General features: G+C 48.1%; 109 protein-coding genes and 3 pseudogenes (2 of these 112 running past the window's edge). 93 read left to right on the top strand and 19 right to left on the bottom strand.

The window, feature by feature from the left end; genetic code table 11:
* From KP806_RS08070 to KP806_RS08045, 5 genes and pseudogenes are all read left to right on the top strand, one after another.
* On the top strand, positions 1-2,530 hold the 3' end of the coding sequence (locus tag KP806_RS08070) for a coiled-coil domain-containing protein (protein WP_224723047.1). It extends 2,672 nt beyond the left edge of the window; 2,530 of the gene's 5,202 nt are visible here — the last part of the coding sequence; its start codon lies off the left edge, out of view; it ends in the stop codon at positions 2,528-2,530.
* A gap of 671 nt (positions 2,531-3,201) precedes the next feature.
* A complete protein-coding gene (locus tag KP806_RS27760) occupies positions 3,202-6,363 on the top strand; it encodes a GH32 C-terminal domain-containing protein (RefSeq protein WP_318153507.1) in 3,162 nt (1,053 codons plus the stop codon).
* 349 nt (positions 6,364-6,712) lie between these two features.
* Complete coding sequence (locus KP806_RS08055; RefSeq protein ID WP_224723046.1) at positions 6,713-8,137, top strand: glycoside hydrolase family 32 protein; 1,425 nt, start codon at positions 6,713-6,715, stop codon at positions 8,135-8,137.
* Positions 8,138-8,238: 101 nt separating this feature from the next.
* A pseudogene (locus KP806_RS08050) lies at positions 8,239-8,517 on the top strand (NAD(P)H-dependent flavin oxidoreductase); the annotation flags it as partial.
* A gap of 435 nt (positions 8,518-8,952) precedes the next feature.
* Positions 8,953-9,424: pseudogene (locus KP806_RS08045) on the top strand (glycoside hydrolase family 88 protein); the annotation flags it as partial.
* Positions 9,425-9,629: 205 nt separating this feature from the next.
* Here KP806_RS08045 and KP806_RS08040 read toward each other — a convergent pair.
* From KP806_RS08040 to KP806_RS08030, 3 genes and pseudogenes are all read right to left on the bottom strand, one after another.
* Positions 9,630-9,776 (bottom strand): annotated as a pseudogene (locus tag KP806_RS08040) (DUF2264 domain-containing protein); the annotation flags it as partial.
* Between the two features lie 303 nt (positions 9,777-10,079).
* Positions 10,080-12,230 carry an alpha-galactosidase gene (locus KP806_RS08035; RefSeq protein WP_224723045.1) on the bottom strand — a complete coding sequence of 717 codons (2,151 nt, stop codon included), beginning with the start codon at positions 12,228-12,230 and terminating at the stop codon, positions 10,080-10,082.
* A gap of 429 nt (positions 12,231-12,659) precedes the next feature.
* Entirely contained in the window at positions 12,660-13,667 is a 1,008-nt protein-coding gene (locus KP806_RS08030; RefSeq protein ID WP_224723044.1) for a LacI family DNA-binding transcriptional regulator, read from the bottom strand.
* Between the two features lie 414 nt (positions 13,668-14,081).
* On the opposite strand from KP806_RS08030, the gene KP806_RS08025 reads away from it, so the two are divergent.
* The 14 genes from KP806_RS08025 to KP806_RS07960 all read left to right on the top strand — a co-directional run bounded on the left by KP806_RS08025 (position 14,082) and on the right by KP806_RS07960 (position 33,306).
* Positions 14,082-15,410 carry an ABC transporter substrate-binding protein gene (locus KP806_RS08025; protein WP_224723043.1) on the top strand — a complete coding sequence of 443 codons (1,329 nt, stop codon included), beginning with the start codon at positions 14,082-14,084 and terminating at the stop codon, positions 15,408-15,410.
* A 138-nt stretch (positions 15,411-15,548) separates the two neighbouring features.
* Positions 15,549-18,440, top strand: a complete 2,892-nt coding sequence (locus KP806_RS08020; protein ID WP_263575632.1) for an extracellular solute-binding protein — start codon at positions 15,549-15,551, stop codon at positions 18,438-18,440.
* Between the two features lie 16 nt (positions 18,441-18,456).
* Entirely contained in the window at positions 18,457-19,362 is a 906-nt protein-coding gene (locus KP806_RS08015; protein WP_224723041.1) for a carbohydrate ABC transporter permease, read from the top strand.
* 4 nt (positions 19,363-19,366) lie between these two features.
* The gene (locus KP806_RS08010; protein ID WP_224723040.1) at positions 19,367-20,233 is read left to right on the top strand and encodes a carbohydrate ABC transporter permease; all 867 of its coding nucleotides are present in this window, start codon (positions 19,367-19,369) and stop codon (positions 20,231-20,233) included.
* 18 nt (positions 20,234-20,251) lie between these two features.
* The gene (locus KP806_RS08005) at positions 20,252-21,724 is read left to right on the top strand and encodes an NHL repeat-containing protein (RefSeq protein ID WP_224723118.1); all 1,473 of its coding nucleotides are present in this window, start codon (positions 20,252-20,254) and stop codon (positions 21,722-21,724) included.
* A complete protein-coding gene (locus tag KP806_RS08000; protein ID WP_224723039.1) occupies positions 21,721-22,341 on the top strand; it encodes a Yip1 family protein in 621 nt (206 codons plus the stop codon). The genes KP806_RS08005 and KP806_RS08000 overlap by 4 nt, the downstream gene beginning before the upstream one ends.
* A gap of 13 nt (positions 22,342-22,354) precedes the next feature.
* The gene (locus KP806_RS07995; RefSeq protein ID WP_224723038.1) at positions 22,355-24,931 is read left to right on the top strand and encodes a DUF5696 domain-containing protein; all 2,577 of its coding nucleotides are present in this window, start codon (positions 22,355-22,357) and stop codon (positions 24,929-24,931) included.
* Positions 24,928-25,827 (top strand): carbohydrate ABC transporter permease, encoded by a 900-nt coding sequence (locus KP806_RS07990; RefSeq protein WP_224723037.1) that lies wholly within the window; start codon positions 24,928-24,930, stop codon positions 25,825-25,827. The genes KP806_RS07995 and KP806_RS07990 overlap by 4 nt, the downstream gene beginning before the upstream one ends.
* A gap of 96 nt (positions 25,828-25,923) precedes the next feature.
* Positions 25,924-26,877, top strand: a complete 954-nt coding sequence (locus KP806_RS07985; RefSeq protein WP_397376368.1) for a carbohydrate ABC transporter permease — start codon at positions 25,924-25,926, stop codon at positions 26,875-26,877.
* A gap of 52 nt (positions 26,878-26,929) precedes the next feature.
* Positions 26,930-27,964: a glycosyl hydrolase gene (locus KP806_RS07980; protein WP_224723035.1), complete on the top strand. Its 1,035-nt coding sequence runs from the start codon at positions 26,930-26,932 to the stop codon at positions 27,962-27,964.
* 435 nt (positions 27,965-28,399) lie between these two features.
* Entirely contained in the window at positions 28,400-31,960 is a 3,561-nt protein-coding gene (locus KP806_RS07975; RefSeq protein ID WP_224723034.1) for a glycosyl hydrolase, read from the top strand.
* Positions 31,961-32,069: 109 nt separating this feature from the next.
* On the top strand, positions 32,070-32,333 hold the full coding sequence (locus KP806_RS07970) for a hypothetical protein (RefSeq protein WP_224723033.1): 264 nt from the start codon (positions 32,070-32,072) through the stop codon (positions 32,331-32,333).
* 229 nt (positions 32,334-32,562) lie between these two features.
* A complete protein-coding gene (locus KP806_RS07965) occupies positions 32,563-32,814 on the top strand; it encodes a YolD-like family protein (RefSeq protein ID WP_224723032.1) in 252 nt (83 codons plus the stop codon).
* Between the two features lie 21 nt (positions 32,815-32,835).
* Positions 32,836-33,306, top strand: a complete 471-nt coding sequence (locus KP806_RS07960; RefSeq protein WP_224723031.1) for a hypothetical protein — start codon at positions 32,836-32,838, stop codon at positions 33,304-33,306.
* A 53-nt stretch (positions 33,307-33,359) separates the two neighbouring features.
* Here the strand turns inward: KP806_RS07960 and KP806_RS07955 are convergent, their stop codons facing one another.
* Both KP806_RS07955 and KP806_RS07950 read right to left on the bottom strand, forming a co-directional pair.
* Positions 33,360-34,982: a response regulator transcription factor gene (locus KP806_RS07955; protein ID WP_224723030.1), complete on the bottom strand. Its 1,623-nt coding sequence runs from the start codon at positions 34,980-34,982 to the stop codon at positions 33,360-33,362.
* A 7-nt stretch (positions 34,983-34,989) separates the two neighbouring features.
* Positions 34,990-36,789, bottom strand: coding sequence for a cache domain-containing sensor histidine kinase (locus tag KP806_RS07950; protein WP_224723029.1), 1,800 nt, complete (start codon positions 36,787-36,789; stop codon positions 34,990-34,992).
* Positions 36,790-36,945: 156 nt separating this feature from the next.
* Between KP806_RS07950 and KP806_RS07945 the strand changes: the two genes are divergently transcribed.
* The 6 genes from KP806_RS07945 (at position 36,946) to KP806_RS07920 (ending at position 43,333) form a co-directional block, all read left to right on the top strand.
* Entirely contained in the window at positions 36,946-38,220 is a 1,275-nt protein-coding gene (locus KP806_RS07945) for a sugar ABC transporter substrate-binding protein (RefSeq protein WP_224723028.1), read from the top strand.
* A 24-nt stretch (positions 38,221-38,244) separates the two neighbouring features.
* A complete protein-coding gene (locus KP806_RS07940; RefSeq protein ID WP_224723027.1) occupies positions 38,245-39,120 on the top strand; it encodes a carbohydrate ABC transporter permease in 876 nt (291 codons plus the stop codon).
* A 13-nt stretch (positions 39,121-39,133) separates the two neighbouring features.
* Complete coding sequence (locus KP806_RS07935) at positions 39,134-39,979, top strand: carbohydrate ABC transporter permease (RefSeq protein ID WP_224723026.1); 846 nt, start codon at positions 39,134-39,136, stop codon at positions 39,977-39,979.
* A 21-nt stretch (positions 39,980-40,000) separates the two neighbouring features.
* Positions 40,001-41,110: a glycoside hydrolase family 172 protein gene (locus KP806_RS07930; RefSeq protein ID WP_224723025.1), complete on the top strand. Its 1,110-nt coding sequence runs from the start codon at positions 40,001-40,003 to the stop codon at positions 41,108-41,110.
* A gap of 142 nt (positions 41,111-41,252) precedes the next feature.
* The gene (locus tag KP806_RS07925) at positions 41,253-42,518 is read left to right on the top strand and encodes an ABC transporter substrate-binding protein (protein ID WP_224723024.1); all 1,266 of its coding nucleotides are present in this window, start codon (positions 41,253-41,255) and stop codon (positions 42,516-42,518) included.
* 89 nt (positions 42,519-42,607) lie between these two features.
* Entirely contained in the window at positions 42,608-43,333 is a 726-nt protein-coding gene (locus KP806_RS07920; RefSeq protein ID WP_224723023.1) for a YhcN/YlaJ family sporulation lipoprotein, read from the top strand.
* A 74-nt stretch (positions 43,334-43,407) separates the two neighbouring features.
* On the opposite strand, the gene KP806_RS07915 is transcribed toward KP806_RS07920, so the two are convergent.
* On the bottom strand, positions 43,408-45,465 hold the full coding sequence (locus KP806_RS07915; protein ID WP_224723022.1) for a hypothetical protein: 2,058 nt from the start codon (positions 45,463-45,465) through the stop codon (positions 43,408-43,410).
* Positions 45,466-45,716: 251 nt separating this feature from the next.
* On the opposite strand from KP806_RS07915, the gene KP806_RS07910 reads away from it, so the two are divergent.
* From KP806_RS07910 to KP806_RS07835, 16 genes are all read left to right on the top strand, one after another.
* Positions 45,717-46,514, top strand: a complete 798-nt coding sequence (locus tag KP806_RS07910) for a cytidylyltransferase domain-containing protein (protein WP_224723021.1) — start codon at positions 45,717-45,719, stop codon at positions 46,512-46,514.
* A gap of 19 nt (positions 46,515-46,533) precedes the next feature.
* Complete coding sequence (locus KP806_RS07905; RefSeq protein ID WP_224723020.1) at positions 46,534-47,580, top strand: N-acetylneuraminate synthase family protein; 1,047 nt, start codon at positions 46,534-46,536, stop codon at positions 47,578-47,580.
* The gene (locus KP806_RS07900; protein ID WP_224723019.1) at positions 47,573-48,856 is read left to right on the top strand and encodes a protoporphyrinogen/coproporphyrinogen oxidase; all 1,284 of its coding nucleotides are present in this window, start codon (positions 47,573-47,575) and stop codon (positions 48,854-48,856) included. Before KP806_RS07905 ends, KP806_RS07900 begins: the two co-directional genes overlap by 8 nt.
* Positions 48,857-48,860: 4 nt before the next feature.
* A complete protein-coding gene (locus KP806_RS07895; protein ID WP_224723018.1) occupies positions 48,861-49,637 on the top strand; it encodes a glycosyltransferase family 2 protein in 777 nt (258 codons plus the stop codon).
* Positions 49,595-50,965: a lipopolysaccharide biosynthesis protein RfbH gene (rfbH, locus tag KP806_RS07890; protein WP_318153515.1), complete on the top strand. Its 1,371-nt coding sequence runs from the start codon at positions 49,595-49,597 to the stop codon at positions 50,963-50,965. Before KP806_RS07895 ends, rfbH begins: the two co-directional genes overlap by 43 nt.
* Complete coding sequence (rfbF, locus tag KP806_RS07885) at positions 50,962-51,738, top strand: glucose-1-phosphate cytidylyltransferase (protein WP_224723017.1); 777 nt, start codon at positions 50,962-50,964, stop codon at positions 51,736-51,738. Before rfbH ends, rfbF begins: the two co-directional genes overlap by 4 nt.
* Positions 51,739-51,765: 27 nt before the next feature.
* Positions 51,766-52,860 (top strand): CDP-glucose 4,6-dehydratase, encoded by a 1,095-nt coding sequence (gene rfbG / locus KP806_RS07880; RefSeq protein ID WP_224723016.1) that lies wholly within the window; start codon positions 51,766-51,768, stop codon positions 52,858-52,860.
* Positions 52,861-53,781 (top strand): NAD-dependent epimerase/dehydratase family protein, encoded by a 921-nt coding sequence (locus KP806_RS07875; protein ID WP_224723015.1) that lies wholly within the window; start codon positions 52,861-52,863, stop codon positions 53,779-53,781.
* Between the two features lie 53 nt (positions 53,782-53,834).
* Complete coding sequence (locus KP806_RS07870) at positions 53,835-54,842, top strand: SDR family NAD(P)-dependent oxidoreductase (protein ID WP_224723116.1); 1,008 nt, start codon at positions 53,835-53,837, stop codon at positions 54,840-54,842.
* A 14-nt stretch (positions 54,843-54,856) separates the two neighbouring features.
* Complete coding sequence (locus KP806_RS07865) at positions 54,857-55,801, top strand: dTDP-glucose 4,6-dehydratase (protein ID WP_224723014.1); 945 nt, start codon at positions 54,857-54,859, stop codon at positions 55,799-55,801.
* Positions 55,802-55,815: 14 nt separating this feature from the next.
* Complete coding sequence (pseC, locus tag KP806_RS07860; protein WP_224723013.1) at positions 55,816-57,018, top strand: UDP-4-amino-4,6-dideoxy-N-acetyl-beta-L-altrosamine transaminase; 1,203 nt, start codon at positions 55,816-55,818, stop codon at positions 57,016-57,018.
* A 12-nt stretch (positions 57,019-57,030) separates the two neighbouring features.
* Positions 57,031-57,768, top strand: a complete 738-nt coding sequence (locus KP806_RS07855; RefSeq protein WP_224723012.1) for a cytidylyltransferase domain-containing protein — start codon at positions 57,031-57,033, stop codon at positions 57,766-57,768.
* A gap of 14 nt (positions 57,769-57,782) precedes the next feature.
* Positions 57,783-58,826 (top strand): UDP-2,4-diacetamido-2,4,6-trideoxy-beta-L-altropyranose hydrolase, encoded by a 1,044-nt coding sequence (gene pseG / locus KP806_RS07850; RefSeq protein ID WP_224723011.1) that lies wholly within the window; start codon positions 57,783-57,785, stop codon positions 58,824-58,826.
* Positions 58,826-59,377, top strand: coding sequence for a UDP-4-amino-4,6-dideoxy-N-acetyl-beta-L-altrosamine N-acetyltransferase (gene pseH, locus KP806_RS07845; protein WP_224723010.1), 552 nt, complete (start codon positions 58,826-58,828; stop codon positions 59,375-59,377). The genes pseG and pseH overlap by 1 nt, the downstream gene beginning before the upstream one ends.
* A 28-nt stretch (positions 59,378-59,405) precedes the next feature.
* Positions 59,406-60,458 (top strand): pseudaminic acid synthase, encoded by a 1,053-nt coding sequence (gene pseI / locus KP806_RS07840; protein ID WP_224723009.1) that lies wholly within the window; start codon positions 59,406-59,408, stop codon positions 60,456-60,458.
* A gap of 357 nt (positions 60,459-60,815) precedes the next feature.
* Complete coding sequence (locus tag KP806_RS07835; RefSeq protein WP_224723008.1) at positions 60,816-62,174, top strand: kelch repeat-containing protein; 1,359 nt, start codon at positions 60,816-60,818, stop codon at positions 62,172-62,174.
* Positions 62,175-62,640: 466 nt separating this feature from the next.
* Here the strand turns inward: KP806_RS07835 and KP806_RS07830 are convergent, their stop codons facing one another.
* From KP806_RS07830 to KP806_RS07800, 7 genes are all read right to left on the bottom strand, one after another.
* Entirely contained in the window at positions 62,641-63,201 is a 561-nt protein-coding gene (locus KP806_RS07830) for a class I SAM-dependent methyltransferase (RefSeq protein WP_224723007.1), read from the bottom strand.
* Positions 63,202-63,213: 12 nt separating this feature from the next.
* Positions 63,214-63,939, bottom strand: coding sequence for a hypothetical protein (locus tag KP806_RS07825; protein ID WP_224723006.1), 726 nt, complete (start codon positions 63,937-63,939; stop codon positions 63,214-63,216).
* A 78-nt stretch (positions 63,940-64,017) separates the two neighbouring features.
* Positions 64,018-65,427, bottom strand: a complete 1,410-nt coding sequence (locus KP806_RS07820; RefSeq protein ID WP_224723005.1) for a CDP-glycerol glycerophosphotransferase family protein — start codon at positions 65,425-65,427, stop codon at positions 64,018-64,020.
* Between the two features lie 186 nt (positions 65,428-65,613).
* Positions 65,614-66,699 (bottom strand): YheC/YheD family endospore coat-associated protein, encoded by a 1,086-nt coding sequence (locus KP806_RS07815; RefSeq protein ID WP_224723004.1) that lies wholly within the window; start codon positions 66,697-66,699, stop codon positions 65,614-65,616.
* Positions 66,700-66,830: 131 nt separating this feature from the next.
* A complete protein-coding gene (gene neuC / locus KP806_RS07810) occupies positions 66,831-67,970 on the bottom strand; it encodes a UDP-N-acetylglucosamine 2-epimerase (RefSeq protein WP_224723003.1) in 1,140 nt (379 codons plus the stop codon).
* Positions 67,971-67,980: 10 nt separating this feature from the next.
* A complete protein-coding gene (gene neuB / locus KP806_RS07805) occupies positions 67,981-69,018 on the bottom strand; it encodes an N-acetylneuraminate synthase (RefSeq protein ID WP_224723002.1) in 1,038 nt (345 codons plus the stop codon).
* Between the two features lie 2 nt (positions 69,019-69,020).
* A complete protein-coding gene (locus KP806_RS07800; RefSeq protein WP_224723001.1) occupies positions 69,021-70,136 on the bottom strand; it encodes a DegT/DnrJ/EryC1/StrS family aminotransferase in 1,116 nt (371 codons plus the stop codon).
* A 371-nt stretch (positions 70,137-70,507) separates the two neighbouring features.
* Here KP806_RS07800 and KP806_RS07795 point away from each other — a divergent pair, with 371 nt between their 5' ends.
* The 7 genes from KP806_RS07795 to KP806_RS07765 all read left to right on the top strand — a co-directional run bounded on the left by KP806_RS07795 (position 70,508) and on the right by KP806_RS07765 (position 80,707).
* The gene (locus KP806_RS07795; protein WP_224723000.1) at positions 70,508-71,536 is read left to right on the top strand and encodes an SDR family NAD(P)-dependent oxidoreductase; all 1,029 of its coding nucleotides are present in this window, start codon (positions 70,508-70,510) and stop codon (positions 71,534-71,536) included.
* Between the two features lies 1 nt (position 71,537).
* A complete protein-coding gene (locus KP806_RS07790; RefSeq protein ID WP_224722999.1) occupies positions 71,538-73,076 on the top strand; it encodes a capsular polysaccharide export protein, LipB/KpsS family in 1,539 nt (512 codons plus the stop codon).
* Positions 73,077-73,235: 159 nt separating this feature from the next.
* Complete coding sequence (locus KP806_RS07785) at positions 73,236-77,048, top strand: phospholipid carrier-dependent glycosyltransferase (RefSeq protein WP_224722998.1); 3,813 nt, start codon at positions 73,236-73,238, stop codon at positions 77,046-77,048.
* A gap of 82 nt (positions 77,049-77,130) precedes the next feature.
* Entirely contained in the window at positions 77,131-78,135 is a 1,005-nt protein-coding gene (locus KP806_RS07780) for a glycosyltransferase family 2 protein (protein WP_224722997.1), read from the top strand.
* Positions 78,128-78,577, top strand: coding sequence for a GtrA family protein (locus tag KP806_RS07775; protein WP_224722996.1), 450 nt, complete (start codon positions 78,128-78,130; stop codon positions 78,575-78,577). Before KP806_RS07780 ends, KP806_RS07775 begins: the two co-directional genes overlap by 8 nt.
* Positions 78,577-79,272, top strand: coding sequence for a class D sortase (locus KP806_RS07770; protein WP_224722995.1), 696 nt, complete (start codon positions 78,577-78,579; stop codon positions 79,270-79,272). The genes KP806_RS07775 and KP806_RS07770 overlap by 1 nt, the downstream gene beginning before the upstream one ends.
* Positions 79,273-79,522: 250 nt before the next feature.
* Entirely contained in the window at positions 79,523-80,707 is a 1,185-nt protein-coding gene (locus KP806_RS07765; protein WP_224722994.1) for a tyrosine-type recombinase/integrase, read from the top strand.
* Between the two features lie 19 nt (positions 80,708-80,726).
* Here KP806_RS07765 and KP806_RS07760 read toward each other — a convergent pair whose 3' ends face one another.
* Positions 80,727-80,939 carry a helix-turn-helix domain-containing protein gene (locus tag KP806_RS07760; RefSeq protein WP_224722993.1) on the bottom strand — a complete coding sequence of 71 codons (213 nt, stop codon included), beginning with the start codon at positions 80,937-80,939 and terminating at the stop codon, positions 80,727-80,729.
* A 143-nt stretch (positions 80,940-81,082) separates the two neighbouring features.
* Here KP806_RS07760 and KP806_RS07755 point away from each other — a divergent pair, with 143 nt between their 5' ends.
* From KP806_RS07755 to KP806_RS07565, 38 genes are all read left to right on the top strand, one after another.
* Positions 81,083-81,295 carry a hypothetical protein gene (locus tag KP806_RS07755; RefSeq protein WP_224722992.1) on the top strand — a complete coding sequence of 71 codons (213 nt, stop codon included), beginning with the start codon at positions 81,083-81,085 and terminating at the stop codon, positions 81,293-81,295.
* Between the two features lie 99 nt (positions 81,296-81,394).
* Positions 81,395-81,553 carry a hypothetical protein gene (locus KP806_RS07750; RefSeq protein ID WP_224722991.1) on the top strand — a complete coding sequence of 53 codons (159 nt, stop codon included), beginning with the start codon at positions 81,395-81,397 and terminating at the stop codon, positions 81,551-81,553.
* A gap of 15 nt (positions 81,554-81,568) precedes the next feature.
* Positions 81,569-81,757: a hypothetical protein gene (locus tag KP806_RS07745; RefSeq protein WP_224722990.1), complete on the top strand. Its 189-nt coding sequence runs from the start codon at positions 81,569-81,571 to the stop codon at positions 81,755-81,757.
* Between the two features lie 927 nt (positions 81,758-82,684).
* Positions 82,685-83,014, top strand: a complete 330-nt coding sequence (locus KP806_RS07740; RefSeq protein WP_224722989.1) for a YolD-like family protein — start codon at positions 82,685-82,687, stop codon at positions 83,012-83,014.
* Positions 83,015-83,053: 39 nt separating this feature from the next.
* Complete coding sequence (locus KP806_RS07735; protein WP_224722988.1) at positions 83,054-83,257, top strand: hypothetical protein; 204 nt, start codon at positions 83,054-83,056, stop codon at positions 83,255-83,257.
* A 135-nt stretch (positions 83,258-83,392) separates the two neighbouring features.
* A complete protein-coding gene (locus KP806_RS07730; RefSeq protein ID WP_224722987.1) occupies positions 83,393-84,274 on the top strand; it encodes an ATP-binding protein in 882 nt (293 codons plus the stop codon).
* Positions 84,275-84,291: 17 nt separating this feature from the next.
* Positions 84,292-84,636 (top strand): STAS-like domain-containing protein, encoded by a 345-nt coding sequence (locus KP806_RS07725; protein ID WP_224722986.1) that lies wholly within the window; start codon positions 84,292-84,294, stop codon positions 84,634-84,636.
* A 2-nt stretch (positions 84,637-84,638) separates the two neighbouring features.
* Positions 84,639-85,268 (top strand): hypothetical protein, encoded by a 630-nt coding sequence (locus KP806_RS07720; protein WP_224722985.1) that lies wholly within the window; start codon positions 84,639-84,641, stop codon positions 85,266-85,268.
* Between the two features lie 63 nt (positions 85,269-85,331).
* A complete protein-coding gene (locus tag KP806_RS07715) occupies positions 85,332-85,727 on the top strand; it encodes a phage tail fiber protein (RefSeq protein WP_224722984.1) in 396 nt (131 codons plus the stop codon).
* Positions 85,728-85,738: 11 nt separating this feature from the next.
* The gene (locus KP806_RS07710; protein ID WP_224722983.1) at positions 85,739-87,157 is read left to right on the top strand and encodes a hypothetical protein; all 1,419 of its coding nucleotides are present in this window, start codon (positions 85,739-85,741) and stop codon (positions 87,155-87,157) included.
* A 456-nt stretch (positions 87,158-87,613) separates the two neighbouring features.
* Positions 87,614-88,153, top strand: a complete 540-nt coding sequence (locus KP806_RS07700) for a hypothetical protein (protein ID WP_224722981.1) — start codon at positions 87,614-87,616, stop codon at positions 88,151-88,153.
* 169 nt (positions 88,154-88,322) lie between these two features.
* Positions 88,323-88,565, top strand: coding sequence for a hypothetical protein (locus KP806_RS07695; RefSeq protein ID WP_224722980.1), 243 nt, complete (start codon positions 88,323-88,325; stop codon positions 88,563-88,565).
* Positions 88,562-88,798: a hypothetical protein gene (locus tag KP806_RS07690; RefSeq protein ID WP_224722979.1), complete on the top strand. Its 237-nt coding sequence runs from the start codon at positions 88,562-88,564 to the stop codon at positions 88,796-88,798. The genes KP806_RS07695 and KP806_RS07690 overlap by 4 nt, the downstream gene beginning before the upstream one ends.
* A gap of 6 nt (positions 88,799-88,804) precedes the next feature.
* Entirely contained in the window at positions 88,805-89,080 is a 276-nt protein-coding gene (locus KP806_RS27955; RefSeq protein WP_224722978.1) for an HNH endonuclease, read from the top strand.
* A gap of 180 nt (positions 89,081-89,260) precedes the next feature.
* Positions 89,261-89,659, top strand: a complete 399-nt coding sequence (locus KP806_RS07680; protein ID WP_224722977.1) for a hypothetical protein — start codon at positions 89,261-89,263, stop codon at positions 89,657-89,659.
* On the top strand, positions 89,643-91,409 hold the full coding sequence (locus tag KP806_RS07675) for a terminase large subunit (protein WP_224722976.1): 1,767 nt from the start codon (positions 89,643-89,645) through the stop codon (positions 91,407-91,409). The genes KP806_RS07680 and KP806_RS07675 overlap by 17 nt, the downstream gene beginning before the upstream one ends.
* Before the next feature lie 21 nt (positions 91,410-91,430).
* The gene (locus tag KP806_RS07670) at positions 91,431-92,585 is read left to right on the top strand and encodes a phage portal protein (RefSeq protein WP_224722975.1); all 1,155 of its coding nucleotides are present in this window, start codon (positions 91,431-91,433) and stop codon (positions 92,583-92,585) included.
* A gap of 40 nt (positions 92,586-92,625) precedes the next feature.
* A complete protein-coding gene (locus tag KP806_RS07665) occupies positions 92,626-93,429 on the top strand; it encodes a head maturation protease, ClpP-related (RefSeq protein WP_224722974.1) in 804 nt (267 codons plus the stop codon).
* Positions 93,419-94,594 (top strand): phage major capsid protein, encoded by a 1,176-nt coding sequence (locus KP806_RS07660; RefSeq protein ID WP_224722973.1) that lies wholly within the window; start codon positions 93,419-93,421, stop codon positions 94,592-94,594. Before KP806_RS07665 ends, KP806_RS07660 begins: the two co-directional genes overlap by 11 nt.
* A 23-nt stretch (positions 94,595-94,617) precedes the next feature.
* A complete protein-coding gene (locus KP806_RS07655; RefSeq protein ID WP_397376367.1) occupies positions 94,618-94,863 on the top strand; it encodes a hypothetical protein in 246 nt (81 codons plus the stop codon).
* Positions 94,864-94,868: 5 nt separating this feature from the next.
* The gene (locus KP806_RS07650; RefSeq protein ID WP_224722971.1) at positions 94,869-95,159 is read left to right on the top strand and encodes a head-tail connector protein; all 291 of its coding nucleotides are present in this window, start codon (positions 94,869-94,871) and stop codon (positions 95,157-95,159) included.
* Positions 95,159-95,467, top strand: a complete 309-nt coding sequence (locus tag KP806_RS07645) for a phage head closure protein (RefSeq protein WP_224722970.1) — start codon at positions 95,159-95,161, stop codon at positions 95,465-95,467. Before KP806_RS07650 ends, KP806_RS07645 begins: the two co-directional genes overlap by 1 nt.
* Before the next feature lie 4 nt (positions 95,468-95,471).
* Positions 95,472-95,918 (top strand): HK97-gp10 family putative phage morphogenesis protein, encoded by a 447-nt coding sequence (locus tag KP806_RS07640; protein WP_224722969.1) that lies wholly within the window; start codon positions 95,472-95,474, stop codon positions 95,916-95,918.
* A gap of 5 nt (positions 95,919-95,923) precedes the next feature.
* The gene (locus KP806_RS07635; protein WP_224722968.1) at positions 95,924-96,307 is read left to right on the top strand and encodes a DUF3168 domain-containing protein; all 384 of its coding nucleotides are present in this window, start codon (positions 95,924-95,926) and stop codon (positions 96,305-96,307) included.
* 15 nt (positions 96,308-96,322) lie between these two features.
* Positions 96,323-97,033 (top strand): phage tail tube protein, encoded by a 711-nt coding sequence (locus KP806_RS07630; protein WP_224722967.1) that lies wholly within the window; start codon positions 96,323-96,325, stop codon positions 97,031-97,033.
* 64 nt (positions 97,034-97,097) lie between these two features.
* Positions 97,098-97,487, top strand: coding sequence for a hypothetical protein (locus tag KP806_RS07625; RefSeq protein WP_224722966.1), 390 nt, complete (start codon positions 97,098-97,100; stop codon positions 97,485-97,487).
* A 53-nt stretch (positions 97,488-97,540) separates the two neighbouring features.
* A complete protein-coding gene (locus KP806_RS07620) occupies positions 97,541-97,801 on the top strand; it encodes a hypothetical protein (protein ID WP_224722965.1) in 261 nt (86 codons plus the stop codon).
* A gap of 16 nt (positions 97,802-97,817) precedes the next feature.
* Positions 97,818-100,580, top strand: coding sequence for a phage tail protein (locus KP806_RS07615; protein ID WP_224722964.1), 2,763 nt, complete (start codon positions 97,818-97,820; stop codon positions 100,578-100,580).
* A gap of 12 nt (positions 100,581-100,592) precedes the next feature.
* Positions 100,593-100,943: a DUF6711 family protein gene (locus tag KP806_RS07610; RefSeq protein WP_224722963.1), complete on the top strand. Its 351-nt coding sequence runs from the start codon at positions 100,593-100,595 to the stop codon at positions 100,941-100,943.
* Between the two features lie 8 nt (positions 100,944-100,951).
* Entirely contained in the window at positions 100,952-102,526 is a 1,575-nt protein-coding gene (locus tag KP806_RS07605; RefSeq protein WP_224722962.1) for a hypothetical protein, read from the top strand.
* A complete protein-coding gene (locus KP806_RS07600) occupies positions 102,526-102,930 on the top strand; it encodes a hypothetical protein (RefSeq protein ID WP_224722961.1) in 405 nt (134 codons plus the stop codon). The genes KP806_RS07605 and KP806_RS07600 overlap by 1 nt, the downstream gene beginning before the upstream one ends.
* Positions 102,931-104,733 (top strand): hypothetical protein, encoded by a 1,803-nt coding sequence (locus KP806_RS07595; RefSeq protein WP_224722960.1) that lies wholly within the window; start codon positions 102,931-102,933, stop codon positions 104,731-104,733.
* 12 nt (positions 104,734-104,745) lie between these two features.
* Positions 104,746-105,021, top strand: coding sequence for a hypothetical protein (locus KP806_RS07590; protein WP_224722959.1), 276 nt, complete (start codon positions 104,746-104,748; stop codon positions 105,019-105,021).
* A gap of 3 nt (positions 105,022-105,024) precedes the next feature.
* Positions 105,025-105,168: an XkdX family protein gene (locus tag KP806_RS07585; protein ID WP_224722958.1), complete on the top strand. Its 144-nt coding sequence runs from the start codon at positions 105,025-105,027 to the stop codon at positions 105,166-105,168.
* A gap of 35 nt (positions 105,169-105,203) precedes the next feature.
* On the top strand, positions 105,204-106,478 hold the full coding sequence (locus KP806_RS07580; RefSeq protein ID WP_224722957.1) for an SGNH/GDSL hydrolase family protein: 1,275 nt from the start codon (positions 105,204-105,206) through the stop codon (positions 106,476-106,478).
* Positions 106,479-106,531: 53 nt separating this feature from the next.
* Complete coding sequence (locus tag KP806_RS07575) at positions 106,532-106,825, top strand: hypothetical protein (protein ID WP_224722956.1); 294 nt, start codon at positions 106,532-106,534, stop codon at positions 106,823-106,825.
* Between the two features lie 18 nt (positions 106,826-106,843).
* On the top strand, positions 106,844-107,116 hold the full coding sequence (locus KP806_RS07570; RefSeq protein ID WP_224722955.1) for a phage holin family protein: 273 nt from the start codon (positions 106,844-106,846) through the stop codon (positions 107,114-107,116).
* On the top strand, positions 107,109-108,545 hold the full coding sequence (locus tag KP806_RS07565) for an N-acetylmuramoyl-L-alanine amidase (RefSeq protein WP_224722954.1): 1,437 nt from the start codon (positions 107,109-107,111) through the stop codon (positions 108,543-108,545). Before KP806_RS07570 ends, KP806_RS07565 begins: the two co-directional genes overlap by 8 nt.
* A gap of 41 nt (positions 108,546-108,586) precedes the next feature.
* Here KP806_RS07565 and KP806_RS07560 read toward each other — a convergent pair whose 3' ends face one another.
* The 4 genes from KP806_RS07560 to KP806_RS07545 all read right to left on the bottom strand — a co-directional run bounded on the left by KP806_RS07560 (position 108,587) and on the right by KP806_RS07545 (position 110,808).
* Positions 108,587-108,901: a DUF2628 domain-containing protein gene (locus KP806_RS07560; RefSeq protein ID WP_224722953.1), complete on the bottom strand. Its 315-nt coding sequence runs from the start codon at positions 108,899-108,901 to the stop codon at positions 108,587-108,589.
* Between the two features lie 21 nt (positions 108,902-108,922).
* Positions 108,923-109,654, bottom strand: coding sequence for a stalk domain-containing protein (locus tag KP806_RS07555; RefSeq protein WP_224722952.1), 732 nt, complete (start codon positions 109,652-109,654; stop codon positions 108,923-108,925).
* Between the two features lie 95 nt (positions 109,655-109,749).
* Positions 109,750-110,562, bottom strand: a complete 813-nt coding sequence (gene ku / locus KP806_RS07550; RefSeq protein ID WP_224722951.1) for a non-homologous end joining protein Ku — start codon at positions 110,560-110,562, stop codon at positions 109,750-109,752.
* A gap of 27 nt (positions 110,563-110,589) precedes the next feature.
* The gene (locus KP806_RS07545) at positions 110,590-110,808 is read right to left on the bottom strand and encodes a transcriptional regulator (RefSeq protein WP_224722950.1); all 219 of its coding nucleotides are present in this window, start codon (positions 110,806-110,808) and stop codon (positions 110,590-110,592) included.
* A 150-nt stretch (positions 110,809-110,958) separates the two neighbouring features.
* On the opposite strand from KP806_RS07545, the gene KP806_RS07540 reads away from it, so the two are divergent.
* From KP806_RS07540 to KP806_RS07520, 6 genes are all read left to right on the top strand, one after another.
* Positions 110,959-111,156 (top strand): hypothetical protein, encoded by a 198-nt coding sequence (locus tag KP806_RS07540; RefSeq protein WP_224722949.1) that lies wholly within the window; start codon positions 110,959-110,961, stop codon positions 111,154-111,156.
* Between the two features lie 144 nt (positions 111,157-111,300).
* A complete protein-coding gene (locus tag KP806_RS07535; RefSeq protein ID WP_224722948.1) occupies positions 111,301-111,483 on the top strand; it encodes a hypothetical protein in 183 nt (60 codons plus the stop codon).
* A gap of 14 nt (positions 111,484-111,497) precedes the next feature.
* Positions 111,498-111,884: a hypothetical protein gene (locus KP806_RS07530; protein WP_224722947.1), complete on the top strand. Its 387-nt coding sequence runs from the start codon at positions 111,498-111,500 to the stop codon at positions 111,882-111,884.
* Positions 111,881-112,006, top strand: coding sequence for a hypothetical protein (locus KP806_RS27545; protein ID WP_263575599.1), 126 nt, complete (start codon positions 111,881-111,883; stop codon positions 112,004-112,006). Before KP806_RS07530 ends, KP806_RS27545 begins: the two co-directional genes overlap by 4 nt.
* Before the next feature lie 140 nt (positions 112,007-112,146).
* Positions 112,147-113,373, top strand: coding sequence for an FtsK/SpoIIIE domain-containing protein (locus KP806_RS07525; RefSeq protein WP_224722946.1), 1,227 nt, complete (start codon positions 112,147-112,149; stop codon positions 113,371-113,373).
* Entirely contained in the window at positions 113,370-113,969 is a 600-nt protein-coding gene (locus KP806_RS07520; protein WP_224722945.1) for a replication-relaxation family protein, read from the top strand. The genes KP806_RS07525 and KP806_RS07520 overlap by 4 nt, the downstream gene beginning before the upstream one ends.
* A 148-nt stretch (positions 113,970-114,117) precedes the next feature.
* On the opposite strand, the gene KP806_RS07515 is transcribed toward KP806_RS07520, so the two are convergent.
* Positions 114,118-114,666, bottom strand: a complete 549-nt coding sequence (locus KP806_RS07515) for a hypothetical protein (protein WP_224722944.1) — start codon at positions 114,664-114,666, stop codon at positions 114,118-114,120.
* Positions 114,667-114,981: 315 nt separating this feature from the next.
* Here KP806_RS07515 and KP806_RS07510 point away from each other — a divergent pair, with 315 nt between their 5' ends.
* Positions 114,982-115,343: the start of a nucleotidyltransferase gene (locus KP806_RS07510; protein WP_224722943.1), read on the top strand. Its footprint extends 640 nt past the window's final position; only the first 362 of its 1,002 coding nucleotides appear in the window; it begins with the start codon at positions 114,982-114,984; its stop codon lies off the right edge, out of view.

The raw sequence follows: 115,343 nt of genomic DNA, 5'->3' as shown, positions 1-115,343 counted from the left end.
CGGCTTCCGGTTGTCGAAGGTCATCCCGGCCGTGAAAGGAACGTTTGCGGATTCCTTGGCCTTTGAAGATGCGGTCTTCATTTATGCGTCCCAGGAAGGAGCGGTCCAGTCGCCTGCTTTCGCCTACCCTGTCCGGCAGGGCGTCCAGCTGATGGGCAGGCTGCAGGAGGTACCGGCACTCTCGGGGCTGACCCGTTCCGCTCAGTCGGGACTGATTTTCAGCGCCCACTTCGGTACGGCGACCGATATCGGAATCGACGTGAACGACATGAAGCTGGACCTGGGCCGCGGCGTCACGACGGACCCGTTCCGGATCCGAATCGTGCTGACGCCCGTGCCGGCCTTCCAGCTGATATTCGGGATGAATGTTAGGATGTCGAGTCAGGAGCAGCCGCTCCATTTTGACCTCATGCTGGAGGTTGGAGCGGCGGAAGCCCGCGGATCGGCCACGATGAAAAATTGGTGGGAGGCGCCCTTCGGCATTAACGGACTGAAGATCGGCCCGGCCGTCGCATTGCAGCTCGGCATTATCTATGCTGAGTTCGCTTCGACAGGCCTGCCTTCCGAGTTCGGACTCGCCGGCGGAATGGCGATCGGGGAGGTCGAAGCGCAGATGGCCGTGAATATATCGGAGGATCCGACGCGCGAGATTTTAATGGGCTCCCTCACGCGTCTTGCCCCGCAGGATCTGGTCCGCTTCGCCAATCTGCTGACCGGTCTCAGCCTTCCGCCCGAAGCGGTTCCGAACTTCCTGGAATTCAGGGATTTGCTGCTGTACATTGCGCCAAGCGGGGGGACGATCGGTACCCTGACGTTTGAGCAGGGCTTCAGCTTCGGGGGCAAGATGCTCCTGTTCGGCAAGATGGCTTCCATCTTTACGAGAGTGGCGAAGGACGGTGTGGTGGCGAAGGGCTCGCTCGACCATTTGGCGCTCGGGCCGCTGGAGATCCGCGGCCATCAAGGACCGGATGCAAGGTTCGACCTGGAGATGACGGCTGCCCGGCAAAGCCTGCTCATCGACGGCGCTATCGTATTTTTCGGCGTGGACGCGGAGCTGTTCGTGGACTTGTCGAACAAGGGGCTTCATTTCTACTTTGAGCTCGGCTTCCTCGATGTCATGAAGTTTGTCGTCCAGGGAGACAGTAAAGGATCGCTGTCTCAGCCGGATCAACTTGATTTCCGCCTGTACGCGTTGTTTCAGAGCGACTTGACCCTCTATCTGAAAACGACGGTTGTCCAGAAGTTGAGGCAGGCGATGGATATCGTCGAGCATGATATCGATGTCGTCAAGCAAAGGGTAGACGCCGCCGAACAGGTCTATTTGCAGCAGTTCACTCCGGCTGAAGCTGAGCTTCGCGAAGCGCAGCAGGCGGCAGAGAGGTATTTGCAGCAGCTGCAGGACCATGTGGCGGAGGAGAAGCGCAGATTCGACGATGCCTTGAATGAGGCGCAGCGGAACGTGGAGGCGGCCCGATCGGCATATGACGACGCGCTCCAGCAGGCGCAGAATGCAGTGGAACAGGCACAGCGGGACTACGATTCGGCTATGCGGCAGGCCCAGGATGCGATTACGCAGGCGCAAGCCGAATATGATCAGGCGATGAACAGCGCCCAGCAGGCAGTGAATGACGCGGAACGAGCTTACAACAATGCTATGAACGATGCGATCGGGAAGGTGCAGAATGCCCGGAACAGCGTCGGTTCGATGCAGCGCGAAATTGATGATGCCGTTCATCAGCTGAAGCATCTGCATTGGTATGAATATACGTATAAAGGGCCAGCCTTAAGCGCTAAGATCGCCGGGCTAGAGGTGGCGATGCAGACGGCTACAGGCGTCCTGTATGCCGCCGAAGGCTTTCTGAACGGGCTGAAATACGGGGGGCAATATACGGCGCTGGAGAGCGCCCGGCAGACGCTGGAGGCCGTTCGCTTCGGCGTCAAATATGCGGCGCTGGAAACGGCAAAGCAGACGCTGGAGGGCGTCCGGATCGGCGGGCATTACACCGCGCTTGAAGCGGCGAAGCAGACGCTGGCCGCCGTGCGCACCGGCACGGAGTATACGTTGTGGCAGACGGCGCTGCAGGCGCTTCATGCCGTACAGCAGACCGGCCGCGCCGCCTTGACTGAGGCTGAGGCGGCGCTCTCGGGCATCGGCCAATCGGCGGTTTATCTGGCTTTGGAAGCCGCGAAGCAAAGCTTGGAGCTGATCAAGACCGGCACGGCCGCCGCCGCATTCGAAAGCGCCAAAGTGGCGCTCGAAGCGGCAAGGCACGGGGCGGAGGGCATGCTGGCCCTCGCGGCCTATGCGGCCGAGCATGCGGGCGACCTGTTCGACCTGAAGCGTGTGGAGCTGTCCGGCTCGCTGCAGGAAGCGAAGCAGGGCAAGCTGTTGACGACCTCTATCGAGGCAGCCGTTCTCGGCCATGATTACCGGCTGCAGCTCGACTTTGACGTTCGCGAGGCCGGCAAGCTGATCGAGGACATGTTCAAGCATGCCCTGGACGAAGCGGTTCGTCTGGCGAAAGGGTAAGGGTAACCTCAGCCGGGGCAGTTGATCAGATAGGGTCACGAACAATAGGACGATATCCCGATGTTACGAGGGCGATATCGTCCTATTTGCGCGTGGAAAATAAAAGGGTCGATACTTATTTTCATTGCTCGCCAGGATGTATGCAAACATCGACGCAGGGAATATAAACTATGCAGCAGCGCCAAGTGAGCTGAATTCTCCGACATTCCTAAATCCGCTGTCATGACGTCGAACGTGGCCATTTTTGGCAACGCCTGCCGCTACGCTTGGACTCAACCACAGCCCTCCGGCAGTTCAAGGGGCTTTCGCGGCATATCCTCCCTATGGTCGCATATCGTTTGTCGGAAGGATTCATCATGCAGATCAAGAGTAAGGTAGGATCTAAAAACCTTGACTTTATCTACGCATAATTATTTCGATATTTTTTCAACCCGTCAGGTATTTTAGTACATTATTTATAATAAAATTATTTAGTCGCTCCTTTCTATTGAAAGGGGCGAAATCTTCACTGATACCAGCGTCAACCGTCTAACTGGACTGGCCAGCCCGTTGCGACGACCTTCAATTTGGCGGTTCGAACAGCTGAATATATTGTTATTCAAACGAAAGTATGAGGCCTTCTCCCGATGAATGATCGATTTGCTTATAGTAAGCCTGTTCAATAGAGGGGCGTGAGTACGATTAGAATCTATATTGCGAATGATGGGGATACGCTAAAAACCATCACGAAAAAATTGGATGTCGATTTGGCAGAGCTCATCTCCCTGAATCCGGATATTATGAGTCCGGATCTGAATATAGCAGGCAAAGCTATCAATCTTCCTTCATCCACAAGGCCGGTTACAGAACAGAACAATATACCAACATGTCCGCCTTTCCAACCGTCGTATCCCCTTTATCATTGGATTCCGTTGACCTCGCTGGAGGAGATGAAACAAGCGGACTATGATGTTATCATTGTTGGAACCGGAGGCGGGGGCGGCTCTGTTCTTAGGAGATTATGTGAAAATTGGAAAAATAATAATAAACGAATCGGCGTCATTGAAAGAGGAGACCTATTGCTGCCGACACACGCACGTAACTTGGCTACTATGGATAGTGAACGTCTTAATAATTTATTTGGAACGATTTCCGAACCGATTGGAAAATGTCTTCCGATGTTCCCAGGTGCAAGGATCCTGAATGCCTTAGGCGGAAAAACCTTATTTTGGGGATTAGTCACTCCAAGAATGCCGATTTCCGACCTGTTAGAATGGCCGGTTGATATAAGGGAGATGGAATTCTACTATAGAACTGCCGAACAAGCCATGGATGTCACACATGAATATTCAAAGGGTTCTGCAATTCAATCTATATTGCTTCAGCGGCTTCAGAACAGTGGTTATTACGATGCAATACAATTCCCTATTGCCGTTGACCTGAAACCCACAACTAATGGAGAAATACATTCAAACGTAAATTGGAGCTCGATCAATTTTCTTGCCTATGCCTTATATCGTAAAAAGTATGATTTGGCTGTTAATGCAAAGGCTGTTCAAATCTTGGTGGAAAACGGTAAAACTGCCGGTGTAAAAGTGATGTCGCGGGAAAAGAAGCCTTATTTCCTTAAAGCCAAGTCTGTTGTTTTGTCGGCAGGTACTTTTGAAACCACCAGAATTTTGTTGAATTCAGGAATTCAGGGAAGCGCAATCGGCCATTATTTGGTCGATCATTCCTATTTAACGGCTGTCGGGAAAATCAATCGCAGAGAACTTCCTGAAGATTTAGGGACTTTAGGCATTATAGTTCCCCAAACCAATTATCGCTCTTACCAAATTCAAATTGGCGGTCCGTTTGGAAATCAAGGAGACTATTTTTGGCATCAGCCTTATCGGGAAAAACCATTGCTCGAAGAAGAGCTGAAGGTTGGTTTTACTGGATACGGGAAAGTTGAATCGCGTTTCGATAACATGATGTTTCTGGACCCCGTCAGGAAGGATGAATATGGACTTCCGGAAATCCAGGTGAATTACTCATACAGTGAAAAAGATAGAGATATCATTAATCAAATGTTTACAGCGATCGAACAAGTCTCCGAAATCATGCAAACACCAATAGATAGAATAGATGGAAGGCCGGATATTTGTCAGAGACCTCCCGGATCGGATTATCATGCAGCGGGGACTTGCCGAATGGGTGACAATCCTTCAACTTCATCAACGAATCGGTATGGCCAAATTCATAATGTGCCTGGCCTATATGTGGCAGATAACAGCATTTTGCCTACTATCGGCGGAGTAAATCCTACGTTATCCACTGTCGCCTTGGCGATCCGTACGGCAGATTATATCGCAAAAGAGTGTGAAGCTGGAATCCCGGTTACTAGTGCAAGGCAAACTCAACCTGTGTTTAATGAACCTTACCGTCCGCAGTTTCACTTTACCCCAATTCGAAATTGGATGAATGACCCCAACGGATTGGTTTATTTTAAAGGAGAGTATCATCTTTTCTACCAGTATAATCCATTTGGGAACGAATGGGGGAACATGAGCTGGGGACACGCAATCAGCAAGGATCTCGTACATTGGAAGCACTTGCCTGTGGCCCTGGAACCCGATCATCTGGGTATGATTTTCTCCGGCTCCGCAGTAGTGGATGAACGTAATACAAGCGGATTTTTCACGGATAAATCCGGCGGTTTGGTGGCGATCTATACAAGCTCTGGAGAAACCCAACAGCAAAGTATTGCGTACAGCACTGATAACGGACGAACGTGGACCAAATACGCAGGAAATCCTGTTATTCCGAATCCAGGGATCAAAGATTTTCGTGATCCGAAAGTTTTTTGGCACAACCAAACACAACGTTGGATTATGGTTCTCTCCGCCGGCGATAAAGTCATGTTTTATGCATCCCCAAATTTAAAAACCTGGACATATCTAAGTGAGTTCGGCGCGAAGGATGGGGATCATTCCGGGGTTTGGGAGGTTCCTGAATTATTTGAACTTCCGGTGGACGGTAACCCGACTCATACGAAATGGGTATTAAAGGTGGACATCAACCCCGGCGAGAAAAATCTAGGGTCCCGCGGTCAATATTTTATAGGCCGCTTCGACGGAACGAATTTTATCAATGAACATTCGCCCGATAAGGTTCTATGGGTTGACTACGGGAAGGATTTTTATGCTTCCTTATCTTGGGAGAATTTGCCTGAACGGCGAGTATGGATTGCATGGATGAGTAACTGGCAATATGCGAATAAGACACCTACCTCACCATGGCGTGGGGCCATGTCGATACCGCGTGAAGTCGCTTTAAAGACGATACCGCAAGAGGGGATCAGGCTGGTGCAAGCCCCTGTTCGCGAACTGCAGCTGCTTCGGACGAATTTCAAAAAATTGAGTGAACCAGAAATGATTTCGCCTGGTTCAAATCTGCTTACCGGCCTTCAAGAGGATACTTATGAAATTATCGCCGAATTTGAATTGGATTCCGCAACAGAATTCGGTTTTAAAGTGCGAAAAGGAGATCGCGAAGAAACAATCGTCGGATACGATGCAATTAACTCACAGATGTTCGTCAACAGGACAAATTCGGGGAATACGCAATTCAGTCCGCTTTTTCCTGGCGAATATCGGGCTCCATTGTCCATTGTCCGTAATCGGATCAAACTGCACATCTTCGTTGACCGCTCATCCGTGGAAGTATTCGGTAATGGAGGAGAACGGGTAATCACGAGCTTGATTTTTCCTTCTCAGGAAAGCCGGGGTGTCGAGCTTTATGCCAAAAATGGAAATGTTAATTTGATCGTCTTGAATATTTTTCATGTAAAGAGCGTTTGGAGAGACAATTAGATCATCTCAAAATGAAAAAATGGTTGAGCAGGTAAAGCCCTCTGCTCAACCATTTTTTTCATTACATTCATTAGTTTCAAGTGCAGCCAGAGAAAGGGAATGAGACCCTTTATAGGAATTGACAAAGACAAAGTAATCGTTTACATTAGGTGAAGTAAACGTTTTCTTTAAAGCAAGATTAGGAGTATTTGAGAAGAAGGCAACAAATACATCAGAAACTGCAGAAAGTAGGTGTATCGACTTTTTTTTATAACCTGCGTAATCGTTTACCTATCTTCCGGATGTAGTGAAGCTTATCCCAGTCTCGAAGTTTTCAAAGATATGTGAATCAACGGGAGGGAGTAGTCAAATGAAGGAGTTTTTTTATCGTCCTAACAATGCCTGGGTTGGAGACGTGATTCCATATTTTGAGGATAATGAGTTTAAACTTTTTTATCTCCACGGCTGGAGAGAGAATTATCAGGAAGGTCTAGATCGTGGCTGGCATCTCATTGGAACAAATGATTTCTGCAATTATCGCGAGTATGGGGCCTGCAAAATTCTGGGCGGAACAGGTCACGTTCTAAAGGTGGAGAACACTTATCACCTTTTCTATTGCATCTTTCCCGAAGGGAAGCAACTGGTCTGCCATGCAACCGGCACGGATTTGATGAACTGGACAACAATACCGGAGGATACCTTCTCAGCGGATAACCAAATCTACGAGTTCTCTGATTGGCGTGATCCCTTTGTGTTTTGGAACGAAGAGGAGGGGCAATATTGGATGCTTCTTGCCGCGATGGCCAAGGGACCTTCCAATCGCAAGGGTTGCGTGGCCCTGCTCACCTCAAAGGATTTGAAGAAGTGGGCATATCGTGAACCGCTCTATTCGCCGAATATCCATGTCGGGGCACACGAATGCCCAGATTTGTTCCGGATAGGAGAATGGTGGTATTTGGTTTACTCTAACTACACGGACCGGTTCGCAACCTTCTACCGCATGAGCCGCTCCTTGAATGGTCCATGGATTACACCAAAGGTTGATACTTTCGACGGTCGGGCGTTTTATGCGGCGAAGTCGGTATCGGACGGTCAGAAGCGGTATTTATTCGGCTGGAACCCGACGAAGAACGACGATTTGTTTGGCTGGAACCCTCCTAAGCACCCCGGTAAAGATTATGATACATGGGACTGGGGCGGCAACCTCGTAGTCCATGAGATCATTCAGCGACCGGATGGTACGCTTGCGGTAAAAGTGCCGGATTCAGTGAATGCAGCGTTTTCGGTCGAGCAACCATTCAATGTGGAAGGGATAACAGGTACGTGGACTTCGCCAGACTTAGACGTGCTTGCGTGCGAATCTCCATATGCGTTTGCCGGTAGTTTGGGGCTAGATGATTTGCCGGATCGATGCAGAGTATCGTTGGAAATTTGTTTCTCGGAACAGACGCAGGGGACCGGTGTCATGCTGCGTGCGGGGGCGGGACTGGATGACGCTTACTATGTGACGATGGAGCCACAGCGCAATAGGGTCACGTTTCGTGGACCAATCATGCAGAGCGAGGATGGGGGGAAAACATTTCCATATGAGGTCGAGCTGGAGCGGCCGATCGAACTGCAGCCTGACCATTACCATGAGCTTCTGATTTTCATCGATGGCTCGATCTGCGAGATTTATATAAACGGGGATACTGCGATGAGCGCTAGAATGTACGATATCGAACGAGGTAAGCTCGGGTTGTTCGTAAGTCAAGGGAATGCTCAATTCAAGCGTGTGAAGGTTGAGACAGTTTAAGGAAGATCGGAAACGATCTGATGAACAATAGACTCCCAATTTGGGGGTCTTTCTTTCATTTGATATAATGAGAAAAATCAAATTCGGAATAAAGGGGCTGTGATCGCGTTAAAGTTCCGGTTATCGCAGCTGGTGGCATTATGGATGGCCGGGGACTTGTTGCCGCTCTAGCACTTGGAGCTCAAGGGGTACAAATGGGGACAAGATTTTTGACTTCTTTTGAATCTGGAGCTCATGAAGTCTACAAGGACGCACTTTTGCAAAGCAACGAAGAAAGTACAGTAATCACAAAAGCATTTTCCGGGCGTCCAGCGAGAGGTATAGTCAATAAATTTATTAATTATTGGGACGAAAACGGGGTCGATCCACTCCCATTTCCTGATTCAGTTTCGTTTGTTCCATATCCTGCACATCTCCAGTGCTTCTTTAGAATTATCGCTCCCGCGTTTCAACAGGTCTGAGCCCTTTTAACGGGCTTTATTTTCTTTAATCAAGACAAATACCCGGTCATGCCAATTACTTAGACATACAATACAATTTGTAATCCATGTTTTTTAGGAGGTTATAAAAACGAATGAAAAAGAAGTCGAGAAGACTGTCCTTGCACGGAGAAATCATTAAAAGTTCTTTTAATGAGCTCGAACAGTTAGAAACTCGTACGAATATCCGTCCAAAATCGCCTAACATTCAAGTAATTGATTCTTCCTTTAAGCCGACCCAAATAAAACGAACGTCATTCTAATCTCTCTCTTTACGACCAGACTGCCAAGCGGACGTAGAAGCAAACGGCTAACGACGGCTATTATAATCCCCAGATAGGCGGGCAAGGCTACGCTCCCGAATCGGCATGGTCCCGAGGCTCCGCATGGGCGGTTTATGGACTGACTCTGGCTTACCATCATACGGGAAAGAAGGAGTACTTGACCTCCGCCATTCTAACGGCGAGCTTCTTCCTAAGGACTTGGCGGGGACCATGTGCCTGCATGGGATTTTCGCGCTCCTCAGCCGTTACAGAGCCTGCGCGACACCTCCGCCGGAGCATGCGCAGCGAGCGGTCTATTGCTCCTGGCAGAAAAAACAAGCGGGGAAGATTCGGAGCTGTATAGTTCGCGAGGCGAACAGATTCTAAAATCATTGTTCGAGCGTTATGGCGCGTGGAACAATCCTGACGAAGAAGGATTGTTGCTCCATGGTACCGGCAATTATCCTCAAGGTTCGAATATCGACATTCCGCTCATCTACGGCGATTATTATTTTGTCGAAGGCTTGGCGCGGTTGAAGGGCTAAGTGCCATTTTATTGGGAATAAGAAAGGTTGAGATCCGTGTTATACAGCAATCCGGTTAGCGGCAATACATTGAATAATAAGGATGGTTTGCGCGAAGCTTTTTTTCAAATAACGGAACCTCTGAATGGGTTGTACAGCGAAGGAGGGGCGCGTCACCAAATCAGAGGAGCTGGAGCCGGGCATACCGGGAATACTGCCGATCTCAATACGGAGATCCGGGCGCATTGTAGTTTTTAGCCATAATCAGATTCGGATAGGCGTAACCCACAGTCAGAATTCCTGCCGCATCGAATATCGGCTGCTTGAACTAGCAGCGAAGATTCCGAAGCAGCAGTCCCTTCACCACGCCTGGAGTCAGCACATCCGACAGCTCGTTTATCTTAATGCGAATACAAATGTGCTGCATCCCCGAACGGTACTTCCGATGCTTCAAGCTCAGCTGGCGCCTGGGAGCCAGCTGTTGGCATCCATGATCTTCGGTCAGTCAGGCCGTTGTACGGCTGGAAGTTATCAGGAAGTACTTTCCGGACTTGGCGTAACGTTCTTAAATAAGGAAATAAGCATCCTTACATGCAACAAGGAAGCCATTACTATTCAACTGGATAAGTAACCGTTCAGCTGTCATAAAAAAATCCGAATCCAGCCATTTTCAAGCTTATTTTCGTTTCAACCAGAACCATGTACTGGTGAAATCGCCAGGCAATCGGGGGACTGTCAGACCAAAACTCATAAGACTGTCGCCTGTCAATACCTCTTCAGAATCCTGCATCACATACCGATACTCCGGATTAAGTCCCTTTAAGCGAAGCCGCTTATGGGAAACATTTGGTTCTGCCAGCACGCGGAAGTAGAAAACTAATGCTTCCGCTTGATCTTCGGAAACGAATATCCACGCCGTCTCATTACCTTGGAAAGGGTCCTTCAGCCTGTATAAATCGCCTTGTTGTACCAACGAGCGAATATTCTTATATAGACTGACCTGTTCCTTGACTGTTTCCTTCTCCTCGTCGGTAAAGCGAGTTAAATCGAGCTCATAGCCGAAATTTCCGGACATGGCAACGTCACCGCGGGTTGTAAGGGGGGTTATACGTTCTACCTGATGGTTAGGCACCGCCGAGATATGCGCTCCAATGGTGCTTACAGGGTATACGATACTGGTGCCGTATTGGATTTTCAACCTTTCGATCGCATCCGTATTATCGCTAGTCCACGTCTGCGGCATATAATAGAGCATCCCTGGGTCAAACCGGCCGCCGCCGCTGGCGCAGCTTTCGAATAAAATTTGAGGGAATCGCCCCGTCAGCCGTTCAAGCAGCTCGTACAGCCCAAGCATATAACGATGCGCGATCTCTGCTTGGCGTTCAGCCGGATATTCCGCTGATCCGATCTCTGTCATATTCCGGTTCATGTCCCATTTGACATAGGTGATTGGTACGGTTGTAAAGATCTCTGATAAAGATTCGAAGAGATAATCCCGAACTTCTTGTCTGGATAAATCGAGCACCAGCTGCGTACGTGCTTCCGTACGGCGCCGGCCCTCGACATGCAAACACCAATCGGGATTGCGCCGGTAGAGATCGCTATCGGGAGATACCATTTCCGGTTCTACCCATAATCCAAATTCAAGTCCTAAGCGTTTGACACGCTCTGCCAAATCACTCAAGCCTTTAGGAAGTTTATTTTTATCGACAACCCAATCTCCGAGTGACGTCGTATCGTCATTTCGTTTGCCGAACCAGCCATCATCCAGTACAAACAATTCGATTCCGAGTTCCGCTCCGGCTTTCGCGATGGATTCGATCTTCTCCGCATCGAAATTGAAGTAGGTGGCTTCCCAGTTGTTTACCAATATAGGCCGTTCCCGGTCCCGATAGCTGCCCCGGACAAGCCGTGTCCGATACAGACGGTGAAGGGTACGCGACATGCCTCCGATTCCTTCTCCGGAGAAAACCATGACGGCTTCCGGCGTCTGGAAGCTTTCCCCCGGCTCGAGCTTCCAGGAGAAATCAAAATCGTTTAGGCCGATCGAAAAACGAGTGGAGCCGTATTGGTCGACTTCAGCCTCAGCTGTATAATTTCCCGAATAGACTAAGCTCAGACTATATACCTCGCCATGATCTTCATTCGTATTCGGCCGCATAAGCGCCATAAACGGATTCAGCTGATGGCTGCTTGCCCCTCTGCGGCTTTCAATGCGTGTAGTGCCCGGGCCGATTGCTCTTCGCTGAATATGACATTCTCTAGTCCAAGCTCCGGCTAAATAGAATGCCTCATAATCGGAATCAAACAGGTCGACGCTAGCGCTCAGTGCGCGAACAATTCGAACCGGACTTTCCCCGCTATGCTCGAAGCGTACTGATCGGGTAATCGCGTTATGATCGCGGAAAACGGAATAGAGAAGGATAACGTTTAAGCCTGAATAGGGATCTTTCAGCTCCAGCTCCAGCGTTTGAGCTTCTTCATCCGATTCGGTATATACGGCGGGAAGACCTTGAAGGCGCGGTTTGCCGTTCGTGATCCGGTGTGATTGATAAACCAGTTCGGTTACACGGCTCCCGTCCTCGAGCTGTACTTGATATGACGGATGCCGAAAATCGCCTGACCCGTATTGCGGGTATTCTTGTGGTAGTCTGTCAATCCAAGATTGTTGAGGATAATCCATTAATCGGCTGAGACTGTCATCATGCTGCAGCTTGCTCCCCCAATAGAGATGAACCGGATAACCGTTTACGATTCGAAAAATGTAGCTTGTGTTTAAGGCTTGCAAATGAAATAACTCTTTTTCTTTAACATAATGGATATTCATGTAATTCACTCCTTGTATAAGAGGTATTTAACATAACAAAACGGATGGGAAAATAACGAAATTATGCGCGATAGCTTTGGAATCAATCCTCATTTCAGCCGAGGCGGCATAAACTCAAATCCTCAATTCATTGCTAGTTCCACGCGTCTAATCTCTGTAACACAGAAGTCATTATATAATAGAGCGTTTGCATAATCAATATAAGTTATCATAAATTATGAATTTTGTTATTGTAATGTTATTTAAAAACAAGAGAATAATGATTCTTTTGTTATGCTTGTTATTGTGGTTTGGAGTTCGAAAGAGAAGTTTGAAATGAAAAAATAGGGGATTTGCGAAGCGGGAGAGTGCCCCTTTTTGTAGACAGCGGCGAAGTCAACGGAGTTGGCCCCATATCCCTCGTCATGTTCCGGTATGGGGCCTCACGTATTAGTCTTTTAAAATGACATCGCCTAAAATGAGCTTTTTCTCGTAGCTCGAAGACGGATTGAGAATCCTCCATAACATTTGATCGACAGCTCTGCGACCGAGTAATTCCTTGTCGACGTTTACGGTAGCTTTGCTCGGAAGCGACGGGTCCGTATTATCGAAGCCGGTAAAAATGCATTTTTCGGTAATGTTCACGCCTAATCGTTCGAATGTATCAATCGTGTAGGAAACATAAAAATCGTTCGCGCATACAAACACTTCAGGCAGTTCATTTGTTTTAAACACCCGCTCGATCATTTCGTAGAAATTGTCATGCACATGATCAAGAAGCTCAGGTATTTGTGTCTGAGCTATTTTGTGTTCTTGAAGGGCTGCGCTGAAGCCGAGCCAACGCTCGTAAAAGCTTTGAGCATCCGCAATTTTGCCAATGAATTGATAATTTTTGTAGCCCTTTCGGATCAAAGCTTTCATGATCTCCCTCATACCGGCCAAATTATCGGTGAAGATTGAGTCGCTTTGGAAGCTATGGTCAAGGTGGTCGACCATAACGACTGGTATGCCGAGACGCTTGATATCGAAAAGAATCGGCGTTGAAATCGATCCGATGGTAATGATGCCCATGATTGCCTCCGGATTAAGCAGGGAGAACATTGAATCGTCAGCCGGCTCCGTGAGCGTCATGATATTGATTTTTTTCTGATTGAGCCGGGAGGAAATGCCGTTAAAGACCGGCCCCCAATACAAGGATTCTGTGTTCTGGTAGCGCACGTTCGGAAAGAGCACGAGAATGGTACCGGACCACGTCCGCGTATCCGGATCTATGTGACCGGGGGGGGCGGCGACAGGATTTTGTGAATCCTTGAAATAGCCCAGGTTCCCGGCAGTATTAATAATTAATTCCCTGGTTTGCGCGCTTACGCCCGATTTTCCGGACAGCGCTCTCGATACAGCATATTTCGATAAGCCGATTTGATCCGCGATTTCCTGGATCGTCACTTTACTACGCACGAAGATCATCCTCTTTTTCTTGTGTAATGAATTCATACCTAATACAGATTTCAAATCATTTTTGTTTGGTTACGTTGTTATTTGTCAGTATATCATAACAATTTGTTATGTGGAAAGCCCTTTGTTTTTGAGACGGTTTTCATGGCATATTTACCTCATTTTCCGCATAAATAACAGGCTTTTATTCCTCCTAACTGAATTTGAGTTTGAGATAACAAATAAAAACGATTGACCTTTATTTTATGTCGTGATATCTTTTGTTATGCAAACAAAAAAACAAACCAAATAACAAAAAAGGTGGTGATTCGGTTTTAATGCAGTCGTTGATAACAAGTTGTGATCTCAGGCTGCATGTAAATGTTTGATTTACCGGCGGGGATTCGAATGAAGACATTAAAATTGGGAGGTTTGTCTATGAGAAAAATGAAAGGGCTTTCTATTTTGGTCATGTGCTTGACGCTATTGCTATCCGCTTGCAGCAAGGAAACGAACACTACAGATTATACGCCTCCGTCGGAGACGGCAGCATCCTCACCGGAAGGAGAAGCGGTCGACCTGGGCGGACGCGTAATCCGGGTAGCGGCATGGTGGGATTTGAAGCCGGCGGGCGAGAGTGCATCCGACAAAGCGCGTTTGGATAAAATTGCCGAGGTCGAGCAGAAATACAACGTGAAAATCGAATTTTTGAATGTCCCTTTTGAAGAGTACATGAACAAATTTACGACAACCGTCCTCGCGGGAGAGCCTTTCGCTGATATCGTTCAGATGGAGTATAAATCGGCACTGCCGGCCATTCTGAAAGGCCAGCTCGTCCCGGTCGACGAATTCGCGCAATCTTTCTCTAACATTAATAACGAAGCGAACCTGATTACAAGATATCCGGCCATCGCGGGCCATGAATACGCCTTCGACAATCCGACCGCGATCGGACTCGGCATGCACTACAACCGCGATTTGTTCAAGAAGCTCGGCCTGCCCGATCTGCAAGAGCTGTACGCCTCCGGTGAGTGGAACTGGGAAAAATTCATAGAGATCGCGAAGCTTGCCACCAAAGATACGGACAACGACGGCAAGACCGATGTGTACGGCTACTCCGGATGGGCGCTCGATGCCGTGAAGCATTTCGCGGCGGCAAACGGTGTGAAGCTCGCGGATGAGGAAGCAGGCAAGGAAGGCATTTCCGATCCGAGAACGATCGAAGCGGCCGAGTTCGTAAACCGTCTCTACAATACGGAGAAGGTCGTGAAAGTGAAAACAGGCGACCCGATGAACTGGGAAGAGTCGAATACGTTTAAAGACGGCGATGTTGCGATGTTCACGTCGGCCGAGTGGAATTTGAGGGATCTTACGTTCGACATGGGCGTTGTTCCGATTCCGAACGGTCCGCAAGGAACGAAGGAAATGACATACGCGAACACTTCGGCGTCGGCCAAGTTTATCCCGAAGGGCGTCGTCGATCCGAAGATCGTCTACCAAATTTACGAGGAAACATTCGATATTCCGCAAATTGAAGAGTACCCGGGCCAGGACTATTTGGAGAGCATTTACGGCCATGAAGAGGACGTTGCGATGATTCGGGAACATATCGCGGGCACCGGCGTGATCATGATTGACGACGCTTACCCGGATTATCCGACTTATTCTTTTGTGCAGGATGTTATCGTTAACAAGGCTTCCGTTGCCGCCTCCGCGGAGAAATACAAAGCGCAGGCACAGGCTTCGATCGACAAGCTCGGCAAGTAACCGGTGAACAGCCCTCGGGGGTGTCTATTCAGACTTCCCCCGACTGTATGAACGAAGAGAGAAAGGCAAGCCGCTCTTTACGGAAAAGGGGGATTTGTGGTGAACAGCAGCGAAAGGCTGACAAAATTGGCAAGAAACATGGTTCTCGCCACACTGGGGCTGTCGCTCGTTCTTCCGGCTGGCGTAAGCTTGCAGGCGGATCTAGGTCACGCCGCCGCTCCGGAAAAATCGGCGCAGGAAGAACACTCGAGCCCTGCCAGGACAGGCGAGGTAAAATACGCGGAATACTTGACCGGATACTCCGATGCGGGTAAGCCTGCCCGCGAGATCGTCGTCCAAGCCGCGAACTACATGAGCGTTAGCGAAACAGCAGGCTTTAAGAAGCTGGAGAGCTACGAAGGCATGGATGGCCCATCTTTGCTCACGCCGGAATCAGGGACAGTGGAGTGGACCGTCGATGTGCCGGAAGCAGGATTGTACAATTTATCCTTGCTGTATTATCCGATCGAAGGCAAAAGCTCGGCCATCGAGCGCTCGCTTACCATCGACGGTGAACGTCCGTTCAAGGAAGCCGCCTATTTGCAGTTTGACCGGATATGGAGCAACGAGAAAGCCGAAATGGTTACGGACAACCAAGGAAACGATCTAAGGCCAAGACAGGTTGAAGCGCCGAGATGGAGCGAAAAGCGATTTCAAGACTCTGATGGCTACGAGAATGACCCGTTCCTCTTTTATTTCTCTAAGGGTGAGCATACGATCACGCTCGAATCCACACGTGAGCCGATGGTCATCAAGCACCTGAAGCTTTGCCAGCCGCAAACGCCGCCTGCTTATATAGAGGCGAGCCGGAGATACGAAGAACTAGGCGCCAGACCGGTAAGCGACGTACTTGTAACCGTTCAAGGCGAAGACGCGATTGCCAAATCGTCACCTACGTTGTACCCACTTAGCGAACGCTCAAGCGCTGCCGTAACGCCGTACAGCGCTTCAAAAATAAAAGTCAACACGATCGGCGGTTTGAATTGGCGCTTGCCCGGCCAGTGGATGGAATGGGAAATCAACGTCCCGGAAACCGGATTGTACAAAATCGCCTTTAAATCGAAGCAGAATTTCGTGCGAGGCATCTATTCGACGCGCAGGATGACGATCGACGGCACTGTGCCGTTTCAAGAAATGGAGCGAGTGGCCTTCAAGTACAAAAACGGCTACCGGCTCGATGTCATGGGTGGAAATGATCCGTATCTGTTCAAGCTGGACAAAGGGAAACATGTGCTTCGTCTTGAAGCGAATCTCGGCGAATTCGCTCCGCTTATCCGCGAGGTCGAGAGCAGCCTTTATCGCTTGAACGAAATGTACCGCAAAATATTGATGATTACCGGAACGAAGCCCGATGAAATCCGCGACTATCAGCTGGAGAAAAAAATTCCCAATATGCTGGAGGCGTTCAATACGGAGAAGGAGCGGCTTGATAGCGTATCAGAGCAGCTGATCGAACTCGCCGGTCAATCCAGTGACCAGATCGCGCTGCTGAAGACGATGTCGGCGCAGCTGGAGGAAATGATCGACCGGCCCGATACGATTCCAAGAAGGCTTGCCGCTTATAAAACAAACACCGGCGGCCTTGGCACATGGGTGCAGAAGGCACGAGAGCAGCCGCTGGAGATTGATTCGATTTACGTGGCTTCGCCGGACGCGAAGTTTCAGAAGAAGGGGATGGGCTTCGGCTCCAAGCTTATGCATGAGGCATCCGCCTTCCTGTCTTCTTTCTTTACGGATTATAACCAAATCGGAAATATCGCGGAGGACAAAGATCAGCGAACGATCACCGTTTGGATCGGCAGCGGGCGCGATCAGGCGAACACGATGAAGGCGATGATTGATGAAACGTTCACCTCCGAGACCGGCATTAACGTTAATCTGAAGCTGGTCAACATGGGAACGCTCCTTCCGGCAACGCTGGCGGGCCAAGGACCCGATGTTGCGATGCAAGTCGAGAACGACATCCCTGTCAATTATGCGATGCGCGGAGCTGCGGCCGATTTGACCCAATTCGACGATTTTGACGAAGTGAAGAACCGTTTCCGTCCCAGCTCGCTAGTTCCGCTCACCTACGAGAACGGTGTATACGCGTTGCCGGAGACACAAACCTTCAATATGCTGTTTTACCGGAAAGACGTGCTGGAGGAGCTCGGGCTTGGGGTTCCGCAGACATGGGATGACGTTGCGAGTCTGCTAGCCGTGCTGAGCAAAAATCATATGCAGCTCGCGCTGCCGCAGGTCGCGCATGCAGCCGTTCAAGGCCAGAATTTGCCGCCGAATTCGATGTATGCCGCGCTGTTGTTCCAGAACGGCGGACAATTTTACCGCAGCGACGGGCGAGAATCCGATCTGGACTCCCGCGTCGGCCTTGAGACGTTCAAGCAGTGGACGGAGCTATACACCGATTATAAGCTGGAGCGGGAATTCGATTTCGCAAATCGTTTCCGAACCGGGGAGATGCCGATCGGTATCGCCGATTATACGACATACAACCAGCTGTCAGTTTTCGCTCCGGAAATCAGGGGTTTGTGGGGGTTCACGACCATTCCGGGTACAGTGCAGGAGGACGGCACAATTAACCGAGAGGTGCCAAGCGGCGGGCAATCCGTCATTATGCTCGACAAGGCGAAGGATAAGGAAGCAGCCTGGGCATTCATGAAGTGGTGGACCAGTGACGAGGCGCAGACGACGTTCGGCCGGGAAATGGAAGGCCTGATGGGCGCAGCAGCCCGTTATCCGACGGCCAATATCAAGGCGCTCGACAGCCTCCCTTGGCCGGTTGCCGACTATGAAAGCCTGAAAGCCCAATTCGAGTGGGTCCGCGGCATTCCCGAAGTACCGGGCGGTTATTTTACGGGGCGCCATCTCTTCAATGCGTTCTACAAGACGGTTGTCGGACAGGTGGAAGCACGCGAATCGATGACTGACTACGTGCAGTACATTCAAGATGAGATTACGACAAAACGGACTGAATTTGGTCTGCCGCAATAAAGGGGAGGTTTCAAATATGCAACATTGGTGGAGCCTGAAATTGCGGGAAGCAAAAAACAATAAGCATTCGTATATTTTGCTGGCACCGTACATGGTCTTGTTCACCGTTTTTACGGTCGTACCGGTCCTCATATCGATCTTACTTAGCTTTACTTATTTCAACATGCTGGAATTCCCGCGCTTTATCGGCTGGCAGAACTACACGAGGCTGTTCCTTGAGGACGACATCTTCCTGATTGCAGTGAAGAACACGCTGCTGTTTGCGGTCATTACCGGACCGGTCAGTTATATCGCTTGTTTCGTATTCGCATGGATCATCAATGAGCTGTCGCCGAAGCTAAGGGCGCTGATGACACTTATCTTCTACGCCCCGTCGATTTCCGGCAACGTATTTTTTATTTGGCTAATGGTATTTTCGGGAGATCGCTATGGGATCGCCAACGGATTTCTGATCAAATGGGGCTTCATTTTGGAACCGATTCAGTGGCTAAAGACGGAGGAGCTGATTTTGCCGATCATCATTGTCGTTCAACTTTGGCTCAGCCTAGGCACCGGTTTTCTGGCATTCATCGCAGGCTTGCAGATCGTGGATAAAACATTGTACGAGGCGGGAGCCGTGGACGGGATTAGGAATCGCTGGCAGGAGCTGTGGTTCGTTACGCTTCCTTCGATGCGTCCGCAGCTCATGTTCGGAGCAGTCATTCAGCTGACGACCGCATTCGCCGTAGCCGACGTGTCAATTGCGTTGGCGGGTTTTCCGAGCGTGAACTACGCCGCGGAGACGATCGTTACCCACCTGATGGATTTCGGCACCACCCGGTTTGAAATGGGCTATGCGTCATCCATCGCTACCGTGCTGTTCATGATTATGGTGGGCACGAACCTAATGATTCAAAAACTTCTACGCAAGGTGGGAGAATGATTCGATGACCTCTTCGTTTATCGTCCGGAAGAAAAGGGTTAACCGGTCGTTTTGGGGCAGTTTCTCGCTGTTTATACTGCTGGCGGCGTTTGGAGCATTCATGGTTCTGCCGCTCATTTACGCGATCAACAACGCCTTTAAGCCGCTTGATGAAATTTTCATGTTTCCGCCCACGCTTTTCGTGCGCAACCCGACTCTGTTCAACTTTATTGATCTGATCAATTTGCTTGGCAATTCGTGGGTACCGTTCTCGCGGTACGTTTTTAATACGGTGTTCATTACGGGAATGGGCATCATCGGCCATGTGCTGCTGGCCTCAGCGGCGGCTTATCCGCTTGCAAAACATAAGTTTCCGGGCAAAAACTTCATGTTTACCGTCGTCGTCCTGTCGCTCATGTTCACTCCTGCCGTAACGGCCATCCCGACCTATATGATCATGTCGTGGATCGGCCTGATCGATACGTATTGGGCTGTCATTGTCCCGGCGTTTGCCTATTCGCTCGGCCTGTACCTGATGAAGCAGTTTATGGAACAAATTCCCGACGCGTTGCTGGAGGCGGCAAAGCTTGACGGCGCGAGCGAATACCGCATTTTCTGGTCGATTGTGATGCCGAACGTGAAGCCGGCATGGATGACATTAATCATTTTACTATTTCAAATGTTATGGGGCAGCGACGGCAACGGCTTCATCTATAGCGAACAGCTTAAATCGCTTCATTATGCGTCGAACCAAATTGTTCAGGGCGGCATCGCCCGGGCAGGCGCGGCGGCGGCCGTGGCGCTCATTCTGATGAGCGTGCCGATTACGCTGTTCGTCTTCTCGCAAAGCCGCATTATCGAGACGATGGCGACCTCGGGCATGAAGGACTAGGAGGGAACACAATTGGCAGTGAAACAATGGATGGTTTCCGTTGCGGCGGCTTTATTACTCACTACTGCAATGACGGAGCCGGTGTCCGCCGCATCGACGCCATATGAGAGCTACAATTATAACTATTGGGAAGAGGCTGTGCCTGGTCCGGCAGCTTACGTGCCGAGTCGGGCAATTAATGGTTCCGGGCTTGACATCGGCGACTTCCAGGAGCCAGGCGACATGGCAGCCGCAGGAGATGGCCGCTTGTACGTCGCCGACACCGGCAACAATCGGATTGTCCATCTGGACGAGAAATGGCGAGTGAAGGAAGTGATTGACGGATTCGAGAACGGCGGCAAGCGGGATGGCTTTAATCGTCCAACCGGCCTTTTTGTCGACGACGACGGCTTTCTCTATATCGCTGATACCGACAATGCCCGGATCGTCGTTCTGGCCAGCGATGGAAGTTTGCATATGCTGATCGAGAACCCGGCGTCCGATATTTTGCCCGCGGATTTCAAATTTCACCCCCTCAAGGTGACGGTAGACAAAGCGAAGCGGATTTATGTTGTTGCCAGGGGCGTTTACGAAGGCATTATGCAGTTCGATGGGAACGGACGATTCATCGGGTACGTCGGGACGAACAAGGTACAGCGGGACTACGTCGAAATGTTATGGAGAAATTTCTCAACGGAAGCGCAGAAGGCCCAAATGGTCTTGTTCATCCCGACCGAGTTTTCCAATATGGATATCGATGCGAAGGGCTTCGTCTACGCAACGAATATTGATCCCGGATCGAAGGAGCCGGTCAAGCGGCTTAATCCGTCCGGCGAAGACGTGCTGAAGCGGTTCGGTTATTTCGACGTAAGCGGTGATATCCGGTACCGGATCGCGGAAGGCCCATCGACGATGATCGACGTGAAAGTGCTCGGAAGCGGCATGTACAGCGTACTGGACGCTACGCAAGGCAGAGTATTCACCTACGATGATGAGGGCAATCTCCTTTACGTGTTCGGGGGCAAAGGGAATCAACTTGGAACATTCAAGGCACCGGCCGCGATCGAGCAAATCGGTAACGATCTGGCCGTGCTGGACCGAGGTAAAGGCGATATCGTCCTGTTTGAGCCGACGAAGTTCGGCTCCGCCGTGAATGCGGCAACTGCGCTTCATTATAACGGCGAGGATACGAAGGCCGTGCCGCTATGGGAAGAAGTGCTCCGGCTTAATGCCAATTATGACATCGCCTATATCGGAATCGGCAAATCAATGCTGATGGAGAAACGAAATAAGGAAGCGATCGAGTATTTCAAGCTGGGCATGGACCGGGATCATTACTCGGTTGCTTGCAAGCGGTACCGGCGCGAGGTGATGAAGGAGCATTTCGGAGAGTTCCTGTCTGCGTTGCTTCTGCTAACTGCCGTGTGGGCGGTTTATTGGCTTGCGCGCAGACGGAGGACAGTCGCGTACGGATCCGCCGAACAAATCGCTAAGGAGGGAAAATGGAGATGAAGCAGGATTTTTTCCGGTTCCCGCTGCATGTCATTGTGCATCCGTTCGATGGTTTCTGGGATCTAAAATACGACGGTAAGGGCAAGCTTCGCGTAGCGCTGGTCATCCTGATGCTGGTTGTTCTCTCGGTCATTATGCAAAAGCAGTTTTCGGGCTTTCTGGTTAATTTCAACGATCCCCGTAATTTGAACAGTATCATGGAGCTGATTACGATCGTATTCCCGTTTTTTTTATGGTGCGTGTCGAACTGGGCGATCACGACGCTAATGGAGGGGGAAGGGAGATTTAGGGAGATCGTGATGGCAGCAGGTTATTCGCTTGTGCCAATCGTACTGATGTACGTGCCTATGACGATCATAAGCCGCTTTATGGTGCAGGAAGAAACGGCTTTCTATTACTTGCTGACGTCGATCGCATTCGTTTGGTTTATCGGACTGTTGTACGTCGGTACAATGACGGTTCACCAGTATACGGCGGTTAAAACGGTCTTGACGATGGTGCTGACTGTTATTGTCATGGGCATCATCGTATTCCTCGGCGCACTCGTATTCAGTATGCTTCAGCAAATATACGAATTTGTTTTGAACGTGTACCGCGAGATTATTTTTCGAACATAAGGGGGGCGCGGGTGTGAACAAAAAAAAGATTCTTGTTGCGGCGCTTTCCTGCGCCGCAGCCATCATCGCCCTTGGCGGCTATTGGTTTTTCGCGAGTCAAAGGGGGGCGGTGAACGATGCCGCCGTTTATAAAGAGGAGTCTTCCAGACCGGAAGCCGGTACTGAACTGAGGGCGCTTGCGGATGCCTCGCCCGGCATTCCCGGTATGAAGCTGGTCGCGGACAATCCGAAACTGTCGCTCTATTACGATCCTGATACTACCGAGGTAGCCGTGCTTGACAAGCAGAGCGGCAAGGCGTGGCGCAGCAATCCGTCAAGCCGGGGCGAGGACGCAATCGCGTCCGGTTACGAGAAGGAATCGCTTTCTTCGCAATTAACGGTTTTGTTCCGTGATGCTTTAGGCACGCTTGACACCTTTACGAACTTCGGGCGAAGCATAAGCGATAAGCAGTTTGCAGCAGAGAAAATCGAGAACGGGATCCGAATCACATATACGTTAGGGGATCTTTCGCTTGGTATAGATGCTTTACCGAAGCTGATCGGCAAGTCGAGACTGGAGGAGAAGGTGCTCTCCAAGCTGGATCAACCGACCGCTAATTACGTATCGGCCCGTTATTATCCAAGCGAAGCCAATCCGGAAGTGCTCGAGCGGTTGGACGGACAGATCGCGAAGCAGCTCGTGCTCAATAAGATGCTGGCCGCATTTGAGAAAGCCGGCTATAGCTCAGATGACCTGGCGGCAGACAATGCAGAGCATGGCGCCTTGGAGAGCGATGTCGCTTCCAAGCCCAATTTCGTCATCCCGATTGAATATCGTCTGGACGACGAATCGCTGGTCGCTACCGTTCCGCTTGCACAGATCAGGGAAAGCGGCGAATACCGAATCCGCAGTATCGAGCTTCTTAATTTCTTCGGGGCGGCCGGAACCGGAGAAGTGGGCTACATGTTTGTTCCCGACGGTTCGGGCAGCCTTATTCACTTGAATAACGGTAAGGTGAAGGAAGAGCAGTACGTCCAGCGGTTGTACGGTGCAGACCCGAACGACAACAGCATAAGGCGAGGACAAGTAAGCGAGAGCGCCCGAATGCCGGTATTCGGCCTTAAGTCCGGAAAAGCGGGCTGGTTCGCGGAGATCGAACAAGGCAGCGCGATCGCGAGTATTGCAGCTGATGTCAGCGGCAGAAAAAATTCGTACAACCATGTTTACAGCACTTTTGCGCTGCGAGGGGAAGACGAGCTGGAGCTGTATACCGGATCGAAAATTCAAGAGATTCAGCTTCTGAACGAGGAAATGTATAAGGGGGATATCCGGGTCCGGTATCACTTTCTATCCGGCGCCAAAGCCACCTATGCAGGCATGGCCGAGCTCTATCAGAACAGGCTGGTCAGCGCCGGCGCCTTGAAGCCGCTTAAGGAGGAAACGGCTCTGCCGTTCTACCTCGATATTGCGGGGGCGGTTGACAAGCAAAAATCGTTTCTGGGAGTCCCATACCGCTCGGTTGTCTCCATGACAAACTTCGAGCAGGCGTCCGAGCTCGCCGCCAAGCTGAAGAAGGATGGGATCGACCGCCTGCAGATGCGATATATGGGATGGTTCGGGAATGGCATCTATCATAAATCACCAATCAAGCTGGATGTGGACGGCGTTCTTGGCGGTAAAAACGAGTTTCGGGCTTTGTCAAAGCAGCTTAAAGAAGCGGGCGGCAATTTGTACCCGGATGTAGCTTTCCAGCAAGTGTTCCGTAACGACGCCGGCTTTGCGCCAAGCAGAGATGCGGCAAGGTTCGTAACGAAGGAGCAGGCTGAGTTGTATCCGTACAACCGCGCGCTTAACCGAATGGACATATCGCTCGGAAGTTATTATTTGCTGTCGCCAGCGAAGCTGCCGCATTTCGTCGACGCCTTTATTAACCGGTATGCGTCATTCGGAATGTCTGGCGTATCGCTTCGTGATCTTGGCGGCATGCTTAGCTCCGATTACCGCGATCATCGTGTCGTGCACCGGGAGTCGGCGATGAAAATTGTGGAAGGGCAGCTCGACAAGCTCGAATCGCAGGCTGGATCACTTATGATCGCGGATGGTAACGCGTATTCTTGGCCATACGCGGATCATCTGATCAACGTGCCGACTGCCTCCAGCGGCTTTAAAATCGCCGACGAGGAGGTACCTTTCTATCAGATGGTCATTCACGGCTTTGTAAATTACGCAGGCTCGCCCGTTAACCTGAGCGATGAACAGGATATGCAAGAACAGCTGCTGCGCACAATCGAGCTTGGCGCGTCGCCGCATTTCCTTTGGTCCTACGAGCCGTCCTCAAGCCTTAAATTCACAGCTTTCGACATGCTGTTCTCTTCATCCTACGAAGCGTGGTATGACGAGGCGCTTGCCATGTACAAGGAAGCAAACGAGACATTAAAGCTGGTAAGCGGAAGCCGGATGGTTAACCATATCCGTCACCTGGACGGCGTCACGGAAGTTCAGTACGAAAACGGCATTTCGATCATCGTCAATTACACGAAAAAGTCCGTTTCCGTCAAAGGGCATCGCATCGGAGCCGAACATTATTGGATAGGAGGTGTTCCGTCATGAAGACTGCGAAGCTTACCTTGAACCGCAAGCGCTCCCTGCTTGGCATCGCCTTCATATTGCCGTGGCTAATTGGTTTTATCTTCTTGTTCGCGACGCCGCTCGTCCAATCGGTCCGCTTCAGTTTCAGCAAGCTGGTGATAGCCCCAAGCGGTTATGACCTTGAATTTCTGGCCTGGGATAACTTCAGAAACGCACTGTTCGTGGACGCGAATTTCAACCGGGTGTTGACCTCGTCTGTAACGGACATGCTTCTGAACGTGCCGATGATTTTATTCTTCAGCCTGTTCTCGGCGACGCTTCTCAACCAGAAATACCGCGGACGGGTTCTGGCCCGGGCGATCTTCTTCCTCCCGGTTATACTTGCTTCCAATGCGGTGGCTGCGGCGGAATCCTCCGGCCTGATCAACCTGATGGGTGACGCAAGCGTCGTCGACGAGATGGGGCAATCGACTTCGGGTTACAACGTCATGTCGATGGTCATGCTGCTGAGCGAGGCCGGGCTTCCGATGTCGTTCATCGATTACATTGTGAATGCGATCCTCCGCATTTACGACATTATTACGAGCTCAGGCGTGCAAATATTGATTTTTTTGGCGGCATTGCAATCTGTGCCGGGAACGATGTACGAGGTAGCGAAGATGGAAGGCGCGACCGCGTATGAATCATTCTGGAAAATTACATTTCCGATGGTAAGTCCGCTCATCCTGACGAATGTCATCTACACGATTATCGACTCATTCTCTGGCAGTGCCGTCACCGATTTAATCTACACGACAGCGTTCAAGACGCAAAATTTCGGCCTCAGCTCGGCAATGTCGTGGCTTTATTCGCTGCTTGTCGGTGTCATCCTTGTTATCATCGGCGTCGTGCTGTCAAAGCGAGTTCATTATAACTAAGCATTCCGTTAAGGAGGGAATCGGCCAATGGCAGCCGCAGAAAGCGTAGAGGCGAAAGCGAATCAATCCGTCGAAGCCGACGAGCGAAGTTACCGGATGCAGAGGATCCAGAACAAAACGGCAGACTTCCTCTATTCCATATTCCGGTATTTTCTTGTGACCGGCATCTCGTTCATTATCATTTATCCGCTGCTGATGAAAATATCGGTTGCGGTCAAGGATCCGCAAGACATTTACAATCCGACGATTTACATGCTGCCCGTTCATTACACACTTGAAAACATCCGCATGGCTATGCAAATACTGGACTACTTCCCGATGCTAGGAAACACGCTGCTGTTTGTGACGGTAACGACGCTGCTGACGGCGGCCTCTTGCTCGTTGGCAGGCTACGGCTTTGCCCGCTTTGCCTTCCCGGGCAGCAATCTTTTGTTCGCGTTCGTCATTATGACGATACTGATCCCGTCGAGCACGTTAATGGTTCCGATGTATCTGCACTTTAGAAACTTCGATGTAATCGGCATAATCGGAGGGATCACAGGCAAGGATGGCATCAACCTCTTAAATACGTACTGGCCGTCGGTCATCATGTCGGCAACCGCGATCGGGCTGAAGGCGGGTTTATTCATTTATATTTTCCGCCAATTTTTTAAAGGGCTGCCAAAGGAGATCGAAGAAGCGGCGCTGATCGACGGGGCCGGCGGCATCCGCACGTTCGCCAGCATCATGCTGCCGAACGCGGTCTCGCCAATCTTGACGGTCGTCCTGTTCAGCTTCGTCTGGCAGTATAATGATACTTTTTACACGTCGCTCTTTATGAGCGAATCGTCCCTCATCCCGCTCAAGGTCGCATCCCTGCCGGCTCAAGCGAATCAGCTCATTCCGACGCTGCTTGGCATGGGCGGGGCGAACGTAAAGGCGGATCCGAATCAAGTAGCGATGATCGTGGACACGGGCATTTTATTGGCGATTCTTCCGCTGATCGTACTGTACCTGCTCGTACAGCGTTATTTCGTCGAAAGCGTCGAGCGTACGGGCATTATCGGATAATTGCAAGGCTTTGCTGACAAGGATAGCTTTAAAGAATAGGGGAGACGGAAAAATGAATATGACCGAACGATCCTTCCGGTTTGATGTAGATCCGACACTCGTGAATCCGAACGCAGAGGATAACGCTAAACGGTTAATGACTTATTTGTGCGATATTTACGGGAAGAGAACGCTGACAGGCCAGCAGATCGGCGTATTGTCTGCGCCGGAAATGACGATTATTCGAGAAGTGACCGGGCATTACCCGGCCGTATACGGATTTGATTTCATGAATTATTCACCTTCACGAACCGAGCGGGGTAGCACATGCAGCGATACAGACATTGCTATTGATTGGTGGAACGGCGGGGGCATCGTCACATTCTGCTGGCATTGGAACGCACCGAAGGACTTGCTCGACATTCCGCCGGAGCGCTCGTGGAGCCGCGGTTTCTATACGGAGGCGACCTCGTTCGACGTAAAGAAAGCAATGGACGATCCCGATTCCGAAGAGTACAGGCTTATCCTGCGCGACATTGATGCAATCGCCGTTCAGCTGCGCAGGCTGCAGACGGCGGGTGTTCCGGTGCTGTGGAGACCGCTGCACGAAGCGAGCGGAGGCTGGTTCTGGTGGGGAGCACGCGGCGCAGAGCCTTGTGTCAGGCTATGGAAGCTTATGTATGACCGCATGACCAATCTCCACAAGCTGAACCATCTGATCTGGGTATGGAATGGGCAGCATGCCGATTGGTACCCGGGGGACGAGTACGTGGACATCATCGGCGAAGATATTTATCCGCCTAAGAAGAACTATGACTCTCAATATGAGAGGTTTCAAGCAGCTTTAAGTTACACGGGCAGGAAAAAGATCGTGGCGTTGACGGAAAACGGGCCGCTCCCCGATCCGGACCTGATGCTTGCGGACGGCGCGCTCTGGTCTTGGAGCTGCACCTGGTACGGCGATTTCGTCTACGTTACGGATGATGAGGGGAACAGGACTTATTCCGGCGAGTATACCGAGCGTGAGCAGCTGATAAAATTTTACCGGCATCCATTCACCTTAACGAAGGACGAGCTTCCTGATTTGAAAAATTATCCTATACGTTAGGGGCAGCCGGCAGGTCAGGTTTCCTTCGAGCAGGGAGATTCGTTCCGGGAAGCGGCTGCCGGGAAAACGCTCCTCTCCGAAGGCCGGAATACGATAACCATAAAACGGGGGTGGGGCTATTACGGATATCGGTTACGTGAAGCTGCATTATATTTAAGTACTTGGAAAGCAAAGTCGTAGATCGTGCTTGGTGCAGGAAGAATCAGGGGACGGCTTCATAACCTGGGCCGTTCTTCTCACGCAAGATTTAATCTCATAATAAAGATCTTTTTGTAAGCGCTTTAAGACAAGGTTTATCCATCCGGTTGTGATAAGCCAAAAAAGTCGGGAGGAAGCTTTATGTTTGGAAGATTGAGGAGGAATTTTTCTGCTATATTCGCTTTCATTGTGTTATTTTCGCTATTAGGATCGTTAGGTAATCGAGATTCATTTGTCATGGCTTCCGGAGCTGCATCCGATCTTCTGTTTGACTTTGAAGACGGAACAACAGAAGGTTGGCAACGAGGCTGGGGAGAAGGCTTCGAAGGAGAAAACGAGCCTTTTGCAAGCGATGACTTGGCGACAGCAGGCAATAGGTATGCGCTGCGGGTAAATACGGCCTATAACGGTATGGGCTGGGAGGAGGCGGCTATTCGCTTGTATACGGACGAAGCGCTCGGAAACTACGAGACTGTGTCCTATGACGTCATCATTCCTGCCTCCTTCGGAGGAACGTTTGTGTTGGCCTCTGCCATGAACGGGCAGTGGAGGGACCTTCTATCCAGCAGCCATGACATCACAGTCGCTGAGAAAACGAATATCAATAGCAACGATTACGCGGTCATCTCAGAAACGGCTGCGATTCCAGCGGATGCAGACCAGAAGGAACTCATTATCAAACTCGCTAAAAACTCTGCGGTGGACTACATAGGTCCTATCTATGTGGATAATATCCGCCTGCAAGCAAGGACGCAGGTCGTGACGCCGCCTGGCGATCCGGCGAATGTTATCACGATTCCTTATACAGAAGCCGTATTGGAAGGATACGGGATCGAGAAGAGCGGACCTGTCAAGATAGGCGAGGATACGCTTTATGACGGCGAAGGCTATATCTCCTACTTTTTCGCCGAAGACGCGGGCGCCCAGGAGCCGATCGGAAGTGCTGCATTTACGGTGAACGTCGAAGAAGCGGGGATGTACAAACTAAGCTTAGGCTATTACATTCCTGAAGGATACGGCGGTAAGGCAACCGGTATCCAAATCAATGGTGCAGGCGCCGGAGAGCTGATGCTGGATGCGCCGCCGGCAGGGACTGTGCGGGCCGAGAAAATGATCAGTAAAGTGCTGTTGAACGCCGGCAGCAATACGATCAAAATTTCACGGGGCTGGGGCTACTATGGCATCGAGCATATTAAGGTTGAACCGGCCAGTACGCCTGCGGCAGGCAGCAAGCTTGAGGCGGAGGACGGCAACGTGAACGGGGATGTTACGATTGGCACCTCCGGGACAGGTTACTCCGGCCAAGGGTACGCGGCATTTCAGCAGTCGGGATCGCTTGCGCTGACTTACAATGCCCCTTCGGCAGGCATGTATGATGTCGTCATCGGTTACAGTTCTCCGTACGGTGAGAAGAAGACCAGCATGGTCTTTAACGGGCAAACCACGGAGATTACGTTCGCTGAAACGACGGATTTTACTGAAATCTCCGCCGGCAAGGCATGGCTAAATGAAGGCGGCAACACGATAGAATTTTTGTCGAACTGGGGCTGGTACAATATCGACTACATCAAGCTGACGGTCGCCGCCACGGCGGAGGTTCATGATGCCACAAGCACATTGATCAATCCGGAAGCGACGCTTGAAGCCAGGGCACTGATGAATTATTTGGCCGGCCAGTATGGCCGCAAGATCATCTCGGGACAGCAGACGCTTGAGGATGTCGAGTGGATCAAGCAGCAGACAGGCAAGTATCCGGCGCTATTCTCTACAGACTTGATCGATTATTCCCCTTCCCGCGTCGAGAACGGAGCTTCGTCCACTGAGGTTGAGAAGATGATCGAGTGGTATAACCGCGGCGGTATCGTGGCGCTCTGCTGGCACTGGAACGCGCCTAAGGGGATCGGCGGCAATGAACCTGGAAATGAATGGTGGAGAGGCTTTTATACCGAGAATACGACCTTTGACGTGGAATATGCGCTTGATAACCCGGATTCGGAAGATTACCGGCTGCTTATCCGGGACATCGATGCGATTGCAGTTCAGCTGAAGCGTCTGCAGGATGCCGGCGTACCGGTGCTATGGAGGCCGCTGCATGAGGCGGAGGGCGGCTGGTTCTGGTGGGGGGCGAAGGGCCCCGAGCCGGCAAAGAAGCTGTGGAATCTGATGTATGACCGGTTGACCAACCATCATGACCTGAACAATCTCATTTGGGTATGGAACTCCGAAAAGACGGAATGGTATCCGGGCGACGATGTCGTGGATATCGCCAGCATCGATATTTACAACCCGGCAGGTGATTACAACCCGAGCATTGCGAAGTATGAGGGACTCGTCTCTCTGGTGAACGACAAGAAGGTTGTCGGGCTGGCGGAAAACGGTCCCATCCCGGATCCGGATTTGCTGCAGGCATACGGTGCCGACTGGAGCTTCTTCAGCACCTGGGCTGGCAGCTTCATCAAAGACGGCAGCACGAATACAGCGGAGCACTTGAACAAGGTTTATCATCACGATTACGTTATCACACTTGACGAACTACCGGCGAACTTGTACACCTCGCTCAAGTATGAGGAGGAAAAAGGCGAGGTGACGGGTCTGGAGGCAGGTACCGGACAAAATCCCGGAACTCGGCGAGTCGAGGTAAACGGCTCGGAGCTGAAGGACGCGTTAGAAAAACTGACCGGCTTGCCTGCCGAAAAGCAAGTATACGAAATTGCTGTCAAAGGCGGCAATGCGGCGGAGGTTATCCTTCCGGCTACTGCGCTCGCGCAAGCAGCGGTCAGCATGCCGAACGCGACGCTCGTAATCAAGTCGGATATGGCCTCGTACAGCTTACCGGTTCATCTGGTCGATGTTGATTCGATTGCAGAGCAGCTGGGCGTTGAAGCTGCGGAGGTTCGGATTTCGGTCAAGCTGGAGAAAATAGGGGGATCGCGGGAGACGGAGCTCCGCGCGTGGGCAGAGACTAATGGCGTTCAGGTGATCGGTAACTTGATTGATTTCAGCATTACAGCCGTCTCAAGTACCGGTTCGCTCGAATTGAACGACTTCGGCAGCACATATGTCTCCCGAACAATCGCAATCCCGCAGGCGCTAAGCGGCAATAAGACGGCGGTAATGCTAGATCCCGGGACAGGCGAGATGTCGTTTGTACCGGCTTTATTCGAAGAAGCTGGCGGCAAGACGGTTGTAACCATTAAGCGGAACGGAAACAGCATATATGCCGTTGTTAAGCTTGACCGAACGTTTGCCGATCTCGAGGGTCATTCAGCTAAGAGTGAAATAGAGCTAATGGCGAGCAAGCTGGTCGTCCATGGGATCGGCGATGAGCGCTTTGAACCGAATCGGTCGGTCACGCGCGCCGAATTCGCTGCGCTTATCGCAAGAGCGCTCGGTCTGATGACCCAAATGCCCCCAACTGCATATTCTGATGTTTTTCCGACAAGTTGGTATGCCGGCGCGGTAGGAGCCGCGAGCAAAGCGGGAATTCTTATCGGGTACGCAAATGGTACCTTCAAGCCGGATGCTCCAGTCACGCGGGAACAGATGGCGGTCATAATCGTCCGTGCTGCAGCATTTGCAGGGAAAGGATCGTCAGCTGCAGACGACGCCCTGGCACGATTCAACGATCGTTCATTCATCAGCACCTGGGCGGAAGACAGCGTGAGTGATGCGCTGAATGCCGGACTCGTGCAAGGAGTAACGAAGGATCGGTTCGCTCCCAAGGACGAGGTGGATCGTTCGCAAGCGGTTGTCCTGATTAAGCGTTTGCTCGAGTATGTAAATTTTATGAATTCCTGATATATCTAAGATTGAAAGAAATAAGCTTACCCGAATTTTTCCGGGTAAGCTTATTTTTTAGTGCTTATATGGTGAATATGCTGGGACAAGAGAATGAGTTCTATTCGAAATGTTGGTGCAATTAATAACCTTTACCGTAATGGCTTGTGCCTGCCTCACCGACGTTTCAGCGATAACCGCCGCCAAAGAAACCACAGCTGCAAGAGATGATAACCAGCAAAATGAACAGTACCAAGATAAAACCTATATTATTGTTAAAAACGCCGCCTACGTTATTACCGCAGTTGCTCACTACTCCATACACCTCCCAAAGACTCGATACGTTGTAGGTTATGCGCCGTTTGTTTTGTTTGATTGGGTGTTTGTCATGTAATGATTTCTTATTGATCTCCCGAAGTTACGTAGTCATTTTGCCGAGATGAAATTGCAATAAAGTCGATTGAACGCTATACTGAAAGAACCTTTCGGAAGAAGGAACGCACAAAGCCTGACGTCCCCAAATTCGTCGGGTTATTTTTTTGTTCCCCAAATCCATAATCAATCCTAACTTGAAACAACCGCAATAAGTTTTGACCTAATCATATAATGTAATGGAGGATAACATGGCTAAACCAAGAGTTGCAAAGCGTCCGACTAGAGATGAATTTGTATTGGAAGAAATCGGAAATCAGTTAACGGAAGCATACCATGAGAACTCAACAATCGTATTGACTGTCTGGGGAAGAGAGGAATCGCTGCGTGGATCGATTTCAAAAATGGATTCCAGAACAGGAAAAGTACATATTGAGACTCATGCAGGAATCGATAAAGTTTCATTTATGGATATTATGAGTGTAAATTATCCGAGAGATTAATAAAACAAATGGAGATCTGAAATGTATCTTTGGAACGTAAAGGCCTTAGCGCATGAGCTAAAAGAAAAAACCTTATCCCAACAACAAAAAATGAAATACTTTTTAGTCTTTATTTTATTAAATGTGATTATGATTGAATGTAGCTATTATCTAGGCATGAGTTTTAACTTTAATATTTATGATTTAATTGGTTCGTTAGAAACGGTTGTGGTAAATATTGCAGGGATTATTTTCTGTTATAGGGCCAACCGAAGTGGTGATAATGATGATTTTATTGAAAGATTTATTTGTCTCAGTTTACCAATTACCATAAGGTTATTATTTATATCTGTTATTGTTTTGCCAATAATATTGTTAATTGATACTTTTGTTTTACGAGGATGGTTTCTCACTGAAAACACAAGCATTATCGATGTCTTAATTTATGCCATTGAGGTTATCGGTTATTATCTATGGATTAGGTCTTATCTTATAAAGATTGCCAATAAGTAAGAAACAACAGGCAGGAGGCTTTCCATTTTGGAATGCTTCCCGCCTTTTTTAATCTAGGTATCGTCGCCAATCCCGCCATTCTTTTTCCGATACTCCCTCGGCGTCTTGCCGGTCAGCTTGCCGAAAATCTTGCTGAAATACCTGCCGTCCTGATAGCCGACCATTTCCGCGATTGTCGCGATCAGATACTTCTCATTAGATAACAAAATTTTGGCATGATCGATTCTGACCTGCTCCAAATATTCGGAAATATTCATCCCGAATTCTTGTTTAAACCTGCGAGAGACATACTCGCGGCTGATGAAGAATCGGCTTGAGATGTCTTGCAGCGACAAATTTTGCTTGTAATGCGTATCGATAAACTGCTTCACTTGAAAGATGACATTATGTTCCTTATGCTTCATATTTTTCAAAATATCCGCAATACGTCCGAATTCTTCCGTCCATTCCTTTTGCCATTCCTCCAGAGAAAGTTTTCCGTTTTGATCAATCGGATACAGTCCATGGGACATTTGGCCGTCGCGGTCGTGGACAGGATAATCTTTGTATTGCAGCAGATGGTTCCGCAGCAGCTCGAATTCATACCGCCAATATTTCAGATGATCAGAGGTCACGACTTGCAGCTGGCTGATAGCCTGCATCCACTTGGCGATGGAGGCATCGATCTGATGCAGGTCGCCGCTGTAGACGGCTACCGAAATCCGATCGCTGTAATCGGCAAGTACAACCCGCTTTTCCTCTGGACGACCGGCATCAGTGAAGCGGTACACCCAATCGTTTCCTTGCAAGAATGAAATCGAACGGGCCGTCTTCAAAGCCTTCTCGAATCCGATGTGGATGTTGTCCGGGAAAGCTTCGTTCGTGCTGCATGCAAAATAAAAACGAGCGCCGAGAATACGAAGAAAAGCGTCATTCATCTCATTCAGCTTTCTGGCAAAATCGGAGTTGTCGATGTCGCCCATCATAAGTATGATGCCGTAATTCGGATCCGTATGCTTGAAGGCATAACCGGTCCTTCGGGAACCGATAATTTCGTTGCAAATATTGGTCATCAAAAAATAGAGCAGGTCGAGGTTTTTTCCGAATTTCTGCATAATGATACGCGGCAGGGGGTCGGTTAGCAGCATCGCAATCTGACACCCGCGAATGGTTGACCAGCCGAAATCGTCACCCAGCTCGCCTTCGACAGTGCGATAGTAGCCCGGCCGGGAAACGACTTTGGACAGAACTTTATCCCAATAGATGTTCTTCGTTTGGTTGATCTCCACATTTTTCTTAATATGAAGCCGGCGCTCCTCCTCCTCATGGTGCCAGGACTTGACAGCATTTCGCAGTGATTCGAGCAGCTCGCCGCGGTTAATCGGCTTCAGCAAATAATCGAGACCGCCATGTTTCATCGTTTTGCGAATGTAGGTGTAATCGTCATAACCGCTGATGACGATCGTTTTGGTCGTAGGGGCTTCGGTCTCGATCCACTGCAAAAGCTCCATGCCGTCGACATTCGGCATTTTCATATCGGTAAATATAATTTCCGGCTTTTCGCTCAGGATCAAAGCCATCGCCGAAGAACCCTCTGAAGCCTCCAATATTGTCGTAATTTGAAACTCGTCCCAGTCTACGAGCAGCCGAATCGAATCTCGCACATCTTCTTCATCATCCACAATTAAAACTTTCATACTAGATTTACACTTCCTTTCGAACAGGGATGTCGATGAATACGGAGAAGCCTGAAGGCTCAAGATTCGCGATCGAAACACGCACTTCCGCATTAAAATATAAACGAAGACGGGATACGACATTGATGAGTCCGATGGAGCCTTCCGAGGAGGTATCGGCTGCTTCCCGCTTAATCTGCTGCTTCAATAGTTGAAGGCGCTCCTCGGAAGCGCCAGTACCGTTGTCAACCACGCGGATTCGCAGCATGTCTTCCGCAGTATGGACAGCGATTGTGATTTGGAACGCTTCCATGTTCGATGTGAACCCGTGCTTAAAGCAATTTTCCACAATGGGCTGTAAAACCATCTTCGGTACCTGGAGGTCAAGGATGGATTCCTCCGTTTCAATTCGGAAATGAAGACGTTCTTTGAAGCGCTGCTTCTGCAGCTCCAAGTAAGCATTCATGTGCGCGAGCTCCTTGGATAGCGGAACGACCGTCTCTTCGGTTTTCATGTTGTAACGCATCATCAGTCCAAGCGAAGAGATCATTTCATAAATTTTAGGCACTTTATTATGCAAGGCAATGGAACCGATCGATTGAAGCGTATTGTAAATGAAATGCGGATTGATTTGTGCCTGCAGCGCTTTTAGTTGATTGTCTTTATTCGCAAGCTCGAGGCGAAGCTCCTTCATGACGAGATTGTTGATCATGTCGACCATATTTTTGATGGCATTTCCAAGCAAACCGACTTCATCACTGCGATCTGAATCGATCTCTAGCTGTATTCTTCCTAATTTGGTCTTTTTGATCGATTCCGTCAGCTTCTTAATAGGTGCCGTTAGCTTTACGGACACATACAAGGTCGCGACAATCGCGATTGATAGAAACGTAACGAGAACAAGCATATTAATCTGAAGCACACGCGAGGCATTCTCATACATATACTCGTTCGGGATTTGCTTCACGATGATCCAATTTCTGCCCATCAGTTTGAATTTTTCATAGAGTACGATACCGTTTACCCCCGTCTCGTTCCATTCGAAATGACCGGACGGAGCGGATTGCAAGAAAGCTTGCTCAAGCCATGCGTAATTCGGAGATTGACCGATAAGGTTTTCCTCGGAGGCATAGATGGCTGTTCCATTGTCGTCGAGCAGATAAATGTTCTCGTTCCCCTTATCGTACAGCATGTTGCTGATGCTGCGAAATCCATCCAGCTTAAAGTCGATCGAGAGGATCCCGATACGCTCTTTAAGAGGAGCCCGGTACACGGGGCGGTGAATGGTAAGTACCGTATTGGAGGGACTATAAGGAAATTGTTCCATCCCGTAATTGTGGGAGGGATGGGGAGGCTCGAAATAAGGGTCAATTTTGCCGCTAGGCTGGATGTAGTGGCCCTCGAGCCCGGCACGACCGGGTCCGCGCTTCAAATAGCCATCGATCAGCAAATACGATTTATTGGCCCATTCGGAATACAAATAGACCTGCTGGATATCCTTTGCGGATTGTTCGATCGAATGAAGCCCTGAATACAGTTGATTTTCGACAATGAAATCGCTTTTCCCCCTGAGCAAAATACCGTATAAGCTGTCGGCCTCTTGGATATTGTTGTAGACGTAAAGGGAAATGTTATTGATCTGATTGAGTTGATTGATCATACTCACTGTTCCTTGGTGCAGCGTGTTCGAGTTTTCACGAATGGCTTCTACTTTTAAGGAATGTTTCGTATAGAAATAAGAAATAAAAATAGAAGCGGAAATGGGCAGGATAATAGCGATCAGCAGGAATACAATCAGCTTGTTTCGTATGCTGTTGCGGACATTCATCGGTTCCTATCCCCTCGTTCGGTAATTGGTTTCAAGTGTATCATCGCCTCCGCGTAATTCCAAGTTCAATATCTTCCACATTTTTGATCAATAGCGGTTGTCTTTTAAATGATTGGCTGCAAGTATACTAACCCTATCAAACAAAGGAGGGGTAACATGAAAAAGACAAAGACTTCTATTTTTGCAGCCGCCACAGCGCTCACCGTATTGCTTTCAGGATGCTCAGGCGTAAATTCGGGTTCGAACAATGAGGATCCAAATTCGGGAACGACGAATTCCGCTTCAGGCAAGCAGGACGAGATTACACTCTACACGATTCAGTCCACGAATCCGAATTTTGAAGCATGGTTGAATGAGGCACAGGAAAAGAGCGGCGTCAAAATTAACTGGGTAGCCGCACCGACCGACTCGGACACCCGCCAGCAAAAAATTTCGACGATCCTGTCTTCTGGAGACAGCTCCGTCGATATCCTGGAAATTAACGATGAAATGGCGACTTCCTTTAAAAACGCCGGTTGGCTTGATCCGCTGCAAGATTCGGTTCTAACTAGCGACATCGTGGAACAGTTTCCGCAAGGCTACATGGAAGATATGTTGACCTCGGACAAAGGCGACATTATCGGCGTGCCGAGCTATTCAGGTTATCTTGGGCTTTGGGTGGATCAGAAGAAGCTGGATGCCGCCGGCATGAAGTCGATTGAAACCGAAGAGGATTTCGTCAACTTCATGAAAGCGTCTACAAAAGACGGCCAATACGGCTACGGCGGTTCCTGGGAAAAGACGTATGTGTTTAACGAAATTGCCACGTTTGTAAACCTCTTTGGCGGAGATTATTTTGACTGGACCAATGAAGGCAGCCGAAAGGCCATTAAGTTCATGTACGATATGGCCAATACATGGAAAGTAACGCCTGTCGACCAGATTGCGGATAAATACGAGCAGATGAACCAAAAATTTATTGACGGAAAATACGCAATGGTCTTTATGTGGGGGACCGGCAACGATTATAAGGAAGCAAACCGTTACGGTATGGACCAAATCCATATGATCAATATGCCAAGGTTTGCAAAAAGAAGCATTTTCACGGATTCATGGAGTTATGTCTTGAATTCGTCTTCGAAAAATAAGGAAGCAGCAATCAAGTTTCTGAAGTATGCGGCGGGCGAAGAAGGTGAGCTCAGCGGCTGGAAAAACTTCGGAAGATACCCTGCAAGGGCTGACGTTGCAAGTCATGAAGCGGTCAGCGGCGATGTGAAAGTTATCTATACGGAAATTCAAGCGACCAACGAAATTCACGGCCGTCCAATGCTTCCGCAAACGATGGAGTTTATTTCGGAGATGGGAACCCTTTTCCAAAATTATATTCAGGATCAAATGACGCTGGACGAGTTCTGTACGAAGGCCCAGGAGGCAGTTGAGAAGTATAAATAAGGGGAACAAGAAAGGCGCGTTAACATGTATGAAAACAAAAAATATATCACCATCGCATGGATCCTTGTTCTGCCGGCGTTGTTAATCCGTGTTTTTACAACGATCTATCCGATTATCGAAACTTTTCGAATTAGTTTATACGACGTGAAATTGCTGCGGGGAATTAATGAGTTTGTCGGGTTTCAAAACTATCTAAATATATTCCAGGATTCGAAAATGATCGCATCCATTAACTTTACGGTCATTTTCGTTGTCGGATCCATGATCGGGCACATCGTGTTAGGTATTGCGCTTGCACTCATCTTAAACATGAAATTTGCCGGGCAAAAAGTGCTTCGCACGATTGTGCTGCTCCCTTGGGCGATGCCGATGGTGGTTATTGCGATGGCTTCGAAGTGGGCCTTTAATAATGAATACGGCTTGGTAAACGATTTTATCCGATGGTTTAACCCGTCCTTCCATTTGGATTGGCTCATTCATGCGACGACGGCAAGCCATGCGGTTATCGCGGTAGATTTATGGAAGGACCTGCCCTTCTTTGCGATCCTCATTCTTGCCGGGCTTCAATTTATATCCTCCGATATGTATGAAGCGGCCAAAATTGATGGGGCAGGAGTGATCCGGTCGTTTTTCACGATAACGTTGCCTCTCATTTCGAAAAATATTTTAGTGTTAAGCATCTTTTTTACGATGTGGAGAATCACCTCGTTTGACGTTGTTTATGCAATGACAAGCGGGGGACCGGGCGAAAGCACCGCTTTAATCGCCTATCGCATTACAACGGAAGCTTTTACGAATTTAAATACGGGGTATGCCTCTTCCATTGCTGTCGTACTCTTCCTGGTCATGGCGCTATTAAGCGCACTCAGTATGCGCGCGGCAAAACGTGTAGATTATTAAGGAGCGATCACGTATGTTTTCGAACAGATTTCAGCGCATTTTACTGCGATGCTTGATGTGGACCTTGGCGATCATTGTTGCTTTCCTCATCCTTTTCCCGTTGTGGTGGATCTTTATCTCTTCCATCACGCCATCGGGGGAATTATTTTCGAAGCCGATTAAATACTGGCCGGTCAATCCCACGCTGGAAAGCTATACTTACTTGATCGAAAATGTCGGTTTGCTGGCAAAATCGAGAGACACCATTATTATCGTTGGCTTATCGATTACCATCGGCATGATTGTTTCTGTTATGGCGGCATTCAGTTTTGCCCGGTTCAAAAATAATGGATTATCGTTGGCGGTTGCCTTTTTGCTAGGCTCGATGTTGATTCCCGACGTGGTGACGGCGCGCCCGCTGTACGATTTTTTGCGGCAAGTTCATTTATTCGATACGTATACGGGTTTAATCATCCTGTACATCAGCGGCATCATTCCGTTTACCATCCTGATTCTGCAAAACTTTCTTAATGATATACCGGTTTCAATCGAAGAATCGGCTTCCATTGACGGCTGCGGCTTTCTCCAGTCGATGTTTTATGTGACACTGCCTCTTCTGAGGCCGGCAATCGCGACCGTCTGTATCGTGAACTTCATCACTTGTTTGAACAACTTCTTTACGCCTTTATTTTATTCGAACGGAATTTCGGTTCTTTCCACCGCCATCACACAGCTGCCCTTAAGGGATAATATGTATGCCGTACCGTGGGATTTAGTCAGTGCGATGGGTTGGATTATTATTTTGCCGATTATTATTTTCGTCGGGATCTTCCAAAGGCAGATCATGGAAGGCATTATGGCAGGCGGCGTAAAAGGATAACTATAAGAGGAGACTATTCCTATGTTTAATAACCCATTTATCGGAGGGCTTTCGTCTCTCCCCCTGATTAAAAGCGGCAGAAGCCGCGCTATCAACGCAGAAAATCCGAATGGCGAGAAAGGCTCGGGAGGAAAGGAGGCCAGTCATTTGGGTCCTTCCCGCAAGGGCTCGCCGTGCATCCGCGATGTGCAGCCTGGAACGACCGTCACGCTGGCCGAAATGGCCGGCCCGGGCATTATCGAACATATTTGGATTACGGTCACAGACCAAACCGACAAAGATACGTTTGTTCTTCGAGATCTTGTTGTTCGCATGTATTGGGACGACGAAACGGAGCCTTCCGTAGAAAGCCCGCTTGGCGACTTCTTTTGCAACGGATTCGCGAGAGGCTGCACCGTGAACTCGATACCGATCGTCGTCAATCCGACGAGGGGCTTCAACAGCTATTTTCCGATGCCTTTCCGGAAGAAAGCAAAAATTACGATCGAGAACCAGCATGAAGCGCCGATACCGGCACTCTTCTATCAGGTCGATTATTGTTTGCATGACGAGCTGCCGGACAACACGGCCTACTTCCATGCGCAATGGAAGCGGCAGCGGATGACGAGCAAAGCGGATGACTACGTGATTCTGGATAACGTCCGGGGTAAAGGACAATATGTAGGCACCTACATGGCGCTGACCACGCTGGAGAGATATTGGTGGGGCGAAGGCGAAATCAAGATGTACATTGACGGCGATAAAGACTATCCTACTATCTGCGGCACCGGAACCGAGGATTACTTCGGCGGCGCTTGGAGCTTTGCAACGCAGAAGGACGGAAGGACGGTAGAGAATACGTATTGTACGCCATTTATGGGCTATCCGTATTATTCCAGACATGACGAGGCCGTCCATCATTTATATCACAATGACGACGTCCCGCCGATGAGAGGCTTTTATCGTTGGCATGTTCTCGATCCCATCAGATTTAGTGAGGATATCAAGGTTACGATTCAACAAATCGGGGTTTACAAGAAGGGGTTATTCGAACGGCAGGACGATGTCGCTTCAGTCGCGTATTGGTATCAATCCGAACCGCATCATCCATTCGAGCCCTTGATGGGCAAAGAGGAAAGATGGCCAAGATAATCACACTTATGGAATTGGTTTCAGGGGCGGGCCGCATGTTGTGCAGCATGCCCTTCTTTTTGATATCATGGATGTAAACGCCAACGGACGAAGGTGAAAATCGAGACGTATGATAAACCGCAAGTTAGGGGTCCTCGTGACTATGCTGTTCATGATCGCTCTGTTCGCTGCAGGATGCGACAAGAGCGAAGATAGTACGGCAAGTGAAAATGAAGATGGAAATTCGACAGCCGGCATGACAGAGAAAACGGTAAAGCTATACAATTTTAAAGTGGAAATGGCCGAACAACTGAACAATCTAATCGGGGAATTCGAGAAGGAAACCGGCGTGAAAATCGAAGTCGATACGTGCGGCGGCGGCTGTGACTACAGCGCGGGGCTAAAGACGAGATTTAACTCCGGCGACAAACCCGATATTTTTTTTGTTGCGGGGCACAGCGATTTGGATCTTTGGGAGGAACACCTTGAAGATCTGTCCGATCAGCCTTGGGTCGGGGATATTGTCGAGCTCGCGAAACCGGCGATTACAAAAGACGAAAAAATCTACGGTATGCCGCTTGCGGTGGAAGGTTGGGGCTTCATTTATAATAAGACTTTGTTCAGCCAAGCCGGCATAACCGATCCGCCGAAAACGTTGACAGAGCTGCAGGAAGCGGCAGAGAAGCTCAAAGCGGCAGGCATCCGGCCTTTCGAGAATGGTTATGGGGAATGGTGGGTCGTCGGCAATCATTTGCTGAACGTTGCCTTTTCCCATCAGTCTGATCCGGTTGCTTTTGTTGAAAATGTGATGAACGGAAAGCAGAAGCTGATCGGTAACGAGAAGTTTGAGCAATGGCTGAAGCTGGTCGATTTGACGGTCGAATACGGACAGCAAAATTCGCTTCAAACGGACTACAACACACAGGTAACGAACTTCGCGCAAGGAAAGGCGGCCATGATGCAGCAGGGCATCTGGACGCAGCTGCAAATCGACCGGATCAATCCGAAAATAGAGATCGGTTTCTTACCGATGCCGATTAACGATAATGCTGCCGCGATGGATAAACTTCCGGTTGGCGTAGCGAACTACTGGGTGGTGAGCAAGACCTCCCAAGTGAAGGAAGAGGCTAAGACCTTCCTTAATTGGCTGGTTACCTCGGATGCAGGCACAAAATTCATCGTTGAGGACGCCAAATTGATTCCTGCATTCAAAAGCATTCCGGCCAGCGAAGAGCAGCTTGGCCCTTTGGCGGCGGATATTATCAAGTATACAAGGGAAGGAAAAATTCTCCCTTGGATGTGGCAGCGGTTCCCCGGCTATGAAGCGAACACTTCACAGATGGCGACTCAAATTCAGGCTTACATCGGCAAACAAATCGGCAAAAAGCAGCTGCTCGAGGAATTTCAGAAGATTTGGGACGATTTTTGATGCGGTGGAACGCGAATAGCCGGAAAGCAAAAAGCGAACGCTAAGAGAGGGCCTGAAGACTGGTCAAACCGGAATGGAGGAATGGCGGAATGCGCAAACGGATCATGGCTTTATCCGCAGGCGTTTTGCTTAGCACAATGCTTGCGGGATGTTCGGACAACCAGGGGGATTTGGGGAATAAAAACATACGCTCTAACAGCATCAGATACGATGCGAACGGAAATCTCCTCAGAGATAAACGGTTCGCGAACGACCAGATGAATGAAATGAACCGACAAAACGGCCGCAGACTTAACAGCAATAATGTGATTGGATCCCATAAAAACTACAGGCTGGAAATGAGCGATACCATTGCGGAGAGCATTAAGCAAATGCAGGCTGTAAAATCCTGTTACGTCATGCTGACCGACGATAATGCTTATATTGCGGTATCTTTGGATGAGGAAGGGCCCGCCGGCGACCCGAATACGATGAGCCGTTCCAATATCGGACGACAGGGCGAAGACGGCGTACGCCTGAACAAACGAATGAGCGGCCTGTCAACGGGATATGATAAGCTTACCGATCAAATAAAGGACGAAATCGCAGGTGAGGTTAGGCGGTTAAGGCCTGACGTCAATCAGGTGTACGTGTCGGCCAATCCGGATTTCGTCGGACGCATGAATGCGTATATGCAGGACGTGAAGCTTGGACACCCGATTCAGGGTTTTGTAGCCGAATTTAATGCAATGGCTGAGCGGATTTTTCCGGCGAAAGCTGGAGACAATAGTGCGGGTGGCGCCGGCGGAAGTGACGGACGTATCCTGTTTGATTGAACGATAAAACTAATACCGGTATAGGTCTTGTGTACCCATACCGGTATTTTTTGTTATGATTTGATCATATCCAGCTATTTCCTTTTCGGTCTTAATCTTTTTTTTGCCGAAATTCTTTTCCGTCTTTTTCTTCGCTTTAATCGTACCGCTTGAGTTTTATTGAGCATATTCGCTTGAGCGTATTGCGCATCCTCTTCCGTAACTACTTCGAATGAAGACTCCGAATTCATTTTATAATACATCACTTTATCATCCGGCATATTACCGTATTGTTGCAGTGCCGATGCCTTGGTAATAACAATTGCTCCGTTTGGATTAAAGCTGCTGCCGGCTTCCGCTTCAGTTGAGGGACTGAGACTGATCAGAGTGTCTGCACTGCCGGCATTGAACAATTGCAGCGCTCTTGCAATATGCGTTCCCGTTCTTGAAGGGAAAGCAGGCGGTAAGATAACGACTTTCTCAGTTAGATCAATAGCTGAAGAATTTTGTTGAAGAACTTGCAGGCAAAGCTCCGAGTACGAACCATTTTCGGAATAGAGTAAGGGATCATTAAGCGTCATGGTTTTGATTTCCACATTATTCTGAACTATATTTGCAGGCAAATCCGTCCGGTCAGTTGCGAGTACAATATGCTGAATCATTCGGCTATTTTGCGCCGCCTGAATCGTTTGTTCGATCAAAAAATCCGGACAGTAAGCATCGGCCCTGACAGGGATAACGGCAGTTGTCATATCTATTTTGCTGCCTTTAATAGAAGCCATTAATTTTTTTATGCTTTTTCTTGCGTTAGTATTGCCGCTATAGGCGCCGAGTAGATATTTTTGCTGCTGATTCAGCATAAGACTGCGATAGGAGTTTTTATTCATATATTTTGAAACAATTGTGCGAAGCTGGTTTTCTCTCCTTGCGGAAGCAATCAGGTTGCTTGAAGCGTAATAAGAGTATTCGTGTTTGTTCGTATTAGGGAAGAAGGCCAGTGCGATAACAGGCTTACGGAACAACATCGCTTCGAGACCCGTAGTGGAAAACTGCACAAAGACCGCATCGGCGCTGTTCAAGAGATCGTATAGATGAAGGGAACGATTACGAATCAGCTTTGCAAACGGATATTTTCGCATCATGCCGGGAGAGAGTCCGCTGCTTTTTTGACGGGGATGTCTTTTGACGAGCAGCGCGACTTGTTTGCGATAGGGCAGTAAAGCGCGAATGATTCGCTGCATCACGATCCGGTTATGCTTCATCTTCAATGGCTGCTCGGGATAAACAAACACTGTTTTAGACCCGTTCAGTCCCATTTTATTCATCAATTGCGACTTGCTTATCCACCGGCCGTTGAAAATGGAATCGAATCTCGGGTTTCCGATTAAATGAAATTTATGGTAAGGGGTCCCATACCTCGTAAGCCGTTTTCTGTGCTGTTCCCCCCATGCAACGTAATGATCCGCGTTCGTAGATAAAATCTGATAAGTATCGATTAATCCGTATTGAATATTTAACGTCGGAATACGGCGCTGCCGGCCCATATGCACAAGAAGGTAACCCATGGGATTCACAGAGGAGGATTGAACGATCGCCTTGATGTTATTGCCCGAAAGCAATTGATCGATACCGTCGATTTTCCGCATCACCGAGCGAAGCTGAGGTTTAATCCAGATCATGAACGCTTTGCGCTTGAAATAAGGATGCACGCCTTTTGTTCTGACGATCGACTTGATTTGTCCGAGTAAACGGTTGTATTGGCCGGTCTGAAGGCGGCCTGACGCTTCAGGATTATAATAGGGGGCTTTGAGTCGGCGGCGGTTTTTCTTTTCGATGCAAACGATATTTTGTTTCATGCTGACGCCTAACCCATCTATAACTAATGAACTAAAAATCGTTTTAGCATTTGTACGGCCAGCTTTATATGGAACAGCAGTGATGTGATCGCTTGCCACTAGCCTGTCGTACATTTGGCGTGGGCTGCGAATGAACCGCAGACCTGTCCGCTTTGAGCCTCTGAAAGATTTGACGGCTTTCAGATGGAATGGATAAGCCATCGCCCTGACGACAGGAACGTGCTTGTACCTGACGCTGCGGAACGTATGAAAAAAATTGGCAGTCAGGTCGTAAGCTCGAAGCTGCGAGTTATTCATCTATTTTACCTCCCTGACATGTTGTAAGCGCCCTTCATGGCAATCGACTCTCCCTTGAACTTGCGGAGATATTCTCTTATGTATCGTATGAGTGACCGTTATCGAATGCCAGCAGGCAGACAACCAATTTTGGATTAATTTTATACTTTGAATCAGCCGTCTAGATCAGATCGCTTGCGCGAATAATAGAATATATTAACTTTTAAGAGAGAAAAAATAAAAGATTGATTTTCATTGGGGAGGGTTATGTTATGAGAATCGGCGTGCTGATTACGGCTAGATTAAAATCTACCAGACTCCCGCTTAAGCTGTTGCTTCCGATCGGGACAAAGCCGGTTATCGATCACGTCATTGAAAGGGCCAAGCGGGTGAGCAGGGTCGACCAGGTTGTGCTGTGCACCTCGACCCATCCGCAGGATGCTCCTTTAGTCGAAGCAGCGCATGCCCGGGGAATACATTATTTTATGGGCCACCCGGACGATGTGCTTCTTCGGCTGTACGAAGCTGCCACATTTTACAGATTTGATTATGTATTGTCTATCACTGCGGATAATCCGTTTTTCTCAGTCGAGTATGCCGATCTGTTGACGAATGAGGCGCTTCTGCGCAAGCCGGATTTCATGTATGTGGAAGGACTTCCGCTCGGCGTTTCAACCTATGGCATCCGTTACGAAGCCTTAAAAACGGTAGTTAAGTTTAAGGAAGGCACGGATTCGGATACCGAAATATGGGGGTACTGGCTGAATCAGCCCCAAATCTTTGACGTTCGGGTTATAAAAGCCCGCAAAGAGGAATACCGGGACGTAAGGCTTACTCTTGATACTTTTGAGGATTTGCAGTATTTGCAGCTGTTAGGTGACAGGCTTGGCGACCGGAACGGTCTCGGCTCCGTTTTAAACGTGATAGACAGCCTTTCTTATGCTTCGGTATTCAACCGGGACATTGTGCAAAAGCAGCTTGCATCGGATAAAAAAACGGAAATTGAGCAGCTCTATCAGGTACAATCGGAGCGCCTGCTCCTGCTGAAGGAACAAATATATAGAAGCTAATGAAGGGGTCGAAAATAGAATGGTAGATTTAAAGACATACTTTAGTTTGCGTGAGGAGAAGCCCGCCTCCATCTACCGGATTGCGGAAACCGCCTATAACCATGAAGGCAGCCTGCCTTATATGCTGCAAATGATCGATGCATTGAAATTGTCCGGAGCGGATGCGGTGAAGCTCCATATCATGCTGGAATTGGATGCGTACATGACGGTCAATCATTCCTTGTTCGCACGCTTGCAGCAATGGCTGTTTACCCGGGAGCAATGGAGGGAAGTGTTCGAACGCTGCCGGAGGAATGGTCTTGCCATCGTAGGCTTGGCTGACGAGCTGCCGGGACTGGAATTTTTAATAGAAGAAAAAGTCGACGTTTTAGCGATCCATGCGGCCAGCCTTCATGATGCTTATATGCTAAGAAAGCTGTCCCGCGCGGATCAGCCTTTATTGGTCGGCGTTGGAGGGGCGACTTTGACCGACGTTGAATATACGATGAGGTTTTTGTCGCCTAAAAAAAATATCGTGTTCATGTACGGCATTCAGCAGTACCCCACGCCGCCGTCTTCTCTTCAGCTGCAAAAGATTCCGATGTACGAAAGGTTATTTAACGTTCCGGTAGGATATGCCGACCATACGGCGGCGCATGCCGAAAACGAGAGGTACCTTGCCTACGCCTCCGCATATGGATTAGGTGCGAGAGTATTTGAACAGCATGTTACGTTGGATTTTGATAACAAACGCATAGACGACGATTCCGCCATAGCAGCAAAATCTTTCGTTCAGTTTACTGAAAAAACGAATTTAATTTCATTGATGTGCGGATCCCCGGTCTTTGAACTGAAAGAAGATGAGAAAAAATACGTTCATTCGCGCAAACAGATGGTAGCGGCGCGTGATTTGCCTGCGGGGGCGATTATAACGGAGAAGGACATTCAATTCAGGCGGACGGAGCAATGGTCGGATATGGCCCCTAAAGATTTTGAACAACTAATAGGTAAGACGATAAAGCAGCAAGTTGCCGCAGGAGAGACATTTTCTCGGGATCATCTAGATATGGAAGACAGCTATGAATGAAATCGTCATACTCGGAGGAGGTGTCGCCGGGCTCTCGGCTGCTTATCATGCAAGGTTGTCCGGTAAAAGTGCAGTTATATTTGAGGCCCAAAGCTATTGGGGAGGTCTGCTCGACAATTTTGTCATTGACGGTTTTCGATTCGACCGGGCCATTCATCTTTCTTTTACAACAAATCATTATGTCCGATCCCTATTTGATCAAACCCCTTATCTGACCCATACCCCTAATCCTTTCAATTACGAAAAAGGAATATGGCTCAAGCATCCGGTTCAAAACAACTTATATCCGTTGGATGTCCAAGATAAGATTCAGGCCATTATGAGCTTTATCAATCGTCCGAATCTGGCTGCTCCCAAAGATTATATGGATTGGCTGCGTCATCAATATGGCGATTACATTGCGAATCGATATCCTGCCGCTTACACAAAGAAATATTGGACCGTGCCGCCGGAGATGCTGAGCACGAAGTGGATCGGTAATCGAATGTACCGTCCTTCTTTGGAAGAGGTACTTGAAGGAGCAATGTCCAGCCAAACTGATAACACGTATTATGCTAAAGAAATGCGATATCCCGTTAATGGCGGATATAAGGCTTTTATTGACCCGATGGCTGCAGGGGCTGATATTCGCTTTAATAAGAGAGCCTTTCGAATTCATCCTAAATTAAAATATGTGGAATTTACGGACGGAACTCGAGCGTACTACGAGCAGCTGGTAAGCAGTATACCTTTACCTGATATTATTCCGATGATTGAGGGAGTGCCTAAAGAAATCGCGGATGCGGCAGAAAGCTTATTTGCAACATCCGTTGCCTTGGTTTCCGTAGGATTTAATAAACCAAAAATCGTTGATGCCCTTTGGTTCTACATTTACGATGAGTCGATTCTGGCATCGCGCGTTTATTCACCGAGCCAAAAATCTCCAAACAATGCTCCGAAGGATTGCAGCTCGCTGCAATTCGAAATTTACTACTCAAAATATAAGCCGCTTCCTTTCTCTTATTCCAACGTGTTAGCGCATGTGGTTCAAAGCTTGAAAACGATGAAACTCGCAACAGAAGATGAAATTTTATTCACCGATGTGAGAGTAGAGCCTTATGCCAATGTTGTGTTCCATCATGGGATGACCTCAAGGCGAGACCATGTTAAACAGTATTTGCATAGCATTGGCATCATTCCGATCGGGCGATTCGGAGAATGGGACTATCTATGGAGTGATCAAAGCCTGCTAAGCGGAAAACGTGCGATTGAAACTTGGATAAATACAAGAGGGTGATTTTTTGTTATTCAATTGTGAAGAACCTGTCCTGAGTATTTGCCTTCCTGTTTTTAATGAAAAGGACACGATTGACCACACAATTCAAAGTATTTTGTTTCAATCATTCAAAAACTTTGAGTTAATCATTACAGATAATTGTTCTACGGACGGAACATCACAAATCATAGAAAGTTATAAGGATGAAAGGATCAAAATATGGAGAAATGAAATTAATCTGGGCTGGAGATTAAATTCTAATCTTGCCCTGTCCAAGGCCACAGGTAAGTATGTCGTTACTTTGCACGGCGGTGATCATTACATTCAGCCTTCTTACTTTGAAAGAGTTGTAGAATTGTTTGAACGCAACCCTAACGTTGGCGTCATTCATTTTGTTCCCATGAAGGCTTTTCAAAAAGTATTTAACGGCAGAGGCTTTATGCGAAGCAAGGATTATTACTCGTTCATCGGGAGTCTTCGTTATATGCCGGCCCCTCCTGTCACGGTATACCGCAATGAAGCGATTCAAGGCAGCGAATACTATGCCAAAAATTTCTGGACGGGGGAAGCACGTTTATCTTTGCATATTGCTAAAAAGGGCTATGATGCTTTAATCGAAATTAACCATTATATTGAGAGGTCTACAAGTCCAAGAGGTGAAAGAAATCAGCCTGCAAGAATGAAAGAGCGACATTCCGACAGGTTGGATTTTTATATGGAATATAGGCGGGATCCGAAAATTAAGAAGCAGGATCTGTTATTTCTTCAACAATCATTGAAAACCAAGCCGAGGAGGAGATAACAATCGATTTATCACACAATGAGCTTCGAATGCAAATTTTAAAATTAACCGAGCAATTTTATGAAAAAAAATGGGTAAAAAAAGATTTTGTTCCCGGGATAGATTATATTCCGGTCAGCGGAAAAACGTTTGATGCTGAGGATCTGCTGCATCTGGTAGATTCATCGCTTGATTTTTGGTTGACGGCAGGAAGGTTTGCCGGGCGCTTCGAGAAGGAATTTGCACAAGCCATGGACTGTAAGTATTCACTTTTAACTAATTCCGGATCAAGCGCTAATTTGCTTGCCCTGACGGCATTGACATCAGAAACATTAGGGGAACGCAGGCTGAAGCCCGGCGATGAAGTGATTACGGTTGCGGCCGGTTTCCCAACGACGGTAAATCCCATTCTTCAGAATCAGCTGATTCCGGTTTTTCTGGATGTTGACATCCCGACTTACAATATAGATACCACACAGCTGGAAGCTGCGATCAGTCCCCGCACAAAGGCGATTATGGTCGCACATACGCTCGGAAATCCGTTTGATTTGTCAACTGTAAAGCGGATTGCAGACAAATATCAGCTATGGCTGATTGAAGATACATGCGATGCGGTTGGTGCAGAATATGCAGGGAAAAAGGTTGGGACCTTTGGCGACTTGGCGACCGTCAGCTTCTATCCGGCTCATCATATTACGATGGGCGAAGGGGGAGCCGTACTGACTTCCAATGCCAAGCTTAAAAAAATTGTGGAGTCATTCCGGGATTGGGGCCGCGATTGCTGGTGCGATCCTGGGAAAGACAATACTTGCGGAAAGAGATTTTCTTGGAATCTAGGCGATCTGCCTTCAGGCTATGATCATAAATATACGTATAGCCATATCGGTTATAATTTAAAAGTTTCAGATATGCAGGCTGCCATCGGAGTGTCCCAGTTGAAGAAATTACAAGGCTTTATCTCAAAACGAAGGGAAAATTATCAAGCACTGCGAGAAGGACTCGCAGAGCTTCAGGATATGCTGATTTTACCGAAGGAAACACCTAATAGCGAGCCTAGCCCTTTTGGATTTCCCATTACCCTTCGATCAGAATCGCCTTTAACCCGAAATCAACTCGTACAATATTTGGAGCAAAACTTTATCGGAACGCGCCTGCTTTTTGCAGGGAATCTATTAAGACAGCCTGCTTATAAAAATATCCCTCATCGTATCGTCGGTCAGTTAACAAACACGGATACGATAATGGAGCGGACGTTCTGGTTGGGCGTTCATCCCGGTATTAGTGACGAAATGCTCAATTATATGGTGGAAAAGCTTTATGAAGCTTATGAAAAGAGGAGACCTTCATGAAAGTTGTCATTTTAGCGGGCGGATTAGGCACTCGGATTAGTGAAGAAACGGATCTGAAGCCAAAACCAATGATAAAAATAGGTGAGTACCCGATTATTTGGAATATAATGAAGATTTACTCTTTTTATGGATACAACGAATTTATTATTTGCCTAGGCTACAAAGGGGAAATCATTAAAGAGTATTTTTCTAATTATTTCCTATACAATTCTGATGTTACGTTTAACTTTACAAATGGAAATGAAATGATCATTCATAACCATTCGACGGAACCGTGGTCGGTAACACTTGCAGATACAGGCAAGGATTCCATGACGGGCGGAAGGCTGAAGCGGATCCAAAAGTATGTTGGAAACGAACCATTCATGATGACATACGGGGATGGAGTCGGTGATATTGATATCCGTCAGCTTGTCGAATATCATCAATCACACGGCAAGCTTGCTACCGTTACAGCTACCCAGCCAAGCGGAAGATTTGGTGCCTTAAATCTAACTTCGGAAAACTGTGTCGAGAGATTTGCAGAGAAGATTAAAGGTGACGGCGGATGGGTGAATGCCGGTTTTTTCGTTTTGCAGCCTGAGGTATTCAATTATATATCAGACGATCATATTGTTTTTGAGAAAGAGCCACTGGAGGAAATAGCTAGGCAATCGCAGCTAATGGCATACAAGCATACAAATTTTTGGCATCCTATGGATACATTGCGGGACAAAAATTATTTGGAACAATTATGGAAATCGGGTCGGGCGCCTTGGAAAATATGGTCATAACGAAAGCTTCTAAAGGGGGGAGGATAATTGATCGACTCTGTTTTCTGGAAGGATAAAAAGGTTTTTGTAACGGGCCATACCGGCTTTAAAGGAGCTTGGCTCTGTATGTGGCTGCAGGCTTTGGGTGCGGAGGTAACGGGCTATGCGTTAAATCCTGTTTCTTCCCCAAGTTTATTTGAGCTTTGTAGGCTAAGCCTATCCATGAAATCCATTATAGGGGATATTAGGGACCGCGAAATGCTTCAACAAGCCATAATAGCTTCCAATCCGGATATTGTCATTCATATGGCGGCTCAGCCGCTAGTAAGAGAATCCTATCAATATCCGGTTGAAACGTATGAAGTAAATGTACTAGGGACGGTTTATTTACTGGAAGCGGTTAGACATGCGGTTCAATTAGGATTAAAGACTAAAGCAATCGTGAATGTAACATCGGATAAAAGCTACGAAAATATGGAATGGCAATGGGGGTACCGTGAAAATGACCCGCTTGGGGGTTACGACCCGTATTCCAACAGTAAAGCGTGTTCGGAAATGGTAACGTCAGCGTACCGGAAATCTTTCTTTAATCCGGCGGAATATCAAATGCATGGCGTTGGCCTCGCTTCCGCTAGAGCAGGAAATGTCATTGGCGGCGGAGATTGGGCTTCTGAGCGGCTTGTTCCCGATTGTATCAGAGCTTATGAAAAGGGTGAAAAAATAATTGTAAGAAATCCAAACGCAATCAGACCGTGGCAGCATGTTTTGGAGCCTCTATACGGGTATCTGTTATTAGCTCAGAGTTTGTATGAAAATGGTCCTGAGTATGCCCAAAGCTGGAATTTTGGTCCTGATGATCAGGATATTAAATCGGTTGAATGGGTAGTAGAAGAGCTAATGAACCGTTTAAATGGCAGCTTTGAAATATCCGGCAGCAGGGATAGGCAGCCTCATGAAGCAAAGCTGCTAAAGCTTGATTGTTCTAAAGCAAAGACATATTTAAATTGGCAACCAAAATGGCGGCTGAATAAGTCTATCGATCTTATCGTGGAATGGATTCAAGGATATATGTCTAATGAAGACGTGAAAGAAATCTGTCTAAAGCAAATTAGATATTATGAAGAAACGGATCTGTGCAAATAAATGACTAAGACCGTCATGATCTCAGGCGCCTCAGGCTATTTTGGAACGATTGCATGTGAGTTTTTTGCTTCACATGGGTGGAAGGTGCTGAAGGCAAGCCGTCATAAAAAAGCTGATATCATTTTTGATCTAGACGAACCTGAATCGATATCCAAAATGCGTATAACAGAGAAGGTGGATTTGTTTATTCATGCGGCATCCGCAAACAAAGAAAGCTGTATAGCTGACCCATACAATAGTATTTCTTGTAATATTGTTGGAACCAAAGCGGCATTAGATTTCTGCGTAGGCAATCAGATCGAGCATTTTGTATATTTATCTACTATTAATGTATTTGGCCAATTTGAAGGTTACATGAATGAATTGTCGTCACCAGCCCCAATGGATGACTATGGAATAAGCAATTTACATGCCGAAGAGTATGTTCGCATGTATATGAGGCAGGGGAAAATTAAGGGGATGGTCATACGCCCCAGTTCCTTTATCGGAATGCCAAAAGATATGTCCACATTCAGCCGTTGGAATCTTGTTCCCTTCTCTTTCTGTAAACAGGCTTTTTTAACTGGGGAAATTGTGCTTGAAACGTCCGGTCTGCAAAAAAGAAATTTTATATCTATTTTAGACATTTGCCAAGTAATCAATCTCGCTTTTCCTCGAATGATAGAATTCCCTCTAATACATGTTCTCGGACCAGATACGATGACAATCAGGAATGTTGCTGAGCTTGTACAATCGATCTTCTACAAAAGCTATCAAAAAAAAATTCGTCTTGTAATCCCTGATGCGACTAATCATGAAAATGAATTTATATTTCATAGTTTGTACATGAATGATTTGTACCAGCCGGCAGGGACTGTTGAGAGTCACTTGGAATGTTTATCCAGAAAAATAGCAATAAATCATATTCAGCCGTTCCAATGACAAATTACTGGCATACAATATTATCTATATTTGATTTAAAGGAAGAATGCCAAATGTTTTTTAAAGATAAAAAAATATTAATTATTGGCGGTACGGGTACTATTGGCCGCAGCTTGTTAAAGCATCTTTTATTACAACAGCCCAAGGTCGTTCGTATATTCAGCAGGGATGAGTACAAGCAATTTGAATTGGCAAATGAGTTAGGAAATCTGCTCAATGTTCGTTTTCTTATAGGGGACGTAAGGGATTATGAAAGAGTAAGCAGCGCAATGCAAGAGATTGACTATGTATTTCACGTCGCTGCAATGAAGCATGTGCCTGCGTGTGAATATAATCCATACGAGGCAGTGCTGACTAATATTATTGGCACGAATAATGTAATCAAAGCAGCAATCGCTAGGAAAGTAAAAAAGGTTGTTTTTACAAGTACCGATAAAGCAATATCTCCGACTAACACTTATGGGGCAACAAAACTAACATCAGAACGATTAGTGGCGGCAGCTGAATTTAGCAAAGGAATGAGCAAGACAACATTCGCAATAGTAAGATTCGGTAACGTAATCGGCTCGAGGGGTTCCGTTATTCCGCTTTTCATCAAACAAATCAAGAGAGCCAATAAAATAACGCTGACTGATCCTACTATGAGCCGTTTTATGATGACATTACAACAAGCAACTGTTTTAACGATTAAAGCCCTTCAACAGTCAAAAGGCGGTGAGGTTTTTGTATTGAAGATGCCGGTCATCAATTTGAAAGATTTAGCTACAATTGTAATAGAAGAGACTTGTAAAAGATTGGGGACAAAGCCGGAGACCATGCAGGTCGAAACAATTGGTATTAGGCCTGGAGAGAAAATGTTTGAAGAACTCATGACAGAAGAAGAATCCCGTTGGGCATGGGAAATGCCCGATATGTATGTTATTCCTTCGAATTTCGTCAAGCGACATCATTATCCGCATGCTATTAAGGCTGCTTATGGAACCTATAGTTCTCACAATCAGCAGCCAATTTCTATAGAGGAAACACGCCGTCTGATACTAGAAACAAATTTGTTTGAATGAAAGGGTGAATGAAGTTGAGGATCTTGGTAACTGGTGGTGCGGGATTCATTGGTCGATGGGTGGTAAAGCGTCTATTGGATGACGGCCATCAGGTTTGGGTGCTCGATAATCTTTCCAATGGTCGACTTGAAAATATCAAAGAATTCGAGTCGCATAATAATCTAATGGAAATTGTAATTGGTGATATTAAAGAGCCGGTCTTGTTAAATAAATTGTTTATTAATAGTTTTGACATATGCTACCATCTGGGGGCGAGCATCAACGTTCAGGAAAGCATTGATGATCCGTTAACAACATTTGAAAACGATACTATTGGTACGTTTTTTGTATTAGAGCAATGCCGAAAGCACGGTGTCAAGCTCGTTTTCATGAGCACATGTATGGTGTATGATCGTGCGCTCTCATCTAAAGGAATCATAGAAACTGACCCGATTAAGCCGGCATCGCCGTACTCTGGAGCTAAAATTGCTGCAGAAAATATGGTGCTGTCATATTATCACTCCTACGGTCTGCCTGTCGTTGTCATCCGTCCATTCAATACGTACGGCCCCTTTCAAAAAACAGGTGGAGAGGGAGGTGTTATCGCTATATTCATCAAGCGTAAGCTGGAAGGGAAATCACTTGATATTTATGGAGATGGTACTCAAACCCGAGATTTGCTGTATGTAGAGGACTGTGCTCGATTTGTCGTTTGGTCGGGATACACTGATCGGGTAAATGGTGAAATCGTTAATGCAGGGCTTGGACGTGATATTTCCATTAATGATCTTGCTAAACTGATTGTTAAGGATGACTCTCGTATTCATCATATCCCACATATTCATCCGCAAAGCGAAATTGCTAAGCTGCTTTGCAATTATGATAAAGCAGAGAGGCTGCTCGGATGGAAGCCCCAAGTTGGATTGGAAGAAGGTATTTTAAAAACGGAACAGTGGATTCGTTCAACTAACTTGATCTAAGGGGAGTTTTGTTGATGACAGAGAAAGCAATACTCGCTCTTCATGGCGGAGAACCTGTGCGCTCTAAATATCTTAGCTATGGTAAACAGCTGCTGGATGATGCCGATATTGAAGCGGTGATCCAAGTGCTGCGGAGCGATTTTTTGACAACAGGTCCGGTTGTTGAACGATTCGAATCAGCAATTGCTGAATACACAGGTGCAAAATATGCGGTTGCGTTCTCAAATGGTACCGCAGCTCTTCATGCGGCCTGTTTTGCTGCAGGAATCAAGGCAGGGGATGAAGTAATCACAACACCGATGACATTCGCTGCCAGTGCAAATTGTGTTTTATACATGGGTGGAACTCCGGTATTCGCGGATATTGATCCGGTAACCTATAATATAGACCCTAAATCTGTAGAAATGCTGATCACTGAGAAGACAAAAGCGATTATACCGGTTGATTTCACCGGCCAGCCGGCAGATTTGGATGACTTCATTCAAATGGCCCGAGATAAAGGAATCATTGTTATCGAGGACGCTGCACATGCGCTCGGCGCATCATATAATGGGCGCAAGGTCGGTGCCGTTAGCGACATGACGATGTTTAGCTTTCATCCTGTTAAACCAATTACTACAGGCGAAGGCGGAGTCATCGCAACGAACAATTATAAATATTTTGAAAAACTGCAGCAGTTTCGTACTCACGGTATCACACGTAATCCGGCAATGTTAATTGAACGTCATGGTCCATGGTATTACGAAATGCAAGAACTTGGCTACAACTATAGAATGACGGAATTACAAGCCGCTCTGGGATTAAGCCAGATGAATAAGCTGGATAAGTTTATCATTAGACGCCGTCAGATTGCTGACCTTTACAATGATGCATTCCGCAGTATAAAGCAGGTAACATTACCTCATCAAAAGAAAGGCAATGAGTCCGGGTGGCATCTGTATATACTACGTTTGAAATTAGAGCATTTGAGTGCGGTTCGCAGGGAAATATTTGAAGCCTTTCAAGCAGAAAACATTGGAGTCAATGTCCATTACCTCCCGGTTTATTGGCACCCTTATTACAAGAAGCTAGGATACGCAAAAGGTTTATGTCCGGAATCGGAGCATCTTTACGAGACAATCATCACATTGCCATTATTTCCGGCAATGACCGAAGGTGATGTAGAAGACGTTATTTCAGCGGTTCAGAAGGTTATTAGTTATTATTCCAAAGGATAAGGAAGTATAGCGATGCGGATTTCGGCGATTATTCAAGCGCGAATGGGCTCGACCAGGCTTCCAGGTAAAGTGTTAAAAACTGTACTAGGAAAGCCGCTTCTCGAATATCAGCTTGAAAGAGTAGCAAGATCCAAGCTGCTTAATTCGATAGTAGTTGCTACAACATGGAATGAAATCGATACACCGATCGTCGATCTGTGTGAGCGATTGAGTATGGAATGTTATCGTGGACCTGAGGATGATGTGTTGACCAGGTATTATGATTGCGCAGTTTGGTGTAATGCAGACGTGATCGTTAGATTGACCGCTGATTGCCCGATTATTGATCCAGTTGTCATCGATCGTGTGATTGAAAGGTTTTTGGAATGTACCGACTCTTGCGATTATGTATCTAACACACTTATAAACCGTTATCCTCACGGGATGGATACAGAGGTGTTCACAAAAGCAGCGCTGTACAAAGCTCATAATGAAGCAGAGTCGGAGTCGGAGCGGGAACATGTAACTCCTTATTTTTATCAAAATCCGCAGCGATTTAGGCTTACGTCGGTAGATTATAAAGATAAAGCTAATGATTTTCGCTGGACAGTCGATACGTTTGAGGATTTCAGTCTAATCAAACTCCTAATTGAGCACTTATATCCCCATCGTCCGTTATTTACAATGGAAGATTTGATCGATCTGCATAAAGCGAATCCCGAATGGATAGAGATTAACCGGGATGTGCTTCAAAAAAAACTCGGAGAATGAATGGATGACTGCCAATGAATGTGATCATACGCACGGATGCGTCAATCGCAATCGGAACGGGACATGTTTACCGCTGCATGGCGCTTGCCTCGGAGCTGTCCGTTATGGGTGCAAACACGTCTTTTATTTGCCGCGAGTCTCCGGGGCATTTATGCGAATGGATTGAGAGGCATGGATTTCCGGTATACAGGATACATGCGAACGGGGATGATGCTTTAGCCAGCGAAGCGATTTTACAGGGACTAGATAGACCTGCAGATTGTTTAATTGTCGATCATTACACTCTGAATGCAAGCTGGGAAAAGGTACAAAGACCATTTGTAAAAAAAATAGTAGTAATAGACGACCTTGCGAATCGGGCTCATGATTGCGATTTACTGCTCGATCAAAATTTATTCCCGAACCCGGAAGAGAGGTATCAGTCGCTAGTCCCTGAAAAATGCCGGCTGCTGCTTGGGCCTCAATTTGCCTTGCTTCGTCCAGAGTTTCGGGAAGCTCGAAAAAGGTTGGCGCGTAAAAATGCTGGAGTTAAAAGAATATTTGTTTTTTTTGGGGGGGTTGACGCAACAAATGAGACGGCGAAAGCACTAAGCGCGATCAAGCTTCTCAATCTTAAGGGAATTAATATTGATATTGTCGTCGGTAAGAACAATCCTAATAAGGATAAGATCAAGCTGCTATGCAAAAGTATGCAAAAAGTGGCTTTTCACTGTCAGGTAGAGAATATGGCTGATTTAATGGCGAATGCAGACTTGGCCATCGGAGCTGTCGGGAATGTGACTTGGGAGCGATGTTTTATGGAATTACCTTCCATCACGATCACGGTTGCTGAAAATCAAGTGAGGGTTGCTGAAGCGGCACATGCAGCCGGAATTATAGTTAATTTAGGATGGCATGAAACAGTGAACGATGAACGGCTTGCAGAAGCTATACGGCAATCGATTGAGGATGTTAGTTTACTCGAACGAATGCGCGAGTGCTCGATTGAAATAATGGGTGGGAATGCAACGCTAAGAATTGGACTTGCCGCGGAAGCCATAATAGGCGGTGATCGTTGATGCCGGGCCATGGTTCGTATTTGCTGCGACCTATGAAAGAATCGGATTTGGACATTGTTTTAAAATGGCGTAACTCCGATCGTATTCGCGAGAACATGTATACCGATAGACTTATTACGATGGAGGAGCATAGCCTTTGGTACGCGACGATTCAGCATACCCGCGCATCCGATTGCAGCATTTTCGAGATTGATGGACAAAGCATGGGGTTCATAAATTTCACAGGTTTTGATCCTCTGAATCAATCCTGCCATTGGGGCTTTTACGTAGGTGAGCCTCAGGCCCCTCGAGGAAGCGGTTCAATCATGGGATTTCTAGGCTTGGAGCATTGCTTCGAAAATTTGCTGATGAGTAAATGTTTCGGTGAAGCTTTTGTATTTAATACTGCCAGCATTGCCTTTCATCGAAAGCTCGGATTCCGGGAAGAAGGAAGCTTAAGAAAGCAGATTTTGAAGAATGGACGTTATGAGGAAGTAATGACTTTCGTATTGTTAGCCGAAGAATGGTTCCGTATCAAGAACGAACTTCGCAGCAAAATTTTCAAAGTATAGAATGTTGTTGAAGAAGAGGGGGGAATAAATGAGTGAGTTTTTAATTGGAGATAGGAAGATTGGGAAAGGCTCTCCACCATTCGTCATTGCGGAAATGTCGGGTAATCACAACCAGTCGTTGGAAAGAGCGCTCACCATCGTAGAAGAGGCCGCAAAATCAGGAGCTCATGCATTGAAAATTCAAACCTACAAAGCGGATACAATGACGCTTAATTTAAGTCAAGATGAATTTGTGATCGGGGATTCGGGAAGCTTGTGGAAGAACCGTTCCCTCTACGACTTGTATCAACAAGCGTATACGCCGTGGGAGTGGCATAAGCCAATATTTGATCGCTGCAAGGAGCTAGGGATTTTGGGGTTTAGCACTCCATTCGATGAGACGGCGATAGACTTTTTGGAATCCTTGAATGTTCCATGCTACAAGATCGCATCGTTTGAGAATACAGATCTTCCGTTAATCCGCAAAGCAGCCTCTACAGGTAAGCCTTTAATCATTTCGACAGGTATGGCGAGTGTCGCAGAGTTAGATGAGACGGTTCGTGCTGCAAGGGAGGCCGGCTGTAAACAGCTCGTTTTGTTAAAGTGCACGAGCACGTACCCGGCAACCCCGAAAGATACCAACCTGATGACGATTCCTCATATGCGAGATCTGTTTCATTGTGAAGCTGGTTTATCTGATCATACGATGGGATCAGGGGTTGCCGTTGCCGCTGTTGCTCTCGGAGCGACTGTTATCGAGAAGCATTTCACTCTAAACCGTGCAGACGGCGGAGTGGATTCCGCTTTCTCTATGGAGCCAGAGGAAATGAAGAGGCTGGTTGCAGAATCTTTGAGTGCCTGGCAGGCGATGGGGGCAATTTCCTACGGCCCCGTAGGATCGGAGCTAAAATCGATGCAGTTTCGTCGTTCCCTCTATGCGGCCAAAGATATTATGGCTGGCGAATTGCTCAACAATGACAACCTGCGGGCGATCCGTCCCGGATTCGGTCTTCCTCCTAAATACTATCCGATAATAATCGGGAAACGAGTGAACAAAGATGTCAGGAAGGGAACTCCCATTACGTGGGACTTGTTCGGATAGAGTTACTTGAATGAACCTGCCTCGGCTTGAAATTTTATTCATTTAATAATGTCTCAGCCACTTTAATTGACGGTGCTTTCGGAACCGCCAATGACGGTGGCTTTTTTATTTTAGTCTGTATGATTTGGCACCAAGGCAGTTTAGTAAAGCTGTAGCGTCTGGGATGGACAAGTGCCGTTCCATAAGATAACTCGCGGACATATACTATGATGAAACTAATCTACAAATTTTGTAAAATGTGAGATCCCTTTAGAAAGGAATTATTTACGAACTGCATCCAATTGCTTGACACACCTATTATCAGTTGAAGGTGCTCAAATTATTTAAACCTAATATGAAAGAGAGAAGGTGTTTATTATGCGTATTCGGAAACGGAAACGGAAACGTAATCGTATTCGCCGCATTCGCCGCATTCGCCATATTCGCCGCATTCGCCATATTCGCCGCATTCGCAGCATTCGTAATCGTAATCATAATAGTAATAGTAATAGTAATAGTAATAGTATGAGGATAAAATGGAAAAAGTCTACTAGTATTCCGTCAGGTATAGAGGAAACTTTTTTTGGAATGATAGGTAATAAATTAATATATTCGTGTGGATTTAATGGTGGAATTCCCTTTTCTTACGCGACTAACCGTAGTGACAGAAAAGTTAAAAAATACATCAGAGGATTCAAAAATGACGGTTATTACCTAGATTTGAATGAAAAAAATACGTGGAATAGCATTCCTAAATTTCCTGGTACAGGGAGACAAGGGGGAAGAACAGTCTGTATCGACAATACCATGTATTGTTATGGCGGTTACGTCTTTGCGCCAACAAGGATTCATGGTAAATCAACCAATAATAAAAGGAAAAAATCCTTCCGCACGTTACAAGACGGATATGCGCTAAAATATACAGACAATAAATGGACATGGACAAAATTACCCAATTTGCCTATAAGTATGACCGGATTCGGGATGACCAAAATAAACAATTATATTTATATATGTTGTGGTGCACATAGAAAAGCACATTATAGGTGTCCCCATTTAATGGTCAAAGTTAAAAACACCGAAATTGGAAGGATATTATATAGACTGGATATTAACAACTTAAATAAGGGATGGGAAAAATACGATACCTTTCCGGGTACTCTAAGGTTTAATCCCGCCATGACGAGTATTGGGGATAAGATTTATATTATCGGAGGAATATATCCAAACCAACGTTGGATCCCTTCCAAAAAAGACATATCTAATCGGTTTTATAATACTAATGAAAATTGGGAGTATAATACGGTGACCAAAGAATGGTCGTTGATTAAAACTAATATTAGTAATGGACTAAGTAATTGGGGACCGTGTAATGACGAAATCGTTTATAAGGACCGTTATATTATCCTTATTGGAGGATATTCGTATAGATACTTTATAAAAAAGAATAAACTTGTAAAAAATTCAATGTATAATGGCAGGTTTTCGAATAAAATAATTATCTATGATACCGTTACTGATTCATGCTATAACGATAACACTTTATTTGGTAGAAAAAATGTCCCAGGTTATATTATTCGAAATAACAAAATTTATTTGATAGGAGGAGAAGCCGAAAAATACAAATTTGAAAAAGAATACTTTGGAAGGCATTCAGACGTATTCGCTATTGGGGAAATAAATGAGCCTAGTTTCGATTTAATCTCATTATTGTCTCGTTTAACAACAAAGCAATAATATTAACCGATCCTTCAAAGACTTTACATGGAAGGTGGGCATGATTGGCTATCCAGCTATGCGAAACCCTTGTGATAATCGCCCTTTTTCGCAAGAAGTCATGCCCGCTGAGGCTCCATGTCAAGTTGGATCTGAATTCTCAATAGAATTGCTGTCAATCTTCCCGTAGAGTACCTTTTAACGCTTAGTGACTTCTCCTATGCGGGTCTGAGCACCCCAACAGGATCTTTAATTTCTTTGTTAATGAGGGCAAAGTATCAACGAAAAGGACAGGAAATACAAGATGCCTTGCCGGACTTCTTTAGTTATATGTTCACTTGTCGGCCTCTGGAAAGAGGGCCTGAAGCTCATTGTCATAAAAAATGCGGTACATAAATTAATAGATAGCCAACTCCCCCTTGGGGGGGGGGGCTATCTATTGTAAGTGCAGACCGACCTGATAACGATATTTGCTGAATTCTTTCGTCTATTTCGATTCAAACAGGAGCAACGGTCTTTTGCCGAGGTTTCTTAAGTTCGGAGTATAGGTGAGTACTTTAGACTTTTTGGTATTAAGATATTCATTAATACCTTTAGCGCGATGACCGTTATAACCTCCTCGCTCTTCCTCGGGTGCTGGCGGCTCAATAAATATAAGATCCCCAAGCTCGAATATAGCATCAATCGCACCTCTGTAATCTTCAAAATGATGAAGGATACTAAGGCCAAGAACGACATCGTAATGTTTGTTTTTCGCTAATTGCTTTAGATCGTCAACACTGACCAATTTATTAATTAACTGTACGTTGCTATTATCATTTTGTGCAATAATGTTTAATACACCTTTATTCGATTCGATCATGGTTACTTTTGCACCGAAATCTTCTGCAATTCTGAAAGAGAAATACCCGTAATTTGCTCCGATATCCAACACGGAAAATGGTTTTTCTAGTTTTTTTAAATACTTTTTTATATGCTCATATCTAAGTGAACAGTTTCTCTCGCCTTTTTGCTTAAGTTTCCCTTTTACCCAAATATCTTGATACATAAGATTCCCCTTCTACATATAAATTTTACTATAAATACCGATTTTTTTAGCCTTATTTTTCCCGTTTTCATTAAAATATAAATTGAATATTTGAATGGCTTCCTCTTGATTATATTTGTTATTTCGAACATTAATCCATTTGTGAACTTTTTGTATATCAATTACTCTTTGATAGGAAGGTTGGATCTTAACTTCAATATTTTTATAGCCAAGCATGGCTAGAGCCGCAATTCTATGTTGTCCACCTGAAACTACAAACCGATAGTCATCATAATGCTTTAAGAAATATCCGCGAATAAATCCATCACGGTGGCTTTTGGGCTGATATCCATTTTTAGACAACTTTTTATACAGATCAATTGTTTTACTAAATTCCGTTTTTCCATAATGGTCTGGATTAGGCCCAAAATGCTGATAATTAGAATTGCGTGGTTTGTATGCGACATGTAGCCAGGGCAAAGCTGGCCACTGTTCATCGTTTGGGATTGTGATTTTGTTATTTTTTATAAATAATGCTTCAATTAAGGATTTAGGTTGGAATTTTTCATAGTAGATTTTCAAAATTGAATCGTTATAAGTGAGCTGAGGGTTTAGAATGTATTGTTTTATTGTAGCTCCAGAATAATGCCAACCGTTTGCTGTATATGAATAACCGAGCCAGTCTCGGCACTTCTGAAGTTCTACGACGACAATTTGCGACTGATGATCTATAGCTTCAGCTCCAACCGGTATATTCATATTTTCACACTTTCTGGTTTTAATAGTGTTTGGTTATACGTGTTTGGAACTATTCATTTCATCTTTTTCTAATTGTACTTAAAAGAAGAATTTCGAATTTGATTCGATTAGAATTTTTGGCTTCGGAGTTAATGAAAGTACTAGGTTTTTTAACCTCTCTCCCGAGGTAATGGAAGAATCATGATAATGATAGGTAATGAACTGCTTTCTCGCACTCTCAAGTTTCTCTTGTAAATTTATATCGTTTTTCAAATAGTTTACTAACATATCAACTAATTCTAATGGGTTACTCTGAAGAGATTTTCCTAGGTCATCATAGTAATCAGTCGTACAGAAAATTTTTGTATTCCAAATAAATACTGGCTTTCCCGCCAACATAGCCTCTAAAGCAATTGTTGATTGATAGCTTACAACAGCGTCCGTATTATGAATGAGATCATATAAATGCATTGCTTGATCTATACAAATAATAGAAGGAAACTCCTTTTTTAAAAGATTGGCATACTTATTAACACCTTTATATTTTACAATAATATTAACATGTTGTTTTTCTAAAAGATTTTTAATGATAATTTTAGGGATGGCAATGTGATGGCCTCGAATTATAAATAATATAGTTTTTAATTTAGGGTTTAAAACTAATTTTTTATTAAACATATTCCTAGTTATTGGATTTCTTAAAATGATGTCATCAAATCTAGGATGACCAATTATTTCAATGCTGGATTTCGACACTCCCTTTCTTTCATACCAATCAGATTCATACTTTCCATATACAGCCATGGTTGGAGAGATTTTTGGTAAGTACCCCAATTCAGAAGCTATTACACCGTGCTGCATGCAAATACTTGGAATTCCTTTTTTTAATGCAGCTAGCGCTAATGCTCTAGTTGCTAAAGTATTTGTTGATCCCAATATAATGCAATAGATAGGAACTTTTTTTAATAATTTATTTGCAGCTACAATACTGCCTAAAATTAAAGGAATACGTATTATAAATCGTTTTTGGAATTTCCTATTACCGAAAATTGGATGTTTTCTATGAGATCGGAATAATAAAATTGCTTTTTGTTTATAAACTTTAATCAGTCTATTGATGTTTCCAGTATATTTATTTAGTTTTGATTCATTTAAAAATAATGTTTTCTTTGGACGAAAGTAATTTTTGCGAAATCGATCTGGGAATCTTAGTGGATCATCATACATGACTACATATCCATTTATATGATTAAATTTCAAATCGTTCTTTAATGCATTGATATAAGAATCAAATTTTTTTTGAACTGAAGTTTCATCCTTGATGTTATTTTTAAGTATGTTTATAGAAGATGGACTATTTAAAAATTTTTTGACGTGTTCGTTTCCAGCAATTAGTCTTTCAAAAGGGAATACAAATGGTAACAAGAATCCGGCATAATTCAACCTTTTAAAACCATCTATAAAGTCGAAATATAGAGACCAATAATTACGATCATAAGTATTAATCATTATTCACTCCATTCACTGTTCGGATTGAAAATCAAGGGATCGTACTGCTTAATCATGCTTTAGCTATGTTTAACGTGTTATAAGATATGAAGGGGATCCCCCTGAGGTATAGTCAGAGGTCATTGATTAAGGAATGTTCCGCGATTATCTCTTACTTCAATATTCACCTTAAGAAAGCCCCGGCACCTAAACCCCGGAGCTGTTCCTGAGCAAATATTTCGCATAACCGATCGGATTGTCGTAGGTGGACGCCCAGACATCGGCCATGCCGGCTTCGCGGAAGGTGTAGCGCTGGTCGCGGCCGTTGCATTCGATGAACATCGGATATCCCGATGACGTAATGGCGATGTCGAGTCCCAGGTCGGCCATATTCGGAAGCACTTTGGAGAGCTGAAGAGCGATTCGCATGGACAGGTCATAGATGCGTTTTTCGATGACTCCCAGGCTTAAATTGGGATATTGTTCGTGCAGGATCGTCTGCAGCCGGTAAGTGCTGCCGCCTTGCGCCATATTCGTCACAAAAGTATGCTTAGGAGCAACCTTTGCCACTATGCCGGTCATATCCCAGAGGCCGTCCGTCGTACGCTGCACGGAAACGCGCAGATCAAAGGGACTGCCTTTGTAGGTGGCGAGAGGGATGAACTGCTGGACGATGAAGGACTTGGACCGAATCCGTTTCAAAATCATAGCTGGCAGGTTATTCCCTCTCCATTCGATCGTACGCCACTTCTGCTTAGCTGTCCCGGACGATACGGGATAAGTCAGCTTCCAGCCCAATCTCGTCCGGTCCATGCGCATGATGCCGAGCCCGATGCTGCCGCTGTTCGGCTTGATGATCAGGGAGTCGTACTGGTTCATCATGCTTTGAATGGCAGAAGGAACTGCTCGGTCGGTCATCGGCAGATGGGGGCGAAGGCTCTCGTCTTCCCAAAGCAGATGATGGATGAGCAGCTTGCCGTAACGGTTGCGGCGGTTGAACAGCAGCCGGCCGTCGCTGAGGCACGCGGACAGCCTGCGGTACTGGCTATTGCTCGGAAAGAGCGCCCGATTGTGGATGACCCGCGGCGCGGGCACGTTTTTCTGAACAAAACGTTTATCTTGTTTAACGTATGCCTTCACAGTCGTTTGTCCGGGCCGAAGATCGCTCAGCCGGAAGAAGCAGGGAGTAACGCCGTGCTTGATGCCCGCCTTCACATATAGCTCGACGTTTTCATAGTCCGGCTTTCCGGAGGAGATTTTGCGGTGCAGTTTATCGTCGATGAGAATGCCCACATAGGGAGGTTGCAGGTGAAGTCCCTCCTTAATCCGATATAAACGCCTGCGCATGGCAAGCGTTATATAAGATATGAAGAAGGAACGGCCGGTGTATGGACGACAATCACGGATGACGACAGGTTCCGCGATTATCTCTTGTTCAGAAGCTGCGGATGACGGGACAGCCGCTTCAGCACGTTCACGATTTCCTTCTCCGGGCATTCGCACAGATCGTACGGATTAGCCGTAATTGACTTTCGGCTTGCTGCTAGAGAGACCGATACCGCCTCTTGAATGTCTGCCTCATTATAATCTACGTGAATGACATTGGCCGCATGGGTACGGTTTCTTTGTCTTGCGCCGACGTTGACGAAAGGCAGCTGGAAAAAAGGAGCTTCGATGATGCCGCTGCTGCTGTTCCCGACAAGCAGATCGGCCTTGGACAGGAGGAATAAATAATCGCTCGAAGGAACTGAAGCGTAATAACGGCGGAGCGGGCTTTCCTGAACGAAGTCTTGCAGCCGCTCCTTAAAAACTTCTCCGCCTGCATCGCTGTTCGGGCCGATGACAAGGAATTGCGTTTTCGCAAAGCTGCGAAGCGCGTTCAGCACGGAATCAATTTGCGTTTCGAAGGGAGTACGCTCCTTGGAATCGGGATGCATGGCCAGGAGAATTTTAGGATGGGAAGATTCCAGTCCGTAAAAAGTGATCAGCCGGTCGCGTTCCGTCTGAGGGAGGCTGTAGATCCTCTGCACCTCCGTCTTTCGGAGCGATCCGACCGGAGCGATCCGCCATGCCTCTTCGCCGCGTTTCACGAGAAACTGCATCGCATCCGCATTCGATACAAGATGAAGATGAGCAAAGGTCGAAATCGCATGACGGACCATATCGTCAGCCGAGCCGCTGCATTCGCCGCCGTGCAGGTGGACAATTCCAACGTTCTGGTAATGTGCTGCGATAGCCGCGGCCAGCATCTCCCCCCGGTCGCCCAGCAGCAGCACGAAGTCGGGCTTATGATAACGGATGGCATCGGAAAAATAAAGAAGTCCGAGCCCGACCGATTGGGACATCGCATAGGTGGAATCGCCTTTGGTCAAAATGGACGGGGCCGCCGCCACGGTAAGGCCGTCCTTCTCGATTTGGTTCAGTGTGTGCCCATATTCGTCAAGCACATGCATGCCGGTCGCCACCAGCTTCAACCGGATATCCGGATCGCGCTCCAGCTCAAGCAGAAGAGGACGGTATATGCCGTAATCCGCCCTCGTACCGGTAAAACATAAAATGTTCATCACGGCCTCCTTACTTCACCCCTTGCCAAGAGAGGGCTTCGCCCTTCTTGAAGGATTGCGTCGTTTTCCTGCCGAGCAGCTGCTTATACTGTGCCGCATCGATCTCGCCGAGCGGCCGCAGCAGCTGCAGGTCCGACTCCTCAATGACGTGTCCGGCAGGCAATTCCTTCCCCGCGTATATACCGCGCCGAACCAGATTCCGTGTTTTTGCTTCCGCCTCATGAATCCGTTTCTGGGAAACGCCGAGCGCCTGCTCCACATGCCTGATCGCTTCAATCATTTGTTTAAACGGGCCTGGCTCCATTGACGCCTGGTGATCAGGCCCCGGCATTCCCCGGTCCAGCGTAAAATGCTTCTCTAAAATGCTATAGCCGAGAGCGGCAGCGGCAATCGGCACCTCCATGCCGACGGTATGGTCGGAGTAGCCTATAATACCGCCGAAGGCGGACTTCAGGGTGTCAATGACACGCAGGTTAATGCTGTCATATGGAGCTGGATAGGCGGAGGTGCAGTGCAGCAGCGCCGCTTGCGGAGCCTCCTTCAGTGCGGAATAGGCGGCTTCGATGTCGCCGAGTGTCGACATGCCGCTGGAGAAGATGACCGGCTTGCGGAACGAAGCGACGGCCTCCAGCAGCTGCAAATTGGAAATGTCGCCGCTGCCGATTTTGAACGCTTCGATGCCCATACGGTTTAGCGTATGGGCGCTCGACACGTCGAACGGGGTGGCGAGAAATGTAACTCCGAGCGTGTCGCAATAGTTCTTCAGCTCAAGGAAAGAAGCTTCGTCCAGCTCCAGGCGGCGCAGCATCTCCAGCTGGTTCGAATCGGAGGCTGACGTTTTCTGGTAATCGACCAGCGCGGCCTGAGCGGATACGAGCTCTTCGCTGCGGAACATTTGGAATTTGACGGCGTCAGCTCCGGAGTCTCGGGCGGCTTCGGTCATTTTCTTGGCTAACTCGAGCGATCCGTTATGGTTGACGCCGATTTCCGCAATGACGTACATCGGATGAGCCGGCGAAACGGTATGCTTTCCGATTCTCATCTCCATCCTTATTTCTCTCCCTTTAACGCTTCGCCAAGACTCTTTATGACATGCGCCTGTTCTTTCAAGGTGATAGTGGAATAGAACGGAATAGCGATTGTCCGCTCGGATGTGTTTTCGCTGACCGGAAAATCTCCCGGCTGGTAGCCGTACAGGCTCCGGTATACCGGGAACAAGTGGATGGACGGAAAATAAGGCTTGCTTTGGACGCCCTCCTGGGCAAGACTCTCAATCACGCTCATTCGATCTACGCCTTCCGGCAGCTTCACGATAAAAACGAACCAGCTCATCGTCGAGCCCGGCAGCGGCTTTAAGGTTTTCACCGGCAGTCCGGCTTTGGCGATCAGCCGCTCGTATCTCGCGGCAGCTCTTGCGCGCTTGCCGAGTATCGTATGCAGCCTCTCCATTTGCCCTAGCCCTACGGCTGCCTGAAGATCGGACATCCGGTAGTTATAGCCGATGCGGTCATGCGTCAGCCAGTCGCTTCCGGGATCGCGTCCCTGATTGCGCAAGCTGCAGGCCAGGTTATAGTACCTCTCGTTATTCGTCAACAATACGCCGCCTTCACCGGTCGTAATTTGCTTGTTCGGATAAAAAGCGAATATCCCCATTTCACCGATCGTTCCGACCGGCTTGCCCTTCCAGGTAGCGCCTATCGCTTCGCAAGCGTCCTCGATAATAAAAAGTTTGTGCCGCTCCGCAATGGCATTGATTTTATCCATATCGCACGGCTGGCCGAAAACATGGACGACCAGGATCGCTTTTGTGTTCGGCGTAATGGCGGGCTCGATCAGCGCCGTGTCGATGTTGAACGTATCCGGATCGATATCGACGAATACGGGCTTGACGCCTTCGAACAGCAGGCAGTTGCCGGAGGCGACAAAGCTGTAGGGCGTCGTGATCACTTCGTCACCGGCCTGAAGCCCGAGCGCTTTGACCGCGGCATGAAGCGCGCTTGTTCCGCTGTTCATGGCAGCGGTGTAGGAGACGCCAAACGTATCGCAGAAGCATTGTTCGAACCGGCGAAGCTTATCCCCGAAGCTGAGCTGCCCCGAGCTTAATACCTGCATCACGTATTTTTTCTCCAATGCGGTTATATCCGGTTTGGATAAAGGAACCAACATGTGCAATCGATCCTTTCACGACCAGTTTTAATAAAGAAAAGTCTACTATTAATGTATTATTCGCGGCCGCCGTTGCTCCTGAAAGTTTGCCTATCTTCTCTACCAATCCGGAAATATAAATGAATCGCCTATAACCGCGTCTTCTCTCAAAACATAACATAGAGTATTAGACAACCACTCCGCGGCTGTCTCTACAAGTTGCATGCAAAGCGCAGAGCCGCGCCCTTCCAAAAATATAAGAAAGTATAAATTTCACTTTATACTGGACTTATATTTCATCGCGATGGCGAGCTTTTGCCGCCAAAGGACGGCGTCAGCCGTTTACACTTGCCGTGTCGGACTGCAGTCATACATCAAGAGGAGGGAACAGATTGACCCTGGCAAACCAACAGATTTCCGATTTTTTCAAAAATAAAAAGATTCTGGTCACGGGCGGAACCGGCTCCATCGGCGAAAGAATCGTTTCGACGCTGCTTGCTTATGAACCGGAAACGATCGTCGTGTTTAACCGTGATGATACGAAGCAATATCTTATGAAACAAAAATATGCGAACGAAAAACGCCTGCGTTTTATCCTGGGAGACGTACGCGATTACCCGTCCGTGGATTTTGCCGTGCGGGGCATGGATTATGTGTTTCATGCAGCGGCTCTGAAGCAGGTTCCGGTCTGCGAGGAGAACCCGTTCGAAGCGATGAAAACCAATAATTTCGGCAGCGAAAATGTCATCCGGGCAAGCATTCTGAACAAGGTAAAAAAGGTGATTAATATCAGCACCGACAAGGCCGTCAATCCGAGCAATACGATGGGAGCCACCAAGCTGATCACCGAGAAGCTGTTCAAGCAGGCGAATTATATGGCTGGCAACACGGAAACGAAATTTTGCTCGGTCCGTTTCGGCAACGTGATCGGCTCAAGAGGCTCGGTGTTTCCCGTGCTTATGAATCAAGCCTTGACCGGGAAGCCGCTGACGATTACGGATCCCGATATGACCCGTTTCTTCATGTCTATTCAGGAAGCGGCAAACCTGACCATCAAGGCGGCCTGCTACAGCGAAGGCGGAGAAACGTTCATTCTGAAGATGGAGTCGCTTAGGCTCGCGGATTTGAGCGAAGCGGTCCGTGAGTACAGCCTGAATAACGGATTGCCTGCTCCTGCCGTACAGGTCATCGGAATCAGGCCTGGGGAGAAGCTTCACGAAGAACTGCTCAGCGAGGATGAATTGCCGAATTTAGTCGAGGACGATGAATTGTATGTCGTTCTCCCGGCTTCGAGAAGGGGGAACGCTTATCTGCACTTTCAACCGTCTGTTATCACTTTTTACCGCTCGGATAAAGCTCCCATGGTCACAACTCAGCAGCTGTCGGCGATTTTGTCCAGGTACAGGGAGGATAAAAACTGATATGCATAATAAAACATGGATGATTTGGAGGCACAGCATCAGCTTTCTGGAAGCCTTCAAATCGCTTCGTTACGACGATGTGCCGCTTGGCATCGTGATGCTCCGGGATTTTCAGAAATACGTGCTTCATCATTCCGGAGCGTTCGGCGGCGCGAAGCGTTCAGGCCGGATCCGCAATATACAGGCCGCCTGCAAGCCTTACCTGGTACCATCGAAGCCTAACCTTCGCAAATCCGGCTATACGGTCGTCCGCGCCGAATTATTCGGGATGACGAAGGGGGTGACGGGAGAGAAAATTTTGTACGTCGCTCATTATTCGGGGGAATACCGGACCATGCTGAAGCGCAAGGAATGCCGGCCGCTCGTTTATCTGCACGGGCTTCCGCCGGCGAAGCTTCCTCCCGCCATGGCTCAAAAAACGATGAGCCAGCTGCGCGCGGCGCTGTCCTCCGCGCCTGCCGTGTTCCGCCGTCCGGCGTTCCGTTCGTGGCTTACGGCGCGGGTTAAAAAAGCGATGCTGCATATCCGGCGCGTGCATACGCTGTTCAATCGTTATCCGATCCGCCGGACCATTTACGGATCGACTATTAACCACCATGGGGCATTGATGACTTCCTTCGCGCAATCCCGCAATGTGCATACGGTTATGGTTCAGCATGGGCTGATGGCACCGATTGCCCATTTCCCGGTCAACGCAGACCTTAACTTCGTCTGGGGGAAATCGCATGCCAATTTTCTTCAGTCTTATGGTGCGCCGGCGGGTAAAATCGTTGTCAGCGGTCCTTGCTTTTACCGCAATCTGCCGACCGGAAGATCCGCTTCCAGTGTGATGGCGAATGCACCAATCAAGCTGCTCGTCGCCCTTCAGCCGCTTGGACTGAGCCATAACAGAGGCATTATCCGATCGATCGAGCAGGCCGTGAAGCCGTTCGGAGGCAAAATTTCCGTTACGTACAAAGCTCATCCCGACCAGGGCGGCTGCGGATCCTACCGCAAATGGCTGCGGTGCAAAAAATCGAAAATTTTGCGGCACGGCATTGTCCCGCTCAACAAGCTTATCGAACAGGCTGACGCCGTCATCACTCCTTATTCCTCTGTATCCTATGAAGCCCTTATAAACGGGAAACCGGTCATCTACTATGGAACTCCCAAGTTCATCTATTACATCCGAAATACTCCCGTAAGCTTCCGTTCAGCGGCAGGACTAAAAAAAATATTAGCCAAAGCGGTTGCAAACCGGGGATATTTTCCCGCACTTCACGCAAGACTGGGCGTCATCGACAAAGTAAAGCCGAGCATGGACGGCTACCGGTTCATCTGGACCAGGCTGCGCCGTCTCGCCGTGACTACGACCGCCAATGAAATGTATGATTTTGAGCCGGAATTAAAGCGAGAGCCTGCCGTTGAAACGATTGATTATCATCCTGGGCTCCAATCCGGACCCGAAACCGAATCAGAACTAAGACTTGACGCAGCACCCGATTATGAAACACAACCCGGATATCCGAACGCGAATTCGACTCCGGAAACTCCAGCCTGAGCCTGCGCTCGGCAAACTAAATAAGCAGCCGATTCCCGAAAGGGAACGGCTGCTTATTTTTTTCTAATGTCGTTGACCAAAAATAGGATATCTAATAGAGTTAGGAGGTACCTCTATGATAGGAATCTACTGATGTCGATAAAAGGTGGGACCTGAGCGATGATCAAATTAGGGATGCGAACGGTAGTGGCCCTCCTGCTGTTCGGCTGCTTGCTGTGGCCGGCCGAAGCCGGTTATGCCGCAGCCAATCTGCTCAAAAATGCCGGCTTCGAGAATGTGACGGACGGCGTTCCCGAGCATTGGGGCCATGACGCTTATTTGAAGGAAGAGCATTTGACTACATATTCGCCGGATAACACGAAGGTTCATACCGGCAGCCATTCGGCGATGCTGCACAATAAGGAAGCCAACCATTCGCGGTGGACGCAGAACGTAAGCGTCAATCCCGAAACTGTCTATAAAATTTCCGGTTACGTGCTGACCGACGGGGTAGGCGCAGATGCAACAGGCGCGCATCTGTTCGTCGAAGGGGTTGCAGTCACTTATCCGCAGCTGATCGATACGGGCGGCAAATGGGAATATCTCGAATTTTTCGCTAAAACGGGCAAGGAGCAATCCTCTTTTACGCTTGGAGCCAGCCTGGGAGGCTACGGGAGCATTAACACCGGCAAAGCGTATTTCGACGATTTGAGCGTCGAGAAAGTATCGAAGGCCCCTGCGGGCGCGGAAGTGTTCAGCCTGACGCCGACGGCGCCGGGCGAACCGGCTGCAGTGCCGGCCTCCGAAGCCGGCGTGCTGCCGCTTCTTGTGCTTGCCGCGTTATTTGGCATTCTGTTTTCGGTCGTCTGCCGGAAGCTTCTTCGCGCAAGCGGCGATCTTGAAGGCGACCGGCAGCGGAGGCGGCTCATACTCGCCGTTCTGTTCGGAGGAGCGCTGGCGCTCCGTGCAGGCATTGCCGTTACCAACCCGGGTTATGCCAATGATATCGCGCTGTTTATGGCATGGGCGGAGCAGGCTTCATCACAGGGGCTTTCCGGGTTTTACCGTTCGGATCTGTTTGTCGATTATCCGCCCGGCTATATTTATGTGCTGTACGTGCTTGGCGCGGTCAAAAGCATGCTGAACCTGAATGCGGATTCCGGGTCCGCTCTGCTGCTGTTCAAGCTGCCGGCCCTGCTCGCCGATCTGGCTGCGGCGTATTTCGTATACGAAACGGCCAAGAAGAAAGCCGGCTTCCTAGCCGCGGCCGGACTGGCGGCGCTCTACTTGTTCAATCCGGCCGTCATTGCCGATTCCGCGGCATGGGGACAGGTGGATGCCGTCTTTACCCTTGCGCTCGTGCTGGCCGTGCACGGCTTGACCGGAAACCGGATCAAGCGGGCTTCCGTCTGGTTTGCGATTGCAGCGCTGATCAAGCCGCAGGCGTTTATTTTCATGCCGGTGCTGCTGCTGTGGTTCATTTACCGCCGGGCATGGAAGCAAATACCGGTGAGCGCCTTGTACGGCTTTGGGACGTTTCTGGTGCTCGCCCTGCCTTTTTTCTGGGGCAGCGGCGGCATGAACGGCCTCTTGCAATTATATAGCGGAACGTTGTCTTCCTATCCGTATGCGACATTGAATGCGTTCAATCTGTACGCGCTTGGCGGGGCAAACTGGAAGCCGATTGCGGACTCCTGGCTGCTGCTCAGCTTTCAGACCTGGGGCAATCTGTTTATTGCCGCCGCGGTTGCGGCAGCGGTATTTTTTGCGCTGAGGAAACGGAACGGCATTGAACAGGAAAGGTCCTATTTTCTGGCGATGGTATTGATTGCGGTCGTGTTCGTCGGCGTGACCAAAATGCATGAGCGGTACCTGTTTCCGGTTATGCTGCTCGGGCTGCTGGCCTATGTCAGGTCGCTTGACCGCCGGTTCTTATACGTATATCTGGGCTATGCCCTGACCAATTTTATAAATATCGCCTATGTGCTGGATTACAGCAAAGTGAGCACGAATGTGCCGTCGAACGGCATCGTTCTGCTCGTATCCTTGGCGAATATCGGACTGCTGCTGTATTTGCTTTATATCGGTTACGATTTGTACATAAGCGGCCGCCTCAAGCGGATCGAGCCGATTACGGAAGAGACATTGGCCGGGGGGGAGCGGGAAACGTTAGACCGCTTTTTGACGGGCAAAGGCTCGCAAGCGCTGCATGACCGCAAGCGGTGGGGTCGAAAGGATTGGATTTGGATGGGGGCCGTCACTTTTGTCTATGCGATTGTCGCCTTGTATCAGCTCGGCGATATGAAAGGGCCGCAGACCGCATGGCAGCCCGGAGCGTCCTCGCAAAGCTTCTACGTCGATCTGGGGGAAGTGAAGCGGCTTGAGAAGATTAACAGCTTCGGAGGCGTTGGCACCGGTAAATATAAATACGAATTCAGCCAAAACGGTACGGACTGGGATCATGTGATCGAGATCGACAGCAGCCATGTCGCCGTGTTTGCCTGGAACGTGACGCCTGCCGACCTGCAAGCGAGATATGTGAAGCTGACCGCCGTGCAGTCCGGCTTCTCTATGCATGAGCTGGTTATTTACGAGCAGGGCAACAAAATGCCGCTTCCCATCGTCGGTATAGATGACGAGCAAGCGAAGGATGCGAAGCGGGGCAGCGTTTCCCTGTTATTCGACGAACAACAGCTCGCTCAATATAACGACGATTTTATGAACGGTTCTTACTTTGATGAGATTTACCATGCCCGGACCGCATATGAGCATTTGGAGCATATCGTTGCGTACGAGAATACGCATCCGCCGCTCGGGAAGCTGATTATTGCGCTAGGGATCAAGCTATTCGGCCTGAATCCGTTCGGCTGGCGGATTGCCGGTACGGTGTTCGGCATTGCGATGCTGCCGCTCATGTACCTGTTCGCGCGGCGGTTGTTTAACAGCAGCACCTACACGGGAATCGCGGCGTTGCTGTTTGCAGCCGATTTTATGCATTTCACGCAGACCAGAATCGCAACAATTGACGTTTATGGTGTTTTTTTCATCATGCTTATGTTCTACTTCATGCACAGGTACTATACGCTGAGCTTTTATACGGTGAAGCTGAGGGCCACGCTTGTTCCCTTATTTCTGGCAGGGCTGTTCTTCGGCATCGGCGTCGCCTCCAAGTGGATCGTGCTGTATGGAGGAGCAGGTCTCGCGGTTATGCTCGGTCTTTCGTTGTTCGAGCGTTATAAAGAATATGCGGCCGCGAAGCGGGTGCTCCAAAGAGACGGAAGCGGCTATATGCCGTACGCGAAGGATTGGCTTGAGCTTGTCGTCCGGTCTTTTCCGCGGAATACGGCGATTACGCTGGCCGTCTGCCTGATTTTTTATATCGCCATCCCGCTCGGCATTTACGCTTTGTCGTATATCCCGGTCCTTACCGTAATGGACGAAGGTTATACGATCAAGAGTTTTGTGGACTATCAGAAGCATATGTTCAGCTATCACAGCAATCTCGTATCGACGCATCCTTTTTCCTCATCCTGGTGGGAGTGGCCGTTCATGAAGCGTCCCGTCTGGTATTATTCCGGCGACCATGAAGCGGCAGGCATGAAGTCGACGATCGTCGCCATGGGCAATCCGGCGATATGGTGGTCGGGTATTTTTGCGATGGCGGCTGCGCTGTGGATGAGTATTAAGCGCAGAGACAAAGCTATGTATACGATATGGATCGCTTTCCTTGCCCAGTACGTGCCATGGATGCTGGTTCCGAGACTGACGTTCCTGTACCACTATTTTGCGATGGTGCCGTTTATCATTTTGAGCCTTGTGTATGTTTTCAAAGTGCTGGAGGAGAGGAACGAAAGCTTCAAGCCGATCAGGCATACACTTACGTCCGCAGCGGTACTGCTGTTCATTCTTTATTATCCGGCTTTGTCGGGCTTGACGGTTCCCGTCTGGTACGTGGATTACTTGCTGCGCTGGTTCCCTAGCTGGCTGTTCTAAAGCGGCCGACCGCCGCAAAACGGCCTTAACCGATACCGATAAAAGTCAGGTCATTTACGCTTGAATAAGGGAGTTGCATGCGATGCCGCATTCGGCTGTGAAATACAGCGTTATCGTTCCGATGTACAACGAGGAAGAGGTAATCGAATATACGTACGACCGCCTGAAGCAGGTGATGGACGAAGCCGGGGAACCGTATGAGTTAATCTTCGTCAACGACGGGAGCCACGACCGCACGGTGGAGCTGGTATCCGTCATCTGCGACTTCGATCCACACGTCTGTCTGATTAATTTTTCCAGAAATTTCGGCCATCAGATCGCGATTTCCGCCGGCATGGATTACGCCCGCGGGGACGCGATCGTCGTCATCGACGCCGACCTGCAGGATCCGCCGGAGGTTATTCTGGATATGATCGCGAAGTGGAAGGAAGGCTACGAGGTCGTATACGGAAAGCGCTTGAAGCGAAAAGGGGAAACGCTGTTCAAGAAAGCGACCGCCAAGCTGTTCTACCGTACGCTGCGCAGCTTGACGAATGTCGATATTCCCGCAGATACGGGAGACTTTCGGCTCATCGACCGCAAGGTATGCGATGTGCTGAGGGGATTAAAGGAGAAAAACCGCTTTGTCCGCGGCCTGGTCAGCTGGATCGGCTTCCGGCAGACGATGGTCGAGTACGAACGCGAGGAACGTTTTGCAGGGGAGACAAAATATCCTCTCAAGAAGATGATCGCTTTCGCCGTCGACGGCATTACCTCCTTCTCCTACAAACCGCTCAAAATTGCAACCTATGTAGGCTTTACGCTATCTTTGTCCAGCTTTCTTTATTTGGTGGTCGTCATCTTCCAGAAGCTGGTTCTCGGAGGGACTGCCCAGGGATGGGCGTCCATCGTAGCGGTCAACCTGCTGTTCAACGGTATTATTTTAATGCTGCTGGGGCTTATCGGGGAATACATCGGACGGATATACGACGAATCCAAAAACAGGCCGCTGTACATCGTGCGCGAGGTGCGGGGCTATGCTCCCGGGGAAGAGGACGCCGAAGCCGGTAGCGGCGAGGCTCCGAAGCGAGTGAAGGAATATGTCTGATCTGAGCCGCGGCAGGACGCTGGTTCAATTTGTGCGATTCAACCTGATCGGCCTGCTCAATACGGCTATCGATGTTTTAGGATTCGCCTTGCTGACCAAGCTGGGCGTTTATTACTTGCTGGCTCAGGTTTTGGCTTATGGCGCGGGCATGCTGAACAGTCTGCTGCTAAACAGCCGATTTACTTTTGGCGCGGGAAGAACGGCTGCATCGCATATGCCGGACATCGCAACGAGCATCAGGTTCGTCGTTTGGAACGCTGTCGTGCTGGGGATGTCGGTTTTGCTGCTTGCCCTGCTAAACGAATGGCTTGCGCTGGAGGGCTTGCCGGCCAAGGCGATCGTGACGGTCGTTTCGGTGGGCGTGAATTTCTATGGAAGCAAAAGGTGGGTGTTCGCAAGAAGAGGACCGGAAGCCGGGCTGAGCCGGAGGGAGGCGGATTGATGAGAAGAGGAACGGCTTACGCATTGATCATTCTTGGCTTGCTGGTGCTGCTATATCCGAAGGCAAGCGAATGGTATGCGGACTGGCAGCAGGACCGGCTGCTGAAGGAGTGGGAGACGGCCAGCTACGATGAAACGGCCGTGGAGCAGGCGCAGCGGCAATATGAGCAGCTGACGGATTTATTTAACGAGGAGTCGGCGTCGCTTGCGGCTGCAGGTGATGTGGAAGAGACAGAAGAATCGGAAGAAACGCCGGCCGTGGAGGCGAGCTCGGCTCCGTCTGCGACCCCGGCATCGGCTAAGCTGAGTCCGATCGCAACGATCAGCATCGACTCGATCAAGCTTAAGCTCCCGGTATTGGAAGGCGCCACCCAGAAAAACATGAAGTCCGCCGCGGCGCATTTGACCGAAACGACGGCGATCGGTCAGGTCGGAAACGCCGCTATCGCCGGTCACCGGATGCGTGCGAAGGGCAGGCTGTTCAACCGGCTGGGTGAGGTCGAGATCGGGGATAAAATCGTGATCGAAACAAAAGGCGAGACGTACACCTATACGGTCTACAACGTATCGGTCGTGGAGCCGACGGACGTGTCCGTTCTGAATTATAACGATAAAGACAAGCTGCTGACGCTGATCACCTGCGATCCGATCATTAATCCTACGCATCGTTTAATTATACACGCGAAGATGACTTAATATTCCGCCCATTTTCCTCGTTTACAGCACCAATGATTCCGCCCCTTCATACTATAATTTGACTGTATCCCTTAACCTTGTTAAACCATAAAAACCCGTGCAAGGAGGGGTGACACAAATTGAAGGGTAAGTACCTATTCTGAAAAAGCCTTGATTTACAGGGCTTTTTTTGATGTATTTTTCTTTTTGATGCAAATCTGATGCAATTCGATTATAATTGCATCAATTGATGTAATGGAGGTTATGAGTCGTGGCGAAAACTGATGCAAAGAAGTCGGGGGACGGGGTTTATTACAACGAGAATGCGAAGAAGGGCAACCCGTGGTGGTTTCAGATTATGGTTAATGGCAAACGGGTGACGCGGCGCGGCTTTAGGACACGGACCGAAGCGAAGAAGGAACGGGATGCCCTTTCCGCCGATCTTAACCGGGGCCAGTACATTGACCCGACAAAAGTTACCTATGGCGAGTATTTTGCGGATTGGCTGGCAGGCCGAGACAATATAGAGGCTTCGACCCGCGAGATGTATCAATCCTATTTCAACAAGCATATAAGCAAGCACCTCGGCAGCATCCAGCTTTCGAAGCTATCGGCTTTGGATATTAAAAAGTTCATCACGCATTTGCGGACGAAAGGCATCAACGACGAACCGGGATTTGAAAAAGGGCTTGGCGACGAATCGGTTAAGCGTATCTATTCCGTTGTCGATGCTTCGCTTAATTCGGCCGAATCGTTCGAGCTTATAACCAGGAACCCGACCGCGAAAATACCGAAGGGCGAGAAGCCGAAGGTCGAGAAGAAAGAACGGCAGATATGGGATAATGATTCGGTTAAATTGGTTCTCGCCAGCAGCAAAGGAACGACGCGCTTTTGGATTGCTTATTTCCTCGCGATTATGACGGGGATGCGGCAGGGCGAAATTCTTGGGTTGCAGTGGGCTGACGTCGATTTTGAAAAGGCGACTATACGAGTTAGGCGAAGTCTGCGGAAGAATAAAACGGAGTTCAAGAGCGTGAAGAATGCAAGCAGCGTGAGGGTGATAAGCATTTCACCGTTAACCGTTGGCTTTCTAAAGGAACATCGGGACATCATCGAAATGGAAAAGAAGAAGTTGGGCCGGTTATATCAAGATAATGATTTGGTCGTCTGTTCGAGTAAGGGAACACCAGCATATGCTTCAAAGGTGCTTGAGAAGTGGTATGACATATGTGATAAGTACAAGCCAGCTCATGAACCGCGCATCACATACCACGACCTGCGCCATCAGAGTGCCAGCATCATGCTTAACGAGCGGGAAGACATTCGGGTTGTATCTAAGCGCCTAGGGCACTCAACGGTGGCGCAAACACTCAATACGTATTCCCATTTGCTACCCACGGGGCAGGAGACGGCGGTATTGTCATTGGATAGGGCTGTCGGGATTGATATCGAATGAAAAAAAGAGCAGCGAGGGCTTAATCCTCTTGCTCTTTTTTATGCTCAATAATGTCGTTAGGCTGCACATTAAACCTTGAGCAAAGTTTATCCAGAACCTCCATAGATACATACTCACCTTTGCCCATCTTGGCGATCGTTGCGCTGGATAAGCCTAACTCAATCCTTAATTGCTCCTTTGTCATATCCTCCTGCACTAATCTCATCCATAAAGGCTTAAACGAAAATGACATAACACATTCTCCTTCGCAAAGATTATATGTCAATTATAGAATTTAATCTTCACAAAGTCAAAGAAAATGTTTGCTATTATCTTTAGGAAGTGTTATAATATATTTAGAAAGTTAAAGATAAGCTTTCTGAGAGGGTGAAACGAATGGATAGACTGGCACTAAGCGCATTTGAAAAAATGCAAAAAAGAGAACACTCCCTGCGAGTGCTGCGCGATCAGATGGGACTGGGGCGCATAACTCGGGAAGTGTTCCGGCAAGAAAGCTTGAAGGTCATCGAGCGGTACAAACTTACCGATGACGAAGAGCGCGCCTACGATCTGTACAACAAGGTCACAGATCAGCGTAAACGCAACTAGAAAGGTTGGAGGGAGTTACAGCTCCCTCCTCCCGATCTTAACATAGATTGATCTATAATTAAACTACCGAGGAGCACACGTTGAAATGGAGGTTGTTCCATGAGCGGCTTAAAGAGGCTGAAGCATCTCGATTATGCTGTGTATGGGAATCTGATCGTGCCGCTGCTGATGTTTGATGCATGCGTCATGATCGAGCTTTACGACGACAGCGATGCTGGACGCTGTCGGATCATTTGTCGGCCTCGCAAACGAAAATGAGGAGCGTGAATAATAATGCCTAGACAAAAATGGACTACGGTCAAAGTGCATCGAAGCTACGAAATCCAAATCAACTCTCTCCCAGATCCGCGCGTTCCTAATGGATTCGGCTATCGGATCAATGATCCTGCTTTCTTGCCAGAATTCAAACTTTACAATTCAGTAGCCGAAGCAATCGACGAGATCGACGATGAAACTGCATAATATATGTGTGATTGTTTTGAATAAATTGGGGTATTATTATACAAAACTTAGGTCCCGATTGTGCGCCATTAGGTAGGATCCGTGGTAAATTTATATCATGGAAGTTTTGAAAGAGAGCAGCGCCCGACACGCACATTAACCCATTCCGGCCCCTGAGCTGCAAGGGTAGCACAAGCGGGTAGACTGTTATTTTCGTCTTCCTACGGATATCATTCCTATGGCGCAAATGTAGTTGATGCACATTCCGCCCGGAGGTGATCCAAAATCTCGTCGATATGCGCCCGGAATTGCCCTTCTTTTCGATTCTAGCCGCTTGCTTCTGTATTCCGACGACTCTTGCTAGAATCGCTTAGACGGGCATTTAGGGGCTCGTATCGATGTATGCTTTACAATTAGAGATCGAATGTCCTGCGTTGACTAAGCTACGTCTCTAACAGCCGGCTCCGCATGTTCGGGTGGCTGCCGAATCAAGATGAGGGAGGACGACCTTCATCCTTGTAACACAGCATGCGGGGCACAAAGCTCACCTGCCAAGATGCAGGAGTAGAATCCAGTTTGCGCAATGCGATTACTGGTTTAAACGTGGTGGCGGAATAGGTAGAGGCTAGGGAAAACTAACGGCCATCCATTAACGAGTCCGATGGCGTAGGACATGTAAGGTGCAAATCCTTGCCCACGACTTTATAAAACTATTCCCAAGGGAGCCGACAGGCTCTCTTTTTCGTTATGCCGGTCCTGCGGCGCAGTATGGTCTTGTCATTCCCAGCTGCTCCGTTTGCCTTAACTCCTTCCGGCCATCGACTGCAGATGCAAGGACTCGGCTCGTGGCGGCTGTGGCATGCCGAAGTAAATGTCACATTTTATCGCTTGAATAACGAACAGTTGTTCGCATATAATAAAGGCATCTGAAAAATGGAGGGTGTCTTTATGGCGAAGAAACTATCCGGAAATGGTTTTTGGGAAAGCAGCCGGATGATGTTGCCGGAGCACAAAGCAAGAATTATTGAATTGGCTCATGAGCAAAAGAAGCGGCAGCGGATCGAACTCGACGAGCAGGAATGGGAAGATGTTTCGCGGGCTGTTGCGCAATCGATGCAGCAGCGGCAGCCGGTTAAACTCCGGATGTTCCATGAGCTTGAGGAATTAGAGGTATTCGGTGTAGTTGATCGAGTGGATCAGCTCCGCGGCCGCTTTATGGTTGATGGTGAATGGTTTGCGATCCAGGACATCGAGGGCGCGAGCATTGAAGGAAATTAATAGTTAGCGTCGAATCTCTCTCGCAAAGGGGGAAGAACGATGCGCATTGACAATTATTATGGGAAAGTCGTTGTGTTGGAGCTCGACACAATGGCGAAGCATGAGGGTGTGCTGGAGGAAGTGGTTGATCCTGAGATTACCGGCTGCGTCAAGATACGAAACGGCGCTGAGACTTGGATCGTGCAAAGAAAGGACATTGTTAAGATCACACCAATCCAGCCGAAGCGGTTTATAGGGAAATAACGATGATCGTTACTTGAATGAAGAATTTATTTGTCTCAAATATTATAGAAGTAAATCTTTTGCTTTTGTCGAATTATTATTAAATGATTAGATTGTGCTATCATTTGTCTATAATAAAAGAATGGATGAGAATCATTGACTAAATACAAAATCATTAACATACCCACAATAAATGATGATATTAGGGACTTCCAAAATCTTTTTCACATTTATAGTCAAGTTTTGTTTTCGGACACTAATATTTTATTTAATTTTAGTTCGTGTAGGTTTTTAAGGCAAAACGCTGTAGCTTTTATTGGTGGACTAGCACGATTAATTCGATATAATGGCCATCGAGTAATGTTTGATTGGGATTCACTAACGAGCAGAATCGCTACGAATTTGAAACAAAATGGATTTATTGAAAGCTTCGACTTCTTTGGAGATTCTCCCTGGGAAGGGAATTCTGTGCGCTACAGAGAAGACAAAATTGCTAAAAAGGAGGCGTATATAGAATACCTATCTAATGACTGGCTAGGTAGAGGATGGATTAATGTCAGTAAGCCATTGAAAAATGAAATTGTTGGTAAAGTGTGGGAAATTTATATAAATTCATTTGATCACGGTAATTCACCGATAGGAGTTTTTACTTGTGGTCAACGATATCCTTATTTAGATGAATTAAGACTATGCTTAGTGGATTTTGGAATTGGAATTCCAAACAGTGTGAGAAGATTTAAAAATGATAACTCAATAAAAGCGTCTAATGCAATGAAATGGGCATTTAGACCAGGGGCTACGACTAAGCCTGAAGATGAAGATGGGAACGAAAGTGGTCGAGGCTTGGGATTAGATCTTTTAAGTAAATTTATTAAAATTAATAAAGGTACATTAGAAGTTTTTAGCCATGAAGGATATGCGAAAATCACTGCGGATAAAGAAGAGTACAAGAATATACCTTATAAATATAATGGTACATTAGTGAACATTTCACTGAAATGTGATGATGAAACATTCTACTATTTATCAAGTGAGTAATGAATGGAGGAAGTATAATGAAGGTCTCGGTAAATGAATTAGTCGGCGAACTTTGTATTACAAGAGAAGACGGAAGGAAATTGTTGGACAATATTTTAAATGATTTAAAAAAAGGTGAAGTTGTTGAACTTGATTTTAAGGATGTTAACATTTTTGCATCACCATTTTTTAATGCAGCGGTTGGTCCATTGGTTAAAGAGTTTACTAATGAGGAACTTGAACGAATATTACATATTGTGAATATAAATCCAACTGGTAAAAGTCTTTTTGAAATTGTTTTGAATAATTCCTCAAGATACTTTAATGATGCTAATTATCAAAAAACCTTAGATGACATCCTTACTGAAGAGGAGGACGAATAAAGGTGCCATATAATTACACTATAAATGCCGATATTATAGACATTAGAAATGATATACCAAAGGAACAAGACATTATTCTAGTAGATTCAAATGTATGGTACTGGTTAACTTATACAAGAGCCAGTCAATCAACCACAGGGCCTAATGCTTATCAAATTAATACATATCCCAGTTATATTGCAATGGCTCTTTCTGCAAAATCAAAACTTCTTTGGTCAGGCTTATCATTTGCTGAACTTGCTCATAGAATAGAACAAGTTGAAAGAGAAATATACAATGCTACCAATAGTATGAACGTAAATACTAAAGAGTTCAGACATAACTTACCGAATGAAAGAAATAATGTAACTTCTCAAATCGAGGCGGCATGGGCTCAAGTTAAGTCTATGGGTTCTTCATTAGAAAACCTAATAATTGATGCACAAACGACAGACGAAGCATTGATTAATATAAAAACACAAGCTATGGACGGGTACGATCTTTTTATTACAAGTAGTTTAATGAGACAAGGTCATGTCAAAGTCTTAACTGATGACGGAGATTACTCTAATGTCCCTGGAATTCAGGTTTTTACAGGAAACCGTGGTGTAATAAGGTCAGCACGTACTCAGGGTAAGATAGTTGTGAGATAAGCCTTTTTTGAGTCGCTCAAACGAGCGGCTTTTTTCATGCCCAAAAACGAGGAGGAATCAATCATGCCTGGATCTATTTCAAATTATGGCGAAAACACAGCACTGGACAATCTGCTCGGCGGTACAAAATACGTCGGTCTATTCACGGATGCCGCAGGAATTACGACGGATCAGCCGGCGGCGGAGGCGACCACAGGGAACTGCCCGGGATATGAACGGCAATCCGTGACGCACGCGGCTGCCAGCGGCGGCAGTAAGGCTACCAACTCGGCCGTCACGTTTACCGCTACAGGCGTCTGGGCTACAGTCCGTTATATTGGAGTATGGGACGCAGCAACAGCCGGCAACCTGCTTTATTGGGCGCGAATGGACGTAGCAGGCGCGGCTGCTGAGAAGACCTTGGCAAACGGCGAGCAAATCAGCATTGCATCCGGGGCGCTTTCCATCAACTTGGATTAAGGCGGTGACTTATGCCTTATCGCTTAGAGCTTAACCAAGGCGGGGCGACGGGGCACTATATCAAGCTTCCGTCAATGTCATTTGACAAGGTAATAATCGACGCCAGCTATCAGCATGACCATGCGACGCAGAAATCGTACTTCGACTTTCGGGTCGGGTTCAGCTTCGGTTATCTGAATAGGACGACGGGTGGCGTAGACGTCGAGGGCAATGACAGTCCTATGAGCACTTATGTCGATGGCGTCGGTCCGAAATCGAACAACACAGTTATGGTTCCGACCGATACACGGTGTTTGCTTGAGACTCGCTGGTCAGCTGCCGGGACGGATGACGGGAACCTTTTCACCAATTCAAGTGCCAGCGCTGGTACGTTTATGCCTGTAAAGGCGTATGACATCAAATTTTACTCCGGCGCAACGCTCGTTGCGCATTATGACTTAACGCTCGGTAATGTCCAGGATCAAAGCGGCAACGGGCGGCACGCGACGCTATTTGGTGGTACGTTCGTAAGCGAGGGGCCGACAGTCCACGAGGTCGAGGGCGCGGGTACTTCTGTTTCCTCCGCATCATCGTCTGTGGTCAAGGTGGTGGCGGTCGGTGGATCGGCGGCGGCGACCAGCTCTGCAACCGGCTCCGTGGGTTTAACTGCCAATGTGGGAGGCTCCGCGACAGCTCAATCCTCCGCTACGGCATCCGTTACCCATTTAATGTCGGTCGGTGGTAGCGCATCAGCGGTTTCCTCCGCTTCTGGAGACGTCGGCGGGAGCGGCCAAGTGCATGAGGTTGGAGGTTCGGCTTCAGCTGTGTCATCGACTTCCGGCTCGGTCGTCAAGGTGTCATCTGTGGGCGGCACAGCTGCAGCTACGTCAGGAGCTTCAAGCAATGTCGTCAAGATGATGTTTGTGGAGGGCATGGCCGCCGCTATTTCGTCTGCTATGAGTTCGGTTATCCGAATAGCGCTTGTGGGCGGCGCGGCCGTCTCTGTGTCGTCTGCGAGCTTCATTGACGGCGAGCCGATCATCCGGAAGATAAGGCTTCGAAGTGAAAGGGTTTTGATTGTCCGGCTTCAGTCATCACGAAGGACCAGTGTCCGATTGCGAGGGGATTTAATGACGGCTACAAATCAAAATTTTGTGACATATGCCGGCGACTCACTGGATATTGAAAGTGTGCTGCCGGACGTAGATATGACGGGCGCAAAGATCAAATGGGCCATGATGAAATCAGTTGGGGATCCGCATGTCATCTACAAGGAAACGCCGGCTATTACGATCGATAATGAAAGTGGAATATACGTGATTCCTCTGGAAAGTGCGGACACTCTCGATCTGAAGGGTGCATATTACCATGAAGCAGAGCTGACCGATTCATTCGGAAAACCTTCAACAATCATGACCGGCACGATCACCATTAAGCCAAGCGGGGTGTAACATGAAGCCTTGGGCTCGGAAATTCTATAACAGCAAACCTTGGAAACAATGCCGGACTGTTTATATCAAAAAGGTACATGGTTTGTGCGAACGCTGCCCGGATCCTAGCAAGATCGTCCATCACAAAGTTTATCTTACGCCGGATAACATCAACCACCCGATTATTTCGCTGAATCATCGCTTACTTGAATACGTCTGCCAAGATTGCCACAACAAAGTGCATCACGGTAGCAATGAGCCTGTGATTAATGAGGGGCTCGCATTTGATCATGAGGGGAATCTAATACAATTAAATATTTAGAATAATCACGTTGTGTTTCTCATTTTTTCAGGTTTCGGCAGTCAATGAAGGTATATGGTATTACGGAATATTAAAGATAGTGTTTTTTGTAGAATAAGGAAGGGATATCCGTTTCTTCGTCGAAAGATTGATGGATAAAGAGAGGATGGTCGGATATGTATCTTGCGACAATTACAAAGTACATGAGTGTTAGTTTGTTTGTACTAGCAGTATTAAATGCCTTTGGACTTTTAAATCTTCCTGTTGCTTATCTTCTTGGTTTTTCGTTTTCAGCATTATTCTTTACCATAATCGATGTTCTAGATCAAAAAGGAAAAGATAAAAGAGATCCTTTTGCATTTAGAAAGACGAAGGAAGTAATTTATTTTTTGGCTGTGACTACATTTATGGTTGTCCCCTTTATTAAGGTTAACTGGGACAACACTGTATTAACCAAGTTGAATGATACAACAGTTTTGTTGAGCGTAGGGATTATATTTTTAATAAATAGCTTGAAATATAATAAAATGGTTTCAGAAGAACTTGATAGAGTAATTCAGGATCACATTCAAGGTATGGTCGATTCCGAAGCACACAGAAAAATGGTGCAAGAAATTACAGATGAAGCGATCAGAGAAGTTAATGTTGAAGAAGTGACTAGAGAAGCTATTGATAAAATCTACAAAGAAGAACAAAGAAGACTTGGTTCAGAATAATTACTTTAAAGTCGCCCATAATGAGCGGCTTTTTTTATTGCTCGAAAAGGATCATGCGATACGATCGACGTCTGCCGGCACGATCTGGCTCGACCTTCAAGCATTGCAATATGCAAGGTGCGCATCCTCAGCGAGGAAGATAAAGTCCAAGCTTGAAAGGAGAATGAATATGAGTAAGCAAAGCAGCAGCAAGCAGGGCGGTGGCATGAGTATGCTTGGACTATTGGGGATCGCCTTTATTGTATTGAAACTCTGCGGTGTTATCGATTGGTCGTGGTGGTGGGTGACTGCTCCATTCTGGGGAGTGCTCGCGATCCTTGCCGTTATATGGTTGGTGTGCGTCGTTATAGGAGCATTCATTGACGCTTTGGATAAGGCTATAAGCAAGCGCGATAGGAAGGTGAAGGAATGATGGTAGACTTAATGTTGAAAGAGCAATTTGATTACGAGGTCCAATTGGTTTATGAAGATGGCGGCCCGAAGATTGTGGTCGTTGCGGTTAAGCTTCCGAGTGGAGCGATTGAGATCATAACGAATACTGACGACCTGGAAGGTAAGCTCAAGTACTACAAAGTAGCCTATGACGATGAGTTCAGGCTGAAGGCGAATCCAGCTGTTCAGATTGTTAATTTCATGATTGTGTGACGGCATATGGCACGACATCCTGAAATCTATCGCAAGGCAGAATGGCGGAAGTCCAGGGCGTACGTCATCAACCGCACCAATGGATTGTGTGAGCAATGCTTGAAGGAAGGCAGGACAGAGGTTGGCCATGAGGTTGACCATATCATTGAGTTGACCAATAGCAACAAACATTACTGGAACATTGCCTACAATCCGGACAATCTGCAGCTGCTATGTGTAGACCATCACAACGAGAAGCATGGACGATCAACTGGATTGCATCGGTTCGTTGGACCAATATGAAAAAAGCCTAGAATGCTTGTAATCATGAGCTTTCCGGGCTTTTTTTGTTCTAATTGAAATATAGGGGAAAGGGCTGATACCCCCCCTAAAAATATCTGGGGCCCAAAATTCTGAAGACCGCGTGTCCCCATTTCAAATTACTCGCGGGCCATACGCGCATGTAGGGGAGGGGGTATTTTTATGGCGACTTCGTGGGAGCAAACAAAAGAAACTCGGATCAAGAAGGAGTACAACCGACTTCGGAAACTCTTTAAAGAAATACCGAGAGATAGACTGGACGCTGTTTCATCCTTGGTAAAAAACGCTGCATTCATGACGATAACGCTCGAAGACCTGCAGGAGAGCATCAACGTAAAAGGCGCGATCACTGAATACAAGAACGGAGAAAACCAATACGGCACCAAGAAGAGTCCGGAGGTTGAAGTTTACAATACGATGGTCAAGAATCACGCGTCGATCATGAGACAACTGACGGACCTTATTCCGGAATTCGATCCGACGCCACTTCCTTCTACATTGCCGCCTCCGAAGAAGCAAGACGAGTTCGAGAAGATATTGGCGCGTGGTCAAGGTGGATAAGGTACCTTCGTATATTCAGGATTGGCACGATTACGTTGAAAACGAACCGGATAAGCACGGTAAGGACATCAAGGCATTAAAGAAGCTGATCGAAAAGCTGCTGAAAAATAAAACGGTTAGATACGATCCGACAGACGTTGAAGCCTTCATATCCTTTTGTCGATTGGTTCGGCATCGTGAAGGGCGCTGGGCAGGCATGCCGTTCGAACCATCGCTCGAGCAGAAGTATATTGCCGCCTGCATTTTTGGATTCAAGATGTACGACAAAGAGTTGAAGATGGAAGTTCGATATTTCCGGGAGCTCGTTCTTTTGGTCGCGAGGAAATGGGGGAAATCGAGTTTCATTTCTCCAATTGCCGATTTCCTCCTGATGGCCGACAATGAGCCGGCTGCGCAAGTGTGGTGTCTGGCTACGCAGAAGCAGCAGGCGTCCATTGTATATGAGAGTGCAAAGGCGTTCTTGCAATCCAGCGAGGTACTGACGCCGCCGGATAACCCGCGTAAGCACTGGAGGACTAAGCGGGATCGAGATAACTCCGAGATGCTGCTGTTCCCTGCGACCGGCAGTTACATGAAGGCAGGAGGAAAGAACAGCAAGTCCCAGGACGGTCTTAACCCTCATGCCTTCATCATTGACGAATGCCATGCGATCAAGGACAGGAACACTTACGACGTATTCTCCTCCGCCGGCGGCGCACGTACGCAGCCGCTCGGAGTTATCATCTCGACTTTCGGTTTTGAGCGGGAAGGTATCTTCGATAGTGTTCTTGAACGCTGTAAAAAGGTGCTTGCAGGAGACAGCAAAGAGCGAATGTTTCCGATGATCTTCCGGATTGATGACGATGACGACCCTGCTGATCGTTCCTGCTGGATTAAGGCAAACCCCGGGCTGCGGGAAGCTCGCCCGACGATGAGTTACCTGGAAGGCGAGTACATGAAGGCGATGGACGATCCTGCTCAAATGCCATCTTTCCTCGCAAAGCATCTCAACCGCGCCAGCAGCCTGAGTGTGGTTTACTTCGACCTGCAGGAGGTTGACCAGTGCGCGGGAGATATGGACATCGAAACCATGCTGCAGGACAAATACGCTGTCGGGGCTGCGGACATTTCTGAAACGACGGACCTTTGTTGCGCGACTGCCTTGCTCCCTATTGCCGGAAAGCTTCATCTGTTCCAGAGATACTTCATTGCTCGTGAGCGGATCGAAAAGAACAGCAAGCAAGACAAGATGGCATATGAGAGTTTCACTGCTACAGGAGCTGACGATCCGCTGAATGATGAATTGCTGCATATTTGCGAAGGCAGTATCGTCAGGCGTTCAGATGTTGCTGAGTGGTTCGCACATCTTGCTAACAAGTATGAGGTTACATTCTGGAAAATCGGAGCGGACCGCTGGCATTTTGAGGATTTCGCAATGGAGATGGAGAAGGTTGGATTCCCGAGAGAAGGCGCCGACGGCCGCGGAGTAGTGTTCACTGTCCCATTTGGAGCGCGGACATTATCAGCTCCGATGAAAGAGACGCGCGTTTTGTTTGGCGACCGCCGAGTCATCTTCTCAAGATACAACGGTTTGTTCCGATGGTGTGTTCTTAATACTGCAGCTAAGATCGATACGAATAACAATATACAGCCGGATAAGCGGTCCTCTAAAGCGCGGATCGATGGTTATGCCAGTTATCTGATGGCGTATGTTGCGTATCAAAAGGTTAAGGATGATTTTGCGGCCTTTGGGCAATCGGATGTCATTTAAGGCTGGAAGGGAGGTGAACGTTTGGCTAGATGGTGGAACATTTTCGGAGCTGCAGGTAATCGAAATGATAAAGTAATGCTCGTTACCGATCGTGGAGACAATTACACGCCCTGGAACGGCAATTTATATAAGTCCGACATCGTAAGGTCAGCTATTCGCCCTAAGGTTAAGGCTATCGGAAAGCTCACTCCCGTCCATATTCGCGAAGGAACAGACGGACTTAAAGTTAATCCAGAGCTTTATATCAAACGGCTCCTGGAGGAACCAAATCCGTACTGTTCAGGACAGATGTTTATGGAGCGAATGATTACACAGTTAGAAATGACCTGTAATGCATTTGCGTTGATTTATCGCGACTCCGACGGCATTCCCCTGCAGCTGTATCAGATCATAGCTTCGAATGTTGAAGCGATTCGAGAAGAAGGCAAAGAAATCATGCTGCGGTTCATGCTGCCGCGCGGGAAAGTGTTAACCGTAGCCTACGCTGATGTCATTCATTTGCGTAGTGACTACAACGATCACGATATTTTCGGGACGAGCCGTTCTGATGCTCTTAAATCGGTCATGGAGATTATTAACTCGTCTGACCAGTCCGTCGTAAACGCGGTGAAAAGATCATCTGTTATCAAGTGGATTTTGAAATTCAAGTCGTCATTGAAAAAAGACGACAGAGATATGCAGGTTAAGGAATTTGTCGATAGCTACCTCGATGCTTCGAAGGAAGGCGGCGCGGCTTATAGCGATCCAAGGTACGATCTGGAGCAAGTGAAGACAGATACCTATGTCCCAGCCACGCCACAGCAGGAGAAGGCCGTACAGCGCATATATAGCTTCTTTGGGACGAATGACAAGATCGTGCAGTCGAGATACACAGAGGATGAATGGAATGCGTATTTCGAGGCTGAAATCGAGCCATGCGCGATGCAGGCTGCCGGAGAATTCACTCGTAAGCTCTTTTCACCAAGGGAACGCGGTCATGGAAACAAAATCGTGTTCGATTCGATGGATTTATCATTTGCAAGCATGGCTACTAAGCTTTCACTCATGCAAATGGTTGATCGCGGGGCTTTAACTGCAAATGAATGGAGACGCGTGCTCAATCTTCCGCCTTTGGAGGGCGGCGATCAGATCGTACGTCGTCTTGATACAGCACCAGTGCAGAGCACGGCCAAATAGCCGTGTTTTTATTTTGCCTTGAAAGGGGGTGAGAAAGAAAATGAAGACGGTCAATATCAAAGGGGTAATCGTCGGGGATGACGAGAAATGGATTTATGACTGGTTCGGCATTGCCGCGGTCAGCCCATCCAGCGTGAACAAGGAACTCAAAGACGCCAACGGCGAGGATGTTGATGTGATTATTAACTCCGGAGGCGGATCAGTATTTGCCGGGAGCGAAATTTATTCCGCGTTGAAAGGCTATGCCGGTCGCGTTACTGCCAGGGTTGTAGGTCTTGCGGCGAGTGCCGCTAGTGTGGCTGCGATGGCTGCTGATGTTGTATCTATCTCGCCGACAGCGCAGATCATGATTCACAACGCATGGACACGCATGGAAGGCGACTACCGCGACATGGAGCATGGTGCTGAATTTTTGAAAAACACCAACTCGTCCATCGCTAACGCTTATCGTTTGAAGACCAAAAAGTCGGAAGACGAATTAAAAGCGATGATGGACAAAGAAACCTGGCTGACCGCTCAACAGGCCGTGAAAGAAGGCTTTGCCGATGAAATCATGTTCGATGAGCAGAAGCAGCTTGCGGCCAGCGCGGCCATCAACGGCATGTTACCCCTTGAAGTGGTCAATAAGATGCGCCTGGCGCTCGCGGATAATGGCGGTCAGTTGTCGCCTGTAGCGCTCCAGCAGCCGGCGTCTCCGATTGCTCAAACGTCAACTCCTCCCCCTGATCCGGAACCGGAAGCAGAGCCGGAAGCCGAGACAGAAGAAGAGAAGCAAAAAGCTGCTATGGCTTTGAAAATAAAATTAATTAACCTGAAAGGTGCGATGGTAGAAGATGATGAATAGAACGCAATATGTAGAAGCACGGAAAGCACTTGTTGTAGAGGCAGAAGCGTACGCAAACGAGGGCAGCGTTGATAAATTTGACGCGAAGTCCAAAGAGATTGAAGCTCTCGACCAAAAGTATGATGATTCGGTCAAAGCGAAGGCAAACCAGCGGGCGCTGAATGAACGCCTGCAAGATCTGAATTCGAAGATGATCGGCGGCAACGACGGGGAAGCTTTCGACAAAACAGCGTCTTCCGGTATTCCTGATTCTTGGGCTAAGCCTTCTGCAGAGCGCGGTCAGTTGCTGCGGGCAAACAATGCCGTCAAGTTGACGTCGACCGGCATTCTCGTTCCGACTCATCACTCGGACAGCCTGTCGCCGACATTCAACCAAGTTTCTTCGCTGCTTGACCTGGTTCAAGTTACTCCTCGTATTGGCGGCGAATCTTACGAAAAAAGCTACATCGTCGGTTACGGCGAAGGTGGCGAAGTTGCAGATGACGCGGATTACACGGAAGATGACGTGGATTTCGGAAAGGTCTCGATCAACAAAAGCAAAATCACATCGTATTCCGAAGTTGATCAAGGTGTTGTTGAGCTGCCGGATATTGATTACGACGGCGAAGTTATGCGTGGCGTACGCATCGCGATCCGCAAGCGCATCTCCCGTCAAATCTTGCTCGGTACAGGCGCTACAAATCGCTTGATGGGCATTTTCGGCACTCCAACTGCAATCAACGCTGCAACTGACCTTGCGCCTACGGTAATCGACGAAAACCTGCTGGATGAAATCATTTACAGCTACGGCGGCGATGAGGACGTTGAAGGTGGCGCGACGCTGATCCTGAATAAGCTCGACTTGAAAGCTTTCGCCCAGCTGCGAGATGCAAACGGCAACCGGATCCACACGATCCGCTCGAGTGGCAACGTCGGAACAATCGATGGTGTGCGTTTCATCGTCAACTCGGCATGTAAGCGTCTGAGCGCCGCCGGCGTGACGGGCGACTTTGCAATGGCATATGGCAATCTGCAAAACTACTTGCTGACCATCTTCTCCGAGATCGATGTTCGTCGCTCGGAAGATTACAAATTCAAATCTGGACAAGTGGCTCACCGTGCAAGCGTGTATGCTGGCGGAAATGTCATCTCTCACAACGGATTCCTTCGAGTAAAACGCGGCTAAGAAGAGGGGGACTAACCTTGAAGGTGCTTAAAAGCTTCTATGATCCGGTAAATAGCCAGGTCTACAAGAGAGGGTCGGAGTATGAATGCTCCGACTCCAAACACATTCATAAGCTGGCGGCCAGCGGCTTAATTGAAACTCCTGTCATTGTCATAAATGATGAGTTTCCGAAGCACGTCGGCGGCGGTACATTTGAGCTTTCCAATGGCGAAAAAGTCCGTGGCAAGGAAGCCGCTGAAGAGGCGGAAAAGGAACTGAGAGCAGGGTGATTTGAATGCTGGATAGCGTTAAACATGCTCTCCGGATTAGCCTGAGCAACACTCATTTTGATGACGAGGTCGAGGATCTTATAGCAGCTGCCCGGCATGATTTGCAATTGTCGGGCGTGCTCGCATCCAAAGTGGGCGACGATAGCGATCCGCTGATTAAGCGGGCAATTACGGTTTATTGCAAGGCAAACTTCGGGTTGGACAATAAGGATGCCGAGAAGTTCCAAGCCTCCTACGAGTCGCTCAAAGCTCATCTGTCGCTATCGCATGAATACACGGTGGAGGATGATGCCTGATGATGTGGCGTGACGTTGTAGGGCTGATCCAGGAGGTGCTTGTGCCTTCGCCATACGGTGGCAGCACGAAAACGGACGGGCAACCTCGAGAGGTGTTCGCAAATGCGAAGTCGGTCAAAGGCGTTGAGTTTTACCAAGCACTCGCAGTCGGCGTTAAGGCTGAGAAGATATTCGAGATCCGCGCCGCGGAATATCAGGATGAGCCGAAACTACTGCACGAAGGAACGACGTATCATGTTGTCCGGACGTATTCGCGGGACGGAGAACTAATTGATCTTACTTGCTCACGCTACCCTATGGGGGGCTGATGACATGGCACGTAACGACATTATCGGTTTGCGAGAATTGAAACAAATGATTAAAGACCTCGACAAAAAAGGCTTGCGCAAGGTAGCGAACAAAGCAGGCCGAGCCGGTGCCAAGATTCCATTCAAGGCAGCTAAAACGAACGCTCCGGAAGATACCGGAGACCTAAAAGGTGCACTTGTCATGCGTGCGGAGAAATCTAGGAAGCGCGGCAAGAAGATTTACACAATCGGGATAAACCCCGCGAAAATCGACCACTTTGTCCGAATTAGCAAAGAGGGTAAAAGGGCGTTCTATCCAGCATCCCAAGAATACGGATTTAGGGTTGGTGAAAGCGGCTATATACCGGGTTATCACTACTTGGAAAAAGCCATTAACAACAACACGACAGCCATTGAGCGGGAAGTGGTGGACGTAGCCGCAACGGAAATAGACAAGATCATGAGGGGGTGAACGCGGTGAGATTCGAACAAGCAATGGTTGACGAGTTCCAAAATTCAATGCTTGCCTTATCCGACAATCTTTATCCACTCGTAGCGCCAGCCGGAACGGTTGCGCCTTACGTCGTTTATGCTTCGAGCGAAGGTGAATATGACCGAACGCTTGAAGGCTATCAAGGAAGCCGGGCCATACCCGTTACAATAAACGTCGTGGCGCTCAATTACGACAGCTTGAAGCAGAACACTGCCGCGATCATCGCTTTATTGATCGGTTTCCAGGGCCGAGCTATCGGTGGCGAGGGGCTTCACATAAATGAATTGGTTCTCAATGAACCGGACGAGTTCTACGACGAGGAAACAAAGCTTTATAAAAGCGTTTTTTCCTTCACAGTACACATTTAGAAAGGGGTTTTTATTTTGGCACAACGTTCCGTAGGGACAGTTTTGCAAATCGGAGCAAACAGCGTCGCGGGCCTTACGTCCATTGGTGGTCTTGAGCTTTCCGCCGAGACTATCGACGTTACAACGCTCGCCAGCAATGGCGGCTACCGTGAATTTATCGGAGGTTTCAAGGACGGCGGCGAAGTTTCAGTTTCCGGTTTCTTTGAGCCTGGCGACACAAACGGTCAGATGGCTATGTACACCGCGTTCCAAGCGGGTACAACTGACGCCTATAGCATCATTTTTCCGGCTGGCCTGGGTGCAACGTGGACGTTTAACGGCGTCGTTACCGGCTTTTCGACATCGGTTGACCTTGAAGAAGCCGTGACTTTTGAAGCTACAATTAAGGTTTCCGGCGCTCCATCTTTGGGTATCACAGCATCAGGTGGCCTGACGGCTTTGTCTCTTACAGCGACAGGTGGCACGTTGTCGCCTGCATTCTCCGGCACCAACTACAGCTACAGCTTCGGTGGTGTTTCGGCGGCTACTGCTACGATCACGGCGACAGCTGCAAGCCATACGCTGAAACTTTACGTTGACGGCGTTTATACGCAAGACCTGACTTCTGGATCGGCATCGGCTGCAATCACATTGACGCTGAACAAAGGCCGGAAACTTACCATTATTGCTTACGAAACTGGCAAGGCGGCGAAGGTATACGAAGTCGTGGTCATCAAGACAACCTAGTTTAAACTAACCATGGGCCAGGGCGTTCGCGTTCTGGTCCTATTTCCATTTGGAGGGGTATTCAATGCCTAATAACAACGACGTTGTAATAGTTGACCTTGATAAAAAGCGCGAATTGCGTTTCGGACACAAAGCACTGAAGCGGATCGGTGCGGAGCTTAATAAAAGCGTGGAGGAATTGGAAGGTGGCGTGGGATTCAGTGAAAATGACCTTGAGCTTATTTACTTCTACGGATTACAGAACCATGCAAAGGAAATCGGTGAAGAACTGACCATGGAAATGATGGAGGACATTCTTGACTGTGCACCTCATCCGGCATATCCATACCTACACAAAAAAATGTTTGAAGCTCTGACTATTTCCATGGGCGGTGCAGCGGGAAACGACCAACTGCCGGAAGCGACTCCGTCGAAGCCGAACCGGGCAACGAGACGAGCGACGGCGAAGAAGTAAAACCGTTTTGTTGGGAGACTTCTCTCAAGTCGGCTTTCACTGTCGGAGTGACGTTGAGTGAATACAACATGATGACGCCTTGGGAGCTCTTTTTGCTGCTGGAGCAGTACGGCAAGCGAGAGAAGATGAAAGACGAAACAGCTGTAACACAGGCGTATTTAACCGCTCACTGGCAGCGCGTCAAGAAAATGCCGTCGCTTGAAAAGGTGCTTAAAGGCGACAAGCCGAAGCGACCGAAGAAGCCGCAGACGGCTGAAGATATGCTCGAGGAAATCAAGCGAGTTAACGCGGCCATGGGCGGCACAGTTTACTAAGAAAGGAGGGCTATTTATGGCAGGCCCGGTTATACGTCAGTTATTAATTCGTGCGGGCGCCGACTTCTCGTCAATGCGCCGGGAGCTTAACAATGCACAGAACGACCTCGAAAAGTTCCGCATTGGCATCCGAAGTACGATGTTAGGCATCGGTGCGGCACTTGCTACGCTCGGAGCCGGTATCGGCTTGAATGCTGCGGTCAATGACGCGATCAAATTCGAGGCTCTTATGGGCACGTTGAGCCGCACATTGGGCAGGAGTATGGGCGACTTTAAGAAGTGGCAGCAAACCGTTGGTGACGTTATGGGCTTTTCTAAGCTGCAAACGGCGGAGATGGCGAACGACTTTTCAATACGTCTTAAATCCATTGCCAAGGACGAAAAGGATCTACTTCAAAAGACGACAAACCTGATTAGAGCTGCGGCGGTCATCCGAAGCAATAATGGTATGGAAATGACGGAAATATCCGAACGGATGCGCTCCGCCATGAACCAGGAGCAGGACGGCGCAGCCGAACTCGGCATCGATGTCCGCGTTGCTGCTTTGCAACAATCGAAAGCCTATAAAGAGCTGGCGAATAATGCGCCATGGGCCGAGTTAGGCATGGGGATGCAAAAAACAATTTTGTATCACCACATACTCGAGCAAACAACAAAAAACTTTGGCACCGAGATAGCGCAGAACACGGCTTTGCTCAAGGGCGGATTTATTGCTGCTTTGAGTGATACCAGGATGGCTCTCGGCCAAGCATTTCTCCCAATCCTCAATATTGCCTTACCCCTTCTAACCAGGCTTGCGCGGGCGGTTGAGGTCGTGTTTTTACACATCGCCGGTATCATGAGAGCCCTATTCCCGAAAGCAAACATCAAGGCGAGCAACGGCCAAACGGCTGCTATAGATGCACAATCGGGCGCGGTGGATGGCCTGGGTGATTCCTTTAAGAAAGCCGGCAAGGAAGCGGCTAAAGCATCGCGGCAAGTCATGGGCTTTGACGAGGTCAACCAGCTTCAAGAGCCGGACAAAGGCGGCGCGGGCGAGGAAGACGAGCTTCCGGTTGCAGACATCCAAGGCGGGTTAGGTTTAAACGATCTGGGCGCCAATGATGGCGGGATCTTTGAAATTTCCGATAAGGCGAAGAAAGCGGCCGAGGACTTCAAGAAAGCGATCAAGGAAATTCTCGGCGTAGGCAACATCAAGAAATTCGCTGAAGAATGGGACGACTTAGCCGACTCATTCGGCAAGTTCACGCAAGCCGTTTCTGACCTGGCAAACAATCCGGTTATTGAAAAAATATCCGGTTGGTTGGCTAAGAATTGGGGCCATCAGTTCATGAAAGCCCGCATTTCTGACGTTCAATTGCTTTCCGGTACGTTCGAAGGCTGGGCCGGTGTTATGCAAATGTTTGACGGCGTTCTCGCCCTTGACTTCGATAAATTCTTTACAGGCTTTGAAAACTGGGTAGCCGGAATAGGCGAATCGACAGAAGGGTTCATTCGCATTTTTAATGGCGATTGGGCCGACAAGTTCGGTGAGTTCCGCGAGAAGTTCGGAGAAGCCTGGAAGGGGATGCGCGAGGACATCAAAGCATACGGCGACCCGACCAAGATCGAAGCCATGGACTTTGTAAATTACATCAAAGACAAGGTTTCCGGCAAGTGGAAGGAGATCAAGGAAGACGCGGGCATTTACTGGAAGGCCGCGAACGTCGTCGTAACTCAAACATGGGAAGACCTCAAAAAAGATGTCAGCCCTTATTATGACCTAATCAAAACAGCTATCGGCATGAAGTGGGGCGAAATTAAGGAAGATGCCGGGGAAAAGTGGGAAAAAATCAAGACCGCCGTCTCTGAAAAATGGGACTCATTTCAAACGTTCGTTAACTGGGATAACATCAAAACTTGGGTTTCGAACCGTTGGGACTCAATCAAGACGACTGCTGGAACGTCGTGGGAAGACATCAAGAAGACCGTATCCGACAAATGGGATACCTTAAAGGACTTTGTTAAATGGGATAACGTGAAAACGTGGGTGTCCGACCGGTGGACGGCCATCGACACGGCAGCCGGAACCGCTTGGGATACGATCAAGCAGACCGTTTCTGATAAGTGGGATGAGTTCAAGGATTTTATTAAGTGGGACAACCTGAAAACGTCCGTTGCTACCGTTTGGACCAACATCAAAGACGGGGTCGGCGTTCCTTGGGAAAACATCAAAAAGGCCGTTTCCGAGCAATGGGATAAAATCGTCAATCTTGATTTTAACGGTGTAAAAACGTCCATTTCGACCGTATGGAAGGCGATCAAGAAAGAGACGGAGGAAATCTTTGAGGATATTGTCGGCGTCGTAAAAGCGAAAGTCAATTCCGTCATTAGGTCGGTGAACGGCTTTATTGATAAAGTCAATTCGTTTAGCATCAACATTCCGGCGCTAAAGGTTGGCGACAAAGAACTTACGCCTGCTTTCAGTTTCTCTATGCCGAAAATGCCTAGGATTCCCGAGCTCGCACGCGGCGGCGTCGTCGATGGCAAGACGAACATGGGCAATTACATCGCCGGAGAAGCAGGCGCGGAAATGATTGTTCCGCTTGAGAACACGAGTTTTACCGACAAAATCGCATCGGCGCTCGGCACGGCGGTCATGACGGCCATGCAGATGCAGCAGGGTGGCAAGGGTGACACGATCATACAAATCAGCGGCGTGGAGATTGCGCGGGCTATTCAGCCTTATACAACGGGGGAAAGCAACCGCCTGGGATCGTCCATGCTGCGGACCACATAGGAGGGGTTTCGGATGGCTCTTTTAAGCATTAACGGGGTGCCAATGCCGGACCCCGCGACCTATATCGTTACTATTCAGGACATCACCAAGGCCGAGCGGAACGCGCGCGGCTCCATGATTAAGGAACTCATCGCGACCAAGGACAAGATCGAGCTTTCTTGGATTTACCTTTCACCGACGGAGCTTTCGACGCTACTGACGGCTGTAGGGGCGAACTTTTTCGAGGTAACATACCTCAATCCGAAAACGAACAGCTCCCGCACGGCGACGTTTTACGCTGGTGACCGAACGGCTCCGGCATTGGATTTTATTAATGGCGTCATGCGGTACAAGGACGTCAAAATGAATTTTATTGAGAAGTAGGTGGCGGCATGTATCCAGTAACACAACCGTATAAGGATGCTATTTATGCGGACGAGCGCCGGATCATTGGACGCGTCACCTTTGATATATCTGATGTCACGGCAGCCGAGGACGTATCAAGCATTACGACATCGACGGAGCTGGCGACCTTGAGCCAAAAAGCGCAGCTCAACAATAACGAACGATCGGCAACATGGAACCTGGCCACGAATGAGCAGGACCGGTTCCGGCTGGATGGCTCTTTTTCTTTTCCGGACGACGTGACGCCGGCCAACAATGGCGAGGTCGGATACATCAGCAGCGCCATTTGTAACGCTGACGGCACCTTCACCACTCCGCAAACAATTACGATCGTATTCGGCGGGGATCACAGCAGCGCGGGCTTGACGATCACCTTTGACCAATTTAATGACGAGTATGCGACGGATTACACCGTGACGGCTTATACTGCGGCTGATGCTGTGATTGATACCGTGACGGTTACCGGCAATAACAAGGCGCTGGTCGTTCCGCTCGGCCAATTGCTGAACTATAGAAAGATCGTTGTCTCTATAAGCAAGTGGAACGTCGGCAACCGCCGCGCCCGAGTCATGGAGATTGATTTTGGAATTGTCGAAGTGTACACCGACGATTCCCTCATTTCCTTCAACATGATTGAGGAAATGGACATGACGAGCGGCCTTCTACCGTCGCCGGAATTCCGCTTTACGGTCGATAACTCGGATCGGCTTTTCAATATCCTTAACCCGACTGGCTTTTATAAATACTTGCAGCAACGGCAGCAGGTCATTGCGGAGCTCGGCGTGCCGGTCAACGGCGGCTGGATTGAATATATACGCCTTGGCAATTACCTCTTGTGGGAATGGACGAGCGAAGAAGGCTCGCTTACAGCGACTTTCACCGCCCGGACGAACCTCGACTTGATGGCGAATTACACCTATGAGCAACTTACAGCGAGCAGCAAGTCATTGGGCGCTCTGGCCGTCCAGGTGTTTGGGCAATGCGGCATCGAGAATTATAGCATCGACCCGGCACTAAATTCGATAACGACTAACTCCATGGCCGAAAAGACGGATTGCCGGACCCTGCTGCAAATGATAGCCATCGCCGGCCGCTGCAACTTATTTGTTACGCGGAACAATACGATCACCTTCAAGCGCGTTTCCTTCGGGACGGCTGCTGATCGAGTAGACTTCGACAATGCTTACAATGAGCCTAAGATCGAACTTGAGCGCGTGACAAAACAAGTCGAGGTGACTTACTGGTCCAACCTTAATACGTCCGGCATATCTACCGTGACAGCGGTGGGCATTGACCTGGGCGATACGATCAAACTCGAAAAGAACACACTCATCAACACTTCGACCGTCGCGACCGATGTCGCAAACTGGATCATGGCTCAAAAGCAATTCCGGGCAAAGTATTCGATGAACTGGCGGGGCAACCCTGCGCACGAGTTGGCTGACGTTATCGACATCGAAAACAGCTACGGCGACGATACGAGCGGAATGATTACCAAGACGGATTTAACTTACCAGGGATATCTGCAGGCTCGCACGGAAGCAAAGGGGGCACCGAACTAATGGCGTGGATCGCTCCTAAACTCGATTGGACCTCGGACGATTCGATCAACGCGGAAGATTGGAACCGCATTGAAAACAACACGGCCGAGGTCGTGATTTATCTAAACAGTATTCAATATGCTATGCCAGTGCTGACGACAATCACGAACCGGACGCAGGCGCACGTTGATTATTTATCAAGCATCAACCGCATTGAGCAGAATCTTGAAGCAATACGATCGGCTTTTATGACTCCGGTCGGCTATCCTGGCGCGGTCACTTGGGTATCGGGCAAACCGTTCACACCGGAGGACGCGATCCGGCTTGAGCAGAACGTCATGATGCTGCTGGAAACCGGCTTTTTGGTTTATGAAAGCTTCCGTTATTGTGGGGCTACTACGTGCGGAGAAGGGTGGACCGTTTAAATGGCTTATACACCGACAACATGGCTCGACAGGGCCGTTCAATACGCTCGGCGCTTCTATGTGCGGAGTAACGGCGGCAGCGACAAAAACTTATTGCCGCCTTTTAATGATCTGGCGTGGACGCTACACGAAAACACGAGGATGAAGCAAGCGAATTTTAACGGAAAAGTAACAGGGAGTACGACAGAACAGCCGCACCTTGCACTAGCAGGTTCAGCCTCTTCATTGCCGTCGCCTGCATTGAGTGAGAACTTCGGCGGCAGTTATTCCAAGCTTTTTGCACTTGACGCACAAATTCAAACAAACACATTTGGCGGTACGGGCAATATTGCTTTTCATCGGTTTTCCTTTAACCTTATCGAACACGTAACCCGCACCTATGGCATACCGCTCAACACAATGACGACGGCCGACGCGGTTGCATGGTTGAAGGCGAACGTTACCAAGTTGACAGGTAATTGGCACGGGTACGGCAGCGGGCCGGCCGGGAATAAGGCATACTTCGCTTTGTGGCGTAATGCTACAAGCACTTGGGCGACTAATGTGGCATCACACACGAGCGCGACGGTTGCCTTAATCACTCGCACTACGACGGACGCAACGAGCTACATTGACGTAAATGGATTTATTCATGGGCTCGCCTACGCGGACGCGGCGACGACAACCGCCAGCACCATCAACACCGATTTTGTAGAGCTCGAGGTCTACATGAGCGCTAACTCGGTGCCGATTGCGGATTATTTTTTGGAACTTAATGCGACGGTGAGCAACCAACAATCATATGTAACGGTTCAGACTGTACCGGGGCAAAGTTATACTATATCCGCAGTATTCGGCAGCGCTGATTCCAATTACAGGTTCAGAGCATATGACGGCGTTGGTGTATCGGGTACGCAAATTTTCTCCGGCGGCACTAACCCGAGAACCTTTACTGCCGTGAGTACAAATACGACGATTGTCTTATCGAGCCAAGCAGCCGGCACCTTCACATTCACAAATCCGCAGCTCGAGCTCGGATCAAGCGCGACCGCCTTCTTGCCTATGCAATCCTACACAATCACCCAATCGCCGGGGATTATCACGCAGGCGGGCACGCCAATCACGGCAGCCGTCATGAACGCGATTGAAACGGGCATATCCTGGGCGCATGGCCTGCTTGACGCGGCAACGAATGCAGCGACGGCGAACGCTCTTGTTAAGCGTGACGTGAACGGTGACGCGAGTCTTAGGCGGCTGACGCTGACCCAAGCAGACGGGACGGCTCCGGCAGTAGTGACAAGTAAAACGCTTGTTACGAACTGGAACGCCGACCGCGTTGACGGGTTCCACTTTAGGAACACGAATGGTTATATGGAATATTCGACAGATGGAGTGGGGTGGGAGCGATTGAGCGATTATACAGGACGTACGCCGTATGCCTATAACAATTCGGGATCAACGGGAAGCCTGGCGCAAGACGCGACGGCGAATGTGGTATCTATTAGCGGTTCCGGTCTCCTTACGGAAGTGAAAATACAGGACTATACAAGCGGTGGTAGTAATCCCATGTATGGCGTGGAAATAGTGCTCGATGGAGTTGTTTTCCCGCTTTTTTATGACAGCGGTTCTCAGCCTTTTGCCGTACAGGAACTAGCCGGGGGGCGTGGTTTTCTGTCTGCTAGTGATTCAAGCCATAGGCAAATGGTCAACATGACAAGTCCAATGCCGTTTTCAACATCGGCAGTAATAAGATTGAAAAACGTTGCTAATTCGTCGCAAGTTTCATTCGATTACCAGGCGCGCGTTCTGGCGCTTCTGGACTAAGGGGGTGACGGCATGAACATTATCGAACGCGACGGGCAACAATACCTTGTCACCGAGATCACAACGCGCAAGGGCACGGTTGTCGTTGAGACTCCATACAATCCAGACTATGTGCCGCCAGAACCAGAACCACCACAGCCGACGCCGGAACAGCTCCGCATCGAGCAGCTTGAAAACGAATCGGCCCTTCTTGCGATGGAACTTGTCGAAACGCAGATAAGGCTCGAGCAATCAGAATCAGAACACGCAGCGCTGCTGCTGGAACTCGTTGAAAAGGGGGTGATTTAGTTAATGGATTGGTATGCAACAGTAAAGAGGCATTATGACGCCGATCGCTATACAGATGCCAATGTCGCAACATTTGTCATTGGGAATAAGATTACGCCAGAGCAATACGAAACGATTACAGGGCAAGTATACGGGGCTTTCGCTTAGGCGGGGCCTTTTTAATTTAACTATGGAGGTGCAATATGAGAGCAAAGAAAAGTTTTTACGATTCGAAGACGCGCAAGGCATACGCCAAAGGTCAAGAGATTGAAGCAACGGGGGCGCATGCTAGGCGGCTGCGCAGGATGGGGCTTGCAACCGGCAAGCCGGAAGAAGGCGAATACGTCATCCGTAGAATGTGCGTCGGGACCCGTGGGCAGGTTTACAAGAGCGGCCTTTCGCCCGGTACCGAAACATCCGCGACGTACCGCTATAAGTACACAGCAGGCTGTGATTGCTATGATCCGGCGCTGGTGTTCGGAAACTTCCGAGCTGAGATTGGCGGCGATCTGCCGGGAGACAATGATATTACGGTCAAGGCGAGCATCGAATATACCGCACCGAACGGCTCCACACTATATTTCCCTGTCTATTTTGGTCAGGAAAGAAGCACTGTCATTAAGCCGGGCGCCATTATCGAATCCGATCCGCTGGCGCTCACCCTACCGAAAGGTGTAGTCTTTTACGTGCGGACATATGTGTCGGTCGCATCCCTTGGACAAAAGTGGCCGGTTGGCTTAACGACGATCGCCGCAAACGGGGATCAGAAGGCAGCAGGATCTGATGCTACCGCCGGGGCAGCCATGTCTAATATTTTCGAGTTCGGATATCATCCAATTTTAATTACAGGCATCCAATCCGATCCTGTGCCAACGATCTTGATGGTTGGAGATTCTATCGTTGCAGGTCAAGGCGATTCTCCTAATGACATGGGATATCTAGTCCGGGCACTAAATGGTCCTTTTGGAAATTATCCATACACGAATATCGCACGACAAGGAACTGAGGCAGACTCCCTGGTTAATAAAACGGACCGCATTCGAATCATGCTCGCAAAATATCATACGCATGCAGTTGTAAATTACGGCACAAACGATATCAACAATGCCGTTGCACTTGCTACGAAGCAATCGTATGTAGTAGCTCTTTGTGAAGAACTAAGAATGCGCGGTCTTGATGTTTGGCATGTTACATGCACCAACCGGACGACCAGCACGGACAGCTGGGCTACTACCGGAAACCAAACACCTGTACAGTATTTCGAGGCTGGAGCAAATAGCAAACGAGCGCAATGGAATGCGTGGATCCGCAGCATGCCCGCGCACATTGATGGGTACTTCGACGTTGCCGACGCACTTGAGACGGCTCGTGACAGCGGGATCTGGAAAGCAGGTAAGACGGCCGATGGCGTCCATCCGAATCAATCCGGGTTTATTGACGCAGCTGCAGCAATTGATTTCAGCAAATTCTTGATTTAGCAGGGGGCTTCCGTAATGCGGGGCCCTTTTGTTTTGCAGAAATGGGGGAGCTAATGGACCAGGCGACAATCATGATGCTATTAACTGCAGCCGGCATCATCAGTGCGATATTACTCGGATGGATTGGATTGAACAGAATGGTGCGTCAAACAACTCGGTCCGACGCCGGTAACGATGCGGTATTAAAAACGGATGTTGATTATATCAAGCGCGGCGTTGATGAGATGCGACTTGAGATGCGCGATCAAGGGCGTCGTTTCGATGCACTTGCAGAGCGCGTTACAAGGGTTGAGGAATCTGCCAAGCAGGCGCATCATCGTCTTGACCGAGTGGATAAACAAAATTAAAAACGGAGCGTGATTACTTTGGATTGGAATGCTATTTTTCAAATGATTGATCCGAAATTATTGATTGTTGTTGCGGTCTGTTGGGTACTTGGTTTCTTGTTTAAGCAAACGCCGCGGGTGCCGAACTGGAGTATCGTTTACATCGTCACAGCTGTCGCGCTGGGGCTAACGGTCTGGCTGATTGGCTGGGGGCCGGAGGCTGTCATTCAAGGCATTCTGGCGGGGGCTTTCGCAGTGTTTGGACACCAGCTCGTTAAACAAGTCAGCGAGAGGGCTGGGACAGATGACTAGTCTTATCCGAACCAAGGTCAATGGCTTTGTCGTGACATATGCGGTCATTGATCCGGCAGCGGAAACTGTTTATGCCGCTCACCAGAATGGGGCAACCGTTAAGGAGCTCGGGCAGCGGGAGATGGCGGCCATCGCCCTCAATTTCAACTATGCCGATACCTCCCGCGGCATTCCGATCGGCCGACTTATTATCGACAGCAATACGTTTATCAGCGACATTACCAAGACCGCAGCACGCGACGAGCTTTACATGATGCCTGACAGGACCTTGCACATTGGCAAGGCTCCTGCGGGCGCTCTGTGGGCTATACAAGGTTCTCCGCCTCTGCTTAAGGACGGGAATAACGTCATCACTGAGGGCATCAAGCGTGACCAACTCGGCACCGACATTTGGCGCGGCGGGAACTACCGGACAGCGAGCGGGATCACGGCAGCGGGTAAGCTCGTTATAGTTCGGACATATGACAAAGTTACAATGGACGACCTGGCCGACATCATGGCTAAACTCGGATGCGTGGACGCGCTTAATGGCGACGGCGGAGGCAGCTCCTACTTGTGGCCGGCTGATGACGGTTGGGGCCGCACACTCGGCTCCGCTTTGATTGTAAAAAAGGGAGTGGCAACGATGGAAAAACCATATTTAATTATTGACCCGGGGCACGGTGGGAAAGACCCAGGCGCGGCCGGCAATGGCATCATCGAGAAGGAATACACGCTCAAAATCTCGCTTTATATGTACGAGCGTTTCAAGGCGCTCAGCGTACCGGTTGCGCTGACCCGTGACGTTGATAAGACGATTGAATCGTCCGACCGAGGCGCGTTGGTCAAAGCATCTGGCGCGAAATACTGCATTAGCAACCACATTAACGCGGCGCCATCGTCGGAAGCTTGCGGGGCGGAGGTCATTCACAGCATCCACAATGACGGCAAGCTTGCACATGCCATCGTCGGAGCTTTGCAGGATGCCGGGCAGAAGCTACGGCCGAAGCCGGTATTCTCGAAGGCGAATGAGGCAACCGGCTCTGATTACTATTTCATGCACCGGTTGACTGGCAGCGTGACGACGCTAATCGTCGAATACGGATTCTGCTCGAATGCAACGGACGCGGCCTGCATCAAAGAGAACTGGAAGGCATACGCAGAAGCCGTCATTCGCGCTTTCTGCTCGTTCACAGGCTATGCCTATACGCCGCCAGCCTTAGAGGTTACGAAGCCTGTAGAGCCACCTGTGAAGCCTTTATCGACGCCTGTGAAGTCCGAGCTATTCTCTGACGTACCTGCCGATAATTGGGCTATCAAGTCCATCGAGAAGGCAGCCAAGGCCGGCATCATTAACGGGGTGGCCCCGGGAGAGTTCGGACTTGGACAGCCGGTGACGCGGGAGCAGCTGGCCGTGATCCTGGACCGACTTGGTTTCCTCAGAGAATAAACGAAAGCCCCTGACCTTTGTGGTCGGGGGCTTTTTTCCATTTACTGTTTCAAGTTATGTTGTATATGCTCTAATCTTTTTTCCCTGTTGTATGGAACTTCCACATACCCCTTTTTGCCTAAATCCTTGATGTAGCTGCCGTTGTAAATGCACGCAAAAGCGAACCAAGATATGATAAGGCCGAATCCTGCAGTAACAATCGTTATTAAAACGTTGGTGATAAGCATCACAGCAAACCATTTTAGATCACCGCGAAAAAGTGGAACGAAAAACCCGAAAAATAATGTAGTCCAAGAAAAACCTTTCTCACTATAAATCACATGCCCCGATTGATAATGCCTCAGTTCAGCTCTCATAAGAACCTTCTCCTTCGCGCATTATTTAAGGAGGATTTCAACCTCTTTATCTTCTGCGACTTTATCGATAGTGCCTTCGTTAAGCACGTACATTGTAAACAGACGGATGCTTGAGATGTCCTCGAACTTACTGTCCTTTACGGGATATATAAGCTTTCCTTTTTTAACTACATTTCCTTTAAAATCTGATGAAATATCATTATTGCCCGCATATAACGTATCCTCAATCTGTTCTTTTGTGTTTAGAACAATAGGAGACTGATCGAGGTACCACTCAATATTAGTTGCTGAGGTGTTCTCTGCAGTGACATCAAGGATGATCGCGGCAACCGGATCCGAGAAGCTATGTTCCTTATACGCAGGATCAAAAGCTACTTTAGTAATATTAAGGCTAACTGGTCCGTTATCCATTGTTACATCGACGTTATATGCACTTGCCTTACGACCTTCCGCAGCAGCAGCCCCGTTTCCTAGCCATACAGTATTGTTCGCCCCGTCCCAACCAACGTCAACGCCGAGCGCTTCGCCAGCCGTTCGGATCGGGAGGTAAGTTGTTCCGTTGTACGTAATGGCATAAACGTTCTTACCTTTCGCATCCTTAGGAGTCCATCCCTCGCCATCAATCTTGAACTTAAGACCCAAATTTAGATTTGCCTTGATTGCTTGTAGATTCGTAGCACCGTATGCACCAGCAGCAGCGGAAGTAATCATAAGAGCCCCCGCAGCAAGCGTGATGAGCAACTTCTTCTTCATGTATAGTTCCTCCTCAAATGGGTAAATTCTCCTAATAGTCTACTACATACTTCCATTCCTGCCTATTGGTTTCGTAAAAATAGGGGAAGGTCGCTTTACGACACATTCCCCTTCGCTTTCTTTTTGCTTTTTTTCGGCTTCTGATCTCCAGTCGCCTCGAGACTCGCCTGCAGCGCAGCCATCAAGTCAAGCACGTTCGATCGTGCAGCAGGCACATCTACGACGTCCACGCTTTGGCCGGATAACTTTTGCTCGATCGCTTGAGTCAGTGCAGCCCGATAGTCATCTTTGTATTGTGTTGGGTCAAATGGCTTGCTGAGATGATCAATCAGCATTTGGGCGATTTCCAACTCTTTTTTATCGACGATGACATGCTCGGGTATATTCGGCACATTTGTGACTGCACGGATCTCGTCGGGTGAGTGCATTGTCTCCATACATAGGCAGTTGTCGATTACCCTGATGGCGGCAAGCCGGCTTTTGCTCCGGATTGTTACTCTGGCGACGCCGATCTTGCCGGACCGCCTTATGGACTCAAGCAGTAAACTGTACGCGTTGGAGCCGGCCATGTCCGGGGATAGATAATACGCGAAATAGACCGGATCAATCTCCGCCAAGTCCGCAAAGGTCATAATCTCTATCGTCCGTGCTGAATCGGGCTTAAGAGCCTCGATTTCCTCCTCGTTAAATACGACGAACCTGTTTTTATCGTATTCATACCCCTTGGTTGTATCAGCCGTTTCCACTTTAACATCGCAGTGCGGGCAGTATCGGCTTTGTGCGATCGGCGTGCTGCATACTTTATGCAGCGTCCGGAAGTGGATATCGTTGTCAGACGTTGCTGCGTGCATCTTAACAGGGATGTGCACAAGGCCGAAGCTAATAGCGCCTTTCCAGATTGTTTGCATTGAGAAGCCTCCTTTACCAAATCATTCTTACCAAAAATCGTCCGCTCTTACATCGTGTCCGCGCTTCCGCAGCGCGGAAATGATTTTCTGTTTAGTCTCCGGATAAGGATTCTTGTTTTCCCTACCATCACAAAGCTTGATAACCTCATTGCGACTTAGCTTTGTTATTTCCTCTAAATCCTTTTGCTTCAATCCGATCTTATCGATGAATTTCCCTAATAAGCTTCTAGGTTTCCCTAGCCCCATTATATTCACACTCCCTTTATATCAGAAGTGTGGACAACTCTATGAAAATTTATTCCAAAACCGTAGACAATTTCGACAAGCCTTGCGGCATAAGATACGGCATACAACAAAAACTGCACTATTAAAAGTGCAGTACGGAGGGTGATTTTTGTGGAAGTTTTGGCACCAGTTTTTAAAATTGCGGGGATAGTCATCGGCGGCGAGGTCATCGGGAAACTGATGGAAGAAAGCGGGCACGGCGGGAAGGTTGTTTTCGTCAAGATTGTTTCCTATGCGAGCTGTGCATATATCGCACTTCATGAATGGTGGGACCTCGTGCATTATGTCATGCGGTCGTTCGGGGTATAGTCATGGGATTCGTCATAAAAAAGTTGATCGTAAAAGCGGCCGCGAAAGTTTCCAAGGTTGACGCTGGAGATGCGTTATTGCAAATGAATATTGACGACGCAGTGACGATCATCAAGGCCATATTGTTTTGAGAGGTGAACGGTCATGAAGGTGTCAAAGGTCCTGATTGCTGCTGCGGCCGTAACGGTTTACGTAGTGTGCCCGGCATATCGTTATTACGTCATAGGCTCTTGGGTTGGCTATAAGATCATGAGCGACAAGCCGCGCAAACCCCGCGTGATTCCGAAGGATTCGAAGCTATTCAAGAAAATTGTCGGGGGTGAATAATGGGGCCGCTCGGGATGCTTTTCAAGACGCTGGCGAGGGCCGGGGGCAAGACGGTGCAAAAGGACATCAGTGCAACGAATCGGATTTTGGAGAAACAACACTTTGCACAATTTAAACACAAGTTCGATACGTACCATGAAAAAAAGATAAGTGATCTTGCGAGCGATGAAGGCGTGTCTGCTTCCTGGATAAAGGAACTCATTCACGACAGCGGCAGCATACAGCAGCTTAATAAAATCGTGGGGTATATGGGCAGCAAGGCGAAAACGGCGAATCTGACGCCAGGAGCAAAGCGGGAGATCATGGGCGAAGTGGCGAGGAAGATGGAGGCCGTGAAGGACAAAGAATTACTTTTGAAGATGGCTGCATTCATACGAGATCATGGAGGCGATATGTTTTGAGTAATGTAATTGGCTGGACGTTGGTGGCAATTTCTTTTCTCGGCGGCATGTATGCTTGTTGGGTATTTGGCGCATCGGTTTCGGTTCCTCTTGCTCATTCTTTCGCTCACTTCTTTCTTTAATTCGCTCACTCGTTATTAACAGATTTTCAGATCCGCATCATTATTTCGAAACAGCTTGTATTAATGCACTCTTGAAAATGCAGTAGATACTTGAGACGGGAGTGCATTAAATACGGCAGTAGATTGGGAGGATTGGGACAATGGTATTCATCGGAACTGGTGCAGTAGTAGCGGCCAAGGTTGCGGGCATCGTGACAAGTTCATACCTTGCCTGGACGGTTTACGCGGCCATGCCGGAAACGCAGTTGCGCCGGAATTTGCTCAAGGCATTCAAGGCCGGGGAGATCGGCAAGAAGGTGCAGCGGGGCTTTGGGAAGCAACGGCGGGAGGTCATTATCCATCCGACCATACAGCGGGTTATGGCGTCCATCGAGCGCAAGCAAATCGTGTTCACTGTGCCTGTCGGCCTTAACCCGAAGGAGATTTTCGAACACGGGTGGCTATTCCAACAGGTGTTTGGCGAGCACATCGAAATCACCGGCGACGTTAAAACATTTGCACTAAATGTATACTCCGAAGGCATCCAGGCGTTTGACTATGCACGGGAAGAAGTGGAGAAAACGATCAAGGGAATGGCGCTCCCGATATTCGTCGGCCGCAGCCGGTCGGGTCCGGTGGCTTACGATATGGCCGACAATCCGCATCTGCTCATTGCTGGGGAAACCGGGTCCGGCAAGTCGGTCGAGCTGCGGGCGATCCTTTCAACGCTGATTCTGTTTGCTGGCGACCGCATGGAGCTGTACGGCGGCGACCTCAAGCGTTCCGAGTTCCATCTATTCCGGGGCATCGCCAAGGAAATCGCGAACGACTCGAACACCTTGTACCATCGTATATTGAAGCCGGTAAAAAATGAATTGAAAAAACGCGGGAGCCTGCTCGACCGGGAGGGGCTCGCCAACATCATCGACTTGCCGGAGTCGATCCGGCCCAAGTTTATTGTTGTCGCTATCGACGAGGTTGCCTTACTTCAAAAGAATGCTGATTGCATGGACATCATCGAAGAAATCAGCGCTATCGGCCGGGCGCTCGGGGTGTTCCTTATCCTCTCCATGCAGCGGCCAGATAAGGACGTTCTCGACGGCAAGCTCAAAAACAATCTGACCGTTCGCATGGCGTTCCGACACGCTGATGAGATCAATTCCAGGATTACGATCGGCAGCGGGGAAGCAGCGCTTATCAAGCAATCCGAAAAAGGGCTGATGATTCATAAGCTCGACGGCGTCCGTTACGTGCAAGCCCCACATTTGCGTTTAGACGCGGCCCGTAAACTGCTGGAGCCATACAAGAGCGAAGCTCCAGCAGAGCCTGAGACGGTAGCACAGGATCCCGAGGGCGATGATTTGGAGTTGGAGGTGCTTCCGTTTTGATTGCGAGGGATAAGGCAATAATAGCCGACCTGGAACGGTTCCGCGTCATGAGCCGGGATGACGTCGCGGAACTCCATTACAACCATGTTAAAAACCCGATCACAGAAGCCAACAAGACGCTGCTGCGGCTCCGGCGTGACGGCCTGATCGGAGTGTCAAAGGAACGCCGTAAATATCTGTATTTTCCGCAGCATTCCATCAAGAAGGATTCACAGAAGGTCGGGCACTTCTTGGCGATCCTGGACTTTTACAAGCAAATGCGCCGGCATGAACAGCCGAGAGTGTTTGATGTCGAGCCGAAAGTGGGCGATAAAGGCCTGCCGGAGCCGGACGCGTTTGCTATTTGGAAAGGGGCGCCGTTTTATATCGAAATACAGAACAGCATCTATTCCGCAAAACAGATGGCTGAAAAGTTGAACCGGTACGAATCGTATTATCATTCTGATGAGTGGAAGGAGGCTGAATGGCAGCCAAGGGATAAAAAAATATTCCCGTATGTGTGGATCGTAGGGGGGCAGCGTTATGAGATCGGCACGACATCCTTCCGGGTGCTGCAGGGGGGCGTTGAAATTATTGTTAATCGACAGAGGGGGTAGACGAACAGGCTGAGGACATTAATTAAGAATGTCATAATGTTTGAAACAAAAGGCTACTGAAAATTCAGTAGCCTTGGGTAATTGAACTCATGTATTTTATATCCAACAAGACATTTACCGTATTATTCCAGAAGCTTAAGGTAAGGGGCTATTTAATCATTAAGTTACCGTCATTGTTATCCCAACCCGATACAACATCATTATGAAATTTAACGGATGAACGTCCATAATACCATGTGTCATAAGGACCCACGTTTGATATTGAATCGGGCGTGCCCATTGCAGATTTTACTTTATCCATTGAATCACCTTGTGTAAAGTAATTTTCGGCATCTGTTTTATGTTCTTTATAGGCAGTTATTTCTTGTTCGACAGAAGCTAATTGTTCTGTAACTTCATCAAGAACTTCCTCTTTAACCGCTTCAGTTACTTGAGCGGCAATCTCGTCGTTTTGGCGATTAATCAAATCCTCAATCTCGTTCTTATAAGCGAGCATTTTATCCTCGTATATATTGGAGTCAGCAGTTGTAATCCATCCGTCTCCACGAAGAATCTGAACTTCGCCTGTTATTCTGTTGATCTTTACAGGGTATTGCTGTTCTAGTTTATCGTATTTGTACAAAGTAGGATATACAAAAAGACCGAATAAAATAATGGAAACCGGAACAATTATGTAAGACATTTTACTAAATTTCATTTTAACACGCTCCTATTTTGGCAATATATCTGTTATCGGCATATCGCTGAAAATACTGAACGAAAAAATGGAGAATTCCATACTTTAAATGATTGTTTTACCTTAATTCTTTGTCATTATTCACAAGAAAATAAAAACTGACCTGCCGGTGAGTCATCCGGCAGGTCAGTTTCGTCTCGTTATCCACAAAGCCAACAAATTCTGGTGAGCGCAACATGCACAGGACTATTTTTTTATATCCATAGAACTATTTAAGTGTAAAATGTTGTATAATACATATGCAATTGTTGGAAATTTACAAATGGGGGGTTTAAGATGGCATTAACTGTAAACACAGCTTTTAGCGAATTTATGCGAGACACGGTTAATTTAGATTCAAGAGTAACTTCTAATGCACGGAGTAGTAGAGACTGGCTGATTGGTCAAATAAATAATTTTGGCTTAAAAGAAGGATTTCCAAGTTTATACAGTGATATCGATTTTCACTTCGGTTCTTTCGCAAGAAGAACAAAAATTCGCGAACTTGATGACATTGATCTAATAATTGGCCTAAACGCACAAGGATGTACATATACACAAAATATTTGGGGAACGGTTGAAATAACAGTTCCAGATACAGCGAGTGAACTGATAACACTTTGCCATGACAACACAAAAAAATTAAATTCTCGGAAAGT

The organism is Paenibacillus vietnamensis (assembly GCF_020169515.1).
In the GTDB taxonomy this organism is placed as follows: domain Bacteria; phylum Bacillota; class Bacilli; order Paenibacillales; family Paenibacillaceae; genus Pristimantibacillus; species Pristimantibacillus vietnamensis.
This window is presented reverse-complemented; position numbering and strand designations above follow the sequence as displayed.

What these genes read in the sequence shown, in the direction of transcription:
- KP806_RS08055 (WP_224723046.1), top strand. Translation starts at nt 6,713, where the DNA reads ATGAAGGAGTTTTTTTATCGTCCTAACAATGCCTGGGTTGGAGACGTG.
- KP806_RS08035 (WP_224723045.1), bottom strand. Translation starts at nt 12,230, where the DNA reads ATGAATATCCATTATGTTAAAGAAAAAGAGTTATTTCATTTGCAAGCC.
- KP806_RS08025 (WP_224723043.1), top strand. Translation starts at nt 14,082, where the DNA reads ATGAGAAAAATGAAAGGGCTTTCTATTTTGGTCATGTGCTTGACGCTA.
- KP806_RS08020 (WP_263575632.1), top strand. Translation starts at nt 15,549, where the DNA reads ATGGTTCTCGCCACACTGGGGCTGTCGCTCGTTCTTCCGGCTGGCGTA.
- KP806_RS08015 (WP_224723041.1), top strand. Translation starts at nt 18,457, where the DNA reads ATGCAACATTGGTGGAGCCTGAAATTGCGGGAAGCAAAAAACAATAAG.
- KP806_RS08010 (WP_224723040.1), top strand. Translation starts at nt 19,367, where the DNA reads ATGACCTCTTCGTTTATCGTCCGGAAGAAAAGGGTTAACCGGTCGTTT.
- KP806_RS08000 (WP_224723039.1), top strand. Translation starts at nt 21,721, where the DNA reads ATGAAGCAGGATTTTTTCCGGTTCCCGCTGCATGTCATTGTGCATCCG.
- KP806_RS07990 (WP_224723037.1), top strand. Translation starts at nt 24,928, where the DNA reads ATGAAGACTGCGAAGCTTACCTTGAACCGCAAGCGCTCCCTGCTTGGC.
- KP806_RS07985 (WP_397376368.1), top strand. Translation starts at nt 25,924, where the DNA reads ATGCAGAGGATCCAGAACAAAACGGCAGACTTCCTCTATTCCATATTC.
- KP806_RS07980 (WP_224723035.1), top strand. Translation starts at nt 26,930, where the DNA reads ATGAATATGACCGAACGATCCTTCCGGTTTGATGTAGATCCGACACTC.
- KP806_RS07975 (WP_224723034.1), top strand. Translation starts at nt 28,400, where the DNA reads ATGGCTTCCGGAGCTGCATCCGATCTTCTGTTTGACTTTGAAGACGGA.
- KP806_RS07970 (WP_224723033.1), top strand. Translation starts at nt 32,070, where the DNA reads ATGTTGGTGCAATTAATAACCTTTACCGTAATGGCTTGTGCCTGCCTC.
- KP806_RS07965 (WP_224723032.1), top strand. Translation starts at nt 32,563, where the DNA reads ATGGCTAAACCAAGAGTTGCAAAGCGTCCGACTAGAGATGAATTTGTA.
- KP806_RS07960 (WP_224723031.1), top strand. Translation starts at nt 32,836, where the DNA reads ATGTATCTTTGGAACGTAAAGGCCTTAGCGCATGAGCTAAAAGAAAAA.
- KP806_RS07955 (WP_224723030.1), bottom strand. Translation starts at nt 34,982, where the DNA reads ATGAAAGTTTTAATTGTGGATGATGAAGAAGATGTGCGAGATTCGATT.
- KP806_RS07950 (WP_224723029.1), bottom strand. Translation starts at nt 36,789, where the DNA reads ATGAATGTCCGCAACAGCATACGAAACAAGCTGATTGTATTCCTGCTG.
- KP806_RS07945 (WP_224723028.1), top strand. Translation starts at nt 36,946, where the DNA reads ATGAAAAAGACAAAGACTTCTATTTTTGCAGCCGCCACAGCGCTCACC.
- KP806_RS07940 (WP_224723027.1), top strand. Translation starts at nt 38,245, where the DNA reads ATGTATGAAAACAAAAAATATATCACCATCGCATGGATCCTTGTTCTG.
- KP806_RS07935 (WP_224723026.1), top strand. Translation starts at nt 39,134, where the DNA reads ATGTTTTCGAACAGATTTCAGCGCATTTTACTGCGATGCTTGATGTGG.
- KP806_RS07930 (WP_224723025.1), top strand. Translation starts at nt 40,001, where the DNA reads ATGTTTAATAACCCATTTATCGGAGGGCTTTCGTCTCTCCCCCTGATT.
- KP806_RS07925 (WP_224723024.1), top strand. Translation starts at nt 41,253, where the DNA reads ATGCTGTTCATGATCGCTCTGTTCGCTGCAGGATGCGACAAGAGCGAA.
- KP806_RS07920 (WP_224723023.1), top strand. Translation starts at nt 42,608, where the DNA reads ATGCGCAAACGGATCATGGCTTTATCCGCAGGCGTTTTGCTTAGCACA.
- KP806_RS07915 (WP_224723022.1), bottom strand. Translation starts at nt 45,465, where the DNA reads ATGAATAACTCGCAGCTTCGAGCTTACGACCTGACTGCCAATTTTTTT.
- KP806_RS07910 (WP_224723021.1), top strand. Translation starts at nt 45,717, where the DNA reads ATGAGAATCGGCGTGCTGATTACGGCTAGATTAAAATCTACCAGACTC.
- KP806_RS07905 (WP_224723020.1), top strand. Translation starts at nt 46,534, where the DNA reads ATGGTAGATTTAAAGACATACTTTAGTTTGCGTGAGGAGAAGCCCGCC.
- KP806_RS07900 (WP_224723019.1), top strand. Translation starts at nt 47,573, where the DNA reads ATGAATGAAATCGTCATACTCGGAGGAGGTGTCGCCGGGCTCTCGGCT.
- rfbF (WP_224723017.1), top strand. Translation starts at nt 50,962, where the DNA reads ATGAAAGTTGTCATTTTAGCGGGCGGATTAGGCACTCGGATTAGTGAA.
- KP806_RS07875 (WP_224723015.1), top strand. Translation starts at nt 52,861, where the DNA reads ATGACTAAGACCGTCATGATCTCAGGCGCCTCAGGCTATTTTGGAACG.
- KP806_RS07870 (WP_224723116.1), top strand. Translation starts at nt 53,835, where the DNA reads ATGTTTTTTAAAGATAAAAAAATATTAATTATTGGCGGTACGGGTACT.
- pseC (WP_224723013.1), top strand. Translation starts at nt 55,816, where the DNA reads ATGACAGAGAAAGCAATACTCGCTCTTCATGGCGGAGAACCTGTGCGC.
- KP806_RS07855 (WP_224723012.1), top strand. Translation starts at nt 57,031, where the DNA reads ATGCGGATTTCGGCGATTATTCAAGCGCGAATGGGCTCGACCAGGCTT.
- pseG (WP_224723011.1), top strand. Translation starts at nt 57,783, where the DNA reads ATGAATGTGATCATACGCACGGATGCGTCAATCGCAATCGGAACGGGA.
- pseH (WP_224723010.1), top strand. Translation starts at nt 58,826, where the DNA reads ATGCCGGGCCATGGTTCGTATTTGCTGCGACCTATGAAAGAATCGGAT.
- pseI (WP_224723009.1), top strand. Translation starts at nt 59,406, where the DNA reads ATGAGTGAGTTTTTAATTGGAGATAGGAAGATTGGGAAAGGCTCTCCA.
- KP806_RS07835 (WP_224723008.1), top strand. Translation starts at nt 60,816, where the DNA reads ATGCGTATTCGGAAACGGAAACGGAAACGTAATCGTATTCGCCGCATT.
- KP806_RS07830 (WP_224723007.1), bottom strand. Translation starts at nt 63,201, where the DNA reads ATGTATCAAGATATTTGGGTAAAAGGGAAACTTAAGCAAAAAGGCGAG.
- KP806_RS07825 (WP_224723006.1), bottom strand. Translation starts at nt 63,939, where the DNA reads ATGAATATACCGGTTGGAGCTGAAGCTATAGATCATCAGTCGCAAATT.
- KP806_RS07820 (WP_224723005.1), bottom strand. Translation starts at nt 65,427, where the DNA reads ATGATTAATACTTATGATCGTAATTATTGGTCTCTATATTTCGACTTT.
- neuC (WP_224723003.1), bottom strand. Translation starts at nt 67,970, where the DNA reads ATGAACATTTTATGTTTTACCGGTACGAGGGCGGATTACGGCATATAC.
- neuB (WP_224723002.1), bottom strand. Translation starts at nt 69,018, where the DNA reads ATGGAGATGAGAATCGGAAAGCATACCGTTTCGCCGGCTCATCCGATG.
- KP806_RS07800 (WP_224723001.1), bottom strand. Translation starts at nt 70,136, where the DNA reads ATGTTGGTTCCTTTATCCAAACCGGATATAACCGCATTGGAGAAAAAA.
- KP806_RS07790 (WP_224722999.1), top strand. Translation starts at nt 71,538, where the DNA reads ATGCATAATAAAACATGGATGATTTGGAGGCACAGCATCAGCTTTCTG.
- KP806_RS07785 (WP_224722998.1), top strand. Translation starts at nt 73,236, where the DNA reads ATGATCAAATTAGGGATGCGAACGGTAGTGGCCCTCCTGCTGTTCGGC.
- KP806_RS07780 (WP_224722997.1), top strand. Translation starts at nt 77,131, where the DNA reads ATGCCGCATTCGGCTGTGAAATACAGCGTTATCGTTCCGATGTACAAC.
- KP806_RS07775 (WP_224722996.1), top strand. Translation starts at nt 78,128, where the DNA reads ATGTCTGATCTGAGCCGCGGCAGGACGCTGGTTCAATTTGTGCGATTC.
- KP806_RS07770 (WP_224722995.1), top strand. Translation starts at nt 78,577, where the DNA reads ATGAGAAGAGGAACGGCTTACGCATTGATCATTCTTGGCTTGCTGGTG.
- KP806_RS07760 (WP_224722993.1), bottom strand. Translation starts at nt 80,939, where the DNA reads ATGTCATTTTCGTTTAAGCCTTTATGGATGAGATTAGTGCAGGAGGAT.
- KP806_RS07755 (WP_224722992.1), top strand. Translation starts at nt 81,083, where the DNA reads ATGGATAGACTGGCACTAAGCGCATTTGAAAAAATGCAAAAAAGAGAA.
- KP806_RS07750 (WP_224722991.1), top strand. Translation starts at nt 81,395, where the DNA reads ATGAGCGGCTTAAAGAGGCTGAAGCATCTCGATTATGCTGTGTATGGG.
- KP806_RS07745 (WP_224722990.1), top strand. Translation starts at nt 81,569, where the DNA reads ATGCCTAGACAAAAATGGACTACGGTCAAAGTGCATCGAAGCTACGAA.
- KP806_RS07740 (WP_224722989.1), top strand. Translation starts at nt 82,685, where the DNA reads ATGGCGAAGAAACTATCCGGAAATGGTTTTTGGGAAAGCAGCCGGATG.
- KP806_RS07735 (WP_224722988.1), top strand. Translation starts at nt 83,054, where the DNA reads ATGCGCATTGACAATTATTATGGGAAAGTCGTTGTGTTGGAGCTCGAC.
- KP806_RS07725 (WP_224722986.1), top strand. Translation starts at nt 84,292, where the DNA reads ATGAAGGTCTCGGTAAATGAATTAGTCGGCGAACTTTGTATTACAAGA.
- KP806_RS07715 (WP_224722984.1), top strand. Translation starts at nt 85,332, where the DNA reads ATGCCTGGATCTATTTCAAATTATGGCGAAAACACAGCACTGGACAAT.
- KP806_RS07710 (WP_224722983.1), top strand. Translation starts at nt 85,739, where the DNA reads ATGCCTTATCGCTTAGAGCTTAACCAAGGCGGGGCGACGGGGCACTAT.
- KP806_RS07700 (WP_224722981.1), top strand. Translation starts at nt 87,614, where the DNA reads ATGTATCTTGCGACAATTACAAAGTACATGAGTGTTAGTTTGTTTGTA.
- KP806_RS07695 (WP_224722980.1), top strand. Translation starts at nt 88,323, where the DNA reads ATGAGTAAGCAAAGCAGCAGCAAGCAGGGCGGTGGCATGAGTATGCTT.
- KP806_RS07690 (WP_224722979.1), top strand. Translation starts at nt 88,562, where the DNA reads ATGATGGTAGACTTAATGTTGAAAGAGCAATTTGATTACGAGGTCCAA.
- KP806_RS27955 (WP_224722978.1), top strand. Translation starts at nt 88,805, where the DNA reads ATGGCACGACATCCTGAAATCTATCGCAAGGCAGAATGGCGGAAGTCC.
- KP806_RS07680 (WP_224722977.1), top strand. Translation starts at nt 89,261, where the DNA reads ATGGCGACTTCGTGGGAGCAAACAAAAGAAACTCGGATCAAGAAGGAG.
- KP806_RS07665 (WP_224722974.1), top strand. Translation starts at nt 92,626, where the DNA reads ATGAAGACGGTCAATATCAAAGGGGTAATCGTCGGGGATGACGAGAAA.
- KP806_RS07660 (WP_224722973.1), top strand. Translation starts at nt 93,419, where the DNA reads ATGATGAATAGAACGCAATATGTAGAAGCACGGAAAGCACTTGTTGTA.
- KP806_RS07650 (WP_224722971.1), top strand. Translation starts at nt 94,869, where the DNA reads ATGCTGGATAGCGTTAAACATGCTCTCCGGATTAGCCTGAGCAACACT.
- KP806_RS07645 (WP_224722970.1), top strand. Translation starts at nt 95,159, where the DNA reads ATGATGTGGCGTGACGTTGTAGGGCTGATCCAGGAGGTGCTTGTGCCT.
- KP806_RS07640 (WP_224722969.1), top strand. Translation starts at nt 95,472, where the DNA reads ATGGCACGTAACGACATTATCGGTTTGCGAGAATTGAAACAAATGATT.
- KP806_RS07625 (WP_224722966.1), top strand. Translation starts at nt 97,098, where the DNA reads ATGCCTAATAACAACGACGTTGTAATAGTTGACCTTGATAAAAAGCGC.
- KP806_RS07615 (WP_224722964.1), top strand. Translation starts at nt 97,818, where the DNA reads ATGGCAGGCCCGGTTATACGTCAGTTATTAATTCGTGCGGGCGCCGAC.
- KP806_RS07610 (WP_224722963.1), top strand. Translation starts at nt 100,593, where the DNA reads ATGGCTCTTTTAAGCATTAACGGGGTGCCAATGCCGGACCCCGCGACC.
- KP806_RS07605 (WP_224722962.1), top strand. Translation starts at nt 100,952, where the DNA reads ATGTATCCAGTAACACAACCGTATAAGGATGCTATTTATGCGGACGAG.
- KP806_RS07600 (WP_224722961.1), top strand. Translation starts at nt 102,526, where the DNA reads ATGGCGTGGATCGCTCCTAAACTCGATTGGACCTCGGACGATTCGATC.
- KP806_RS07595 (WP_224722960.1), top strand. Translation starts at nt 102,931, where the DNA reads ATGGCTTATACACCGACAACATGGCTCGACAGGGCCGTTCAATACGCT.
- KP806_RS07590 (WP_224722959.1), top strand. Translation starts at nt 104,746, where the DNA reads ATGAACATTATCGAACGCGACGGGCAACAATACCTTGTCACCGAGATC.
- KP806_RS07585 (WP_224722958.1), top strand. Translation starts at nt 105,025, where the DNA reads ATGGATTGGTATGCAACAGTAAAGAGGCATTATGACGCCGATCGCTAT.
- KP806_RS07580 (WP_224722957.1), top strand. Translation starts at nt 105,204, where the DNA reads ATGAGAGCAAAGAAAAGTTTTTACGATTCGAAGACGCGCAAGGCATAC.
- KP806_RS07575 (WP_224722956.1), top strand. Translation starts at nt 106,532, where the DNA reads ATGGACCAGGCGACAATCATGATGCTATTAACTGCAGCCGGCATCATC.
- KP806_RS07565 (WP_224722954.1), top strand. Translation starts at nt 107,109, where the DNA reads ATGACTAGTCTTATCCGAACCAAGGTCAATGGCTTTGTCGTGACATAT.
- KP806_RS07560 (WP_224722953.1), bottom strand. Translation starts at nt 108,901, where the DNA reads ATGAGAGCTGAACTGAGGCATTATCAATCGGGGCATGTGATTTATAGT.
- KP806_RS07555 (WP_224722952.1), bottom strand. Translation starts at nt 109,654, where the DNA reads ATGAAGAAGAAGTTGCTCATCACGCTTGCTGCGGGGGCTCTTATGATT.
- ku (WP_224722951.1), bottom strand. Translation starts at nt 110,562, where the DNA reads ATGCAAACAATCTGGAAAGGCGCTATTAGCTTCGGCCTTGTGCACATC.
- KP806_RS07545 (WP_224722950.1), bottom strand. Translation starts at nt 110,808, where the DNA reads ATGGGGCTAGGGAAACCTAGAAGCTTATTAGGGAAATTCATCGATAAG.
- KP806_RS07535 (WP_224722948.1), top strand. Translation starts at nt 111,301, where the DNA reads ATGAAGGTGTCAAAGGTCCTGATTGCTGCTGCGGCCGTAACGGTTTAC.
- KP806_RS07530 (WP_224722947.1), top strand. Translation starts at nt 111,498, where the DNA reads ATGCTTTTCAAGACGCTGGCGAGGGCCGGGGGCAAGACGGTGCAAAAG.
- KP806_RS07525 (WP_224722946.1), top strand. Translation starts at nt 112,147, where the DNA reads ATGGTATTCATCGGAACTGGTGCAGTAGTAGCGGCCAAGGTTGCGGGC.
- KP806_RS07515 (WP_224722944.1), bottom strand. Translation starts at nt 114,666, where the DNA reads ATGAAATTTAGTAAAATGTCTTACATAATTGTTCCGGTTTCCATTATT.